Below are 115,343 nucleotides of genomic sequence, written 5' to 3'. Positions count from 1 at the left end.
CGACGGTCTTCGGCACGGCGCCCGCGGCGCGGACGGCCTGCGCGGCCTGCGCGGTGGTGACCGTGACGACCAGCTTGCCGCCCTTGAGGTAGGAGCCGGCGGTCTGGGAGCCGAGCTGGTGCGCGAGGGAGCTGGCCAGCGTGCCGGGCCCGGCGGGAGCGGCCGGCGCGGCGGGGCTGGCGGACGCGGCGGGAGCGGCCGCGAGGGTGGCGGCCACGAGGCCGACCGTTGCCGTGGTGACGGCGGCGGCGCCGGCGCGCCTGTGACGGTTCTTCACTTGTGCCTCCAGCGGGGGGTTTGGCGCACCCTTGTGGTGCGCCGGAGGTCCTGGACATGGTGTAAGAACCGTCAATGCGGACGTAAGACGCAGAAGGTGACTAATTCCGGGCAGCGTCGTTGGCATCCTGCGAGGCCGCAGGTGGTCAGTCCGGGCATGGCGGAGCGCCGGCCCGTCCCGCCGGACGCGATTATGTCCCGGGATGCGGCCGCGGCATCCCGGACCCCGGTCCCCGCTCCTGGACCGCGCGTCCAATGGGTCTCCCCGGCGCGGCGTTCCCGACGTACAGTCGACATCGACGGGGGACCGGACCTTTGACGCGGATTCCCCGCCCCCGGTTCCCGGCACGGGAGTGCGCATGGGCGTCGAGATCCGGGTGGAAGGGCTCAGGAAGTCGTTCGGGCGGCAGGTCATCTGGGAGGACGTGTCCCTCACCGTCCCGGCGGGCGAGATCTCCGCGCTGCTCGGGCCGTCCGGCACGGGCAAGTCGGTGTTCCTCAAGAACCTCGTCGGGCTGCTGCGGCCCGACCGCGGCCACGTCTACGTCGGGGGCGGCGACGTCCCGCGGCTGCGCGAGCACGAGCTCTACGAGCTGCGCCGCCAGTTCGGCGTGCTGTTCCAGGACGGCGCCCTGTTCGGCTCCATGAACATCTACGACAACATCGCCTTCCCGCTGCGCGAGCACACGAAGAAGGGCGAGTCGGAGATCCGGCGCATCGTGCTGGAGAAGATGGACATGGTCGGGCTCACCGGATCGGAGCACAAGCTGCCCGGCGAGATCTCCGGCGGGATGAAGAAGCGCGCCGGGCTCGCCCGCGCCCTCGTCCTCGACCCCGAGATCATCCTGGCGGACGAGCCGGACTCCGGCCTCGACCCCGTCCGCACCGCCTACCTCAACCAGCTGTTCGTCGACCTCAACACCGAGCTCGGCGCCACCTTCCTCATCGTCACCCACGACATCGGCACGGCCCGCGTCCTGCCGGACAACCTCGGCCTGCTGTTCCGCCGCGGCCTGGTGATGTTCGGGCCGCGCGAGATGGTGCTGTCCAGCACGCACCCGGCGGTCAACCAGTTCTTCAACGCGCGCCGCCAGGGCCCGATCGGCATGGCGGAGGAGAAGGACGTCGCCGACATCGCCGCCGAGCCGCAGGCCCTGCCGATGCCGGCGCCGATCCCGCCGCAGCTGATGCCGAGCGACGGCCGGCTGCGCCCCTCGATGCGCCGCCCCGGCGAGTGGCTGCGCGACCACGGCGTCACCCCGCCGCCGGGCTCGTTCATCGACGAGCAGGGCCGGGACTGGCTGGCCGACTGGGACGAACTGGTCGCGGCGCGGCGGCTGCGCGGCTGACCCGTTCACGGTGAGTTATCTGCCTGGGTGGTCACCGGACGAGTGGAACGGGAGAATGGTTCGGTGACGCTCCTTTTGACCCGTTCCGACCTTGAAGCGGTGCTCGACCCCGCCACCTGCCTCGACGCGCTGCGCCGCGGCTTCACCGCCGCGCAGGACGGGACGGCCGCGCGCCGGGTGATCGCGAAACTCCCCGGCCAGGGCACCGCCACCGCGCTGCTGCCCGGCGTGGTCGCGGAGATCCCCGCCTACACCGTGAAGGTCAACGCCAAGTTCCCGGGCAGCCGCCCGGCGCTGCGCGGCGTCGTCTGCCTGCACGACCTCGGCACCGGCGAGCTGCTGGCCCAGCTGGACTCGGCCACCGTGACCGCCTGGCGCACCGGCCTGGCCGCCGCGCTCGGCACCCACGCGCTCGCCCGCCCCGACGCGGACACCGTCGCGGTGATCGGCGCCGGCGCGCAGGCGGAGCTGGTCATGCGGGGCCTGTCCGAGCTGCGCGAGGTGCGCGGCCTCACCGTCTGCGACCTGGACGCCGCCCGCGCCGCCGGGTTCGCCGAGCGGCACGGCGCGCGGCTCGGGGTCCGCGCGGCCGTCGCCGCCGACCCGCGCGCCGCCGTCCGGGACGCCGGGATCGTCGTCATGGCGACCTGGGCGCGCCGCCCCCTCCTGCACGCCGCGGACGTCGCCCGCGGCACGCACCTCACCTCGCTCGGCGCGGACGAGCCCGGCAAGGCCGAGCTGGGCGCCGACCTGCTGGAGGGCGCACGGGTCGTGGTCGACGACGTCCCGCTCGCCGTCGAGATGGGCGTGCTCGCCGGCGCCGGCCTCGACGTCAAGCACGCCGCCGGCACGCTGCGCGACCTGCTGTGCGGCGAGGTGCCCGGCCGGGTCAGGCGCGCCGAGGTCACCGTGTACGCGCCGGTCGGGCTGCCCTGGCAGGACCTCGCACTGAGCTGGACGGCCTACCGCGCGGCCCGCGCCGCCGGCGCCGGCGTGGAGTTCGACTTCCTGGCATGATCGCAGAATATTGAAACACGTTCTATTTTCTGCGTAGGCTGTGCCGACGGCGCGGCGACGAACCGGAGGTGACGCCGGTGATCTGGGACCGGTTCCGAATCGACGGCAGGGCGGCGGTCGTGACCGGCGCCGGCCGCGGCATCGGCGCGGCCGCCGCGGTGGCGCTCGCGCAGGCGGGCGCCGACGTGGTGATCGCCTCCCGCACGGAGGAGCAGCTCCGCAAGGTGGCGGCCGAGATCGAGGCCGCCGGGCGGCGGGCGCTGGTCGTCCCGTCCGACCTCGCCGAACCCGACGCCGCCGCCGAGCTGGCCGGACGCGCCGCCGGGGAGTTCGGCCGCATCGACATCGTCGTGAACAACATGGGCGGCGCCATGCCCGCCGCCTTCATGGACACCGAGCCGCGGCACCTGGAGAAGGCGTTCCGGTTCAACGTCGCCACGGCGCACGCGCTGACCCGCGCCGCCGTCCCGCACCTCCTGGAGGCGGGCGGCGGCAGCGTCGTCAACATCTCCTCGGCCGTGGGCCGCATCGCCGGCCGCGGCTACCTCGCCTACGGCAGCGCCAAGGCCGCGCTCGCCCACTACACCCGGCTCGCCGCGTTCGACCTGGCGCCGCGCGTCCGCGTCAACGCGATCGCCGTCGGCTCGGTCGCGACGTCCGCGCTCGACGTCGTGATGACCGACGACGGGCTGCGCACCGAGATGGAGCGCAGGACGCCGCTGCGCCGCGTCGGCGACCCCGAGGACGTCGCCGCCGCCGTCCTCTACCTCGCCTCGCCCGCCTCCGCCTACGTCACCGGCAGCCTGCTGCGCGTCGACGGCGGGATCGAGACCCCGAACCTCGACCTCGGACTGGAGGACCTGTGACCCGCCGCGTCGTCGTCTGGGCCACCGGCAACGTCGGCCGGCACGCCATCGCGGGCGTGGACGCCCGCCCCGACCTGGAGCTCGCCGGCGTCTGGACGTCCACCCCCGGGAAGATCGGCAGGGACGCGGGGGAGCTCGCCGGGCTGGGCCGCCGCCTCGGGGTCGCCGCCACCGGCGACGCCGAGGCGCTGCTCGCGCTCCGTCCCGACTGCGTCGTCTACACCGCGATGGCGGACGTCCGGCTGCCCGAGGCCGTCGGCGACCTGTGCCGCATCCTGCGCGCCGGCGTGAACGTCGTGTCCAGCAGCGCGATGTTCCTGCAGTTCCCGGACGGCGGCGCCGTCCCGGCCGAGCTGGTCGAACCGGTGCGGGAGGCCGCCGCCGCGGGCGGCGCCTCGATCTTCGTCAACGGCATCGACCCGGGCTTCGCCAACGACCTGCTCCCGCTCGCGGTCACCGGCATCAGCGAGCGCATCGACCGGCTCCGCTGCATGGAGATCATCAACCTCGCCACCTACGACCAGGCCACGGTCCTGTTCGACTTCATGGGCTTCGGCCGCCCCCTGGACGAGATCCCGCCGCTGCTGCGGCCCGGCGAGCTGACGCTGGCGTGGGGGAGCGTCGTCCGGCAGCTCGCCGCCGGCCTGGACGTCGAGCTGGACGGGATCGCCGAACGGCACGCCCGCCTCCCCGCGCCCGAGACGTTCGACGTCTCCGCCGGGACGGTCCGGAAGGGCACCGCCGCCGCGCTGCGGTGGGAACTGCTGGGCATGCGCGGCGGCGAGGCCGTCATCGTCCTGGAGCACGTCACCCGGCTGCGCGACGACCTCGCCCCCGACTGGCCGCGGCCGGCGGGCGCGGGCTGCTACCGCGTGGAGGTCAGCGGCGAGCCGGACTACACCGTCGACCTGCGCCTCCTCGGCTCGGACGGCGACATCAACACCGCCGGCCTGAAGGCCACCGCGATGCGCCTGGTCAACGCGATCCCGGCCGTCGCCGCTGCCCCGCCCGGCCTGCTCACCGCGCTGGACCTGCCCCTGATCACCGGCCGGGGCCTGCTCTAGACGGTCCCGCTAGAGGCCGAACCGTGTCGAGGAGCGGAACGAGCCGCTCCTCCTCCCGGTCGAGGCGCGGCTCACCATCCGGGAGCCCTCGGGAAATGCGAGATCACACGAATGGGAATCGTCAGAGCCCTTCGCGGTGCGCGACGGCGGCGGCCTGGGTGCGGCTGGTGACGTTCAGCTTGGCGAGGATGTTGGACACGTGCACGCTCGCCGTCTTCGGGGAGATGAACAGCGCCGCCGCGATCTCCCGGTTGTTGCGGCCCTCCGCGACCAGCTTCAGCACCTCCCGCTCCCGCGCGGTCAGCGCGGAGAGCGGGCCGCCGGACGGCGCGGGCGCCGGGCGCGCCGGGCCGAGCCGCGCCCGGGCGCCGAGGTCGCGCAGCGCCGCGAGCAGCGGCCGCGCGCCGAGCCGTTCGGCGATCTCCACGGCGGAGCGCCACTGGGCCGCCGCCTCCTCCCGGTCGCCGTTCTCGGCGAGCGCCTCCGCCAGCCGCCACCGCGACCGCGCCACCTCGTAGACGAACCCGCCGGCGGGGTCGCCGTAGGTGAACAGGTCGGCGGTCCTGCGCCACAGCTCCACGTCGTGGACGCCGTCGACGCGCCGCCGCTCCGCCTCCGCGCGGGCCAGCCACGCCAGCCCTTCGACGCCGAGCCAGGTGCGCGGCTGCCCGTCGGTGGTGACCGCGACGACGGCCCGCGCGATCCGCAGCAGCCTGTCGCCCGCCTCGGCCGACGCCCGCGCCGCCGCCTCGTCGCCCGCCGCGCGAGCCCGCGCCGCCCGCTCGGCCTCCGCCCACAGCCCGGTCGCGGCGATGCGGATCGCGCCGACCGTCTCGGCGTAGACGGTGCGGAGGACGTTCTCGACGTGATCGATCGCGGTGTCGGGATCGCCGTTCCACAGCGCGTGCTCGGCGGCGAGGCCCCGGGCGACGTAGTTGAGGAACGCGTCCTGGTCCCACAGCGGCGTGATCCACCGCAGCCGCTCCGCCACGTCGGGGCCGCCCTGCGCGACCTCGACGAACAGCGCGTACGCCGACACCTGCGCCTCATGGGGCCGGACGACCTGGACGGCGAAGCCGGCCGCCAGCCGGTTCGCCTCCGCCCAGTTGCCCGTCGTGTAGTGGATCAGGTAGCGCAGCGAGCGCAGCACCGTCCCGAACGTGCTCCAGCCGAGCCCGTTGTCGAGGGCGAACTTCACGCCCTCGTCGGCGGCGCGGATCGCTCCCGCGAGGTCGCCGCGGTCGAACTTCGTCCGCGCGTAGTGGAACGCGGCCCGCATCGCGCTCATCGACGTCTCGCCGCGGGCGGCCGCGAGGTCCCTGGCCCGGGCGAACACCTCGGCCACGCCGGTGTCGGCCTCCCGCGACTCCCGGTACAGGCCGAGCGTCGTCAGCAGGCTGGCCTCCGCGCCGGGCGCCCCGGCGGCGCGCGCCTCCTCGACGGCCTTCTCCGCCAGCCCGGGCAGCTCGCCGTGCGGATCCCGGGAGAGCAGCGTCCGGGCGTAGGTGGCGAGCGCCCAGCTGCGCTCCCGCGTCGGCGGGTCGGCGGGCAGCATCGCGACCGCCTCCCGCGCGATCGCCTGCGACTCCGCGTCCTCGTCGAGGTCGCCGAGGTAGGCGGCGAGGTGCTCGCGGAGCGTCGAGCCGAGCGCCGGGTCGGCGGGGTCGGCGACGTCCAGCAGGCGGCGCAGCCGGTGCACGGCCCGCCGCAGCTCCCCGGCCCGCGCGGACGCCTGCGCGGCGTTCAGCGCCAGCCGGATCCGGTCGGTGCCCGCGGCCTCCTCCGCGCCGGGGACCGCCTCCCACAGCTCCAGCGCCCGCTCGTAGTGCCCGAACGCCTCGGCGGGCGCGCCCAGCCGGTCGGCCTCCCGCCCCGCCCGCACCGACGCGGCGAACGCGGCCGGCAGGTCGTGCGCCGCGAGGCTGTGGTGGGCCAGCTCCGCCGCCGACCCCCGCGTCCCGGCGGGCAGGTCGGCGAGGAGGCGGGCGAAGTCGGCGTGCAGCCGGGTCCGCTCGCCCGGCAGCAGGTCGGCGTAGACGGCCTCGCGCAGCAGCGCGTGCCGGAACGTGTAGCCCGTCCCGGACGGGACGAGCAGCTGGTGCGACACCACCTCGCGCAGCGCCTCGCCGACCGCCGCCTCGTCCAGCCCGGACACCCGGCGCACCAGCTCGTCGTCCACGCGCCGGCCCGCGACCGCCGCGACCCGCACCACCCGCTGCCCGGCGTCCGACAGCCGCTCCACCCGCGACAGCAGCAGGTCGGCGAGCCCGGACGGCAGCTCCGCCGCCCCCTCTCGCAGGTCGGGTTCGGCCGAGTACAGCTCGCCGGCGTAGAACGGGTTGCCCTCCGACCGGCGGTGCACCCGCTCCACGATCTCCGCCGTCACCGGCGCCGCGCCGCGCGAAAGTGCCGCCAGGTACTCGGCGGTCTCGGCGGGGCCGAACGGCGGCACCTCCACGCCGGTCACGTTCGGCAGCCGCAGCAGCTCCGCCACCACGGGCCGCAGCGGATGCCGCCGGTGCAGGTCGTCCGACCGGTACGTGCCGACGAGGCAGACCCGCTCGCGCTGCAGGACCCGGCACAGGAACGTCAGCAGGTGCCGGGTCGACCGGTCGGCCCAGTGCAGGTCCTCCAGGACGAGCAGGACGGTCCGGTCCCGCCCGAGCTCGCCGAGCAGCCCGAGCACCGCGCCGAACAGCTGCTGCTGGCCCAGCTCCGGGGCCGTGCCGGGGCCGCCGTCGCCGTCCGGCAGCAGGCGCCGCAGCACGGGGCGGGCGTCGAGCGCGGCGCGCACCTCGCCGGCCTCGGGGGCGCCGGAGTGCGCGGCCGTCCACAGCGCGTCCGCGAGCGGCAGGTACGGCATGCTCTCGCCCAGCTCCGCGCACTGCCCGACGAGCACCGCGCAGCCCTCGTCGCGCGCCGCCCGGGTCAGCGCGGCCACCAGGTGCGACTTGCCGACCCCCGCGTCGCCGCTGACCAGCACGGCGCCGGCGGAGCCGGACCCCGCCCGCGCCAGCGCGGCGGTCAGCTCGCCGAGCTCCGCCCTCCGGCCGATCAGCACGCCGCTCACCCCGTCGAGTATTCCACCGGGCCGGACGTGCGCGGGCCCCGGATCCGGGGAGGGATCCGGGGCCCGCAGAGCGGGGGCCGGCTCAGCCGACCAGCGCGGGGGTCCGGCCGGCCTCGGCCGCCTCGTCCTCCGCCGGCCCGGCCTCGGGCTCGGGGGCGGGCAGCACCTTCAGGTAGGCGCGGAGCGTCTCCGCGGCGATCCGCTCCAGCGAGTAGCGGGAGCGGGCGCGGTCGGCGGCGGCGATCGAGTAGCCGTGCAGCGTGGTCGCCTCGGACAGCAGCTGCCGGACCGCGCGGCCGATCACGACCGGCCGCCCCGCCGGGACGTGCAGCCCGGTGATGTGGTCGAGGACCTCGTCGGCGCTCCCGCCGGCCGGGGTCGCGACGACCGGCACGCCGCAGGCCATGGCCTCCAGCGGCACCGACGGGCACGGCCCGTGCGGCGCCAGGCAGAGCGCCAGGCTCGCGGTGCGCAGCAGCTTCGGCAGGTTCTTGCGCGGCACCCGGCCGAGGAAGATCACCCGGTCGGCGACGTGCAGCTCCTTGGCGAGCAGGCGCAGCCGGTGCACCCCCTGGTCGCTCTCCAGGTCCTCGCGCTCCGGGCCGCCGGCGACGGCGAGCTCGGCGGTCGGGACGTGCACGAGGGCGCGCAGCGCGGTCCCGACGTCGCCCGTCTCCAGGTCGTCGCAGACCATCACGAGCCGGCGCCGGTCGCCGTGCGGCATCGCGGGGCCGACCTGGGCGAAGTGCTCGCCGTCCACGCCGTAGGGGACGACCGCGACCGACGGGCGCGGCACGCCCATCCGCACGACCTGGCCGGCCTCCTCGGCGTGCCCGGCGAGGACGATGTCGGCGTCCCGCCCGATGGCCTTCTCCAGCCGGTCGCGGTGCGGGTGCACCCGGCGCCCGGCGCGGCGCTCGGCCGCCGCCACGCCGTGGTAGCTCTGCGCGAAGGGGATGCCCAGCTCACGGGCGACGGCGCAGGCGGCCAGGCCGCCGACCCAGCCGTGCGCGTGCACGATGTCGGGGCGTCCGGAACCGGACCAGCGGCGGCGCAGACCGTCCGCGAAGTCGCGGATGTGCTGGAGCAGCTCCTCGTCCGACAGGGGCCGGGCGGGCCCGGCGTCGAGGTTGACCAGCACGGCGCCCGGGGCGAGCTTGGTGCGGCCGCGGGCGGACTTGTCCTGCCGCCGCGCGTAGACCGTCACCTGGTTCGGCTCGCCGTCCGCGGTGAGCGGACGGGTCAGCGAACGAGCGAGATCCCGGACGTGGATTGACTGCAGGTGTTCGCCGTCGAGGTCGGAGGCGGACACGAGTGCGATGTTGAGCGAGCGATGCATGACGGATCCTCCGGGACAACACAGGGGAAGCACGGAGGTATCTGCGTCGTAGACACCTGCTCGGCCAGTTTCATATCCGATCCCACCGGCCGTCAAACCTGGCGAAACGCGGCCCGGCCCGCCCTGGCCCGAACAAACCACCCCCGACCTGCGGGAATACTGGGCCAAGTGAGCGACGATCCGATCTGGTATGTGGCCTACGGCTCAAACCTCTTCCGGGAGAGATTCCAGTGCTACCTCGCCGGCGGCCGCCCGCCCGGCGGCGCCCGGCGGCACGCCGGCTGCCGCGACCCGCGGCCCGCCCGCGCCGAGCAGTCGATCACGATCCCCGGCGGCATCTACTTCGCGCACACCTCCTCGACCTGGGGCGGCGGGATGGCCTTCTACGACCCGGACCTCCCCGGCCGCGCCGCCGCCCGCGCCTACCTCCTCACGCGGCGCCAGTTCTGCGACGTCCTCTCCCAGGAGATGCGCCGCGACCCCGGCACCGACCACGACCTGTCCGAGGTCCTCGCCCGCGGCCGCCAGCGCCTCGGCCCCGGCCGCTACGAGACCGTCCTCCGGGTGGGCGAACGGGCCGGCCACCCCATGCTCACCTTCACCTCACCGCACCCGGCCGCCCCAAACGCGCCGACGGCCCCGTATCTCGCCATGCTCGGCAACGGCCTGCGCGAGGCCCACGGCTGGACCGCCGGCCGCGCCGCGTCCTACCTCGCCGCCCGGCCCGGCGCCCGGGGAGCCTGGACCGAGCGGGCGATCGCGGCGCTGCTAGGTTCGGGCCATGAACCCCGGTGACATCGTCGACGACTTCGAGCTGCCCGACGAGACGGGCGAGCCCCGCACCCTGAGCGGCCTGCTGGAGAAGGGCCCGGTGGTCCTGTTCTTCTACCCGGCCGCGCTGTCCCCCGGCTGCACCGCCGAGGCCTGCCACTTCCGCGACCTGGCCGCCGAGCTCGCCGAGGCCGGCGCCCAGGCGGTCGGCATCAGCGCGGACCCGGTCGCCAAGCAGAAGGAGTTCGCCGACAAGCACTCCCTCGGCTACCCCCTCCTGTCCGACCCGTCCGGCGAGGTCCGCGCCCGCTTCGGCGTCGCGCGCGCCCTGAGCTTCCTCCCCGCCAAACGCCAGACCTTCGTCATCGACACCGACCGCCGCGTCCTGGCCGTCGTCAAGAGCGAGGTCCGCATGAACGCCCACGCCGACAAGGCCCTGGAGGCCCTCCGCAAGCGGTGAGGGCTCCGTCCGGTCGCGCACGCCGGCGCGGCGGGCGTCAGCCCGCGGCGGCCGCCCTGCCGACGACGGGGAGGTTGATCGCCGAGGGGTGCTCCGGCGTGTGGAAGATCTCCTGGTCGGCGGTGAGCATCTCGGTGGCGGTGCCCATGGGCGCGCCGGTGCCGGGGTTGCGGGCCACGCGCGGGTAGGCGCCGCTCGCCACCTGGACGCGGATGCGGTGCCCGCGGCGGAAGCGGTGGCCGGCGGGCCACAGCTCGACGGCGACCGCGCGCACGCCGCCGGCGCCGGGTTCCGGGGCGCCGGGGACGAGGCGGCGCATGCCCTCGCAGAGGTTCAGCGACTCGCCCTCGGGGGTGACGTCGCAGAGGCGGACGACGAAGTCGGTGTGCTCGCGGTTCGAGCGGATGCGCAGGTCGGCGGTGACCGGGCCGATGATCTCCACGTCGTCGTCCAGGACGGCGGAGGTGTAGGTGAGCACGTCCCGGCGGCGTTCCAGGCGCCGCTGGTCGGTGGACGGGCGGGTCTCGCCGAGCAGGGTCGGGCCGCCGAGGAACGGGGTCGGGTGGTTCGGGTCGTACCGGTAGGCGTCGGGCTCGGACTCGGGCGGGACGGCGGGGGAGAGGGCGCCCCCGGGCTGCAGGTGCCAGCGCTCCTCGCGCATGCCGGGGACGGGCCAGTCGGGGAACTCGCGCCACTCGCCGGCGCCGGTGATGTAGAGGCGGACGGGCTGCTCGCGCAGCTCGGACGGGTCGTCCAGGAGGTGCGCGCGGAACCAGCGGACGGAATCGGCGACCGAGCCGCGCATCATCCGCTGGTCGGCGTGGAACCAGGGGCCGATCGTCAGGTAGGGCCGCCGCCCGGCGGCGCGCAGGGCCGCGTAGTCCTTCATCTGCCAGGGCAGGAAGATGTCGTACCAGCCGCCCGTCATGTTCACCGGCGCGGTGACCTCGGAGACGGTGGGGCTGAAGTCGCGCTTGTCCCAGAACGGCGTGTCGGGGCCGTTGACCAGCAGTTCCTGGAAGAAGCGCTGCTGCGCGCCGGTCGCGATCCGGTCGAGCTCGGCGATGGGGCGCCCGGAGAGCGCGGCGCGGCGGGCGCGGCGCGGCGACATGATGCCGGTCGTGATGCCGGAGAGGGAGTTCTTCATCCGGGCGGTCAGGTCGACCCAGATCAGCGCGGACTCGAGCGCGAACGTGCCGCCGACGTTGACGGCGTCCCGGAACGTCGAGGCGGTGACCTGCATCGACAGGGCCTTCAGCTCGGGCCCGGCGTCCGCGGCGACGGCCCACTGCACGTAGCCGAGGTAGCTCGGGCCGTGCATGGCGAACGTCCCGCCGAACCACGGCTGTGATTTCAGCCACTCGATGGTCGCCAGGCCGTCCTCGCGCTCGTCGAGGGCCTCGAACACGCCGCCGGACCCGAAGCCGCCGCGGACGCTCTGCACCACGGCCTGGAACCCGTGCGACGCGAACGCCTGCCCGCACATGAGCCCGAACGGCCCGCGCCGCCCGTAGGGCGAGCGGACGAGCACGACGGGCGCCCGGTCGACGTCGACGGGGGCGTACCGGTCGGCCAGCAGCGTCACCCCGTCGGCGGCGGGAACGGGGAGGTCGCGCTCGACCGCCACCCTGTGGGGCCCGTTGCGCAGTCCCAGCGCCGTGACCCCCAGCCGGCGCATCATTCCCACCCCTACCACGCGACCGATCGTAATCGCCAGATCGGCCGAACCCGGAGCCACAACCCCCGTGATGTGCCTCGCAGCACTCCGGGTCTTCACTACGATCGGGGACGCGTAACACGGCAAATCGGGATCTTGCGGGCCTGCACGGTTCGCGGAGGGAGAGTTTCACGCGTCATGGGCGACCTGGGCGACCTGAGCTGGACGCGCGTCATCGCCGCCGCCGTCGTGATGGCGGTCGCGCTGGCGGCCGCGCTCCTCCTGCGGCTGCTGACCGGCCGGCTGACCCGGCGCGCGGGCGACACCCGGTGGGCGTGGGACGACCTGGCCGCCCGCCTCATCCGGGACCTGGCGATGCCGCTCGCGGTGCTGCTCGGCCTGTGGACGGCGGCGAAGGTGCTGGAGCTGCCGCGCGGCACCCTGGACGTGATCGCCAAGGTGCTGACGGCGGCGACGATCCTGGTGGTCTCGCTGGCGCTGGCCCGGCTGATCGCGGCGTCGGTGACCTCGATCGCGCTGGCCCGGCAGGGCGTCGCCGCGAACGTCACGATCTTCGCGAACATCACCCGGGTGATCGTCTTCGGCATCGGCCTGCTGGTGATGCTGCAGAGCATCGGGGTGTCGATCACCCCGCTGCTGGGCGCGTTGGGCGTCGGCGGCCTCGCGGTGGCGCTGGCCCTGCAGGACACGCTCGCCAACCTGTTCGCGGGCGTGCACGTCCTCGCGTCCAAGACGATCGAGCCGGGCGACTACATCAAGCTGTCCACCGGGCAGGAGGGGTACGTCGTCGACATCAACTGGCGCAACACCTCCATCCGGACGCTGTCGGACAACATCGAGGTCATCCCGAACCAGCGCTTCTCGGACACGATCCTCACCAACTACCACCGGCCCGCGCAGGACATGTCGGTGCTGGTGTACGCGAAGGTGCACTACGAGGTCGACCTCGACGAGGTGGAGCAGCTCCTCATTCGGGTGGGCCACGAGGTGATGAAGGAAGTCCAGGGCGGAGTGGCCGACTCCAACGTCCTGGTCCGTTTCGACGACTTCAACGACGCCACCGTCGGGTTCCACGTGATCCTGCGGTCCAGCGAGTTCGGCGACCAGTTCGCCATCAAGCACGAGTTCCTCAAGCGCCTGCACAGGGCGCTCCGCGAGGAGGGCATCGCGCCGCCGTACTGGCACCACCGCGTGGCCCTGGAGGAGCCGTCCCGCGCGAACGGCGTGCCGCGCAAGGACGAGCTGGCCCTCTAGCCGGACATGGCCCGCAGGCCCGTCACGGTCCTCCGGCCCGTCACGGGCGGATGAGCGGCATCATCACCTCGTCCACGACCGAGGCCACGTAGGCGTCGTCGAGCGGGCCGCCCTCCACGAGGTTGTAGTAGACGATCACGGCCGGGCCGACGTTCGCGATCTGCCGGGTCGCCGCGCCGGGGCGGATCTCGCCGCGCTCGGCGGCCCGCAGCAGCGCGTCGTAGAGCAGGTCGCGGACGGGCTTGGACAGCCGGTCGTGGACGACCTCGTGCACGAGCCCCTTGCCCTGCTCGGTCTCCTCCTTCAGCACCTTGAACGCGGCGCCCCGGCAGGCGACCAGCGTGTCGCGCGTGCAGGTGAGGATGGCCAGGAGGTCCTCGCGCACCTTGCCGGTGTCGGGCGCGGTCGGCGGCTCGGGCAGGACGTGCTTGAGCGCGTCGGTGATCAGCTCGTCCTTCGACTTCCACCGCCGGTAGAGCGCGGCCTTGCCGGTGCGGGCGGCGGCCGCGACGCCCTCCATGGTCAGCTTCCGGTAGCCGGTGGTCTCCAGCTGCTCGAACACGGCGTCGAAGATCGCCGCTTCCAGGTCGCCGCCGCGGCGGCGGGTGGCCGGGGTCACGACGCGCTCCCCAAAATAGTGAACGATACCGTTCTCTTTCGAGCGAATCGGTGATAGGTTCCCCACATAGTGTACGTCGCCGTTCCTTAAATCCTCGGGAAGGTCCCGCCTTGACCTCATCGAACGAACGGACGGCCGCGCCCCCGGAGCCCGCCGCCCCGGGAGATGCCGCCTCCTCCCATCATCGCCCAGGAATCGTCCTCGCCGTCATCGTCGGCGGCCAGCTCATGATCGGCCTGGACACCTCGATCGTCACCATCGCGCTCCCGGAGGTGAAGCGGGGCCTCGGCCTGACGACCGGCGGCCTCGCCTGGATCCAGAACGCCTACATGCTCGCGTTCGGCGGGCTGCTGCTCCTCGGCGGGCGCGCCGGGGACGTGTTCGGCCGCCGCCGCGCGTTCACCGCCGGGGTCGCGCTGTTCACCGCCGCGTCCCTGCTCGGCGGGTTCGCCGGGACCGGCGCCTGGCTGCTGGCCGCGCGCGCCGCACAGGGCGTCGCCGCCGCCGTCGCCGCGCCCAGCGCGATGGCGCTGATCGCCGCCGGCTTCCAGGGGCAGGCCCGTGTGCGCGCGCTGAGCGTCTTCTCCGCGGTGACCGGCGCCGGCGCCGCGATCGGCATGATCGCCGGGGGAGTGCTGACCGAGGCCGGGTCCTGGCGGTGGGTGTTCTTCGTCAACGTCCCCATCGGCCTGGCGCTGCTCCTGGCCGCGCCGCGCGTCCTCGCGGAGACCGCCCGCCGGCCCGGCCGCTTCGACGCCGCCGGCGCGGTCGCCTCCACGCTCGGCATGACCGCGCTCGTGTACGCGCTGATCCGGGCCGGATCGGCCGGCTGGGGCGACGCGCGGACGCTCGCCGCGTCCGGGGCCGCCGCCGCCCTGCTCGCCGCGTTCGCCGCGATCGAGCACCGCGCCCGGCAGCCCGTCATGCCGCTGTGGCTGCTGACCGGGCGCGACCGCGCAGCCTCCTACCTGGTCCAGCTGTGCCTGACGGCGGCGATGTTCGGGGCGTTCTTCTTCCTCACCCAGTACCTGCAGCAGGTCCTGCGGTACGGGCCGCTGCGCGCGGGCGCCGCGTTCCTGCCGATGGTGGGGATGCAGTTCGCCGTCGTGCGGCTGGCGCCGCGGCTGATGGCGCGCGCCGGCGCCCGGCCGCTCGTCGCCGCGGGCGCGGTCCTGGTCGCGGGCGGCCTGCTGTGGCTGTCGCGGCTCTCGCCCGGGGACGGCTACGCGACCGGGCTGCTGGTGCCGTTCCTGCTGGTGGGCGCGGGCGGCGGGCTGGCGATTCTGCCGCTGAACGCGACGATCCTGGCGAGCGTGGAACCCGGGCAGTCGGGCGCGGCGTCGGGGGTGGCGCAGACGATGCTGTGGTCGGGTGCGTCGCTGGGCTCGGCGGTCATGGTCACCGTGCACGGGCACGCCGCGTCCGGCGGCGACGCGATGCGCGGCATGGACGCGGCGTTCGCGACCGGCGCCGGGTTCGCCGCCGCCGCGCTGCTGGTCGCCGTGCTCGTCCTGCGGGTGCGGCCGTGAGCCGGTCAGGCGGCCGGGCCAGGCGGGCGGGTCAAGCGGCCGGGTCAGGCGGGCGGGGCCGCCTCCTCGAACCAGGAGAGGAACTCGGCGTTGCCGAACATCCGCGCCGTGTCCAGGGCGGACGGCGAGCCCGCGCGCGGGTCGGCGCCCGCGTCCAGCAGGGCCCGCACCACCTTCGCCTCCTTCTTGAACACCGCGCCCGCGAGGGGCCGCTGGCCGCGGTCGTTCGCCCGCTCGGGGTCGGCGCCGCGCGCCGCGAGCGCCCGGACCGTCTCCGGGTGGCCGTGGTAGGCGGTGAGCATGAGCAGCGTGTCGCCCCGCTCGGTGGCGAGGTTCACCGGCACCCCGGCCTCGACGAAGTCGACCAGCCGCCGGGTGTCGCCGGACCGCGCGAGGTCGAACAGCCGCGCCGCGAAGTCCTCCATCCCCGGGTCGGTCCCGGTCAGGACCGGGACCCTGCTGCCCGCGGTGAGCAGCCCGCCGAGGCTGTCCTCCCCGTAGGTCAGCCGCTTCTCCAGCGAGACGAGGGCGCCGTCCTCGGGGAACGAGCGGAACCGGACGTCGTCCGCCAGCGACCGCATGATCAGCAGGCCGCGCCCGTGCTCGGCGGACGGATCCGGCCGCGGCACCCGCTCGGCGTCGAACCCGGCGCCGGAGTCGATCACCTTGATCACGCAGCGGCGGTCCTGGATGACCGCCCGGACCGTGTAGTCGGCGCCGTGCTCGGCGTGCTTGATCACGTTGGTGCACGCCTCGGTGAGCATCATCTCGATGTCGTCGCGGATGCGGTTCTCGACCCCGAGTGCGGCGAGCGCGGCGTCCAGGAGCCTCCGGGTCGCCGGGACGCTGGCGGCGTCCCTCGGGAGCTGGAGGTCCAGGCTGATTTCCACGTCATCTCCGTCCGTCCCCTTATGTCGTGCCCTTTCGGTCGGGCTCAAACATGGTCCGGACGTCCGGAATGTCACTCCGTGTCGGCGGGCCGCGGCGCGTAGTCGTCCACGTACTCCTGCCCCGACAGCCCCTGGATCGCCTCCATGATCTCGTCGGTGACCTGCCGCGCCGCCTTGCCGCGCGGGACGCCGTCGTCCCGGCCGCGGAAGTCCATCGGCGGGCCGATGCGCAGCCCGATCCGGCCCGGCTTCGGGACGGCCCGCCCCCGCGGCTGCACCTTGTCGGTGCCGAGGATCGCGACCGGCACGACGGGCGCGCCGGTCCGCATCGCCAGCCGCGCGACGCCCGTCCGCCCCCGGTAGAGCCGCCCGTCGGGGGAGCGGGTGCCCTCGGGGTGGATCGCGAACACGCCGCCGCGCTCCAGCACCGCCGCCGAGGCGTCCAGCGCGTCGAATGCCGCCCGCCCGCCGGACCGGTCGACCGCGATCGCGCCGACGCTGCGGAAGAACGTCGCCATGGCGCGGCCCTTCGCGCCGGCCCCGGTGAAGTACTCGTGCTTGCCGAGGAAGTGGACCCGCCGCGGCACGATCAGCGGCAGCACGAACGAGTCGAGGAACGCCAGGTGGTTCGCGGCGAGGATCACCGGGCCGATCCGCGGGACGTGCCGCAGCCCGCTCACCCGCGGAAGGAACGCGACGCGCATCGCGGGCCCAAGGACGACGTGCTTCAGCAGCGGATAGATCACGCGTTCGGGTTCCATGTCCGAGAAGGCTATGGGCGCCGCCGTCCCCGCCGCCGGTGGCGCCCGGTACAAACCGGAAGGCCCGGATCTTGTAGGAATCCGCACTGGCGGGGGCGGCCGCGCGGTCAGCCGCCGGCCGCCGCCGCGTTGAGCTGCCGGATCACCTTGCGCACCGCGGGCGCCGCCGGGCCGCTGCGCGCCGTCAGCTCCTCGATCCGGCGGCGGTGCCGCCGCCGGTCCGCGCCCGGCAGCACCGACGTCAGCTCGCCCGCCGCCGCCAGCGCCACCGCCGCCGCGTCGTAGCTGTTCACGTGCGCGACCGGGCGCCCGCGCAGCGCCGAGGACGCCCCGCCCCACAGCGTCTTCACGACGCGCGGGTCCTTCACGGTGACGTCCCGGTGCGGGACCAGGCCCAGGATCCGGCGCCCCCGCACCCGGATCCAGCCGTCCCGCACCAGCTCGTCCTGGACCGTCCGCACGATCGCCTTGGCGTCCTTGCGCACCCAGTGCCGCCACGACCGGGGCCGCGAGGCCGCGATCTGCGCCAGCACGCCGTACGGGTCGTCGCCCGGCGTCCCCGGGACGGGCCGGCGCCGCTCGTCGCCGAGCCGCCCGTCCAGGTACAGCTCGGTCAGCGCGGCGGCCCGCAGCACGTAGCCGAGCCGCGCGCCGCACCGGGTCATCCGCTGCTTCCTCAGGTCGTACGCCAGCAGGTACATGCGCGCCGGCAGCGACTCCGGAACATCGACCATGGCTAGTCCTCGCCCCCGCCGGCCGGCGGGTCGTCCTCGTCTTCGTCTTCGTCTACGTCCGCGGCGCGCTCCGCCTTGCGCGGGCGGCCGGGCCCTCGCATCCGTCCCGCCGACCGGGGCATCCGGCCCGCGTCGGCGAGCGCCTGCCGGAGCAGGAACTCGATCTGCGCGTTGGTGCTGCGCAGCTCGTCCCCCGCCCACCTGGCCAGCGCGTCGTGGACGGCCGGATCGAGCCGCAGCAGGATCTTCTTGCGTTCCGCCACTGGTTCCGGGCTACTGGTAGAGGGTGCCGGTGTTGACCACCGGCTGGGCGTCCCGGTCGGCGCACAGCACGACCAGCAGGTTGCTGACCATCGCCGCCTTGCGCTCCTCGTCCAGGTCGACCACGTTCTCCTCGTCCAGCCGGTCGAGCGCGAGCTGCACCATGCCGACCGCGCCCTCCACGATCCGCTGCCGCGCCGCCACGACCGCGCCCGCCTGCTGCCGGCGCAGCATCGCCTGCGCGATCTCCGGCGCGTAGGCCAGCCGGGTGATCCGCGACTCGATGATCACGACCCCGGCGGACGCGACGCGCTGCGCCAGCTCGTCCGACAGCTGCGCGGTGATCTCGTCGGCGTTGTCGCGCAGGGAGGTCCGGTCGGCGGCGTCGTAGGGGAAGCTGCCCGCGATGTGCCGGACGGCCGCCTCCGTCTGGAACGCCACGAACTCCACGAAGTCGTCGACCTCGAACACGGCCCGCGCGGTGTCGGCGACCTGCCACACCACCACGGCGGAGATCTCGATCGGGTTCCCGTCCAGGTCGTTGACCTTGGCGAGGCCGGTCTCGTGGTTGCGGATCCGGGTGGACACCCGGCGCCGCTCGGTCAGCGGGTTCACCCAGCGCAGGCCGTCGGTGCGGACCGTCCCGGAGTACCGGCCGAGCAGCTGCAGCACCCGCGCCTCGCCGGGCGCGACGGGGGTCAGCCCGGCCAGGACGACCAGGCCGGCCAGCGCCAGCAGCCCGCCCACCGTGCCCCCGGTCGCGATGGCGGCGCCGCCGCCCGCGACGATCCCCACGGCGATCGCCGCGCAGCCGACCGCGATCCAGAGCAGGCCGACGCCGAGCATCGTCCATCCGCCGCGGTCCCGGGCCGGCCGCTCCTCGATCTTCGGCCGCGGCATCTCCACCTTGGCCCCCGTGTCCGTCATGTCGCCCTCCTCCTGGTTATCACTAATCTAGCAAAGTGATATCACATTTTCCATCCCCGGGAGGAGGGCGGCGGTCCGTGCAGGGCGTGCGGTCAGGGGGCGGGGTCAGGGCGCGGGGACGAGCTCGGGCTCTTCGGCGTCCGCGATGTCCTTCGGGACGTTGCGCAGCGTCACCAGCGCGAAGACGGCGACCAGCGCGGCGAACCCGGCGCTGCACATCAGGGCGGCGTGCATGCCGTCCACGAAGGCGCCGCGCGCCGCGTCGCCGACCTGCGCGGCCAGTTCCTGAGGGAGCCGCGCGGCGGCCTGGAGGGCGCCGCTCAGCGAGTCGCGCGCGGCGGACGCGGCCGGGGCGGGCGTCCCGGCGGGCAGCTCCAGGACGTTGCGGTACACCGCGTTCAGCACGCTGCCGAGGACCGCCATGCCGAGCGCGCCGCCCAGCTCGGTCGCCGTCTCGGAGATCGCGGACGCGGCGCCCGACCGCTCCTTCGGGACGGACGCGAGCACGGTGTCGCCGGTGACCGTCATCGCCATCCCCATCCCGGCGCCGGACAGCAGCATCGCCGGGAGCATCGTCCAGTACGAGGTGTGCAGGCCGACCACCGTGAAGACGGAGAAGCCGCCGGCGGACAGCACCATGCCCAGCGCGACGACGCGGGCGCGGCCGAGCGCGGCGATCAGCGGCGGGGCGAGCGCGGCGCCGCCGACCATCGCGCCGGCCGCGCCGGGCAGCCCGGCCAGGCCCGCCTTCAGCGGCGACCAGCCGAGCGCCAGCTGGAAGAACAGCGAGAAGATCAGCGACTGGGCGACCAGGGTGAACATCGCGAACATGTTGGTGCCGACGGACCCGGTGAACGCGGCGCGGCGGAACAGCCGGACGTCGATCAGCGGCTCGGCCACCCGGCCCTGCCGGACGAGGAACGCGGCCAGCGCGGCGAGGCCGGCCGCCAGCGAGAGGTAGACGCGGGTCTCGTCCAGGCCGTGCGCGGCGGCCTCCTTGATCGCGTACACCGCGCCGAGCACGCCGAGGACCGACAGCGGCACGCTCGGCAGGTCCAGCCGGCCGGGCACCGGGTTGCGCGACTCCGGCAGCAGCGCCGCGCCGGCGACGAGCGCCACCGCCATGATCGGCACGTTGATCAGGAAGACCGAGCCCCACCAGAAGTGGTCCAGCAGCGCGCCGGCCAGGACGGGGCCGAGGCCGACGGCGAGGCCGGCGATGCCCATGAACGCGCCGACCGCCGCCGTGCGCTCCTTCGGCACGGTGAACGCCCGGCGGATCAGCGACAGGCACGACGGCATCAGCGTCGCGCCCGCGACACCGAGCAGCGCGCGGGCCGCGATCAGCAGCTCGGCGCTCGGCGCGTACGCGGTCAGCGCGGACGCGGCGGCGAACACCGCCGTGCCGATCAGCAGCAGCCGCTTGTGCCCGATCCGGTCGCCGATCCCGCCCATGGTGATCAGCAGGCCGGCGAGCGCGAACCCGTAGGCGTCGGCGATCCACAGGATCTGGGTGGCCGAGGGGTCCAGGTCCCGGCTCAGGTGCGGGACGGCCTGGTTCAGCGCGGTCAGGTCGATGTTCGGGACGAGCGCGACCAGCAGGCAGATCGCGAACGTGCTCCACTTGCGGGGGTGCGGGTTCTCACGGGTCGAGGTGTTCATGCCCGCAACGGTCGCGGGCGGCGCTGACCGTTCCCGCACCGTCCGCTGACCGCGCGGGCCGGCGCCGTCAGGAGTCGGTCAGCAGGGCGCGGGCCCGGTCGCGGGGGAGCGCCGCGCCCTCGGCGAAGGCCCGCTCGTAGGCGGCGCCGCCGAGCCGCGCGCGGGCGTCCGCCGCGACCCGCTCGGCGTCGGGGTCGCCGGCGACCTGGATGCCGCGCAGCGCCTTCGCGGCGCCGAGCAGCAGCGCCGCGCGCTCCCCGTCCCCCTCCGCGGCCGCCACCCCGGCCAGCGCGGTCGCCGCGTTCGTCTGGTAGAGGAACAGCGGGTGGTCGAACGAGCCCTCCAGCGCCTCGCGGAGCAGGTCGCGGGCCCGCCCGGTGTCGTTCTCGGCGATCGCCAGCCAGGCCAGCCCGATCAGCACCGCGCCGCGCGCCGCGACGGCGATGAACCGCTCCGAGGCGTAGCCGGTCAGCGCCGTCTCGTACAGCCGGCGCGCCTGCGCGGCGTCCCCGAGCAGCCGCGCCGCGTCGCCGAGCCCCTGGTAGCCGGCGGCGACCTTGTCGGGGGTGCCCGCCCGCCGGCCCAGCTCGATGCCGCGCTCGAACCCGGCCCGCGCCGCCTCCGGGTCCCCGCCGCGGATCAGCACGTGCGCCCGCTGGTACAGCAGGTCGGCGGTGTCCTCCAGCGCGCCCAGCTCGCCGACGAGCTCCAGCGCCTCGTCCAGCAGCGCGATCGCGCGGGCGTGGTCGCCGCGCCAGCCGGCCGCCTGGGAGAGGGTGTCGAGCGCGTTGGCGATGCCCCACCGGTCGCCGCAGGCCCGGAACCCCCGCAGCGCCTCGGCGCACGCCTCCTCCGTCGCGGCGATGTCGCCGGCGAACTGGGCGACGAACCCGTCGCTCATCCGGACCAGCGCGCGCGTCCACGGGTCGTCCCCGACCTGCCGGGCGAACATCGCGGCGTCGGTGCGGTCCGGCCCCGCGGTGAGCGCCCACATGACGACCACCGCCGGGTACCGCACCTGCCGGTCGATGCCGCGCAGCAGCGCCGCGGCCCGGTCGAGCCACGCGACCGCGCGCTCGCCCGTGACGCCGCCGGACACCGCGTTGGTCGCGCACAGGACGTACTCCTCGTCCAGCCCCTCCGGCGGGTCGGCGCCGACGGCCTCCAGCAGCTCGGCGGCCAGCGCCGCGCCCTCCACCCGCCCGCGCAGCCACCAGTACCACGACAGGTCCGCGATCATCCGGAGCGCGAGCGCGCGGTCGGCCCGCACCGCCCACCGCAGCGCCGCGTGCAGGTTCCCGTGGTCGGCGGCGAGCAGGTCGAGCCATTCGAGCTGCTCGGCGCCGCGCAGGTGCGGGTCGGCGCGGCGGGCCAGGCCGGCGAAGTACTCCGCGTGGGCGCGCTCGAACCTCTCCCGCTCCCCGGCCTCGTCGAGCCGCTCCGCGCAGAACGCCCGGACCGTGTCCAGCATCCGGTACCGGGTGCCGTCGCTCTGCAGGAGCGATTTGTCGGCCAGCTCGACCAGCGGCTCGTCGGCGTCGTCCAGGCCGCAGACGCCCACGGCCGCGTCCAGCGTGAGCCCGCCGGAGAACACCGTCAGCCGCCGGGCGAGGGTCCGCTCCGCCTCGTCCAGCAGGTCCCAGCTCCACTCGACGACGGCGCGCAGCGTCTGGTGGCGCGGCGCCGCCGCCCGGTTCCCGCGCGACAGCAGCCGGAACCGGTCGTCCAGCCGCGTCGCGACCTCGGCGACCGGCAGCGACCGCAGCCGCGCCGCCGCCAGCTCGATCGCCAGCGGCAGCCCGTCCAGCGCCCGGCAGATCCGCAGGACGGCGCCGGCGTTGCCCTCGTCCACCGCGAACCCGGGGCGCACCGCCTCGGCCCGGTCCAGGAACAGCCGCACCGCCGGATACGCCTGCGTCTCCGCGGCCGGCGTGCCGTCGGGCGGCAGCTCCAGCGGCGGCAGCGGGCGCAGCGCCTCGCCGGTGATCGCGAGCGCCTCCCGGCTCGTCGCCAGCACCCGCAGCCGCGGGCACGCGCTCAGCAGCCGGTGCGTGATCCGCGCGACGGCCGCCACCACGTGCTCGCAGTTGTCCAGGACGAGCAGCACGCGCCGCCCGTCCAGCGCCGTGACCAGCCGTTCCACCGCGTCCGGCGAGGTCTCGCCGGACGCGGGCAGCATGCCGCCCTCGCGCAGCCCGAGCGCGCCGAGCAGCGCCTTCGGGACCTCGTCCGCGACGACCGGCGCCAGGTCGACGAAGCAGACCTCGCCGTCCTCCCGGCCCGCCGCCTCGATCGCCAGCCGCGTCTTGCCCGCGCCGCCGGGGCCGAGCAGCGTGACGAGCCGCCCCTCCGCGAGCATCTTCCGGACGCGGCGCAGCTCCTCGTCCCGCCCGACGAAGCTGGTGAGCTGCGCCGGCAGGTTCGGCCTGACCGGCTCGGGCCCGGTCTCGCCGCGCAGAATGCTCAGATGCACCTCGGCGAGCTCCTTCGACGGGTCGGCGCCCAGCTCGTCGGCGAGCACCCGCCGCCCGTCCTCGAACACCGCGAGCGCCTCCGCCTGCCGCCCGCCGCCGTGCAGCGCGCGCATCAGCAGCGCCCGCGCCCGCTCCCGCAGCGGCTGCGCGTCCACCAGGCCGCGCAGCGGCGCGACCGCGGCCTCGGGGTCGCCCGCCCGCAGCCGCGCCTCGGCGAGGCCCTCCACGGCCGCGGCCCGCTCCTCCTCCAGCCGCGCCGCCTGCCTCGCCGCGAACGGCGCGCTCACGTCGGCGAGCGCGGGGCCGCGCCACAGCCCGAGCGCCTCCTCGAACAGCGCGGCCGCCGCCTCCGGGGTCGCGGCGCGCCGCGCTTCGCCGGCGAGCCGCTCGAACCGGTGCGCGTCCACATCGTCGCGCTCGACGCCGATCCGGTACCCGGCGGCCAGGCCCTCCACCGGCGCCGCGTCCCCGAGGCTCCGCCGCAGCCGCGACACCTGCGACTGCAGCGCGTTCGCCGCGCCGCTCGGCGGGTCATCCCCGTAGAGGCCGTCGATGAGCCGCTCGGCCGGGACGATCCGCCCCGCGTCCAGCAGCAGCATGGCCAGCAGCGCCCGCACCGTGGGCCCGCCCACCGGCACGGCCTCGCCGCCGCGCCGGACCTCGACCGCTCCCAGGATGCCGAACCGCATGCCCGGATTCTCCCGCACTACCGTGGTGTCTCCGACCCCGGAGGAGCGCCATGACCGAAATCCAGACCGTCACCGACTTCCTCTCCGCGCTCGAAGACCTCGACATCGACCGGGCCCTGACCTACGCCGCGCCCGGCATGGTCTACCAGAACGTCCCGCTGCCGCCCGCCCGCGGCCTGCCCGCCGTCGAGAAGACCCTGCGCGGCATGGCCCGCTACGGCACCGGCTTCGAGGCCCGGGTCCGCAACATCGCCGCGAACGGGCCCGTCGTCCTCACCGAACGCACCGACGTGCTGGAGAGGGGCTCCTGGCGCGCCGAGTTCTGGGTCTGCGGCACCTTCGAGGTGCACGACGGCCGCATCACCCTCTGGCGCGACTACTTCGACTGGACGACCTTCCTCGCCGCGAGCGCGAAGGGCCTCGGCGGCGTCCTCCTCTCCGCCCTCTCACCCCGCCCGCGCACCAGCCCCCGCTGACGCGCCGCCGTCCGCTTCCGGCCGCGCCGGCCGGAGCCGCGGACGATCTTCCGCATGCCGCCGTCCGCCCGGCCGCGCGGGTCCGGCCGCCGGGCCCGCGCCGCTCCGCCGGCCGGTGGCCGGGTGGCGACGGCCCGCGAGCGTTATGGTGCCGTCCAGGGAAACCGGGGTGGGCGGGCCGCCCGCGGGCGGGACTCGGGAGGGTCGGGAAGAGATGGAGCCGCTGCGTCCGGCAGATCCGCAGGCGATCGGCCGCTACCGGCTTGCGGGGCGCCTCGGTTCCGGCGGCATGGGCGAGGTGTTCCTCGGCTACTCGCCGGGCGGCCGTGCGGTGGCGGTGAAGGTCATCCGCCCCGAACTGGCCGCCGACGCGCAGTTCCGCGACCGGTTCGCCCGCGAGGCGGAGGCGGCCCGCAGGGTCGGCGGCTTCCACACCGCGCAGGTGGTGGAGATCGACCTGTCCGCCGACCCGCCGTGGCTCGTCACCGCCTACGTGCCGGGGCCGTCCCTCGCCGCCGTCGTCGCCGAGCACGGCGCCCTTCCGGAACGGTCGCTGCGCGTCCTCGCCGCGGGCCTCGCCGAGGCGCTGGAGGCGATCCATGCCGCGGGCCTGGTGCACCGCGACCTGAAGCCGTCCAACATCCTGCTCGCCTCGGACGGGCCCCGCGTCATCGACTTCGGGATCGCGCAGGCGCTGGAGGGCACCGCGCTCACGGTGCCGGGCGGCTCGGTCGGCACGCCCGGGTTCATGGCCCCCGAGCACGTCCGGGGCGAGGACGTCGGCCCGCCCGCGGACGTCTTCGCGCTGGGCGCGGTCCTGTGCCACGCGGCCGGCGTCCGCCCGTTCGGCGACGGCCCCGCCCACACCCTGCTGTACCGGGTCGTCCACGAGATGCCGGACGTGTCCGAGCTGCCGTCGGGGCTGCGCGACATCGTGTCCTCCTGCCTGGCGAAGGACCCCGCCGCCCGCCCCTCGCCCGCCGAGGTGCTGGCGCGGACCGGGCAGGACGGCGCGGCCGGCCCGATCGGCGAATGGCTGCCCGCCCCGGCGACCCGGATGGTCGACGAATACCGGGCCGAGGCCACGACGACCATGCCGCCCGCCGGGCACACCGCGGCCGCACCGCCCGCGTACGCCCCCGAGTACGCTCCCGCCCCGCCGCCCGGGTACGCCCCCGCCCCGCCGCCCGGGTACGCCCCCGGCCCGTACCCGCCCGCCCCCGCCGCGGCGCCGCCCGCCCGCAGGACATGGCCGCTCTGGGTGGGCATCGGCGCGCTGGGCCTCGCCGCCACCCTGGTCACCGGCCTGCTCATCGCGTCGAATCGCGGCGGCGGCCCGTCCGCCCCGTCCGCCCCCTCGTCCCCGGCGGCGGGCCGGACGCCCGCGGCGCAGCGCTGCTCGTTCGAAGGGCGGCAGGTGACCGATCCGGAGGGCCGCAGCTTCGACACCTGGTCCTGCCGCACCGCGAAGCAGGGGCCGATCTTCCTCGAACCCGCGGCCGGGACGCGCACCGGCTACCTGCGGTCGTCCACCAACTGGTTCGTGTGCCAGACCGAGGGCGCCGCGAACCCCGAGGGCACCGGGACCACCTGGCTCTACACCCAGGGCGACGACCGCTACCGGAACCAGGGCTGGGGCTGGTACCCGGCCTCCTCGGTCTCGCCGACCTGGCGCGACCAGCCCGTCCCCGACATCCCCGACTGCACCTTCTAGGACGCGAACCCCGCACGATAACGCAAACTTGCCAGTATTTCCTGTCACGGTTGATACAAGTAACGGCGCCCGGGTTTGCGGGACCATGCCGGACATGAGACGCGCATGGATGCTCGGAGCCGTCGCCGTCCTCCTCACCGGCCTGGCCGCCCCCGCCGACGCGGCCGAACGCCCGTGGCGGACGACGGAGCCCCCGCCCCGCCTCTGGCCCGAGAGCGGCCTGACCGGCGTCACCGCGCCCGGCCCGCAGGACATCTGGGCGGCCGGCTTCGAAGGCCACGCCTGCGTGGACTGGTCGTGGCCGGGCTTCGGAGCGGGCACCATCTGCAGCTCCAACGCGATCGTCCGCCAGTGGAACGGTTCCTCTTGGCAGAACCGCAACCCGCCCGGCGTGTGGAACCTGGAGCCCGTGGACATCGACGCGCTCCCCGGGAACGTCTGGCTGTCCGGCGCCAAGGGCGGCGGGGGCTATCTGGCCCACTGGGACGGATCCCGCTGGTCGCAGATCCAGCTCCCCGAGGCTTGCGAAAGCTCCCACTACATCCAGGTGGAGGCCGTCGACGACGGCGTCTGGGTGAGCAACGGCTGCCTCGCGAGATGGCGGAACGGCACCTGGACCACCTACGACACCGGCGTGTTCGTCCACGCGGTCTACACGGTGAGCGACACGGAGCTCTGGGCGGCCGGCAGCGTCCTCGGCCCCTTCCGTCCCGCCATCGTCCGATGGGACGGCGACTCCTGGGAGGTCCCGGACGTCCCCGAGGGCTACACCGACCTTGTGACCGCGGGCCCCGGCAGCGTCCTGCTCAGCGGCCCCGGCAAGGACGACCTCATGCTCCGCACCGGCGGCGCCTGGACCGCCATACCGAAACCGCCTTCCGCCCACATCGGCTACCGCGTCGGCGACGACGGCTCCCTGTGGACCGGCTCCGACCCGACCGAGCCGGGCGCCGTCTTCTACCGCTTCGACGGCGAGACCTGGCAGTCAACCCCCATGCCCGCCCAGACGGGCACGGGCTCCCGCAACCGAGGCGGCTTCGACCTCGCCCCCGTCTCCGGCACGAACGGCGCCATGGTCGCCGTGGGCACCGCCCCGGGCGGCGGCCCCCTGACCATGACCAACGCCTCCTGACCCCCTCAAGGCCGGGCCGCTCGCTTTCGTGAGTTGCGAGGCGGCGGGCGTGGGCGATCGGCAGGGGGTGCCGGCGGGCGAGAGGGCGCGAGGCCCGGCTGCGCCCGCCGGACGCGTGGTCAGGTCAGGGACGGGAGCGCACGCGGCGCCTCCGCCGGCATCAGTAGCGGAGCGGCCAGAGAAGAGGGCCGCAGACGTGCCACTCGAACTCGGGGCCGTGGTAGATGTGCTGCAGGTGCGCGACGTACCAGAGCACCACGTCCTTCCCGTCCACCGACTCGCCCGTGACGTGCTGGTAGATCTCGTCGTCGAAGCGGGATCCCAGGCGTCCCTTGAGGTCCTCGGAGGCGCGGTAGGCGACCGCGGCGCCCTCGATCCGGCCGAAGGAGTCGCTCTTGCCGTCGAACTCCCCGCGGTTGAGGAGGTAGCCGAGGCCGGACTGCTTGTTGATCACGGCCCACGACCGGTTCCAGAACCAGAACGCCTCCTCGCCCCGGATCGGTCTCCAGCCGGGGCCGTAGCCCCAGTTCGTGGTCTGGCCGGGGTCGTGCTCCAGCGGCAGGTTGTTGGACGCTCCGCCGATGTCGAAGTCGAACCGCCAGTAGACGTGGTGCTGGTGGGTGGCGTTGTGCTGCAGGCCCGCGCTGTGCAGCTGCGGCTGGATGAGCCCGTCGTCGCGGAAGAACCACCGGTTGACGATGTGGTACCTGCTGATGACGTGGTAGCTCTCCACGACCAGGTGGCGGTGGCCCGACTGCACGTGCTCGTACACCTTGACCGGCACCCGCATGTTCCCGATGCCGAGCTGGTCCTTGTAGGGGCCCGCGCCGGAGTCGTAGTGGACGCGGATCATCGGCAGGCTCGCCTTGTGGAGGACCTTGATCCCCTTGAAGTACACGTCCCGGAAGGCGATGGCCTCGGTGTCGCCGTCCACGAGCTCCCACAGGAACGTCCACTTGGGGGCCTCGGGAGGCCAGCTGACCCGGCCGTAGACGGTCATGAGGCCGACTCCGTGATCAGGCCGGCCTTGACGACCTCGCGCGCGCTCAGGTCGACGATGGCGAAGGCGGTGGGCACGTAGCGGTCCGCGGGCCCGAAGCGCACGTCGACGAGCCGGTGCCCGTGGCGCGGGCTCTGCGCGTTCACGTCCTCGACGATCAGCCCCACGCCGGTGGCGATGTCGATCCCGGCCTCGGACAGGACGCCGTGCTCGCGCACGAGGTCCAGCGCGTCGCTCAGCTCGGAGTCGGTCACCGGCGGCTGGTAGCGCTCGACGCGGACGTCCTGCACCGCCCTGCGCACGGGATCGACCTCGACCTCCACGACGGCGTCGTCGGTGTAGTCGTAGATGATCACCAGCGGGTGGTCGGTTTCGCGGTCCTTCGCCCGCGTTCCGATGTCCAGGATCTCGTAGCGCTTGTCCCGCAATTTCGCGGCGACCCTTTCGGAGGCGAGCGCCAGGTCCGCCGCCCGATGGCGGCTTTCGTCCGGAATTCTGGGTTCGAGCGTCTCGAACTCGACGGGTGTGCGGTCGGCCGGGTGAAGGTACCGGCTGAATTCCGGGACGTCGACGAATGGCGGGTCGACGACCGGCCCGAAATTGGGGACCTCGGCACTGAACAGGCCGGGTGGCGGCAGTGATTCACGAGAATATTGTTCCTCGCCGGGCATGGCTGTCCTCTCTATTTGGGAATTGCGTCGATTCATTTCGGTCGGTACCCGCGGCGATGAGCCGCCACCCCGGCCTTGGCCAGGACTTTTCGCGGGCACGATCAAGAATCGACTCATGTTGAGAGTCGCCGCAGAAATGACTAATTCATGGGTCCGCGCGGAAAGACGCGGGGCAGTGCGCCGGGCGGCAGGCCGTCGGGAACTGCCCGGAATCCCCCGCTCGCTCGGAAGCTCGGGCTCCTTCAGGGAGTGGACGTCTCGATGAACTTCACGAGCGGGGTGAAGAGGCGGCCGCGGTGTGCGGGGTCGTCGCCGGTGAACCGGGCCAGGACCCGGTCGAACCTGGCCTGGTCGCGGGTCTCCCAGGTCCACGACTCGGGCCAGCCGGACGGGTCGCGGTGCAGGTCGCCCTCGTCCAGGAGGAGGAAGCGGTCGCGGAGGGCGTCGAGGAGGGCGTCGACGATCCGGGCGGTCACCGGGGAGCGGCGGACGTACGCCTCCGGGTCCCCGGTGCCCGCTTCCCGGGCCAGCCGGTGGACGGCCCGGACCGCCGAGCCGATCAGTTCCGCCGCGCCCGCGTCGGCCGTACCCAGGACGTGGGCGAGCGGGAACCGCCCGCCGCCGGCCAGGAGGAGGTCCCGGACCGCCGGTTCCGGGTGCCCGTCCAGCACGGCGCGGGCCGCCTCCACGACGTTGTCGCGGAGGCGGCCGGCGATCTCGTCGCGTCCGGCGAAGACGACGGTGGCGCGCATGTCGCGTCCCCGGGTCAGCGGTCGCCGGGGACGGAGCCGCCGGACCGCACGGGGTCGTGCGGCCCGATCGCCTCGGGCGCGGCCGCGTATGGCTGGGTCATCTGGTTCTCCGGAGGTCAGGCGGCGATCCCGCCGGGGGCGTCGCGAGGGGCGTCGTGCCACGCGCGGAGGAACGCCTCGACGAGGCCCTCGGCGCGGGGGCGGATGTCGAACGGCTCGGTGACGTTGCGGCGGGCGATGGATGCGAGGGAGTCGGCGGTCTCGTTGAGCGGATGCCCGGAGTGCCCTTTGACGTGCGCGAACGCCAGCCCGGGGCGCCCGGCGACGCGGCGGGCCAGCCGGACGAGGGACGGCGGGCCGGCGGGGCGGTCGCGCAGGTCGTAGCCGGCCGGCATCAGCCCGGTGTCGCCGCGCCGCCAGGCCCGCAGGAAGCGCAGCGCCGGGAGGCTGTCGAGCAGCAGCCTCAGCTCCGGGCCGTCCCCGATCCGGTCGAGCAGCAGGCCCACCGCCCGCAGCTCGCCGACCAGCACCCTGCTGGGGCCGGTCGGGTCCTGCGGGCCGGACGCCCAGCCGCGCATGCCCCACCGGCCGTCGCTGACGACGTAGCCGATCCCGCAGGCGCCGCGCTTCCAGCTCGCGTCGGTCGCGGCGACGAGCCCGTCCCCGGGCCACCCGGGCACCCGCCCCTCCACCGGCGTCCGGCCCCCGCGCGGACGCGGCGGCAGGTGCGGGCAGCCCGGGTGGTGCTCTCCCGCGTCGACGTAGTGCTCGGCCTCGGCGGCGAGCATCTCCGCGATGCGGTCGTCGCCGTTCCGGACGGCGGCGAAGCACAGCCACAGCAGCCGCCTGGCCACCCCGCAGCACGCGCACATTCCGGCCCGCGTCGCGCAGGCCCGTAAACGCTGCGTCCGCGCGGCGAGGCCGGGCGGCGCCTCGCGCTGCGCGTCGTCGAACTCCCGCAGCGGCATCGTCGGGACGTGCATCGCTCATCAACTCCGCTCTGATCAGGGGGAAGCGGAACTTCTGTACACAGCAAACCACACGAGAGACTGTGAACGCAATCAACCCAAGAATTTGTGCGCGCGGAAATGAGGTCGGAGATGCCGGTCACAGGTGACGTGAACCAGATCAACCGGCGTGATAGGCGCTAGGGTGAGGTCATCGTGCACGTCGGCTGATGGGAGTGCTGGTGTCGAACGATGCGACGGTGACCGCGGCGGACATCGCCCGCCTGGCCGCGGTCGGCCGCGCGGCCGTGAGCAACTGGCGCCGCCGCCACGACGACTTCCCGCAGCCCGTCGGCGGGACGGCGGTCAGCCCGACGTTCTCCCTCGCCGAGGTGGAGGAGTGGCTCCGCGGGCAGGGGAAGCTGGCCGACTCGCCCGTCCGCGAACGCGTCTGGCAGACCCTCCGCGCCGCCGCCTCGGGGGACATGGAGCTCGCCGACGTCCTCACCTTCGCCGGCGCCTTCCTGCTGCGGCTCCGCACCGAGCCCGGCCGCTGGGCCGGCCTGGCGGACGCACCGGACGACGAGGTCGCCGCCGCCCTGCCCGAAGCCGTCCGCGCGCTGCCCGAGACCGTCCGGGGGCCGGCCGGGGCCGGCCTGGCGCCGCCCTCGTCCGCCCCGCTGGTCCGCGCCCTGTCCCAGCTCGTGGACGAGCTGGGCGTCGCCGAGACGTTCGAGTTCCTGCGCACCCGCTACCTGGAGCACCACAGCCGCCGCGTGTACCTGACGCCGGAACCGGTCGTGCGGCTGATGCTCGAACTCGGCGGCCCCGCGCGCACGGTGCTCGACCCCGCCTGCGGGACGGGCACGTACCTCAAGGCCGCCCAGGAGATGTTCAAGGACGCCGAGCGGCTCCTCGGGCAGGAGATCGACGACACGACCGCGCGCATGTCCGCGATACAGCTCGCGCTGCGCGGCGCCCCGGCCGAGGTCTGCGCCGGAGACTCCCTCCTCGCGGACGCCTTCCCCGGACGGACGGTCGACCTTGTCGTCTCCAACCCGCCCTTCAACGACCGGGGATGGGGCTACGAGCAGCTGACCGGCGACCCGCGCTGGGAGTACGGGCTCCCGCCGCGCATGGAATCCGAACTGGCGTGGCTCCAGCACGGTCTCGCCCACGTCGAGCCAGGGGGCCATGTCGTCCTGCTCATGCCCCCGGCTGTCGCGAACCGTCGTTCCGGACGCCGTGTCCGTTCCGAACTGCTCCGCCGCGGGACGCTGCGTGCCGTCATCGGCCTGCCCCCGGGCGCGGTGCCGAACATGGCGGTCGCCTTGGCGGTGTGGGTTCTCCGCCGTCCGTCCCCCGGGGACACCCCGGCGGACGATGTCCTGATGGTCGACACTTCGGCCGACCCCGAGAACTTCCGCAAGACGGCCCTGGACGCGTGGCGCCGCTACGAGAAGGGCAAGCCCGTCAACGCCGACTCCGGCGTCGTCGTGCGCATCATCGACCTGCTGGACGACGAGGTCGACCTGACCCCCGCCCGCTACCTGCCGCAGCGGAGCGCGCCCAGGGGCGAAGGCTCGTTCGTCGCCGCACGCGACATCCTGGAGAAGAAGGTCGCGGAGCTGCCGCGAGTGGCCGCCGAGTTGTCGTCCCTAGTGCAGACCTCCGCGCCGGCCGACGTCCCCATGACGACGGTCGGTGAACTGGCCAAGGCAGGTGTGCTGCAGGTTCTCCGGCCCCCGGCCAAGGTGCGGATGGGCGGGGGCAACGTGCCCGTCCTCACCCTGGACGACCTCGCGGCAGGGCGGGAACCCTCGGGGAGGGCCGCACCGGACGACGACCATGTGCGCCTTGAGAGCGGCGACGTCGTCGTGTCGCTCGCCGCACGCCATCCGGTGGCGCGGGTGATCACCGAGCCTGGCGCGGTGCTCGGCACGGGCCTGGCCATCGTGCGCGCGGAACCGTCCCGGACCGACCCCGACTTCATCTCCGGCTGGCTGCTGCTGGGCGCGCGGGGCGCCGCGCTCCGCAGCTCGACCTCGTCCGCGCGCTTCGACGTGCGCCGCGCCCGGCTGCCCCGCCTCACCCTGGACGAGCAGGTCGAACTCGGCAGGGCGTTCCGCAAGCTCACCGAGCTCGAGGCCGCCCTCCGGGAGACGTCCCGCCTCGGCGCCGACGTCCTGCGCCTCGGCCTCGAAGGGCTCGGCGCCGGGACGCTCCGCCCGTCCGGCTGACGCGCCGCCGCCGCGCCGCACGGCGGTTCGGGCCGCTTCCGCGGGCGCCCGCCGCCCGCCGGGCGACGCCGGTACGCTGCCTGCACGGGCAAGTGGAGGTGGGCGTTGCGACGGGGCGATCTCCTCGGAGAACGCGAACGGTACGAGCTCGATCAGGCGATCGGGCGCGGCGGGATGGGCGAGGTGTGGCGCGCCTACGACCGCTTCCTCGACCGGCGCCTGGCCGTCAAGTTCACCCGCGTGTCCGACGAGTCGCTCGTCGGCCGGTTCGAGCAGGAGGCCCGCAGCACGGCCTGGTTCGAGCATCCGGGCGTCCCGACCGTGTACGACTTCGGCAGCCACGACGGATGCTTCTACCTGGTGATGCAGTACGTCGGGGGCACGACCGTCGACCACGTCCTGGACGCCGAGGAGCGCCTCTCCGTCTCGTGGGCGTCGCTGATAGCCGCCCAGGTGTGCGCGGTGCTGAACGTCGCGCACCAGCGTCCTCTCGTGCACCGGGACCTCAAGCCCAGCAACCTGATGCTGTGCCCGGACGGATCGGTCAAAGTCCTTGATTTCGGTGCGGCGGTGGGTCTCGGGCCAGGCGATGTACGCCGCACCACCACCGGCCTCGGCGCCCCCTACACGCCCGGGTACACGGCCATGGAGCAGGTGTACGGCAGCCCCAGCCCGCAGAGCGACCTGTACTCGCTCGGCTGCGTCCTCTACGAGATGCTGTCCGGCCGCCAGGTCTTCCCCGGGAAGACGCCCTACGAGGTGCTGCGCCGCCATGAGGAGGAGCCTCCGACCTCGCTGCGCGTCCTGCGCCCGGACGTTCCGCCCGCGCTCGACGCCCTCGTCATGCAGCTCCTCGCCAAGCAACCGGGCGACCGCCCGGCCAACGCCGACGAGGTCTACCACCGCCTCCTGGAGTTCGTCTCGTCCCTGGAGCCGCTGCCGGGAATCGTGGACACGTTCGTCCCGCCGCACCTGTACTCGACCGCCGTCAGCCGCATCCGGATCACCGGCACGGCACCCGTGGCCCGTCCCGAAGAACCGGTGGAACTGCCCACGTTCGACGAGGTCGTCCAAGCGCGCGCGGAAGCAGGCGACCTGGCGGAGGCGGGCCGCTACACCCAGGCGGCGGAACTCCTGTCCGGCCTGACCGAACCCGCTCGCCTGGCCCTGGGGGAGGACGACCCCGAGTACATGGGTCTCCGCCTGGATCTCGCAGAGGCCCTCTTCCAGGGCGGTGACTACCGCCGCGCCGTCTACGCCTACCGCGCCGCCGCCGTGACCCTGTCGGAGTTCTACGGGCCGGACGACCCGCAGGTGCTGAACTGCCGCGAACAGGAGGCGGTCAGCCAGGCCCACCTCGGCGCAACCGACACCGCCCTCGCCCACCTGCAGGAACTCCTGGACGACGTCTCCCCGGGCAGCCCCTACGACGCCCTGACCCTGCGCATCCGCGAACGCGTGGCCCGCCTCAAGCTGGCCGCGGGCCGCACGGACGAGGCCCACAAGGAGCTCACCGACCTCCTGGCCGACATAACCGGCCTGTACGGCGACGACCACCCGCAGGCGGTCGGCCTGCGGACCCTCCTGTACGACCTCAGCCAGGCAGGAACGGGCTAGGCGACCCCGCGTACGACACGTAGAGATGGTCGCGCGCTCGCGTGCACGCCACGAACAGCAGGCACCGCTCCTTCTGGACGTCCTGCGCGTGCGCCTTCGGGTCCTCGTCCTCGGGCGTGATCGCCTGCGCCGAGGGAAGCGAGTTCTCATCGGCGCCGATGACGGCGATGCACCGGAACTCAAGGCCCTTCATCCGGTGCATGGTCCCGACCTGCACGCCCGCCGACTTGCTGGGCACCTGGTATGCGGGGACGCCCTGCTCCTTCAGCCGCTTGACGGCCTTCTTCACGACCCACCCGTACCGATGCGCGACCCCGATCGCGCTGGGCTCCACCCCGTCGTCGAGCCAGCTCCGGACCTGCGCGACGAGCCCGTCCAGCTCCGCGTCCGCGTCCGGGTAGGCCCTGACCACCGGCCGCCGCCCGTGGATGGGGGAGCGGTACCCGTCCAGCGTGTCCGCGGAGTCATCGAGGCCCTGGGCCGGTGAGAGCCCCAGGAGCGGCACCGACCAGGCGAGGATCTCCTGCGTGGTCCGATAGTTGATCTTCAGCTTCGTGCTGCGGCCGCGCACGTTGATGCCGAGGCTCGTCAGCGAGACGTGGCTGTCGTAGATCCGCTGGTGCGGGTCCCCGACGACGAACAGGTCGTCCGGCCCCACGGGCACCAGCCGGCGCAGCAGCCGCCACTGAGTGGGGTGGATGTCCTGGGCCTCGTCGACGATCACATGGTCGTACTCGGGCCCCTCCACCAGATCCGCCGCCTCGTTGGCGAGCTGCGGGAATGTCGACTTCCCTTCCGCGGCGAGCCCGTCCACCACGTGCCGGACCGCCCGCCACACCACCGACCGCTGCGCCTTCCCCAGCGGGACGCCGCGCCCCGTCCGCGTGCACGCGAGGTAGCCTTCCTCGCTCTCGATCTCCTGAGCGAGGATGATCTGCTCCCATTCCCGGTCGAGGAAGGACGGCGAGAACGGCGTCCCGTCCGCCGCCTCCTCCCACAGCGGGTCGAGCACGTCCGGACCGGCGATGACGGGCTTGTGATGCCGCCCCACGATTCCGTAGGAAACGGAGTCCACGTTCTTCACGTGAATCCGTTCCCGCACCTCCGGATCGTCCACGAGCAGCCCAAGCTGCTTCTCCAGCGCCTCCGCCAGGTTCCGCGTGAACGTGGTCAGCAGAACGCGCCCGCCTTTGGACGCGAGGAACTTCGCCCGGTGCAATGCCGTGACGGTCTTCCCCGTACCGGCCCCACCGGTCACCTGGGCCGGCCCGCTGTACGAGGCCCGGAGCGCCACGCGGCTCTGCACCGGATGCAGGAAAATCCGCCAAGTGTCGAAAGGATGGGCCAGCACCTCGCGCAGTTCTTCGGGCCCGTTGACGAAGACGACCTTGCCCGGCGTCCTGCGCATCGCGGTGACCAGGTCGTCGGGATCGACGGCCGCCGGCTTTTCCTCCACCGGCAGGCACTGCGCGACCTCTTCCCACGCCTGCTGCACGTTCATGCCCTGCGCCAGCGCCAGCAGAGCGATGTACTGCGGCTCGGGAAGCAGTTTCTCCATCGCCTGCAGATGGGCCTCTTCGGTCAGCAGCTTGACGACCGGGATCAGCTCCTCATCGATCCCGAGCCGCACCAGATCTCTGTCGAACACATGGCCCAGCAGCCGGTAGTTCGTCCCCTCCGCGACCTTCTCCAGCGCCGGCGACATCTCCTCGATCGCGACCTGGTCCCGCACCTCCAGCACGCCGATCGCCTGGTTGACCGAGAACTTCCGGCTCCTCGCCCACGCGATCGCGTCGTCATGCGCCATCACGGCGAGCAGGCAGTACACGTCGCCCTTCTCCGGCGCCAGCACCACCCCGCGCCAGAACTGGTCGATCCGGATCGTCCGGATCCGCGGGTCCTTGGCGTTGTTGAGCTTCTCCAGGTGCAGCCCCGCATGGGTGTGCTCGGCGAACTTCGCGATCGCCGCCTCCACGCCCTTGCGCACTTTCGGCTCCAACTTGGCGTACTGCGGCATGAACGAATCCGCAATAGCAAGCTGAGCCACCCCGCACCGTCCTTCCACCAGCCCTGACACGCTGTCAGGTCCGAACATCCTAGGAGCCCCCGGCCTCCGAGAAGATTGAACCCCGTACAACCCCCCGGCCGCCTCCGGACAACCCCGGAACTCGACCACCACGGCGGAGGCCCTCGACGAATCACCCGATGCCGGTGGACGCCGCCGGCTCGGCAGGGCATCCTCTTCGTTCGCCCGCTGATCCTCTCGCCCGCTGATCGTCAGACGGCGCGGCCATCGACCATGGCGCTCGGCAGGACGAGTGCGGAGGTCACGATGAGCGGCGGCTTGGTGGACATCTGGGCCTGCCGGTCGAGCAGCGCCAGCCGGCCGCGGAGCCGCTGGTCGATCTCGACCGCCTTGCGGCGGAGGCTCTCCGACGACTGCTTCGGCTTCTCGCCGGCGCGCTCCCTGTCCGCCGCGGCGGCCGCCTCGGCGAGGAGCCGGTCGCGTTCCCCTTCGAGCCGCCCGGTGACGAGTTCCCGGGTCCGGGCCAGCTCGGCCGACCGCCGGGTCCGGACCTCGGCGAGATACGCCGGCAACCGGTGGGCGATGATCCAGCTCTTCGCGCGCTCTTCGGCGTCGGCCGGCCACGGCAGCGCCTTCGCCCTGCTCACCGCGGGCGAGTCCGGGGCGGCGGCGTGGTCCAGGTACGGCGCCGGCCCGGCGGGGACGACCGTTCCGGACCTGTCGACGTAGGCATGGCCGAAGCGCCGGGCGATGGAGGCGCCGGTGCCGTCCGCGACCTCCTCGACGACGCCGACGAGGAGGTGCGGCTCCCGCAGCGCCGGGGACACCAGAACGGTGCCGGCGTTCAGGGCGCCGCCGAGGTGCCGGAGCGTCTGCTCCATCACCGCGTCGTGCAGCGGATGCCCGGGGGCGAGCAGGTCGACGTGCGCGGAGCCGTCCGGCGGGACGAGGGACAGGTCGAACGCGACCCGCTCGTAGCGGCCGAAGACGGGACCTCGCCCGCCCGCCCGGATGTGAGGGGGGACGTCGACGATCTCGTACTGCCCTCGCCCGCGCGGGACCATGCGCCCGCCGAGCCTGGCGAACGCCTCCTTGAAGGCCGCCTCGACGTGGTGGGGCCGGAGCCTGCGGGCGCGGGCGTCGTCCATCGCCGCCCGCAGCTCGGCGAGGTCGGCGTCGGCGAGGTGCTCCGCCGCCAGCGCCCGCTCGGCGAGCAGCTCCCGGAGGCCGTCGCCGACCGAGTGGTCGATGACCTGGTGCATCCTGGCCTTCACCTCGGGGCGTTCGCCGTACTGGACGGCCTCCATGAGGAGGTCCCGGAGCGGGGTCTCCGTGAAGGCCTCGCCGAGGACGTCGAAGACCCTGCCGCCGTACGCCCGCCGCTGCTCCTCGATCTTGAGGAGCAGCCGGGTGAACACCTCGCCCTCGCGCGTGTTGGACGCGACGAGGTTCCACAGCCGGCAGACCTCCTCCTGGCCGATGCGGTGGATGCGGCCGAACCGCTGCTCGATGCGGTTGGGGTTCCACGGCAGGTCGTAGTTGACCATCAGGTGGGCGGCCTGCAGGTTCAGGCCCTCGCCGGCGGCGTCGGTGGCGACCAGGACGCGGCAGCCGGGGTTCCGGGTGAACTCCTCGGTGATCCGGCGGCGCTCGATCCGGGGGACGCCGCCGTGGATGGCCGCGACGGCGCCCGGCGCGCCGATCAGCGAGCCGATGCGCGCGGTCAGGTAGCCGAGGGTGTCGCGGTGCTCGGTGAAGATGATGAACTTCCGCGGCCGGCCGTCCGCGTCCGTGGTGAGCGCGTTGTCCCGCAGGATCGCGGACAGTTCGGCCCACTTGCGGTCGGTGCCCTGGCGCCGGACCCGCTCGGCGGCCGCGGTCAGCTCGGCGAGCTCCCGCAGTTCGGCGTCGAGTTCGGCGACCGTCCGCGCGGCGGTGGCGGCGTCGAGCAGTTCCTCTTCGAGTTCCTCGACCTCCCCGGCGCTGTACTCGTCGGCGTCCAGCCCTTTCAGGTCGAGTGGGGGCTCGGCCTCCCGGTAGGTGCCGTCGAGGATCTCCTGCCTCTTGCGCTGCAGCCGCGCCGACCTGCGGACGAGGCTCCGGTAGATCGCCTCGGGACTGGACGCCAGGCGCCGCTGGAGGACCGTCAGCGCGAACCCGACCGTGTTCCGCCGCTTCCCGCCGACCCGCTCGGCCCGGTTCATCCCTTCGCGCACGTAGGACGTGACCCGCTCGTAGAGGTCGTACTCCAGCTCGGTGAGCCGGTAGGGGACGGTCTCGGCGATCCGCTCCGGGAACAGCTTCCTGCCCTCGAAGGTCAGCAGATCCTCCTTGATCATGCGGCGCATGATCCCGCCGGTGTCGGCGGGCGCCCTGCTCCTGCCCTCGAACCTGTCCCGGTCCAGCAGGGTGAGGAAGAGCTGGAAGTCCTCCTCCTTGCCCGAATGCGGGGTCGCGGTCATCAGCAGCAGGTGGCGGGTCAGGCCGCCGAGCAGCTCGCCGAGCTGGAACCGCTTGGTCTTCTCCACCCTCCCGCCGAAGTAGTGGGCCCCCATCCGGTGCGCCTCGTCGACGATCACCAGGTCCCACTCGGTCTCCTTCAGCAGCTCCTGCAGCCGCTCGTTGCGGGACAGCTGGTCCATCCGCGCGATGAGCAGCGGGTTGCGCTCGAACGCGCCGGCTCCGGCGTGCGCGTCGGCGAGCTGGTTGGTCAGGAGGGCGAACCGGAGGCCGAACTTGAAGAACAGCTCGTCCTGCCACTGCTCGACCAGCCCGCCCGGCGCGACGATCAGGCAGCGCTTCACGTCGTCGCGCAGGATGAGCTCCTTGGCGTAGAGCCCGCCCATGATCGTCTTTCCGGCGCCCGGGTCGTCGGCCAGCAGGAACCGCAGCGGCGTGCGCGGCAGCAGCTCCCCGTACACCGCCCGGATCTGGTGCGGCAGCGGCCGCACGTCGCTGGTCGTGACCGCGAGCATCGGGTCGGACAGGCCCGCCAGCGTGATGCGCTGCGCCTCCGCCGCGAGCCGGAAGTCCCGTGCGGGCGCGTCGAAGGCGCGGCCGCCGGACCGCGCGACGCGGAGCCCGCCCTCGTCCTTCCGGAAGACCACCCGCTGCCCGAGGGAGCCGTCCGCCGCCTTGTAGGTGAGTTCGAGCGCATCGGCGCCGTGCCACTGCACGGCGATGACGGTCAGCACCTCGGCGGGGATGAGCCCCTCGATGCGCAGGCCCGGCTCAAGCTCCTCAAGCAGCACTGAAGACTCCCTGGTGGACGGCGGGCGGCCGCTACTCTGAGATCCGGCAAGTCAGGTTCCGGGCCCAGTGTCGGCGTTCGGGGCTCATCTCCGCAAAGACCTACCGACGCTCTGGCATGGAACGAAACGAACGACAGCACCTCCGCGGCGCACGCGACGAGGTCGCCGGCTGGGCCGGCCGGGCCCGCGCCGTCCTCGCGCACCGCGACGAGATCGCCTCGGCCGCCGACAGTGCCGCGGGGGCGCTCCGCCGGGCCGTCGTGAACGTCGGATGGGACGGGACGGTCGCCTGGCGCGCCATGCCGCTGCGCCCGGCCGACGGCCGGCTCCTGGCGCAGACCGCCCGAGCGCTGCACCAGCCGCCCCTGGCGCCCGGCGAGGAGGAGACGCTCCGCCGTCTCGACTCCGAGGTCGCGCGAGCGCTGCACGACGCGAAAGCCCTGTTCGGCGCCCGGCGGCTTCTCAGTGGCCGAGCCAAGCGCGAGACGGGCGAGGGCGCGGCGCGGTTCCTCTGGGCCTACCGCGCGTGGGGCGCCTCCGCCGGTGTCCCGCACCTTCTGCAGCGCCTCGACTCGCCGCCCAACGGGATCGCCCAGGTCGACGTCGCCGACGCGCTCGCCGACTGGGTCGGCCTCGGCCCGCGGATCGCGGACCTGGGGCAGCCGATGGAGGTCGTCCCCCGCACGGTGGTCGCGGACCTGCCGGACTCGATCAGAGCCATCGAGGCCGCGCTCCGGGACGAGGCCCGCTTCCGCGCGGCCGCCGTGTCCGCCGGGCAGGCCGTCCGCATGTCCGAGACCCGGCGCATGCTGGCGGACATGCCGGTGGAGCGCCTCAAGGACGCCACACGCGACCGGCTACGCATCGGCCCCCTGACCGACGCGGGGTTCACCACCGTCCAGTCCGTGCTGGATTTCGGCGCCCGGCTGGAGCACCTGCCCGGCATCGGACCCACCACGGCCGCCCGGATGCGCGGCGCCGCGCAGACGCTGTGGCAGGTCACCTACGACGAGATGCCGGTCCGCATCGACATCAAGAACCGCACCGCCGAGACGACCGAGCTGCTCCGCCGCCTCGGGGCGTGGGACGCCGTGCGCGGGACGAAGGGCGCCACGACCGACATCGCGCGAGCCCGAGCGCTGGCGCCGCTCGCGTCGGCTCTCACCGCCGACGTCAGTCACCTCATCGTCTTCGCCGCCGGCTCGCAGCTCGCGGACTTCCGGGAGACGGTCGCCGCGGTCGGCCGCCGCGCCCGCTCCGTCACGGGCGCGGGCGGCGCGGCGCCGGGCGACCCCTGGGACGACTTCACGAGCCGTCCCGCCGACTATTTCGCCATGCTGTCCGAGCTGGGCTTCCTGACCGAGGACGAGCAGAAGGCGCACGGGGACCTCCCCGACGACATCGTCGAAGCGGTCCGCCGCCTCCAGCTCGACACCGAGTACCTGTCGGCGTCACTGCGCGGCTACCAGAGCTTCGGCGCGCGATTCGCGCTCGTCCAGCGCAAGGTGATCATCGGCGACGAGATGGGCCTGGGCAAGACCGTGGAGGCCCTCGCCGTCCTCGCCCACCTGCGGGCCAAGGGCCACCACCATTCGGTCGTGGTGTGCCCGGCGGCGGTGGTGACCAACTGGGTCCGCGAAATCTCCGCGAAGTCGTCGCTCCGCCCCCACCGGGTGCACGGGCCGGGCCGCGAGGGCGCGGCACGCGACTGGGCCCGCAACGGGGGAGTGGCGGTGACCACGTTCGAGACGCTCGCCTGGTTCGAGAACGCCGCCCCGATGCCCGGCCTCGGCTGCGTCGTCGTCGACGAGGCCCACTACATCAAGAACCCGTCCGCCAACCGCACCCGCCGGACGAGGCGCGTGATGAACGCCGCCGACCGCGCGCTCCTCCTCACCGGGACCCCGCTGGAGAACCGCATCGACGAGTTCCGCAACCTCGTCGGCTACCTGCGCCCCGACCTGCTGGTGGACGCCGAGGAACTCGCGCCGCGCCGCTTCCGCCGCCAGGTGGCGCCGGCGTACCTGCGGCGCAACCAGGAAGACGTGCTCACGGAGCTGCCCGAACTCGTCGAGGTCGAGGAATGGCTCCCGATGTCGCACGAGGACTCCCTCGCCTACCGGAAGGCCGTCTCCGAGGGCAACTTCATGACGATGCGGCAGGCGGCGATGCTGCAGAACACGTCAGAGAAGGTCCAGCGGCTCATCGAGATCGTCGCCGAAGCGGAGGACAACGGACGCCGCGTCATCGTCTTCTCCCATTTCCGCGCGGTGCTCGACAGGCTGGTTCAGGTGCTTCCAGGCGAGGTCTTCGGCCCGCTGACCGGCTCGGTGCCCGCCGCCGCGCGGCAGTCGATAGTCGACCGGTTCTCCGCGGCCGGCCACGGCGCCGTCCTCGTCGCCCAGATCGTCGCCGGAGGCGTCGGCCTGAACATCCAGGCCGCCTCGGTGGTCGTCATCTGCGAACCCCAGCTGAAGCCCACGACCGAATGGCAGGCGATCGCGCGGGCGCACAGAATGGGGCAGCTCGAATCAGTGCAGGTCCACCGCCTCCTGTCCGAAGAAGGAGTCGATCTGCGCGTCACCGAGATCCTCGCCCGCAAACGGGAGCTGTTCGACGAGTTCGCGCGCATCAGCGAGACCGCCGCCAGCGCCCCCGAAGCCGTCGACATCTCCGAAGCCGACCTGGCCCGCGAGGTCATAGCCGCCGAACGCGAACGCCTCTTCTCCCAGCCTCCCCCGCCCCCGTAGGGGCGCCGCGTGCACGAGACCGCGCGCACCCACGACGCCCGGCTCCCACCCTGACCGTCACCGCCGGCATCGACAGGCCGGTCACCCTTGCTCCGCCACCGCCGGCTGCCCGCTCGCCGGCGCGCGGATCGTCCCTTGGACGTCGACCCGCCCCGGGCGGTCATGGATCTCAGCCGGTGCCGGGGTGGTCGGCCTCCGACCGGTAGGACGGGTGGTCCTCGTCGGCGATTCGGGCCATGTGAAGCGGGACGGGCCAGCGCGTGCGGCCGTCCCAGGAGACCGGCTGCGCGCACAGCCGTGCGGCGAGCGACACGGCGGCCTCCTCCGGGAGCCGCCCGGCTCGCGCGACCACGAACTCGGTGCCCGTGAACGAGTGCCACGGCTTGCCTTGCAGCGCCTTCTTCTCCGGCGGCAGAGTGAAGCGCGTGTACGCGGCTCCGCACCGGCCGTCGGCCCCGGACTCGTAGGTCTTCGACGTCCGCCCCAGCAGCCAGCTCCGCGTGCCGTCGTCCCCTTCGTGGACGTAGATCCGCCCGTCCGGCTTGGCGGGCTGCCCCGGATCGGCGGGCCGCCGCCCGCCGGCCGCCCGGTGCACGGGACGCGGGATCTCGTGGTCGTCCGCGCAGACCCGCACGACCGTGATGCCGCCGGCGTCCGGAAGCCCGTCGCCGGGGAGCGTGCCGGCCCCGAGTCCCGGGTTGCTGAGCCCGGACCACACGCGGCGGCTCGCGTCCGCGTCGATCATCACGACGACCGGGTCCTCGTCCAGCCGGGGAAGCGTGTCCAGGGCCTGGTCGACGAGGTCGCGCAGTTCCTCGAAGGACGCCTGCTCGCGGCTGATCTCCGCCCCGATGGGCCCGGCGTGGAAGGCCGCGACGCCCTCGGCGTGCGGACGCCATCCACGGCCGGGGACGTACATGTGCATGTCCCACGGCCGCGACGGATCGGGATCGGCGTGCACCGCCACCAGCGATGCCACGAGCGTGGGCCGTGCCTTGGCCGCGGCGGCGTTCTGCCGCCGCACGTGCACGCCGACGAGCCGGACCGGTCGGTCCAGCGCGTAGGGCTGCATGACGGTGGCGTCCCGGAGCCGGCCGTCGCTGAAGCCGCCGACCCGCATCAGGTCCTTGAGCGCCGCCTCGGCCGGATGGTCCCGCTCGTCCGCCGCCGGCCGTGCCGCGACGAACTGTGAGGCGACCCCGAGCCCGGCCAGCGCCCGCCGGAGCGGCCGCTTGGCGTCGGGCACGCCCTCGTCCTCCTCCGCGGGGTAGATGGTCTCGACCAGCGCCAGGACGAGAGTCCCCGGTTCGGCTTTCAGCATCGGTGCCTGGGAGAGCAGGTCCGGAGCGTCCGGCCGGTCATCGCGCAGCAGCGCCGCGACGTCGTAGCCGACGACCTCGGCGCGCCGGGTGAGCCGCTGCGCGACTCCCAGTTCGGGTGTGAGGCCGGGCACCTCGGCGTGGCGGTACTTCTCCAGCTCTCCCCGCAGCCGCCTTCGCATCTCGGGCGTCCCGGTCAGCGTGACGATGCGGAGGCGCCCGTGCCCGGCCGCGCCGATGGCGGCGTCCAGCGCGTCCGCGCCGAGGCGTGAGCCGTCGGCCGACGCCCTGACCCGCACCTCCATGCGGCGCGCGCTCTTGCCCGGCCCGGTGAACGGCCGGTACGTGAGCGGTTCGGCGTTCAGCAGTTCCGCGGCGTGCTCGCCGAGCCGCAGATACGTCCGCGGCCCGACCCCGGAGCCGATCGGGTGCTCGGCGCTGGTCGCCCGCCCCGCCCGGACGCGGTCCGGATGCTCGCGCAGCACGTCCGGCCCCCAGGGCAGCGCGTCCAAGCCGCAGGCCGTGACGATGTCGGCGCTGAAGTCGCCGAGGACGCTCCACCCGCCGTCCGGCCCCTTGCGGTATCCGACCGGGAGCCGCAGAAGGGCGCCGCCGCCGTGGTCCCGGCCGTGGTCGATCCACACCTTCCGGACGTCGTAGAGCCGGTCGTGCAGGCGCGTGAGGCTCGCATCGAGGACGCACACGAGATCGCCGACGCCCGGCACCGTCTTGATGTGCGGGGTGACCCGCATCAGCGCCCGCGCGTCCTCCCGCCCCCGCCGCGGCCTGGTGACCGGGTCGTCCCAGGCGACGAGGGAGCCGGCGCTGTCGAGCCGGAACGGTACCTCGCGCCCGTCGAAGGCGACGGGCCGGGCGGCCAGGCGCCGCGCCACGACCCAGTGCAGCACCCGGAAGATCCACGGCTCCGGGGCCACTCGCCCGGCGGCCGGCCGCGCCACGGCGTCGCCGAGGGATGTCCGCAGCGGGGCGACCCCGGCCAGCAGCGGCGCCAGCACGTTCGTGTCCGAGCCGCGGCACAGCCGCTCCCACTCCCGGACGGCGATACCGAGGATGCCCGGGTCGATCGGCTCCGTTGTCACCAGCAGGACGTCACCGTCCCGCCGCCGGGTCCGGGGGAGGATGAGCACGGGACGCCCCGTCGTCGCGGACAGCGCGTTGGCCAGCGACGCGTGCGGCGCACGGGCGCGGTCGTTCCTGCCGCGCCACCGCTTGCCCAGGTCGGAGAGGGCGTCCATGACCCCGGCGGGCAGGGGATACACCCACAGGTCGCCGAGCGTCTCGGCGGGAAGCCGGAAAGCGGACGTCTGCAACATCGTCACTCCTCGGGGGAGGGACCGGCCGCGCGCCGGTCGGCGAATTCGAAGAAGGCCCGCAGGGTGGGGCCGTAGAGGCGCAGCAGGCGGTCGAGCTCGCCGGACGCGGCCCACGCCTCCCGCAGTTCGCGGATGAGGTGCGGCAGGTCCGACCTGCCGCGCGTGTCGAAGAAGGCGTGGTCGACCAGGTACACCTTGCCGGGGGTGCCGCCGCGGCGGGCCCGGCCGACCAGCTGGACGAGCCCGATGACGATCTCGGCGACGACGCCGTGCTGCACCCAGCCCGGCTGCGACCGGAAGAACTGCGCCGACCGCACCACCTCGTCGAAGTGCCGGCCCGCCCGGCTGATGCGCCGCCTGAGCCGGTCGAGCGGCTCGTCGTCGCGCCGCCGCTGCTCCGCCCACAGCCGGTGGTTGATGTGGGCGAGCAGTTCGGTCGGCTCGTCGATGATCGGGATGGGCCGGACGACGAGATAGATGGCGCCCAACGCGGAGACCGCCCCGTCCAGGATGTTGACCCCGCGCTCCACGGTGGCCAGCGGCGCGATCAGGATGCGGGCCCCCGTCGACGGGAACTGCTCCACCTCGTCCGCGGTGAGCGTGTGCCAGCGCGAGTCGGCCATCACGTGCTCGTCGTCCTGCCTGGCGACGACGCACAGCGAACCGGACGCGGCGCCCGCCCGCACCATCCCTTCGGCGAGGTCGAGGCAACTCGCGTAGGAGGTCGTGGCGACCAGGATCAAGTCACGCCCCGGCGTCCCCGCCCGGTCCCGGTTCGCGGCCAGCCGATCCAGTTCCGGCTGGAGACTCGCGCGATGCAAGGACTCGCCCAGCTCCCGCAGGTTCAGCTCCCGCTGCCGCCCCTGGACGCCCGAGACCCGGATCGGCGTCCGGTCGCCGGTGAACGCCTGCGCCGGGAGGACGGTCACCCCGGTCGGGTCGGTGTCGGGCACACTCCACGTGGGCGCGGTGTGCACATGGTGGTGCGGCGCACCGGGGAAATAGGAGGTCGCCGACAGCCCGAGGACCGCCCTCGGCACCCCGGCGCGCGCACGCGCGGTGAGTTCCCCGAGATACAGCACGTACCCGTGGGGGTCGCCGCCGAAGGCGGCCATCGACAGCTTCGACTGCCGCGGCGACTCGGGGTCGTGGCGCTCCTTGAACGCCAGGAACAGCCGGCCGAGCGGGCTGCCGGGCATCGCCGTCCACGTCGTCAGCCCGCCGAGCGCGTCGGCGACCTGCTCGGCGGACTCGGCGCCGACCGCCCGCAGGTGCGAGGTGTGGACGAACAGCTCCTGGAGCCGCAGGCGCAGCGGCTCCAGGTAGGCGCGGCGGACCATGCGCTCGGTGAGGGCGCCGCGCTCGCGGTCGTCCGGCACGACCGGCTCCAGCAGCCGGGCGAGCCGCGCCAGATGCGCCGGCAGGATGGCGTCCCGGCAACCCGCCGAGATCGCCCGCAGGATCGAGGCGATCTCACCGAGGACACCTTCCCGGTCGGCTTCGGAGACTCCGGCGAGCCGCAGCGCGCCGGCCGCGTCGGAGACGGAACCGGTGTAGAGGTCATGGAGTGCCTGCGTCTCCTCCGGCGCGACGTCCCGCTCGTCCGGGGCGAGCCCGAGGAGCCGCGCGGTGATCCACGCGTCCTGGCCGCGCGGGACGATCCAGTGGTCGGTGCGCCACCCCGGCCGGTGCGCCCTGACCGGCTGGAGCCAGCCGTGCGCGAGGCTCGCCGCGTATCCCATGGACAGCAGCTGCAGATCAGACAGGATCGGGCGGACCGCCCCGTCGATCTCGGCGGGCACCTGCCCGAACGCGGTGCGGAACTCGTCCTCCAGCGTGTGCAGCGGCGTGGTGTTCGGCCCGTCCGCGAGGACGAGATGCCGGGCGCTGCGGCCGATCACCGCCGCCTGGAACTGGTCCAGTTCGTCGATGGCGATGAGCCGGCAGCGGCGCAGCAGGAACTCCTCCACGCTGAGCCGGTCCGACGTCGCGGGCGCCGCCCCGCCGGAGGCTTCGAGCGGGATGTGCATCCGCCCGGTGAAGAACGTCTGGTGAGCGGTGACGATGACGTCGGCGCCGGCGGCCTCCCGCATCAGCCGGAACTTGCCGCACCCGGCGAGCCACGGGCAGGCGCGCGGGCTGCCCGGCCGGTCGTCCCCGCCCGGACGGGCCTCGCGCAGGTCGCGGCACGGTTCGTGCCCCGGCCGCCACGCCTCCACGTCCGCGTCGGTCTCGGCGGACGCCGCGAGCGCGCATCCGTAGGACAGCCGCTCGTACGCCCAGGCGCCGAACCCGTCCGGGTCGTCGACCGCGGCCTTCTGCGCGTCGTCCATCAGCCTGGCCGGCGACAGCAGCGGCGTGCAGGACGCCGGGATCCCGAGCAACGACAGGTTGCTCTCGATGCGGTACGCCAAGCGCAGCGCCGCGGCACGGGTCGGGACGACGAGCGCGGCCGGCAGATGCCGTTCGGCGGCGAGCGTCCCCATGACTTCCAGCAGCACCGACTTGCCGAACCCGGTCGGCGCCTGGAGGATCTTGGTGAGCCCGCCGGCGCCGATGCGCAGCGCATCGCCGGCGGCGTCCCCCTTCCCGTCGACGAGCCTGGCGAACAGTTCGTTGATCCGCGGCAGCCGGTGCCGCTCGCCGCGGACGGCGTCGATGCGCCGGGCCATGTCCCGCAGGCGATCGGCTTCGAAGACCACCTCGTCCAGACGCGGGGCGTCCGCTACCGGCAACGCCGTCCGGGGTTGCGGGCTCAAGTCGGCCAGGTCGTAGACGGCGCGGGTCGTGGGCGTCGCGGCTCCGTGCGGCCCGGTGCGCAGGATCGTCCTGTACCGGCCGGGGGCGGCGGTGCCGGTGACCCTGGCGCCGTCGCGGTGCAGCCGGCGCAGGTCGTCCAGCAACCTGTCCGCGTGCTCCAGCGCGGGCAGGCCGTGGTCGGGCTTGAACGGTTCGCCGGCCTGCCCGTGGTAGCCCGCCAGGCACCCGGATTCGGCGGCCCTCCTCAGCGCGGACGCGAAGAACTCCCCGCTGGCGAGTTCGTCCGGACGGTGCCGCAGCAGTGCGCACACCCTCTGCCGGTCGCCCTCGTCCAAATCCCAGTAACCGGGCCACGCGTCGATCCGCCCGGTGAGCAGCAAATGGGCGTGCGCCTCCGACACGGTGCCGTCCGGCTGGGGGAAGAACGCCTCGCTCAACGCCAGCGCGCACGAGATGGAGGTGCGCTCACGCGCGCGGCGCCCTCCTCCGCCCGGGCGGCTCATCGTGGCCTCCCATCACTCGAGGCGACCCGCCGGATCCGGCGGTAGATCTGGTCCTCCGTGCTGACGCCGGTGCCGGGGAGCAGGCGCCGCAACTCACCGGCCTGGTCGCTGCGGTAGCGCGGCAGGACGAGGTGGTCGGCGGCGATCGGCCGCTCCTCCAGCTTGCGGGCCAGCGCGCGGGCGGACGCGTAGTCCTTGACGTCCAGCGTGAACTCCCACGTCCCGTCTCCTGCCGACGTGACCCGGATGTCGTACAGGTCCTTGCGCGGATACAACTCGGCGCGCACACCGGGCAGCGCGGCGATCCGGTCGTGCAGCCGGACCTCGACCACACCGGGCACGACGATGAACCGCCACACCGACTCGTCGACGCACACGGCGCCGTCCACCGGACGCCTCTTCGACGCACGCCTGGCCCCACCGGCCGGCTGCAGCGACGGCGGTGCGGACGACACCGTGTAGACGGCCTCGTGGCGAGGGAAGTCGCAGCGGACCATCGCCCCGCGAACCCGCATCGGCCACCGGCAGACCGGACACGGCCACCACGACCCGTCCCGCTGCCGCTCACCCGGGATCTCCCCGTAGGGGACGAGCGGCGGCAGGCCGAGTTCGCTCCTCGCCGCCACCAGTTCGGTGAGCACCCCCGCCGGGTGCTCGGTGATGAACCGCCGTCCCCGGCTGTACTCCTCGTCGCCGCCGGCGAGAAGCGCCTGGAAGGCGGCCTTCTCGATCTGCTCGGCACGATGCACCCGCCACCCCGGCAGCCAGCCGGCCCCCGGGTCGTCCTGGCCGGCCAGGACCTCGGCGGTGTAGTCGCAGCCGATCTCGAACGTCGCGTCGGTCAGCTGGTCGTCCCCGTCGAGGACGACCAGGTCCCGGGCCGCGGCGTCGCAGCCGGGCAGCCATGTTCCGAGCGGCCGGCGGAGCGCCGCGACCAGCTCGGCCGGCGTCGCCGGGCCACGGCCGGGTCCGCACGCCCGCATGATCACGCCGGTCATCCGGGCGATCTCCGCCCACGCCTCCGGCCGCTCCCGCCGGACGCTCCAGGCGTGACCGGCCCGGATCGCCGCCGTCACCGCGCGTTCCAGCGCCACCGGCGCATCGTTCACCGTGTTCGCCATGGTCCGGGCTCCTCAGAACGGGGGCGGCTCATCGTCCGCGCCGGGGTCGGCGATGCCGTCGGACACCGCTCCGGCGCGATCGCTCACCGGCCCCGCCGCGTTCAGGACCTCTCCGGTCCGGGGGTCGATGCGCACGCCGTCCACGACGATCGGGGCCTTCGGGTCGGCGGGGGCACGGTCGGGACACCACTGCGCGACCGGGCAGGTCCGGCACCAGGAACCCGGGTCGGGCCTGAACACGCTGTCGGCGTGCCACCCGGACACCATCCGCCTGATCTCCCGCGCGGCCGCCTCCCGCACGGCCGGGTCGGCGGCGTCGAACGACAGGACCTCCGCCGACTCCGGCGTCAACGTCTCCAGCTCGACGGTGCCGGTCCCGTCCCCGCCGAGGACGCCGTGCTCGATCAGCCGCACGGCCAGCGCCAGCTGCGGCACCCGCGCGAACACCTCGCCGGCGTCACCGCCCGGCACGGCCACCAGAGTCGTCTTCTGCTCCCGGTACACGACGCGGCCGCCGATGTCGCGGATCAGGTCGGGATAGGCGATGACCACCACGTCCGCCGCCGGGTCATAGGCCGCGACGGTCGGCTCCGCGGTGACGTGGCCACCCGCCCCCAGGGAGCAGGACGCGAGGTGAGCGACCAGGTACGGCCGCGCCTCCCGGTACTCCTCGGGCGTCATGACCGCCGCCGCCAGGCCGAGGTCGTCCGCGTCGCCGTCCGGGAGGTCGGCCGGGGTGCACGCGCGGGCGGGGACCCGGCTGTGCGCCGCCTCCAGCCACCGGTGGACGGCCCGGCCGCGCCGCGCCGCCGAACCGTCCGACCAGGTCGCCGCCGGAAGATGCAGTTCGCGGAGGTGGGCCTGCGCGGGGCAGACGAGATACTGCCGTCCGGTCGTGACCGACCACGTGCGGCGATGCGTGCCGCCGCCGTCGATCCCCAGCAGCCCCGGCGCGTGCGGCAGCGCGTCACAGGACGCCCGCGCCTTGCAGCCGGCGCAGTCGGAGCCCGGCCGCTTGACGTCGGCGAACACGATGTCGGTGACGAGGTGCCGGGTCTTCTCCCGGTAGCCGCGGCGGATCTCGGCTGGCGTGTCGTCCACGAGGACCCGGGGCCGCACCCCGGCGGCCAGCACCACCTCCACCACCCGAACCCGCGACGGTTCGCGCTCGTCGGGAACGACGCTGACCGGTATGTCCCGGTAGACGTTCCCGGAGGCGCGCTGCCCCGCCGCCGCCACGAAGGCCAGCGCCTGGTTGGAGGGGGCGTCGCGCTCTCCGGCGCGCCCCATCCGCAGCCGCCGGAACTCGCGGACGTCGCCGTCCGCCGACGCGTACCAGCGCCCCCACGCGGTGAGCATCCGCCGCTCCGCCGCCGACTCGTACTGGACGACCCGGGGGAGCTGGTCGGGGACGAGCGCGACCCCCTGCGCCTCGAGGTCGTCCGCGATCCATTCGGCGGCCTGGAGATAGGCGTCGCAGGCGTGCCTCACCCAGACCACGACGCCGGGATGAACAGCCGAACGGTTCCCGCTGACGACGCTGTCCACGGCGGCGTCGGCGGTCATGTCCCGGTACTCGACCAGGTCGAGCGCGGCCTGGACCAAGCCCAGCGGGAACGTCTCCCAGGGCGCATACCGGCGCTTCTCGTACACGCGCGGCCGGAGCAGAGGCCGGGCCTTGAGAGCGGTGTGCTGGGGGCAGTGCCTGCCGTCCAGGTCGAGCGCGCTCGCCGAGAGCCGGATGACGTGCGGCTCGCCGCGAAACCCGTCAGGCGTAGTCCAACGTTGTAATGTCATGGCGTCAAGTAGAGCACACGTGAACTCAATCAACCTAGAGTTTGAGGAAAAATGCACACAGTGCCGGAGCGGCTGACTGTGGCCGCCCTGTCTTGCCCCGCGTCACCCTGCTGATCGCCGCCGGCGTTGGTCTCGGCAGACCATCGAGGCCGGGCTCGTGATGCGGGAGCCCATGCTCCGTGTGCCCGGCCGGGCTGCCCCGTCCGGTGGCGCGACGAGACGCGTGGCAAGTTCGGGGTGGACTACCGCCGACACCACAGCTGTCATACGGAGCGGCGACCCGAGTCCCGTCGAACTACGGCTCCAGGAATACTTGATGCGGGTACCCGGGATCGAGGGCCACCTCGCCCTCCACCAGCAGTTCCCGGCCGCGTACCATCTCCCATTTGGCGCCGGACCCTCTCGCGGCCTCAAGCGCCAGCAGCGATGTGAAGGCCAGACGTTCTCCCTCCGGCCGGTAGACCAAGGTATCGGGGAACTCCTCACGCAGCCGCTCGATGGAAGCCTCTCGTGCCGCGCGGAACAGGGAGAAGTTGAAGCTCCGGAGTGCGCCTACGGGAAGCAGCGGCCCTTTCTTGTCGACGTACAGCAGCACGTCTTCACCGACCTCGGTAGAGATCTGCTCCAGGGAACTGGCGCTCCACCCCCTGAAATCGCTGGACTCATCGAAGTCGAGTTCGATCGGGCCTGTACTGCTCACTCCGAGCATGCGGAAGTCGTCGAAATCCCAGGTCGCCGGTCTGCCGTCACCCCGGACCGGCACGGCGAGTTCCTTCGCGTCCATGAGAGATTCGGCGAGTCTGAGCCGACGCCCCTTCAGCACGGTCACCTGCCGCATCCACTCCCGGGCGCTCGCGCTGACATCCCTGGTACGAACGCCGAGGGGAGTCTCCCGCTCGAAGGAAGCGAGAATATTCGCCCTGTCCGGGCGGAGTTCGTGACGAACACCGCCGTCCGCGGGGTATGGAAGCCGATGGTCGAATCCCAGGCGGCTGATGTCCTTGGGAATCCCGTCCGGGAACGCTTCGCAGAAGTAGATGGACCCCGTGTCCAGCGGGTCGCGGCTCTTATCGGGGTCATAGTCCGGATCCGGAACCCACTTCAATCGGATGCAGGAGTCGCAACTGCTCAGCGGCGGGATGATACTCGTCATCGCTTACCTTTGAAGTGCTCGTCGATGAACCGACCGATGGCCGTGGATGTCGAACGCGGATGAGGGGTGGGCCGCCACTCCGCAAAGCCTTCGCCGATCATTTCGCTCGCGTTTAGTCTGCCGTACGTCCCCAGACCTTCGGCCGGCATTCGCCGGTCGTTGGGGATCGTCCGCCACTTCCAGGCCCTCATGCGCCCATCCACGGGCCCCCTGAAACCGTTTCGTTCAACCGAGCTCAGGTGACCCGTTGTCGTGAGAATCACGACCGACTGGTCGGCCTGACACGGAAGTCCGGCCGGTCTTCGAGCTGGTGGAGACGCCCTGCGCAGCGGTCGTCTATCGCTGCTCGCTTTGCCGTGCCGCAAGCCACTGCTCGGTGTAGGCGGTGGCCTCTTCGATGAACTGCTCCAGACCCGCCCGATCGAAGTCCGCCTCGCCGACGAGGTAAAGCAGTATGTAGACCTGAGCTATCACAGCGGCTCTTAGGTCGTTTGGCACATCGGCCTTGAACGGAGGTGCGTCGACAGCACGACGGATAATGTCCTCGGCGACGAGCGGGTCGATTACGTCAGCGTCCTCGCCGAGCCTCATCCGCAGGTCGGCGACGAGGCGGACGATCTCGCCTACGGTGTAGGTCGGCGCGAACCTTCGCCGCACCGCGACCTCGAACGCCCCGAACAGCAGAGCGTTGTACCCGGCTGCCGTCTCGTCGTCCTTCTGCATCTCGTCTTGCAGAGGAACCCAAGCCTGCGGCCCCTCCAGCAGGAACGCCCGCAACGCGAGGATGTTCTCCTCGCGGATCTCGACGAGCGAGTAGTCCATTACTCGAGCAAGTCCTCGGCGATCGAGCGAGCCTCGGAAATAAATGCTTCGAGTGCGTCATCGGCAAGTTGCGCCTCGCCCGCTAGTGCGGCCAGTAGGACGAGTTGATGCCCGAACTTCCTATCCGCATCGGCCTCCTTGACCGACCCCCTTTCGAGTAGATGAAGTATCAAGCTCTCCGCGAGTTCCGGGTCGATAACGTCCGGCATCTCGGGACTTTTTGCGCGGACTTGTGCGACAAAATCGATTACTTCCGACTCGTCCGCGAACTTCCCATCTCTAATGAAGCGCCGCTCGACCGCCACGATGAACGCGCCGGCGACCAGAGCCGCATACTCTCGGTTGGCTTCGCCGGGTTCCAGTTCCCTCACAAGCCGAAGATGTTCGTCGTGCTGACCAGTCAGTTGAGCGCGCAAGACGTTCACTTGCTTATCGGTAATTGTCATGCACCCTCCTCATTAGTTGTCGTACGATCTTGGCGCCACGGCGCGTTCCTTCGAGTATGATAATGGTTGCGCCTGCTGCCGTGAGCACGATGTTACCTGCTTGCAACGGATGATCAGGCGATTTGAACTGGTCCATATTATTATGGACGCCTGTATGGTGACCTGTTGGCTGGACTCGATCGAAGCTGGTTCGGATCGGATCAGCCAACGTGTCCACGGAGTTCTTTACATTGTCGGGCTGGTCGAAGATCCCGCGGCGGAGTTCTCTTCGGCGAGATAGGCGCTCGGAGTCCTCCTGACGGGGGTCGCGGTCAGCTGGGTCGCTTTCAGGGCTTCCGAATTCACCACGCCCTCGCGTGCCGACCTCTGATTCGACGGGGTCGCGATTCGGAAGAACTGGCCTGCCGTCGCTGTCGACGCTCATCCGCAGCTGTCCGCCGAAGCGGCTCGGCTCCGTTTCTACCGGGTTTTCTTCGTGTGGAGCCACGTCCCTGCGGGGCCCCTCGCCCTCGCCGGATCGTCCCGAGTCGCGGCTGGGTGGGGTGCTTTCATCTCCGGGTTCGGTGACCTCCGGGTTCATCTCGTTGGTTTCGTTCGGGCTCCGTTCAGCGCCGTCGTCCTCGGCTTTCCTACCATGATCGCTGGCGCTTTCGCCGGAGGCGTCGTGTGTCCGGGGTGCTTCGCCGGCCCCTTGTGACGGCGCGGGCGCACTGTCGGTGGTGCGCCGGTCGCTGGTGTGGGCGTCCTGGTTCTCGCTGCCTTGTCCGCTAGCCGCATCCTGACGGCGGACGGCCGTGGCATCGCCGCCGGCTTCGGTGGGCTGGCCACTCTTGGGTCCCGGCCTTGTCCCGTCCTGCTCGGCGCGAGGCCGCTCTTCAGCTGTTAAGGGTTGTTCCGAGCCTTGATCCGGGGCGGTGGTCTGCTCGCCAGCCGGACCGTCCTGCGGCTGGTTGGCAGGTTGCTTGACGGATGCCTCCGCCGATTCGGGCCGGGGCGTACGGTCGTCCGCCGCGGGCCCGTCCAGCAGCTGCGGGCCCGGTTCGGCGTCTCCCGCCGGTTCGGCGTCGTGTCGCCGGGGCGCTGGGGCACCAGGGGCGGTTTCCGTCCCGGTCTCCTGGGGGCCGCCGGTCTGCTCGGTCGGCCTGGGCGGGTGCTCGCCGATCCCGCCGGGCTCGTCCGCTCTCCTGGGGTCTTGCTCCACCCCGGGCGATGTCGGGCCGTCGGCGGGCTCGGACACGTCCTGCCGGGACAGCGGCCCATGCTCCCGGTCCGGTGAGCTTCCAGCCTCCGGTGCACCGCCGCCCGCCGCTTCCTCGGAGGGGTGGGACGTGGGGCGGTCGCGGTCGCCGGACGACGCGCCGCCGGAGTCGCCGCCCGCCGCCGTATCGGTGCCTGCGGACTCGTGCCCGCCTTCGTCCTCCCGCTCGCCGACGCCGATCGACGGGCCGTACTTGTCCCTTAGTGGCTCCCGAGCGTCCTGCTCGATGGTGGCGAAGTCGGTCCCGCCCATGCCCGCATTCTGGCCGCCGCTGTATTGAACGTCCTGTGCCTTCCGCTGCTCTTGCGCCTCACGGGCGCGGGCGCGGCTTTCCAGGCGGGACGGCTGGCCGGGTGATCCGGGATTGTCGGCGGGCAGCTTGTACTGGCGTGCGGATGACGCGGGTCTGTCCGCAGGCTCGGTGTGGGTATCGGTCTCCCGTCCTGCGGCCTGTCCCGGTGGACGGTCGCGTACGGACGTGCCGCCGCCGGTCTGGGCGCCGTTGTCCCGTGAACGCGGCTGCTCGTCCCGTCTGCCGCCCTGTCCGCTCTCGATCCTGGTGGGCGTCCCCGGCTTCTCGGCCCTGCCGGCGGCCTGCGATGAGCCGGGAGGGCCTTCGCGTCGTCCGGCTGCGCCTCCACCACTGCCGGTGTCCTGGACACCCTCGGCTCTGCTCTGCTGCGCCTCGCGGGCGCGGGCGAGGCTCTCCAGCCGGGACGGCTGGCCGGGCGCCCCGGGGTTGTCGGTCGGCATTCTGTACTGCCGCGCCGGCGACGCGGATCGATCGGCGGGCTCGGCGCGGCCGTCGGTCTGCGGTTCGGCAGGCTGGCCCTGGGGACGGTCGCGCCCGCCGGATGCTGTGCCGCCGCTCCTGGCTCCGCCGTCTCGCGATCGCGATTCCTGGTCCTGCTGACCGGCCTGCCCGGTCTCTGCTTTCCCAGACTCAGCCTTCCCTGTCGAGCCGCCCTCGGAGAAGCCTGTTCTAGCGTCCCGCCGCCCCTCGGGCCGGCCGCTACCGGTGGTGCCCTCGGAGGGCTGTGACCCGTTGCCCTGCTGCCCCGCCCGGCTGCGACTGTCCAGGCGGGACGGTTGGCCTGGGGAGCCGGGGTTGTCGGGAGGTACTCCGGGGGAGTGATCGCGGTTCGCGGGGGCGTCCGTGTGCTCGGTGCGGGTGTCGGTCCCGCTACCTTTCTCCACGCCCACGCCGCCAGCCCTTCTCCTGGTGGACGCGAACCGGCCGGTCGCACGGCTCGCGCGGCGTATCCGGTGACGCGCGGGGCTGACGTCATGACACACCGGCCACTATGAAAGCGCGCAACCCAGAACTTTGCACGTGTGAGTATGCGAGTAACGCCACGTGAACGGAGCATCGTCCGTCCAAACGCCGAACGGCCCGCTACTTCTTCTGTTGAAAGCGATGAAGACGAACGGTACAGCTGTAGGCGAAGGGCGATTCGAGTGAAACGACGACGGCACATTTACCCCAAGATGGGGGATTCTCCCTTTGGCGTCAGTGCGAATGGCGGTGGGGCGGTAACGCATCCGAGGGGACCGAAGCCCACGAGGCCGGCCCTGCACCCGAAGCGGGCCGGTGAAGCTGCGAGTAGCGATGCGACCGAGAGCCGTGCCCGCGAGGTCGGTACTGGCCGTCACGGACGGATCGGCCACAACGACGGGATCTTGTTGCGCGACGACGATCGGCGTCCTTGATCAACCGACCTCGACGCGGCACTCATGAAGGGCGGCGTCCCGCAGCCGGAGAGGAGGGCGGTCATGCCCTCGATGGTGATCGTGATCGCCACGAGCGCCACTGCGACGCCGGCATCGCAGAGCTTGTACAACCAGTGCTCACACCCGTGGTCGCATCGAGTGATCCACGGCCCGCCTATCGCAGTGCGGCCGCCTCGCTCCGCCGTGCGGCAAGCCATTGCTCGGTGTAGGCGGTGACCTCCTCGATGAACTGCTCCAGTCCTGCTCGATCGAAGTCCGCTTCGCCGATGAGGTACAGCAGGATGTAGACCTCGGCATTCAGGGTGGCCGTCAGGTCGTCCGGCACGCCGGCCTTGAGCGGAGGAGCGTCGACGGCACGGCGGAGCATGTCCTCGGCGATGAGTGGGTTGATCAGATCAGCGTCCTCACCGAGCCGCATCCGCAGGTCGGCGACGAGGCGGACGATCTGGCCAACCGTGTAGGTCGGGGCGAACCTCCGCCGCGCCGCAACCTCGAACGCCCCGAACAGCAGCGACATGTACCCAGCTGCCGTCTCGTCGTCCCTCTGCATCTCCTCTTGCAAAGGTGCCCACGCCTCCGGTCCTTCCAGCAGGAAGGACCGTAAAGCAAGGATGTTCTCCTCCTTTACCTTGACCGCGGAGAAGTCCATCAGCCGATCAACTCGTCCGCATCGACTCGGATTTTCTGCATGAAAACGTCCAGTTCCGACTCACTGAGTTGAGAATCGCCGATCAGCCCGGCTAGTAGAATCAACTGATGTTGGATCGCGGTATCGGGATCGATGTCCGATATCGAGGCCCCCTGGTCGAGCATGTGGAGAATTATTCGCTCGGCGAAATCTGGATTAATGAGGTCGGGCATCTCGTCCCCCCTCTCTCGCACCGAAGCAACAAAAGATATGACTTCCGACCTGTCGACCGCTTTGCCGTCCCGGATGAAACGCCGCTCCACGGCCTCGAAAAGACCGGCCGCCAGCAGGGCCGCATAGCCGGTGTTGGCGGCTTCCCGGTCAAGCTGACCTAGAAGCCGACGGTGCTCTTCCCGATGTCCGGCGAGCAGTGCGCGCAGAGTCGCTACCTGATCATCAGTTACCGGCATGATCCCTACCTCTGATCTCTCTGATCTTGCTGATGGACCAACGTGCTGCCTGGGTTACCAAAATCGCGGCGCCCAGCAAAGCGTAGCTCCCGCTGCCCGCCTTGACGGGAGTTTGGATTGGATCCATATGGGCGCTGGTGTCTCGAGCGGTGTACGGATGGCCTGTAGGCGGCTTCGGATCAAGTGCCTTGAAGGCGCCTTCTACCGCCTTGTTGGCTGTATCCACGATATTCTCGGACTCTCTCATCGCCTCCTTGAGGAGTTCCTTCCGGCGAGACGGGCGCTCGGGATCACCTGGATTCCGGTCCAGAGGATCGTTCTCGGGGTCGCGGAGTTCGCCGCGTCTGGCTTCGCCGCTTTGTGCTCCGACTGGATCGAGGTCGTCACGATCTGGGAGTTCGGTTGGTTCAGTTGTCTCCGGTTGGTTCCGAACCAGTTCGGTATTTGTTTCGTCGGCCTGTCGTCCATATCGGGGTTCGACCTGTACTTGGCCTTGGCCGTCGGTGTACACATCGGAAAGGATCGGGGTCGGGCGGGCCTCCGGGTTTGTCTCGTTAGTCTCGTTTAGACTTTGTTCGGCACGGCCGTTCTCGGTTTTCCTACCATGGTCCCCGTTGGTTTCGCCGGAGGCTTCATGCGTCCCGGGGGCTTCCCCGGTCTCTTGTGACGGCGCGGGCGTACTGCCGGCGGTTTGCCGGTCGCCTGCTTCGCCGACCGGGACCTCGCTGTCAGCCTGGACGTCCTGGGTCTCGGTGCCTTGCCCCTTGGTCTCATCCTGACTGCGGACCGCCGAGGCGTCGCGGCCGGTTCCGGGTGGCTCGCTGGTCTCGGTTCCGGGATGTTTCCCGTCCCGCTCGGGGCGAGGCCGGTCTCCATCTGTGAGGGGTTGTTCCGAGCCCTGATCCCGGGCGGCGGGCTGCTCGCCGGCAGGAGCGTTCTGCGGTTGGTCGGCGGGCTGCTCGGCGGGCGCCTCCGCCGCTTCGGGCCAGGTTGTGCGCGTGTCGTAGGCGGACCCGCCCGGCACCTGCGTGCCCGGTTCTACGTCTCCCGCCGGTTCGGCGTCGTGCCGGCGAGGCACTGGGCCGCCGGGGGCGGTGTCCGTCCCGGACTCCTGGGGGCCACCGATCTCGCTGGCCGGCCGGGGTGGGTGCTCGTCAGTCCCGCCGACCTCGTCTGCGCCCTTCCGGTCTTGCTCCGTCCCAGGCGATGTCCGGCCGTCGGCGGGCTCGGTAGCGTCCTGCCGTGGCAGCGGTCCATGCTCCCAGTCCGGCGAGCGCCCGGCCTCCGGCGCACCGCCGCCCGCCGCAGTCTCGGTGTTAGCGGGCCGCGCCTCCTGCTCCAGCGGAGGTCTGGCTTCCGATGCGCGGCCGTCCATGTGTTCCCAGGGGCTCTGGGGCGTGCGTCGCTCGCCGCCGGAAGAGCCATCGGCCGCGGTGCCGCTGCCGGATAGCGGGGCTTCCTCACTACTTGCGGCCCCGCGCTCGGTCCTCGTCGTCCCAGGTGCGGCCCGCCCACTGTCGGTGGGCCCTACCCCATCTGCCGACTCCGTGGCCTGGCCGCCACCCTCGCTCTGGACTGGTCCAGTTCCCTTGTCGTGTTCACCTTCCGCCTGGCCGCCGTTGACGTCTGAGACGTCCTGCTGTGCTGCTCTCTGCTCCTGCGCTTGCCGGGCGCGTGCGAGGCTCTCCAGGCGGGACGCCTGCCCGGGTGCCCCGGGATTGTCGGCAGGCAAGGTGTACTGCTGTGCCGACGATGCGGGCCTGTCAGTAGGCCCGGGACGGGCGTCGGTCTCTCGTTCGGACGCCTTGCCCTGTACATGGTCGCGACCACCGACGGCGTGACTTCCGCTGTCGTGTGATCGCGGATCTTTCTCCTGCGGCCCAGCCTGCCCGTTCTCGGGTTTGCCGGGGGCCGCCACGCGCTCAGTTCCGTTGTCGGTTTGCGGCGAGCCTGGTCTGTCGTCGCGCCGGGTGTCAGTCTGGGCGCCGCTGCCAGGAGCCTCGGTCTGCTGCGAACCGTTCTGCTCCTGACCCTGTCGGGCGCGTGCGAGGCTCTCCAGCCGGGACGGTCGTCCGGGCGAGCCAGGGTTGTCCGGCGGCGGTGCGGACGAGTGGTCGGAGGTCGTGGGGGCATCCGTGTTCTCGGTGCGGGTGTCGGTTCCGCCCTTGCTCTCCACGCCCACGCCGACGGACCTTTCCACGGGGGAGCACGAACCTGCCCGTCGCATGGTTCGCATGGTGTGTCCCATGACGCGCGGGGCTGACGCCCAGGCCACACCGGAACCTATGTAATCGCGCCGGTCCGGACTTTGCACGCGCCGATATTCTCTTCAGCTATCAGCACACACGTATTACTGGCATCTGCGAGGGGAAGGTCATCGTTTCGCTCATGAGATCAGATATGTCTGAACTATACGGCATTGGATGGACCCGCTTTCAAGCGATATGGCGATGTTCTTTTTATGTCGAGATGGGCGGATCTCTGCCTTGTGGCACGTCGCAGAAGGCGTCCCGGCGGTACTCCGGTCCACCGTCCCGGCCTCCTCTGACCTACGGCCTTGACAGAGCAAGCAGTACGAGCCGCGCGCCTGACCGAGACTCCCGCCCATGTTGTGCACAGGTGGACATGCCAACCGCCGACCCTTCACACGTCTCGGCGGACGACAGTGTCACGGACACGGCACCCGCCACTCGGCAATGGGCGCCGCGCCGATTCCGGCGCGCAGCTCGGCGTAGGTCTCGCCTCTTGTGCGGGTGGACCGGGGCATCGGAGCCTGCATGTCCGGAGGCAGGCGGCTGGTTCTGCCGGCGAGAGCCTGGTGGTGCTCAGGTCAGGGAGCTGCACCATAACCGCAGCGGAGCACGGTTCAAATGCATGTGATGCCGCCGGAGAGCGGGACGTTGGAGAGTCGGGCGGCAGCACTTTTGTTCGAGTTTCACAATGTGTCATACCTCTTGTTTCATGGCGGCGCGATGTGTGAAAGCTCATTGCTTCTGGGCGAGGTGTTCGCGGATCGTGATCAACGAGCGGGGACCTGATCCGGATACGCCAACCCAGGAGGTTACGGATGAGATCGGTCCGACACGGCGTCAGTCTCGTGGTCGGAATGCTGGCCGTACTGATGATGGGCCTGGCCACGGTTCCGGCCAGTGCGACGACCTCGACCTGGACTCTGAACGACATCGGACAGAAGTTCTGCGTCCCTGCCGGTGGCACGCAAAGCTACCTGCTGGTGCAGGTGAGCGGGACGTGGACGACCACCCTCAGGTACGGGGTCCGGAAGCTGCCGCCCGGATCGTCCAGTACCGAGGGGACGATTCAGCCCGGTAGCAACGACACGCACATCATCAACGGCTTCATCGGAGTCACGTACGCCGCTGCTCCGGCCGGCGACTACAACGCCGAGGTGTGGGCGACCGACGGCAAGGTCACCCAGACGGCACCGGTGCTGCTCCGCTATGGCAAGGGCTACGCCTGCTGGTGATCCGCCGCCCCTGAGACCCGGGGGCGAGCTCCGGAGGACGGCCCGGTGGTGCGCACCGCACAGTGCGCACCACCGGGCCGGTTCACGAGATGACACATGCCGTGTCGCGCGCGTCCCGCGAACTCACGTGACCGCAGTCAGCGCTGACGGGCTCGCGATGGAGACCGGCGCGGGCATCACCGCGGCCATGGCACGTTCACCGTGGGGCGGGCGGTCAGAATACGTAGCAGTCTGCGTATTGGAGTTGCCGGGCGGCGGTGAGGGCGGGAACTCGGCTGCCCGCGTTGCGGGTGACTTGCGCCGCTTCGGTCGGGTGTGGGGTGGTGCTCTTGCAGGAGACCGGCGAGCTGTGGCCCGACATCAGGTAGTCGCACCGTCCGTTGCGGTTGTCGGGCAGGCCGAGGGCGTGGCCGAGTTCGTGCGCGGCGATCCGGGGCGGGTAGAAGCCGTCGTCGACCGCCTCGCGTCCCATGTAGATCACGGCCCGGCCGAAGCCGTACATGTAGGTGCGCGGCCAGCCGTTGTCCGCGTACACCTTGACGGTCGCCTGCGACCCGGACGCGGGGACGAGCCGGATCGCAGGCACGGCCGCGTTCCACGCGGCGGCGCCCTCGTCGACGGCCGCTCTGAATTCCTGGGCGCCGCCGGCGTCGTAGTAGATCGTCCGGACGGCGGCCAGAGGCGCCGCCGACGCGGGCGCGGCGCTCAGCGCGGGCATCAGGAAGGCCAGGCCGAGAGTGACGAGCAGTGCCGTCGCGATCTTTCGGAACATGGGGGAACTCCTGCGGGGTGGGGACGGCGGTCAGCCGCCGGTTTTTCTGGTCGATCCAGGACAGGTCCGGTGTGACGTCGGTGTAGAGCGGGCGGTCGCCTCGGTGGCCGGTCGGCGAGTATCGGGGACTGCCGAAGCCCGCCGGCTGGCGGGTTGCCGTGGCAGGGCCCGGCGCCGAAGACGCGGACGTGGTTTGGGGTGCTGCCCGCAGCCGGCGCTGTTCGCCGGGCGGCCCGGTCTGGTCGATCTTCAGGAGATGCTGCAGAACGGCCGTCTCGTGCAGCGTCGGCCGAGCCGCTTCGTCGCGGCGTGGACTGCGCATCCTCTCCCCGTGGCACTGGACGGGTGTGGAGTGGGCGACGCAAGTCCCGCGGTGCCCGCCGGCGACGCGGCTTCGATAGCCGGCGGGATTAGTTGATCGACTATTTGCTCAGAATTTTGGGCCGAGGGTACGTTGTCGGCCAGATAAACGCATGGCCGCGCAACTCTCTGTGGGAAGCCTTGTGCTAATGTCCTCGTGGGATGCCGCGTCAACTGGAGAGTAGTTGAGAAGTACGCTTCCTTCTAGCGGATGAAAGGCTGTAGATATTCAATGTGAATTTCTAGGAGCATAGAATCCGCTGGTGTGCTGCGAGGTGTTTTCCCGGTCCTGTCGAACGGGGATGGCCTTGGCCAGGCGGCCGGCACGGTGCGGGCGGCAACGGAGCTCGTCGAGCTGGGCTTTCGCTCGCTCGCCGGGGCTGCACGGCCGTGCACGCGGGCGATGACGGGTCTGAACCGCCCCAACTCGATCAGTTCTGCCAAGTGCCGCATGACCTCCCGGCCGCTCGGTCGCATACCGCGAAGGATGTGACGTCGGCGCCGACCGCCTCCGCCACACCCGCGAACTCGGTTCCCAGGATTTTTCGCCGCGGCCGGAGAGGGCCGCTGACCGCCCGGATGACGAAGGGCTTGGCCGCCCGGTAGCCGCAATCCGTCCGATTGACCGTCGTCGCGTGCACCCTGACCAGGACGTCTTTGTCTCCGACCGAGGGTTTGTCCGCTCGGCGATCCGAACCACATCCGGCGGGCCGTATCGGGCATACACCGCTGCCTTCACAATGGGCACTCTGAGTCAGCGTTTCCGTGAGGCCGCCGCTCACCTCCGCCCCGGACGACCGCGCCGGCCTCGCGTCCCCGCGCCGCGGGGGAGAGAATCAGCGGGGTTCTTGTTATCCGTGGTGGTTCGGGAGGTCTGCAGAGGGATCGGCGAAGACTCCCTGGAGGACGAGGATGCGTGTGGGCACGGATGTGGACCTGCTGGTCCGGGCGGCGCAGGACGGGGACGCCGAGGCCCGGGAGCGGCTGGTCGCCGAGCATCTGCCGCTGCTCTACAACGTGGTCGGCTGGGCGCTCGGCGGTCACGCCGACGTGGACGACGTCGTCCAGGAGTCGGTGCTGCGCGCGCTCGGCGGGCTGCAGGGGCTGCGGGAGCCGGCGCGGTTCCGGTCGTGGCTCGTGTCCATCGCGATGAACCAGGTGCGCCGCCGCTGGTCGTCGCAGCGCGGCCGGACGCCGATGGATCCGCAGGCCATGGCGCAGGTGGCGGGCGCCGAGGGCGACTTCGCCGAGCTGGCCGTCCTGCGGCTGGAGCTGTCGGAGCAGCGCCGGGAGATCGCCGAGGCGACGCGCTGGCTGGACGCGGGCGAGCGCGAACTGCTCGCGCTGTGGTGGCTGGAGGCGTCCGGGCATCTGACGCGCAAGGAGCTGGCGGACGGGCTCGGGCTGTCGCCTCCGCACGCGGCCGTCCGGGTGCAGCGGATGAAGAAGCAGCTGGCGACGTGCCGCGCCGTGGTCCGGGTCGTGGGCGGGCGGCGTTGCGACGCGCTCGGCCGGGTGCTCGACGGGTGGGACGGACGGCCGTCCCCGCTGTGGCGCAAGCGGATCGCCAAGCACATCCGGGGATGCCGAACCTGCACCGCCCGCCACCGGGACCTCGCCCCGCCCGAGGCGCTGCTGGCCGGCCTCGTCATGGTGCCGCTGCCCGCCGGCTGGCCGGCGCACGCCGCCTCGGCCGCGCACGCCGCCTCGGCCGGTGCGAAGTCCCTGCTGGACGCGGGGAACACCGCGGCGAACGCGCAGGCCGGCGCCGGAAGCACCTCGGCGGCCGCGGCGAAGTCCTCGGCCGGGGCCGCGCCCTGGGTCGCGGGGGCCGCGGCGGTGGGCGTCCTCACCGCGGTCGTGTACTGGAGCCTGCCGGGGCCGTCCGACCCGGCGCCTCCCGCGCCCGATGCCGCGGCGCCCGTCCGTCCGGCGCCGTCGCGGACGCCGCCGCCCCGGCCCGAGGACGCGTCCGGCAAGGACCGGGTGGCGCCGCGGCCCACCCCCAAGACCGTCGAGCAGCAGGTCGTGGCGCTGGTCAACAAGGAGAGGTCCGCCGCGGGGTGCGGCCCGCTGCGCGTCTCGCCCGCCCTGCACCGGGCCGCGCAGCGGCACTCGGCCGACATGGCGGCCCGCCGCGTCCTCGACCACCGCGGCGCCGGCGGCGACGACCCGGGGGACCGGATCACCGCCGCCGGGTTCCGCTGGAGCGTGTGGGCGGAGAACATCGCGCGCGGCCAGGCGACCCCGCCCGCCGTCGTGGACGGCTGGATGAACAGCCCCGGCCACCGCGCCAACATCCTCAACTGCCGGCTCGCGATGGTCGGGATCGGGGTCGTCCGCGGCGCCGGAGGACCCTGGTGGACGCAGGTCTTCGCGACGCCGCGGTGATCAGCGGGCGGTCCCGAACACCTGCGTCCAGTACGGCCCGCCCGACATCACCACGCCGACACCGATCTCGGCGAACTTGCAGTTCAGGATGTTCGCCCGGTGGCCGGGGCTGTTCATCCAGGACTTCATCACGCTCGCCGGCGTCGGCTGCCCCTTGGCGATGTTCTCGCCGTAGGTGGACCAGCGGTATCCGGCGGCGGTGATCCGGTCGCCGGGGTCCTTGCCGTCGGGGTTGGTGTGGTCGAAGAAGCCCCGCCGCGCCATGTCGGCCGAGTGCCCCTGCGCCGCCTTCGTCAGCCGCGAGTCGGCCGTCAGCGCGCGGCATCCCTGCTTGGCGCGCTCCTTGTTCACCAGCGCGATGACCTGCGCGGCGGCGCCCCCGGAGACCGGCGCGGGCGCCTTGGTCCGGGCGGGCGCGGGCTTGGCCGGACGCTTCTGGCTCCTGCGCGGCGCCGGCGTGCCGGGCTTCGCGGTCTTCCGCGACGCCTTGCGGCTCACCTTCGGACTGGGAGTCCCGGTCGGCGACGGCTCCGCCGCGTCCGGGAGCCCGGACGGGGAGGCGGCGGGGGAGACCGTGGAGCCGCTCGCGGCCGGGGCGGTGCCGGAGCCGCCGTCGAACGCGCCGCTCGCCATCCCGGCGATCCCGCCGATCACCAGCAGCCCCGCCGCGCCCGCGGCCGTCCACGCCGCCGCGCGCCCGGACACCGTCCGCTGCTGCCGCCGCCGCGGGCCCGGCCCTCCGCTCGTGGGGGGAATGGGGTTGCTCATGGCGCTGCCACGTCCTCTCTCGTCGGGTGTCTGTAGATACGGTGCAGACCCCCGCCAGGACGGGCGATAACACAAAAAATCTAGATACTTCGGATTGGGCGGCGCCGGATCAGTGCCGACGCCCCATGGCAAGCCGGTCCCTCCGTACGGGAGGAGATCAGAAACGGCCCGGTCGCCTGTCCGGTGGGCCTTGCCGTGCGCGGCCGGCCCGGGTCCGGATCATCCGTGCGATATCGGGGAAGGAGTGATGGCGACCCGCGGACGAGCGTCCCGTCCCGGCCCCGGTGCTGACCGGGACGATCGCGACATCTAAGGTCATATGGAGGACGACGACCGGGCTTCGCCCACCGGACGGTGCGGGGAGCCCGCTTGATTCTGGGGCGGCAGGATGAAGGTCAAAGAGATCATGACGAGCCCGGTCATCACCGTGGACCGGGACGTGCCCGTGCCCGACGTCGCGGCCCTGCTGCGCGCCCGCCGCATCAGCGCCGTCCCCGTCGTCGACGACCACGGCGCCGTCGTGGGCCTGGTCAGCGAGTACGACCTGCTGGCCCGCGCGGGGGAGACCGCCGCGGACGTGATGACGACCGGCGTCATCAGCGTCACCGAGGACACCGACGTCGAGGAGGCCCGCCACCTGCTCCTGGAGCGCCGCATCCGCCGCGTCCCGGTGCTGTCGGGCCGCGACCTCGTCGGCATCGTCGCCCGCTCGGACGTCATGGCGCTGCTGACCACCGAGTGGGCGTGCGCGGTCTGCGGCGAGGTCGTCCGCGGCGAGCACGCGCCGGCGCGCTGCCCGAAGTGCCACGCCACCGCCGACCGGTTCGCCCAGCAGGAGCCCCTCCCGGGAGCCTGAGGACGCCGATACGGTGGCCTCGTGAGCGAGAGCTACCTGCTGATCCTGGGCGACCGCGACGCCATCGCGTGGGTGCTGGACGAGGAGCGGACGGCCTTCCCCGCCACCGCGCGGGCCGAGGTCGACCGGCTCGCCGCCGGCGACGAGCTGCTGATCTACGCGACCCGCGGCGCCTTCGGCAACCCGACCCGCGACCGGGGCCGCGTGATCGGCCACGCCGTCGTCACGTCCGCCGTGTCGCCGCTGGACGAGCCGGTCGTGTTCGGGGAGCGCGAGTATCCGCGCGGCTGCGAACTCCGCGTCGAGTCACTGGCCCCCTGGGGGCAGGGCGTGGAGCTGCGTCCGCTGGTGGAAAGGCTCGATGCGTTCCCCGACCCCCGCAGCTGGAGCGTCCATTTGCGCCGCCCCCTGCTGCGCCTTCCGAAATCGGACGCCGACTTCCTCCTGGACGCCCTGCGCCCCCTCACCGGATCGCTGCCCCAGCACGTCGACGGCTACAAGGAAAAGGCCGCCCGCGCCAAGTCGGCGAAGTAGGCCGTCACTCGACGACGCGTTTGGTCATCCCTTCGGCCTCCGGGTCGATCCCCCAGGAGAAGACCGTGCGGGGATGGATGCGGATGATGTCGTCGCCGAAGTGCGACCCGTCCGAAGCCTTCACGACGGCCTGCTCGGCGCGTCCCCGGATCTCGATCCCGCGCACCCGCCACGGCTGGACGGAGGCCAGGTCGTCCACGACGAACGCGACCTGGTCGTTGTAGCGGAGGTTCCGGTATTTGCGGCTCTTGGCGAGGTTCCAGCCCCGGATATCGATGGTGCCCGTCTCGGCGTTGTAGGTGAACCCGACCGGGTTGTTCTGCGGATCGCCCTTGGGGCCCACGGTGGCGAGCCGCCCCAGCCGCTGCGTTGACAGGTATTCGCGTTCGACATCTGTGAGGCTCATGCCGTCCACCCTGCGACCTCAACCAAGCTTGAGGTCAAGTGCGGCGATGACGTTCCGGAGCCGGGGCGACATCTCGTCCGGCAGCCCGTCCACGGGGAACCAGCGCGCCTCGAGGATCTCCGCGGCGTCCAGCTCCAGCCGCCCGCCGACGACCCGCGCCTCGTAGTAGACCTCGACCCGGTGCCGGAAACCGCTGGCGAGCCCCAGCGGCGGCCCGGCGACCTCCACCTCCAGGGCCGTCTCCTCCCGCACTTCCCGGGCGACCCCGTCCTCCAGCCGCTCACCGGCGTTGACGTACCCGCCGGGCAGCCCCCACGCCCGGTACGGGGGCCACAGCCGGTGCCGCAGCAGCAGGATGCGCCCCCGCTCGTCCCGGACCATCCCGCCCGCGTACACCAGGAACGTCTGATGCCGGAGCCGCGCGAGCCGCCACTGCGCCCGCCCGCCGAGCCGCCGCCACACCGGCGCCGCCCAAGCCCCGAACCGCCCGCGCACCCGGCGCGCCGCACCGAACGGGATCTTCATTACCAAGATGCTAGCCCCCGCGGCCCGCCCCGGCGCGCGGTCCGCGTCCCGCGCCGGGCGCCGGGAGCGGACACCGCTGAGACGGCATCCCGAGCCGGCCGCGATGACGCGCTTCAGGGCGTGTAGCCGGCTTCGGCCAGGCGGTGGGCGGCTCGGGCCCGTTCCTCCTCGGTGAAGAGGGCGGCGAAGCGGGGGTCGGCGACGTGGGCCTCCACGGACAGGTCCAGGCGCTTGCGGGCGTGCAGGGCCGCGAAGCCGTCGGAGACGTGCGGCGAGGCGAGGAGGCGCTTGGCCGCTTCCACGCCGCCGTGTTCGGTGACCATGCTCAGGAACGCGGACGCGTTGTGGTCGGCCTCGGTCCTCGTGCGCGCGTAGAGCACCAGCATGGCGCTGTGGAACTCGGCGGCGAGCTTCGGGTCCTCCGGCTCGCCGGGCGCGGGCTTCTCCGGCGGCCGGGCGGTGCCGACCTCGTCCATGAACCAGTCGAGCGCCTCGATGAAGTGCGTGATGCCGTCGCCGGAGAGCACGCCGATCGGGATGCCGGGGCGCTTTGCCAGGCGGTCCTCGGGGATGTCGACGCCGTCGATGCGGTTGAGGCGCCGGCGGAGCTCGTCGCGGCGCGCCTCGTCGTCGAAGGGGGGACGCTTGGCGAGGTGCTGGAAGACGACCTCGATGGTGGCGCTGCGCGGGTAGAAGACGACCGGCCAGATCCAGCCGCGGGCGTCCTTGGGGTCCTGCAGCCACGGGTAGCAGCTCGTGTCGGCCTCACCGCTCCCGTAGTCGAGGTTGCCGCCCTTCCCGCTCCAGTGCTCGAGGACCCGCGTGGCCAGCTCCACCGTCTCGGCCCCGTGGACGGAGAGCTGGTCCGCGAAGCGCTTGCGGAGGGCGTCCCGGTCGTCTTCCGGGTCCTCCGGGGCGTCCATGCCGATGAGCTTCGCCAGGGACTTGGCCGCCAGCCGCCGGCCGGGATCGGCGGCGCCGCCGCCGGAGAAGGACACGCCTTCGGCCTCCAGGACGGCGCGGGGGGTGTCGGTCCGGTCGTCCGGCCAGCGGAACGACGGCGAGACCGCGCCCTCGGAGGTCAGGACCCGGTGCGCGTTCTCCAGGCCGGGACGGGACGCCATGTAGCTCCCCACGGCGGCCGGGGTGGAGCCGATGACGGTGGCCAGGTCGCCGAACGTCGTCCAGGAGCCGGTGGGCAGCTCGGCGAGCAGGCGCCGGAGCTGGACCCAGGTGCGGCGCTCGTCCTCCAGGTCGGAACCGCCGGGGAGCGGCGCCGGCCAGAGCGCGACGCAGCGTTCGGTCAGCGCCTCGGCGCGGGCGAGGATCTGCGCCTTGCCCCAGCGGGGCGCGTCGGCGATCTCGCGGTTCAGGTGCAGCGCACTGGCGTCGAAGATCTCCTGCTTGCGCTGGAACGGGTGGTTGGACAGCTTCGAGTTGTCGCCGGTCAGGGTGAGGTTGCCGAGGGTGTGCAGGAGCTCGGCGTGCAGCTCGGCGGGGCCGTCCTCGTCGGTCACCTCGGGGGACAGCAGGTCCAGCCAGTCCTGCGTGACGGTCTGCGGCATCACGTGCTCGATCGTGAGCTTGGCCGCCGCGAAGTCGACCGGCTCGCTGGACTCGTAGCTCTGCTCCAGGCGCTTCAGGACGAAGAAGCGCTGGTTCGGGCGGCCGGACCAGTAGAACGGCCTCGTCCGGATCGCGGTGCGGAGCTGCTCGTCGGACGGCCAGTAGCGGCGCTCCCCGGAGAGGTAGCGGTGCACGGCCTCGTCGATCGGGCGGTCCGCCTCCAGCTCCTTCGGCGCGCTGTTGAGGATGCGGTTCAGGTTGTTGGTCGGGATTCCGGCGATCATCCGGCGGACGAGGAAGCTCTCGACGTAGGAGAGGGCGCGGGCGACCTGCGCGGCGGTGGCCTTCCCGTGGTCGAGCAGGTCGAGCATGTGCAGCGCGATCGGGAAGGTGATCTGCCCGCCCCATTCCTGCAGCCGCAGAAGGGCGGCCCGGAGCTCGGCGTCCGTCTCGCGGGCCGGTTCGATGACGCGCATCAGGAGCCGCCCGCGCCGGTAGAGCTCGGCGATCTCCCCTTCCAGCGCCTTCTCGCCGCCCTGGTGGACGATCTCGCCGAGGCGCTTCTGCTGGGCGCGGTAGATCTCGCTCTGCTTGGCCCGGTAGTCGCCGCGGATGATCAGATCGAGCCAGGCCAGGAGCTCCAGATTGCCCGCGCCGAGTTCCTGCTGCATGGGCAGCCAGATCTTCGTGTAGACGCGCTCGCCGATCGTCGGCAGCAGCATGAACACGTAATTGCGGAGAAGGTCGGTCTGGCTCAGCTTGACGCCCGTGTTGTTGAGCGACTCGAAGATCCGGTAGACGTTGTCGCCGTGCTCGGCGGTGATCTCCACCACGGAGAGCCGGCCGCGGATGACGGTCTCCAGCCGCTTGAGCGCGTCCACGTCGCCGTCGGGGTCGTAGTCGATCAGCGCCTGCTTGAAGAACCGGTAGGCGGCGCCGATGCCGTCGCTGCCGCCCGCGCTCGGCTCGCTCTCCACACAGGCGGTGAACGCCGCGCGGTCGGCCTGGGTGGGCAGCAGGCGGAAGTGCTCCAGGTCGTCGCGGTACTCGTTGACGAGGTACTGCTTGTGGATGCGCCCCGCCTCGCGCGGCGCGATGTCGCGGAGCCGGTCGCGCAGCGCGCAGCACGCCAGCATCAGCGTCGTCAGCCGCTGCTGCCCGTCGACGACCAGCCACCGCTGGATGTCCCCGGCCGACATCGTGCCCGGCGCGAGGACGACCGAGCCGATGAAATGCGCCGGCCGGTCCTCCCCGGCCTCGATGATCTCCGCATGCTCCAGGACGTCCGCCCACAGCCGCGCCCATTCCCGCTGCCCCCAGCTGTAGGTGCGCTGGTACAGCGGAACCTGGAACTGCTTCTCGCCCTCGATGAGCTTGAAGAACGCGACTTCATGAGCCTGCATGGGGGTTGCCTTCCCGAATTTCTGTGTTATGAGATGAACGTCAATATGAGCGCGTAATCGTGCCGGTATTGCCCCAGTCGCGATAAGTGGCGGAGTAGAGGGAATGGAAGGTGAGGTCCGTCCGGATCTGGCTCCACAGATCGATGTCCAGTTGCCGGGGCAGGTGATCGCGACCGGTGACCAAGGTGTAGGTGACCTTGGTGGAGCCGCCGCCGAACGCTTGGTAGAAGGGAGCGGTAGGTCCGTCCGAGGCGAGCGGTCCGCCCGCTGCCGTGCCGCGGTAGGTGATCGTCCCGGTGTCCGTGCTGCGGCGGATCGACGGCGTCTTCCGAAGTAGTCCCAGAATGTTGTACGGAGACGTCACCCACCTCACCTCTGCTGCCGTCCAGACAAGAGGGTCATGGTCCGTACTGAGGGAGGCTGCGTCGGTGGGATTACACGTCTTCGGACTCGAGCGGAAATAAGCGCAGTTGTCCACGATGATTATCCGTGGTCCCGAGGTACCGTCGTACAGGCCCTCGGCGAGGTCGGTCCGCACCGTCAGATCGTAATTGGTGCTCCTGCCCGGCCGGTAATAGAGCCTGCCGTGGGATTCGAACGAATCCGCGCTCTGGTCCATGCCGCCCTCCACGGTGAAGGCGGCGCTCTTCCGTTCGGAGACCGCCGCCTGGACTGCTGCGCCGATGGCTGCCGGAGTCGTGGGCGGCCCGGTGCGCGATGCGGCGGACGAGGTCTGCGTCTGCCGGGTGCGTGCCGTCGGACGCACCGTGCCGGCGGTCTTGGTGGCCACGGCGACACCGGGTTGGTCGCGGGAATTGTCGCTGAGGGCTATCGCCACAGTTCCAGTGAGCAAGACCACCGCCGCCAAGACGGCGACCACGAGAGCGGTGCGGTGGAGCCCAATCCGCCCGGCAGGGGTGGTTGTTCCCTGGAGTTCGACCGTGGTCCAGCGGGCGGTGCGGGCGCCGGTGAGGGTCACGTCGTCGGCCGCGGCCAGGGCGCGGCCTTGGGCCAGCGCCTCGGGGGCGGCTATCGGGCCATGGGAGTGTTCCAGCAGGCGGAGCAGGACGTCGCGGCTCTGCGGGCGCTTGGCCGCATCCTTGTGCAGGGCCTGGGCCACGAGCTCGCGCAACGGACCGGTCAGACCGCCGAGGTCGGGCTTTCCCTTGACGATTCGGTTCATCACGGCGGGGATGGTGTCCTGGCCGTAGGGCGGGCGGCCGTTCGCGGCGTAGGCGATGGTCGCGCCCCAGGCGAAGACGTCGGCGGCGGGGGCGACGGTCTCGCCGGCGAGCTGCTCCGGGGCCATGTAGGACGGGGTGCCGATGACCGTGCTGGATGCGGTCACGGTGGCGTCCAGGAAGCGGGCGACGCCGAAGTCGATGACGCGGGGACCGTCCGGGCCGATCAGGACGTTGCCGGGTTTGAAGTCGCGGTGGACGATGCCCGCCTGGTGGATCGCGGCGAGCGCGGTCGCCGTGCCGATCGCGAGCCGGTACAGGGCGGGGCCTGCCTGCGGGCCCTTCTCCTCGACCAGTTCGCGGAGGGACGGGCCGTCGATGAACTCGGTGACGACGTACGGGAGGCCCTCGTCCTCGCCGGCGTGCAGGATCTCGGCCGTGCAGAACGAGGCGACCTTGCGGGCCGCCGAGATCTCCTTGAGGAAGGCGTCGCGGGAGCCGCCGCGGTCGTGCAGGACCTTGACGGCGACCCGCTCGCCGTCCTCGCCCTCGGCGAGGTAGACGACGCCCTGGCCGCCCTCGCCGAGCCGCTCGATCAGCCGGTGGCCGCCGATGCTCTCGGGGTCGCGCGAGGTGAGCGGCTTGCGGGCGGTCATGCCCGCCCGCCGTGGCGTGGTGCCGACGGGGGATGCACGAGGGGGAACCGGCCCTTTCTGGCGTGCCGCGACGGCGGCGGGCGGCGTGCGCCGCCGACGTGTCCGGACGGCCGCCGGTACGGGGCGGTCGCGTGAACTCGATCAACGCGAAGATTAGCAGCCGTGCCGGGATGAGGGTAGCGGGCGTCCCGCCCAGACGGCGACAAAGCGTGATTTAGCGGCAGGTGACCGCTAGTGGCCGTGCGTGCTCCGCGGCGGACACCCGTGCAGGTCACCGCCAGGATGGGGAGAACGCCGAACATAGATCATTGTTGATTCAATCAACAGTCATTTTGAGTTTTGATGACGAAAGTCAGTGGACCGCGTTACCTTGTCGTCGAGCGATGGAGGCAGCGGGAGGCGGGGCGACATGGGGCACGGGGTCCGGTGCGGAGACTGCGAGGGCGGGACCGCGCCCTTCGGGCCGCTCGGTGAACTGGCAGGTGACCTGACCGAGCTGGAGGACGTGGCGCTGGCGGCGGTGTCGGCCGAGGACGTCCGGGAGCTCCTGCGGCACGGGCCGCCCGAGTTCCAGCGCGCCGTACTCGACGTCGTGCGCCTCGGCGGAGGCAAGAAGATGCCCGCCGGGGCGCCCGAGCAGGTGCTGCGCACCATGCGGCACGGCGACCAGCGGCGCAGAGGGCGCCTGCGCCGGCTCTTCGAGGCGTGCTTCGTGCACGACTTCGGGAACGCCGACGAACTCGGCGCGGACGACTGCGCGAAGCTCCTCGGCGCGGACACGGCCGCGGACGTACTGGAGCGGGCTCCCAGGCTGCGCACGCTGCTGGCGTGGGACGCTCCCGTCGCACTCGTGCGCTGGGGGCTGGTGCGGGCCGTCATGGAGGACCGTCCGCTCGCGGTGGTGGCGCTCGGCCTGCTGGCGGCGGAGCCGGCGGAGAGGACGCCCGGGGTGCGGGCCGTGTGGGAGGCGCTCAGGGAAGTGCATCCCGGGCTGCCCGAAACCCCCGTCGGCCTGCTGGAGCTGAGGGCGATCGCCGCCGGGGAGCAGTCCGCCGCCCCCGAGCCGGAGCAGCTCGAAGCGCAGCTCGACGAGCTGCGCACGCGTTTCGCGAGCGCGGCGGACGCGGCGGAGCGCGTCGCCGGGCATCTGCGGGACGGCCGGCGGCCCGACGACGGCGACCTGGTAGTCGTCCAGTGCGTCGCCACCGGGTTCGACGGTCTCGCCGCGCGGATCCTCCCCGAGGAGCGGCCGGTCGAGCTGGACGAGCTGTCGGCGGCGGTCCGGGCCATGCTGCAGGCCGGCCGCAGGGACGACCGGGTCCGCGCCCTGCGGCGCGTCGAAGGGCCCGAGTCCGAGGCCGAGCTGCTGGCGGAGGTGCGGCGGGCGGCGGACGACGGGGACGCCGATCTGGCCGTGCTCGCGGAGCTGATCCAGGTGCGGGCTGACGACCGGCTGCGCGCACCCGCCCTGGCGGAGCGCGCGCGTGCGGAGCTGCCCGAGCGCTGGCACCGCCTCATCGACGTGGCGCTGATGGGGGAGCTCGCGATCGGAGAAGCCCCCGGCGAGCCCGCACGGGAGGAGACCCCCGCCCCAGTCCAAGAGCCTGCCCCGGCCCAAGAGCCCGCCCCGGCCCAAGAGCCGTCCGCAGTCCGAGAGCCCGGTCCGGGCCAAGAGCCGTCCGCAGTCCGAGAGCCCGGCCCGGCCCGAGAAGCCGGCCCGCCGGACGCGCCGGAGCCGGCCGACGATCCCGGCCACGTGGTCGAGGTGCCGGCTCCCCGGGAGGCGCCGAAGGACGAGACCGCCCCCGACCAGGATGAGCTCCATGCCCTCGACGCCTTCCTCCGAGAGGCGGCCGGAGCCGAGCCGCAGCCCCCGGCGGCGCGCACCGGGCACCGGCGCGACCGGACCGCCCGCCCCGCCGGAGAGGAGCCGGAGGAGCCGGAGACGCCGCAGGCCCCGCAGCCGCCCGCGGAGACGGACGAGCTGGTCGCCGCCGAGGCCGCCGCGCTGCGCGACCGGCGGTTCGGGCTGGCGGGCTGGCTGCGCGAGGCGGCCGGGCGGCCGGACGCCGAGGCCGCCGCCCGCTGGTGCGCGGCGCTCGCCGGCGAGATGGGCGTGTACGCGGGGGCGCTGTCGGCCGAGTTCGCCGCCGCGTCCCGGGAGCTGGACGCCAAGGCGCTCGCCGACGACCCGGCGGGCGGGCTGCTGGCGTGGGCGGCGGCGATCCGGGCGGGCCTCGTGTATCCGGAGACGGCGCGCGTGGTGGAGTGCCTGAACGTCGTCGTGTCCGGGCAGCCCGTCCTCAAGGAGTGCGGTGAGGCGTTCGCGCAGGCGGCGCGGGCCGGGGTCTACCTGGGGCCCGGCATGGACGGCTGGATCCGCGGCGCCGCCGAGCTGGCGCAGGCCCGCGACGCCGCGTCCAGGGAGGCGGCCCGGCTGCTGGAGGAGGCCCCGCACCGCACCGTCAAGCTGGCCCGCGCGACCGAGGTGTGGAAGGCGCTGCTGTCGGCGGACGGCGAGGTCCGGCGGCTGCTGCGGCCGGCCGCCGAGGACGACGCGGCGCGGGCCGGGGAGGTGGCGGCGGAGGTCGTCCGGCTGCGCGGCGGCGCCGGCGTCGACCGGCTGATCGACGAGACCGACGGGCGGGTCAACAGCCCCAAGAAGGGCAGGCCGATCATCGCGGGGGCGCGCCGGCGGCTGCGCGAGCGGATCGACGGCGCGCTCGGCGCGGCCGGGCGCTGGGCGGCGGCGGTGAAGGAGCACGAGGACGCCGCGTCCGGCGACCGCGACTGGCGGGTGGCGCCGCTGCGGCAGCTGCGCGACGCCGTCGCCGGGCGGCGCGCGGAGATCGACGCGGCGCTCGCCGCGTCGGCGGGCACCGCGGGCGAGGCGGCCGCGGACGCCGCGCGCCACCTGCTCGGCGGCGCGTTCGCGCTGCTGGACGGGGAGCGGCCGGCCGAGACCGAACCGCCCGCCGCGCACGTCCTCAACCGGGACCTGCTCGCGGCCGCCGGCCTCGCGCTCGACCCGCGCACGCTGCGGCCCGCCCGGGACGCCGCCCTGGCGGAGCTGGCGGCGGTCGCGCACGCCGGGCCGCCCGACTGGGAGAAGGTGTTCGAGGCGCGGGCCGCGCGGCTCGACCACGGCGGCACGCGGGCGGTCGTGTCCGTCCTGGAGGCGCTCGACCCGGAGGCCGCCGCCCGGCTCCGGGAGCGCCGCGGCGAGCTGGTCCGGGACGCCCGCGCCGGGCGCGACGAGAGCGTCGAGGAGCTGCGCGACCTGATCGCGATGTCGCGGCGGGACGGGCTGCTCACCGAGGGCGAGGAACGCGAGGCCGAGGAGGCGGTCCGGCTGCTCACCGCCGGCGACCGGGACGACTTCGACCGGATCGGGCGCGAGCTCGGCGCGCTGCGCGCCCGGCTGGAGGAGCGGTGCGAGGCGAGCGTCCGGGCGGCGCGCGAGGCGCTGGCCGAGGCGCGGCGGGCCGGCGGCCTGCGCGCGGCCGACGCCGAGCGCGTCGAAGAGCGCATCGAGCGCCGCGACCTGACGACCGCGCGCGAGTTCATCGCGCAGCTGCAGGCCGGCAAGCAGCTCCCGGAGAAGGCGGAGAGCCCCGACTTCGAGCGCTTCTACCCCGCGTTCCCGGACGCGTTCCACCGGCACTCCCGGCAGACCGGCAAGCGCGCCCGCAAGCAGGAGACCAGCGGGTACATCGACGCGCTGAAGGACGCGCTGATCGCCGGCCGGGACGTCGCCGAACCGGAGCTGTACGGCCTGCTCGCCGGCGCCGGCGCCGATATCCCGCAGATGCGCGAGGCGTCCCGCCGGGTCGCGGGCGAGGGGCTGCGCAAGTGGCTGAACCTGCGCGAGGGCCGCAGCAAGACGCCGGGGAACCTGCGCTCGCTGATCGGCGCGGTCCTCAAGATGATCGGGCTGGAGGGGACGCAGGGCGGCGCCGACCAGGGGCCGGACCGGATGTGGATCGTCCTGGACGAGGTCCGGCACGTCGGCTCGGCCGGCGGGGCGCTGCTGCCGGCCTTCGGGTCGCAGAAGAGCCCGTCGGGCGGGCGGCTGCGGCTGCTGCTGCACTGGGGGCGCCCCGGCCCGCAGCAGCTGGCCGACCTGCTGGGCGGGCAGCCCGAGGGCGAGACCGTCCTGGTGCTGTACTTCGGCGTCCTGTCCGCGGACGACCGCGCGCAGCTCGGCGAGGCCGCACGGAGGCGCCGCGCGCCGGTCTCCGGGGTCCTCGACGACGCCGCGATCGCCTACCTGGCGTGCCGGCCGCAGGACTGGTCGGTCGCGGTCGCGCTGATGGCGCCGTTCACCGCCACCGACCCCTACACCCCGGCCGGGGACGTCCCGGAGGAGATGTTCTACGGGCGGTCCGAGCAGCTCCGCAAGGTCACCGACCGCAGGGGCCCGTCGTTCGTGTTCGGCGGGCGGCAGCTCGGCAAGTCGGCGCTGCTGCGCAAGGCCGAGCGCGATCTGGCCGCCGACCCGAACCGCACGGTGATCCTGGAGACCATCCAGACGGTCGGGAAGGTCCGGTCGATATCGCTGTGGCCGATCCTCGGCGACAAGCTCGCCAACGCCGGCGTCGTGCGGGCCGGGCTCACGGGCCGCGACCAGGTGATCGACGCGGTCCGGCGCTGGGCGGACGCCGACCGGAACCGGCAGCTGCTCATCCTGCTGGACGAGGCCGACGCCTTCCTCAACCGGGACGCCGAGCGGGGCCGCTTCGAGGACGTCACCGCCCTGCGCACCCTCATGGAGGACACCGGCCGCCGCGTCAAGGTGGTGTGGGCGGGCCTGCACCAGACCGCGCGGTTCCACGGCCTGCCGAACCAGCCGCTGACGCAGCTCGGCGAGCCCATCGCGATCGGCCCGCTGGACCCGCAGGACGCGTTCGACCTGCTCGTCCGCCCGCTCGCCACGCTCGGGTACACCTTCCCCGAGATGCTCGCCGCGCGGGTGATCGCCGAGGCCAACAACGCGCCGGCGCTCGTGCAGCTGTTCGCCGGGAAGCTGCTCGCCCTGCTGCGGGAGACGCCGCGGACCCTCCCCTACGAGATCACCCGGGAGGACGTGGCGGAGGTCTGGCGCGACCAGAAGCTCCTGGACGGCTTCCAGAAGCGGTTCGACGACACCCTCACCCTCGACAAGCGCTACAAGGTCATCGCCTACACGGTGGCGCTGCACGCGCTCGACGACGGCGCCGCCGGCGAGGCGCTCACCGTCCGGCAGCTGCTGGAGGAGTGCCGGTACTGGTGGGCGCGCGGGTTCGAGGACTGCAGCGGCGACGACTTCCGCAGCCTGCTCGCCGAATGCGTCAACCTCGGCGTCCTCGGCGAGGACGGCGGCCGCTACCGGCTGCGCACCCCGCACGTGCTGCGGCTGCTCGGCGGCGTCCGCGAGATCGAGAACGTGCTGGAGAACGCCGCCGACTTCGACGACCCCGACGAGTTCGACGCGCACTCCTACCGGATGCCGCACCTGGCCGGTCCGGACCGCGCGCCGCTCAGCATCGGGCAGATCACCGGGCTGCTGCGGCCGGGCCGGCTCGTCCACGTGGTCGCCGGGTCGCCGGCGCTGCACGCCGAGCGGGTGGCGGCGTCGCTGCAGGCCATGCCGTCCGGCCGGGCCGACCTGGAGATCCGGGTCGTCCGGCCGGGGGAGGGGACGTTCGACAGCGCGGTGCTGCGCGCCCGCCGGCACCCCGGCCACGACGTCATCGTCGTCGACCTGCACGCGGCCCGCGACGGCGAGCAGTTCGAGCGGCGGTTCGCCGAGGCGCGGCACGCGGTCGCCGACACCGCCGGGGAGGGCACCCTGTCCGTCGTGCTGGTCGCCGGCCCCGCCTCCGCCGCGGGATGGCTCCGCCGCGCGGCCGACGACGACGTCGAGCTGGTGCCGCTGCGCCGCTTCGACGCGCCCGCGATCCGGCAGTGGATGCTGGAGGACTCGCTGGGCTTCCCCGACGACGCCGGGCAGCGCGAGCTCCTCCGGCGCACCGGCGGCTGGCCGACGCTGGCCGGGCGCGTCGTCACCGCCGTCGCCGGACGCGACCGCGACCAGGTCCTCGACGACGTGCTGCGGCAGGTGCGCGCCAGGCCGGAGGCGCTCCTGGACGACACCGGCGTCCGCGCCGACCCGTGCCTCGCGGCCGCGTGGCGCGTGCTCGTCCAGGAGGACGACCGCGGCACCGCCGACGACCTCGCCGCCCTCCTCGCCCTCTACGGCGAGGACGAGACGCCCGGGCTCACCCCCGCGGACCTGCGCGGCCACGGCTACGGCGACCCGGGGGACCTGGTGGAGGCGCTGCGGGTGCTCGGCGCGCTGGAGGCCGCGGACGGCCTCCTCGGCTGCGAGCCCGTCCTCGCCGACGCCGCCCGGCGGGCGGCCGCGGGATGACCGCCGCCGGCGGCGCGGAGGCCGGGCCGGCCCTCGCGCCGGACGCGCTCGCGGCGGTGCTGCGCGCGGTGGCGCTCGCGGTGCTGGAACGCCCGTCCGCGGCCCGCCTCGCGTCCGATCCCGCCGTGCTGGCCGCGGAGCGCCCGGCCCTGCTGCTGGACGCGGTCGAGCGGTTCCCGGCGCTGCGCGCCCGCGCCGCCGAGCGGCTCGGGGACGCCGGCGGCGAGGCACGCGCGCTGGCCGCCGTCCTGCTGCACCCCGACACCGGCGTCGTCCGGGCCGGGCTGGGCTGGATCCGGCGCCGCGACCGGGCCGCCGAGCGCGCGGAGCGCGACGCCGGGCGCGCCGCCCGCCGCATCGACCACCTGCGCGGGCGCGTCAGGACCGAGCAGGGGCGCCTCGAATACGCGCGCCGCGACGCGCGCGAGGCGTCCGAGCGGCTCGCCGCGACCCGGGAGGCGCTCGCGGAGCAGGAAGAGCGCGCGGACGCCCTGACCCGGCGGCTGGCGACCGAGCGGCACCGCTGGGCGGACCCGCGCGCCCTGGCGGCGGCCCTCCTCGCCGCACTGGAGAACCCCTCCTCCGCACACCGCAGCGCCGGCCCGGCGGCCCGTGCCGCCGGCATCGACGACCCCGGGAAGGCCCTCGCCTTCCTGCGGGCGCTCGTGGATCCGGCGCCGCCGCCCGCGGCCGTCACCGAACTGGGCCTGCGGGTCGTGCCGCTCGGCGGGGACACGCACATCGGCGGCTCCTGCGTGCTCGTCGAGGCCGGCGGGACGCGGATCCTCGTGGACGCCGGGCTGCGCCCCGGCGACCGCGCCGAGCCGCCCCGCGACATCGGCCGCGCTCTCGGCGGATCGCTGGACGCGGTCGTCGTCACCCACGCCCACAACGACCACTGCGGCTACGTGCCCGCCCTGGTCGCCCGCCGCCCCGGCCTGCGGGTGCTCGCGTCGCCGGAGACCGCGGCGCTCATGCCGGTGATGTGGGCCGACACCGCGAAGGTCCTCGCGGCGCGGGAGCGCGGCCGGGCCCGCTGGGGCGACGCCGGCGACGTCCTCTACGGGCCGCCGGAGGTGGATGCCGCGGCCCGGCGGTGCGAGGAACTGCCGTTCGGGGCGCCGCGCCGGATCGGGGCGCTGACCGTCGAGCTGTTCCCCGCCGGGCACATCCTGGGCGCGGCCGGGGCGGTGGTGCGCGCCGGGGACCGCCGCGCCGTCATCACGGGCGACATCTCGGGCTTCCGGCAGGAGACGGTCGGCGGCTGCGCCGTGCCCGAGTCCGCCCGCGGCGCCGACCTGCTCGTCATGGAGTCGACCTGCTGCACCGAGGACCACGACGACCGCGACATGCGGGTGGACGAGCTGGTGCGCGCGGTCGCCGACGTCCACCGGGGCGGCGGCCGGGTCCTGATCCCCGCGTTCGCGCTGGGCCGCGCCCAGGAGATCGCGCTGATCCTGCGGCGGCACCTGCCGGACGTGCCGGTCCGGCTGGACGGCATGGCCGCCGAGCTGGCCCACGTGTTCGAGTCCCTGGACCCGGCGCTGCGCGTGTTCGGCGGCGCCGCCGCGGTCGCGAACCGCCCCGCCGAGCTGGACGCCTTCCGCACCGGGGTCGTCATCTCCACGTCCGGCATGCTGACGGGCGGGCCGGCCGTCCAGTGGGCGGGCCGGATCCTCCCCGAACCGGGCAGCGCCCTGTTCATCTCCGGATACCAGGACGAGGAGTCCCCGGGCCGGGCGCTGCTCGACCTCGCGGAAAAGGGCGGGGAATTCTTCCTGCCCGGGCACGGCCGCGGGACCGCCGTTCCGGTGCGCGCCCGCGTGGCGACGGTCCGCCTTTCCGCGCACGCCGACCGCCGCGGTCTTCTCGGCGTCGCCGACGAGGTCGCGGCGCGGGAGGTGATGCTCGTCCACGGGATTCCCGGGCGGCAGCGCACGTTCGCCGAGACCCTCCGCGTCCGGGGCGCCCGGCCGGTCGCGACCGGTCCCTGGCGCCCGGACGGCCGCAGTTGACCGGAGTGGCCCCTGTGCTCTCCGGGGCTGCCGTGATTCCATGGAAAATGGTTGTTATCTCTTATGTCTTGACGGCTGAGAATTCCACTGATTTCGGGATTGCAACGGCGAATTGTGACAAATATTGTTGATCAGGTCAGGGGCTTGGCAGAATGGCGGGCCGGGTATAAGCGGGACGGCACAATTCGATACGACGCTCCGGAGTGCAGATGCGTCTTTCCCGCCCCTGTGTCGCCGCTCTCGGTGCGGTGACCTTCGCCGCCACATCACTGCTCTGGACCGGTTCCGCCTCGGCGGCCGGGACCAACTACGTCGCACTCGGGGATTCCTACTCGTCCGGCACGGGGGCCGGAAGCTACGACCCAGGCAGCGGGTCGTGCAACCGCAGCGCCAACGCCTACCCGAACCTGTGGGCGGCGGCGCACTCGACGTCGTCGTTCAAGTTCGTGGCCTGCTCGGGGGCGACCACCGCGACCGTCGCGAGCGGGCAGCTCGGCGCGCTCAGCTCGTCCACGACGCTCGTCAGCCTCACGGCCGGCGGCAACGACGCCGGGTTCGCCGACGTCATGCAGACCTGCGTCCTGCACTCGACCTCGACCTGCCAGAGCCGGGTGGCGGAGGCCGAGAGCTACATGCGCAACACCCTGCCCGGCCGGCTCGACTCCCTGTACTCCAAGATCCGCGCCAAGTCCCCGTCGGCCCGCGTGGTGGTGCTCGGCTACCCGCACCTCTACAAGATCGTCAGCGTGTGCGTGGGGCTGAGCAACGCCAAGCGCACCGCGCTGAACGAGGCCGCCGACACCCTCGACGGCGTCATCGCCAGTGCGGCCGGGCGCGCCGGCTTCACCTGGTCGGACGTCCGCGACGAGTTCGCCGGCCACGAGCTGTGCTCGGGCGACGACTGGCTCAACGCGGTGACGATCCCGCTCGAATCGTCCTACCACCCGACCGCCCGCGGCCACCGCCTCGGCTACCTGCCCGCGATGACCGGCTCCGCGAGCCTCGCCCTCAAGAAGCAGGCCTGACCGGTCTAGGGCTCTTCGGCCGGGCCGGGTTCCGCCCGGCGGAGCTCGGCCCGGAGGTCGTCGGCCAGCGGTGATCCGAGTTCCCGCAGGAGCCCGAGCCCGGCCCGCAGGTGCGCGGCCGCCTCGTCGCGGCGGCCGGCGGAGAGGAGGAGCCGCCCGAGGAGACGCTCGGCGTCGGCGCGCAGGTACAGGTCGTCGGCCTCCTGCGAGGCCGCCGCGGCGGCCTCGCAGGAGGCCAGAGCCTCTTCCAGGTCGCCGGCCGCCGCGTGCGCCTGCCCGAGTTTGAGGAGGGTCTGCACCTCTTGGCGTTCGTCGCCTAGAGAGATGTACACGTCGCGTGCTTGACGCAGGTGGCGGACGGCCTCGTCCGGCTCTCCGGCCGCGAGATGGGCGGCGCCGATGCTGTGCAGGGCGTCGGCTTCGCCGAGCCGATCTCCCAGTTCCCGGTACGCCCGCAGGGCGTCCTGGAGGGCCGGAAGCGCCTGGAGACCGTTTCCGCCGAGGACCTGGACGTCGGCGATGCCGTGACGAGCGCGGACGGCGCCGACCGGGTCCTCCAGTTCGCGGTACATGCCGAGGACCGTCTCGTACTGGTCCATCGCCGCCTCACCGTTGCCTGCGAGACGGTGGGCGTCCGCGATGCTGTGCACGGCCCGGGCACTGGAGAGGCGGTTTCCGGTGCTCTCGTACACGGTCAGCGCCCGCGTGTAGATGTCTATCGCCGCCTCGTACCGGTGCTGCATGCGGTCGAGGTCGCCCAACGAGTGCAGGGTCCGCGCCTCCCGGTGCCGGTCCCCCGACTCGCGGTAGACCGCCAGCGCCTGCTCGTAGTAGGACCTGGCCTCGCGATGCCGGCCGGTCAGCCTCGCGATGTCGCCGCTCAGGAAGACCATGTCGGCGGAGCACGCCGAGTCGCCGAGATCCGCGCACCACTGCGCGGCCCGGCGGCACAGGTCCGCGGCGTCCGTCCAGTGGCCGCTGAGGCGCAGGAAGTACGCCATCGCGCGGGCGAGGCGCGCCGCGCGGGCCGTCTGGCCGCCCTCGACGGCGAGTTCGACGCATGCGTGGAGGTTCGGGCGTTCGGTCTCCAGCCACGCCATCGCCTCCGCGTGCGAGGCGAAGGCCGGGGCCTCGGCCGGCGGGTGCTCGATCTCGTTCTCGGAGTCCCTGAAGCCGAGGAGGTTGATGACCCGCTCGGCGCGCACCGACGCCGCCGTGTAGTAGTCGATGAGCCGAGCCCTCGCGGCGGAGGTCTCGGCCGGGAGCTCCTGTTCGACGCGATGCAGGACGAAGTCCCGGACGAGGTCGTGCAGCCGGTATCGCCGATAGGCGGGCTCCTCCAGCAGGCTCTGCTCGCTCAGGGCCTCCAGGCCGGCCGCGGTATCGGCGATGGTTCCGCCGTACAGGGCTCCGGCCGCCGGCACGTCGAAGTCGGTACCCGGGTGGAGTGCCAGGCGCCGTAGCAAACGCTGCTGGTCGGGGGTGATTCCTTCGTAGGAGGGGTGGAAGGCGGCCATTACGCCGTTCTGCCCTGGAATGGGCAGATCATCCCGCGCCTCGGCCTCCCTCATCTCCGAAAGCAGGTTCCCCGGCGTCCAGGCCGGGTGGGACTGGAGGTGCCCGGCGGCCAGCCGGACGGCGAGCGGGAGGCGGCCGCATCGGGAGACGATCTCCCGGACCTCTCCGGAGCCGCTCTGCAGCCGCTCCGCCCCGACCGCGCCGGTCAGCAGCCGCACCGCGTCCTGCGTCGCGAGCGCGTTGAGGGCGACGACCTGCCCCCCGTCCAGGACGAGCCGGCGCCGGCTCGTGACGATCGTGAGGCAGGGGCCCGCGGGGATGAGCGGCACCACCTGCCGGTCGTCCGCGGCGTTGTCCAGGACCACGAGCGTGCGGGAGTCCGCGGTCTGCGACCGCCACAACGCGGCGCGCTCCTCCAGGGACTCGGGGACTTGATCGGGTGCCAGGCCCAGCCCGTGGAGCAGGGCCTCCAGCGCCCTGCCGGGCGGGACGGGCGCCTGGTCGGCGCTGTGCCCGTGCAGGTTCAGGAACAGGGCGCCGTCGGGAAAGGAGTCCGCGAGCCTGTGCGCGGCGCGGACCGCCAGGGCCGTCTTGCCGACACCGGCCATCCCGCTGATCGTGCAGACGGCCGCCGTTCCGGAGCCGGCGCGGCCGGCCGCGGCCTCGATGCGCTCCAGCACCGTCTCGCGGTCCACGAAATCCGGAATGTCCGTCGGCAGGCTCCGCGCCGCGCGGACGGGGATCGCGGCGGGCCGGCGCAGGGCGCGCGCCAGGGCCTCCAGCTGCTCGGAGGCGACCCCGGTGTTCTCCCTCCGCGGGCTCCTGTCCTGGAAGAGGCCGACGCCGGCGATCGCCAGGCCGGACACGCCGCTGAACGCGCCGAACACGCTCGCCAGCTTGTCCGCGTTGTCCAGCCCCAGCTCGGCGAACAGCACGGTGAGACCGATGAGCAGGCAGCTGAAGCCGATGAGGCCCAGCAGGACGGAGCGGCGGCGCCAGGAGAACACGGTGTCATTTTGTCGCAGGAGCAGGGGTATACGTGGTAAGTCCTAACGATCCTCGCCTGGCCGGACGAAGATCGGTGGGCGGCCGTCCCGCCCATTGACAGGACGCTGTTCCAGGGAAGCAGAATGGGGTTCTGTTTGCAGGGGGAGGGATTCATGGTCGTCGACGCTTGGATGCAGCACGGGACGGTCCGGTTTCTGCAGCACGAGATGCTCGATTCGCTGTGGCGGTGGCTCGGGCGGAAGCCGCCGGCGGAGCAGCCGCCCGTCCAGGCGACCGTCGCGGCCATGGACGCCGGGGGAGTGGACATCGGCCTCATCAGCGCCTGGTACGGGCCGGAGGGCGACCTGGTGAGCAACGACGAGGTCGCTTCGTTCGTCGAGCAGGCCCCGGGCCGGCTGATGGGCATCGCGTCGGTCGACCTGCGCAAGCCCATGGAGGCCGTGCGGGAGCTGAGGCGGTGCGTGCGCGAACTCGGCTTCAGGGGGTTGCGCGTCGTGCCGTGGCTCTGGGAGCTGCCGCCCACCGACCGCCTCTACTACCCGCTCTTCGCGGAATGCGTGGAGCTGGGCATCCCGTTCTGCACGCAGGTCGGGCACACCGGCCCGCTGCGGCCGAGCGAGACGGGGCGGCCGATCCCGTACATCGACCAGGTCGCGCTCGACTTCCCCGAGCTGGTCATCGTCGGCGGGCACATCGGCTACCCGTGGACCGAGGAGATGGTCGCGGTGTGCCGCAAGCACCCGAACGTCTACATCGACACGTCGGCGTACACGGTGCGCAGGTATCCGCCGGAGCTCGTCCGGTACATGACGCAGGACAGGCACCACAAGGTCATGTTCGGCACCAACTACCCGATGCTGACCGCCGACCGGGCCCTGAAGGGGCTGGACGACCTCGGCCTCGGCGACGAGGCGAGGGAGGCGTTCCTGTCCGGCAACGCCGCGAAGGTCTTCCATCTTTGATCTACAACGTAAAGGTCACCGGCGGAGCGTCCGGCAGGCGAGGAGACCCAGCGGGACCGGCGCCCAGAACGTGACCGCGCGGAACAGCAGGACGGCGTGCAGGGCCGGTCCGGCCTCGACGCCGAGCGCGGCGAGCGCGGCCACGAGCGCGGTCTCGGTGGAGCCGACGCCGCCGGGCAGCGGGACGGCGGCCCCGGCGGCGGCTCCCACCAGGTAGGCGGCGAGGAGGGCGAGGAGGTCGGCGGGCCCCACCGCCGTCGCGGGGACGGCGAGGACGCAGAGCGCGAACGCCACCGCGAGGGCGAACGTGGTTCCGGCGGACGCGGCCAGGGTGAGCAGCAGGTCGCGCGGGCGGCGGCACAGGTCGGCGAACCCGGCGAGCGCCCGCCCGACGGCGGCGGAGCGGGCCGCGCGGCGGCCCCACAGCACGGCGGCGGGCAGCAGCACCCCGCCGGCGACGAGCAGCGGGAGCGGCGGGACGAGCCCGGCGGCGTGCGCGGCGTGCTCGCCGAGGGCGTCCAGCATCCGGCCGTTCCCGCCGCCGAGGCCGAGGACGGCGCCCAGCAGCAGCAGGTCGGCGGGGACGCCCGCCACCTGCAGGACCGCGACGGCGACCACCGCGCGGGGCAGCGGCAGGCCGCGGCAGACGAGGTAGCGGGTGTTGACCGCGACGGCGCCGAGGCCGCCCGGGGTGATCCGGTTCGCGGCGGACGCGGCGAACTGCGCGAGCGTCGTGGTGGCGAGCGGCAGCGGACGGCCCGCCGCGCCGCGCAGCGCGAGCGCGGAGCACACGTAGTGCATCAGCGAGAGCAGGACCAGCGCCGGGAGGAACTCCCAGCGCATGGCGCCGAGCGCGGACGCCGCGGGACGCAGCGGGCCGAGGGTCGCCAGCAGGACCGCGGCGAGGCCCGCGAGGAGCACCCCGAGGATCGTCCAGCGGGCCCGGAGGACCCGCTGGACGGCGGGAAGCGGTGCGGTGCGGACGCCGAGATCGGGGAGCTCGGCGGGCACCGCGGCGCGTTCGGCGGTGATCGTGTTCACACCCCACGTTCGGATGGAGAGCGCGTGACCAGGTGATACCCGGTGACGTGCACGATATGGGGTGTTTTCGCGCGCCGAGTCCGGAACACGGCCGGGACGGCCGGTGAACTTTCCCCGGCGGCGCGCGGTTTTGGTCCTCGCCCGAGATTGTTTTCACCCTATGATTAGGGTCCGCTACGGAACGTGATGATCATTTGACCGGGGAGTGTGACGACCATGACCAGCGCTCACCAGCGGCTGGGCGAACGCATCAGGGTGTTCCGGGGCGCGCGGGGCCGCCGGGCCGCGGCGCCGAAGGCCCCCGGCGACCGGGCGATCGTACTGACCTGTAGCGACTATCTCGCCCTCGCCGGGCATCCGGCGGTCACCGAGGCCATGATCGCCGGCCTGCGGGAGGAGGACGCCGCGCCGCCCGCGACCGGGCCCTGCCTGCCCGGCGACCACCCGCAGGTCGTCCTCGGCGAGCGGTTCGCCCGGCACCTGGGCGCGCGGGCGGGGGTGCTCTGCTCGTCGGGCTGGGCGGCCAACACCGGGCTGCTGCAGGTGATCGCCGGCCCGGACGTCCCCGTCTACCTGGACGTCCTCGCGCACGCGTCGCTGTGGGAGGGGGCGCGGGCGGCGGGCGCCGAGCCGGCCTGCTTCCGCCACAACGACCTCGACCACCTGCGCCGCCGGATCGAGGCGGGCGGCTCCGGGGTGATCGCCGTGGACGCCGTCTGCGGCACCGACGGCTCGGTCGCCCCGCTGGCCGGCCTGGCGGCGGTGGCCGAGGAGCACGGCTGCCTGCTGGTCGTGGACGAGTCGCACTCGCTCGGCACGCACGGCGAGCGCGGCGCGGGCCTGGTCGCCGAGCTGGGCCTCACCGGCCGCGTCGACTTCCGCACGGCGAGCCTGGCGAAGGCCCTGCCGGGAAGGGCCGGGCTGATCGCCTGCGACCGTCCCGGCTCCGCGGACTGCTTCACCCGCACCGCGCTCCCGGCGGTGTTCGGCTCGACGCTGCCGCCGCACGACGTCGCGGGCCTGGCCGCGGCGTTGAAGGTGGTGCGCAGGGAGGGCTGGCGGCGCGGGAGGCTCCGCGCGATCACGGCCCGGCTGCGGGAGGGGCTGGCGGAGCTCGGCTACCGGCTGGTGGAGTCCGACTCGCAGATCATCGCGCTGGAGGCCGGGTCGGAGTCGGAGGCCACCCGCATGCGGGACGCGCTGGTCGGCCGCGACATCTTCAGCGCGGCGCTGTTCCCGCCGGCGGCGTCGGTGGGCCGCACGCTGGTCCGCCTCTCCGCGCACGCGGGCCTGTCGGACGGCGACGTCCGCCGCATCCTCACCGCGTGCCGGGAGGTCCGCCCCCGGGCGGCCGCGGCCGTGTGAACCCTCACGCGGCCGGCTGGTACCGGTCCTCGCGGGTGTGCGCGCCGATGTAGCGGAGCATGCTGCGCAGCGCCCAGTGGTTGATGCCGCTCGGCATGATGCGGTAGCCCTGCCGGTGGGCCATCGCGAGCGCGGCGAACCGGGCCTGGTCGAGCGGCGACCAGGGGATGTCGAACCGCTCCCGGACGAGCGGCGGCAGGCACCCGAACGTGATCAGCCGCAGCGGCCGCTCGATGACCAGCCGTCCGGCGCGGTCGAGCCGGGGGCCGCCGACGGGCAGGACCGTGACGCTCTCGGACCCGTGTTTGGCGATCTCCAGTGCGCGCGCCGCGGCGGGCGTGAGTTCGAGCGTCTTGGCGCAGATGTGCCAGAACTTGGACTGGAAGGCCGCGTAGTCCTCGGGCACGGGCCGCATGCTGACGCCGTAGCGGGAGTACCAGGTGACGGTCTCGGCGTACATCTGCTCGTGGTCCTCGGCCGTGAGCGTGCCGGGGTGGAAGATCTCGGCCGCCTTGAAGATCTCCCATGTGAAGGTGGCGTGCGCCCACCAGAACGTCTCGGGTTCGAGCGCGTGGTACCGCCGGCCGTGCTCGTCGACGCCGCCGATGCCGCGGTGCAGGTCGCGGATGCCGCGGGCGCGGGTGACGCCGTCCGGCGCGAGGATCGTCGCCCAGATCTGCGGGACGGACCGGTGGATCCGGTCGAACGGCGCGTCGAAGAACGCCGAGTGCTCGCCGACGCCCGCGCCGATGCCCGGATGCATGAGCTGCATCAGCCCGGCGGCGGCCCCGGGCAGCAGCGACCGCAGGTCGCCGGCGTACCGCCACAGCAGCGTCCCCGGCACCAGCGGCGCGCGCGCGACCGCCCGGGAGGAGCGAGCACGGGACGGGGACGAGGCGGCCATGACACCTCCAGACCGGTGACCGAGCACCACCAGCCTAGATCGCCCCTGAGACAAGAGTCAACATTTGTCACACGTCCCTCTCGCCCCCGGAGCGGGCATGCCTGCGTCGCTGCGGGGTTCCAAGGGCGGCGCCCCCTGGACCAACACAGCCGCCTCTTGGACGAGCACGATTCAAACCCTCTTGGACCAGACCCGAGCGATGGCGCAGACCGAAGCGACCGCCACGGGCAGGCACGCGGAGGGCGCTCTAGCGCCCGGAGCGGGCATGCCCGGCGACGCAGGCGACCGCAGCGACCCCGCACACGCCCGTCACAGGCACGACAGACCGCAACAAGGGAGCGAGGATCGCCTGCGTCGCTAACGGGGGTTCCAGGGGGTCGCCCCCCTGGGCTAGCAGGGCTTGTACACCGCCACAGCGCAGGCGCTGCCCAGGCCGATGTTGTGCTGCAGTGCGACGCGGGCGCCTTCCACCTGGCGCTTGCCGGCCTGGCCGCGGAGCTGCCAGGTCAGTTCGGCGCATTGGGCGAGGCCGGTGGCGCCGAGCGGGTGGCCCTTGGAGATGAGGCCGCCGGACGGGTTGACGACCCATTTGCCGCCGTAGGTGGTGGCCTGGTCGTCGATGAGTTTGTGGCCTTCTCCGATCTCGGCCATGCCGAGGGCTTCGTAGGTGATGAGCTCGTTGGCGCTGAAGCAGTCGTGGAGTTCGATGACGTCGACGTCGTCGATGGTGACCTGGGCCTCGTCCATCGCCTTCTTCGCGGCCTGCTGGGAGACGCCGAAGCCGACGACCTGGATGGAGGAGTTGTCCTCGAAGCTCTGCGGCGTGTCGGTGGCGATGTGGTGGCCGGCGATCTCGATGGCCTGGCTCCACAGGTCGTGCTCGTCGACGAACCGCTCGCTGGCGACGATCGCGGCGCCGGCCCCGTCGGAGGTGGGGGAGCACTGCAGCTTGGTCAGCGGGTCGAAGATCATCGTGGCGTTCTTGACGTCGTCGAGGCTGTATTCGGTCTGGAACTGGGCGTAGGGGTTGTTGACCGAGTGCTTGTGGTTCTTCCAACCGATCCAGGCGTAGTGGTCGGGGGTGGAGCCGTACTTCTCCATGTGCTCGCGTCCGGCGTTGCCGAACATCTGCGGCATGGGCGCCTTGTCGAGCTCCCATTCGCGGCCGGCGGTCATGGAGCGCAGGTGGTGGTCGATGATGGTGACCTTGGACTCGCCCATGCCGGCGCCGAGGGAGCCCTTCTTCATCTTCTCCATGCCGAGGGCGAGGGCGCAGTCGGCGAGGCCGCCGCGGACGGCTTGGCGGGCGAGGAACAGCGCGCTGGAGCCGGTGGCGCACGCGTTCATGACGGTCATGACCGGGATGCCGGTCATGCCGGTCTCGTAGAGGGCGCGCTGGCCCATCGACCCGTACATGGAGCCGGCGTAGGCCATCTCGACCTTGTCGTAGCCGATGCCGGCGTCCTTGAGGGCGTTGCCGACGGCCTCCTTGGCCATGTCGGGGTATTCCCAGTCGCGGGAGCCGGGCTTCTCGAACTTGGTCATGCCCACGCCGACGACGAAGGTGCGGTTGGCCATCGGGCTCGCCTCCTGTAACCGAATGCTGTTCGGTCACACGATAACCCGCCGCGAACCGGGCGAGCGGGAACGCTCCCGATGATCGGGATGGAACCGCCGGTCAGCCGGGCATCTCGGCGGCGAGCGCCGCGGCGAAGGCGTCCACGTCCTCCTCGGTGGTGTCGAACGAGCAGACCCAGCGGACCTCGCCGGTCGACTCGTCCCACGTGTAGAAGGGGAACCGCTTGCGGAGCCGGTCGGCCACGTCCTTCGGGATGAGGGCGAAGACGGTGTTCGCCTGCACGTCCTGGGTGATCCGCACGCCGGGGACGGCGCGGGCGGCGGCCTCCAGGCGGGCGGCCATGGCGTTGGCGTGGGAGGCGTTGCGCAGCCACAGGTCGCCGTCCAGGAGGGCGACGAGCTGCGCGGACACGTACCGCATCTTGGACGCCAGCTGCATGCTCGACTTGCGCAGGTAGCTCACCCCGCGGACCGCGTCCGGGTTCAGGACGACGATCGCCTCGCCGAGCAGCAGCCCGTTCTTGGTGCCGCCGAACGACAGGACGTCCACGCCCGCGTCGGTGGTGAGGGCGCGCAGCGGGACGCCGAGGGACGCGGCGGCGTTGGCGATGCGGGCGCCGTCCATGTGCACGGTCAGCCCGCGCTCGTGCGCCGCCGCCGCGACCGCCGCGGTCTCCTCGGGCGTGTAGACGGTGCCCAGCTCGGTGCTCTGGGTGATCGACACGACCGCCGGCTGCCGCCGCTGGATGTTGCCGAACCCCGTCGCGTACGCGGCGACGAGGCCGGGCGTCAGCTTCCCGGCGGGGGCCGGGACGGTGATCAGCTTGAGTCCGGCGATCTTCTCGGCGGCGCCGCACTCGTCGGTGTTGATGTGCGCCGATTCCGGGCACACGACCGCGCTCCACCGCTCCGACATCGCCTGCAGCGACACCACGTTCGCGCCCGTCCCGTTGAACACCGGGAACACCTCGGCGCGGTCGCCGAAGTGCCGCCGGACCACGTCGCGGAGGCGGCCGGTCGCGGCGTCGTCGCCGTAGGCGGGCTGGTGCCCGTCGTTGACCTCGGCGATGGCGGCGAGAATTTCCGGGTGGACGCCGGCCTGGTTGTCGCTGGCGAATCCGCGCGCGGCGGCGGGGCGGTTTTGGGGCGGTTGAGTCATGCGTCCATTCTCGGGGACGCCGGCCGCCCTTTTTCCGGGGCCCTTTCTCAAGCGGGGCGGTCGGTGATGTTCTGCACCGGGGCGGGCGAGGCGTCGGCCGGCGGGGGCTCGGCGGCGCGCAGCGCCATCCGGGCGCGCATGGCATCGAGGTCGTCGCCGAACCGCGCCACGGTGGACTGCAGGTCGCGCCACAGCCCGGTCCGCTGCTCCAGCTGGGCGACCTTGGTGCGCAGGTCGCCTAGGCGGCGCTCGGCGGCCTCCAGCCGGGTGCGGTTGCCGGCGGTGTCGCGGCCGGTGCGGATCAGGCTGGTCGCGACGGCGGCCAGGTCGCGCTCGGTGTCGTCCATCCGCTCGTCGATGCGCGGCAGCAGCCGGTCGTTGAGCTGCCCGACGAGGGAGTCGAGCTCGGTGCGGATCGTGCGCAGCTCGGCGTCCTGCTCCCGGACGGCCTGCTCCAGGGTCGCCACGCGTTCGAGGTAGGCGGGCAGCAGCCGCCCCAGCTCCGCGGACCGCTCCAGATCTCGCCCCACCTTGACGAGGGCGCCGACGCCCACGCGCAGATGGCGCTCCGCCTCGGCGGCGGCGCGGCGGACGAGACCCGGGATCACGGTCATGGCGCTCCCTCCAGGGGCCGGTTCGGGTGGATTCTCCTTAAACTGTAGGCGAACCGGCCGTGAAGATTTTGTGAAGTCAGATGTTTATTTGGACGACCGCGCAGGTTTTCGGGCGGTCGGCGGGCGCCGCTTCCGGGCGGCCGGCGGCGGGCTGCACGTGCACAGTCCCCGGGTCACGATGAGCCAGGCGCGTTCGGCGGTGTAGTCGGCCTGGCTGAGCGCCGGGCGGACACGGTGGCAGGTCAGGCAGAGCATGCGGTGTTCATCCTCCCCGTGAGGCCGGGAGCCCCCCGCGCGCCCGCTGGGTCCGGCCCGCCGCCCCGCGCGCATTCCCCCCGGACGCGCGACGGGACGGCGGGACCCACAGGATGGCCCTTCGTCCCCCGGCCGCCGCCACGGTATGCGTCTGCACGTTGCATGCACGTTGCGATCAGGCGATCACGGAGCGTGTCCTGATCCGGCCGTGCGGGATCCGTGGAATCGGTTGCGCGGAACCCGCCGGTGGACCGATCCTCAGACGGGCCGAGGTTCTCTCCGGGGGAAAGGACTGAGGGGGATGCACGATCCGGTGACCGTCCGTCCGCTCATCTCCGCGTCCTGGCGGCGTTCCCGGGAGGCCGGCGTCGACGCCGCCGTCGAGGCGGCGCCGCTGGCATTCGAGCGCGACTCGCTCGCCGACGCCCGCGGCGCGCATCCGCTCCGCCCGCATCTGCCGATGCTGGAGGCGCTGCTGCGCGGGGTCGCCGACGAGACCGAGCACCTGATGGTGATCACCGACGCGGCCGGGCGCGTGCTGTGGACGCAGGGCCCGCCCGCCGCCCGCCGCGCCGCCGACGCGATCGGGCTCGCCGAGGGGTTCCGCTGGTCGGAGGACGTCATCGGCACCAACGGGATCGGCACCGCGCTCGCCACCGGGCGGCCCGAGTACGTCTACGCCGCCGAGCACGTCGCGCACATCCTGCACCGCTGGTCGTGCGCCGGCGCGCCGATCATCGACCCCGACTCGGCGCGGGTCATCGGCTGCATCGACGTCAGCGCGACCGTGCCGGCGCTGCATCCGGCCATGGTGGCGCTGGTCGCCGCCGCCGCGCGGCTGGCCGAGTCGCGGCTGGAGAACGAGATGATGGCGCGCGACGAGCGGACGCGCGAGCGGCTGCTGCCGCACCTGCGCGGGCTCGGCGAGGCGGGCGTGCTGGTCACCGCCACCGGCCGGATCCTCGCGGCGGGCGCGCCCGGACTGCGGGGCCGCCGGGTGCCCGCCCCCGAGCCCGGCGCGGCGGTCGCGCTGCCGGACGGCCGCGTCGCCGTCGCCGAGCCGCTCGGCGAGGCGTTCCTGCTGCGGCCGACCGGCCGGGTGGTGGCGAACGCGCCGGCCCACCCGGCGTCCGGGCCGCTGCTGACGCTGTCGCTGCTCGGCGACGGGACGCCGCACGCGCTGCTGGACGGGCGGCGGTTCGACCTGACGCTGCGGCACGCCGAGATCCTCGCGCTGCTCGCGCTGCACCCGCACGGGCTGAGCGGCGACCGGCTCTCGCTGTACCTGTACGGCGACGACGGCAGCTCCGCGACCGTCCGCCCCGAGATCCACCGGCTGCGCCAGCAGCTCGGCGGCATCGTCCGCGCCCGCCCCTACCGGCTCGGCTGCGCGGTCGAGGCCGACTTCCTCACCGTCCGGCGCCTGCTGGACGAGGGCGACGTCGGCGCCGCGGTGCGGCTGTACGGGGGAGAGCTGCTGCCCCGCTCCGACGCGCCCGCGATCCGCGCCGAACGCGACGAGCTGGCGGTGCGGGTGCGGCGCCAGGCCCTGGACCGGGGCGGCGCCGACGCGCTGTGGGCCTACGCGCAGACCGAGCCGGGCCGCACCGACCTGGAGGCCCTGGAACGTCTCCGCGCCGTCCTCCCGGTGGGCGACCCGCGCCACGTCGCCGTCGCCTCCCGCAGCGACCGCCTCCTCAACGGCGGACCATGACCGCACCGCCTGCCTGACCGGGTTCACCCGAGCCGACCGGCCTCGTCAACGGCGGACCGCAGGTGTGCTGTCCTGTGGGTTCGTGCTGCCCGATGGTGACCGTCTCCTGGCCGGGGGCCCTCGAGCCGACCGGCCTCGGCGACGGTGAATCGCAGGTGCCGCCCTGCGGGTTCGGGGCTGTCTGATGGTGTTCGTCTTCTCAGCGGCGGACCGTGGACGCGCTGTCCCGCGGGTGGAGGCACCCGGTGGTGACCGCCTAGTCAACGGCCAACCCAGCCGTGCCGCCCTGCGAGGTCGGGGCCTCGGTGGCGACCGGCCTCGGCGACGCTGGATCGTTGGCGTGCCGCTCCGCGTGGTGGGCCGCCGACAGGGAGGGGGCGGGTCAGGGGGTCGGGGCGCCGATGCCGCTCAGGTGGCTGGCGTCGTTGTAGCAGACGGCCTGGAGTTCGGAGCCGTCGCCGCGCCAGCGGGTGAGGGAGGCGTTGGCGATCGGCTGCCGCTCGATCTCCATGATGTCCTTCTCGGTGAGGTCCTCCACCAGGTACCGGGTCATGACGATGATCGCGTCGTGGGTGACGACCAGGACGCGGCCGCCGGGGGCGTCGGCCTCCAGGTCGCGGTAGAAGCTGCGCAGCCGCAGCGCCAGGTCGGCCCATGACTCGCCGCCGGGCGGGCGGTAGTAGAACTTGCCGAGCTGCTTCAGCCGGGCCGCCTCCTCGGGGAAGCGGCGCTCGACGCCGCGCGCGGTGAGGCCCTGCAGGGCGCCCTGCTCGCGGTCGCGGAGCCGCTCGTCCACCCGCAGGGTGAGGTCGCCGGCGTAGGGGGTCTGCGCGAGAGCGATCTTCGCGGTGTCAAGGGCGCGCAGGTAGGGCGAGGCGACGACGTGCGTGGGGCGCTCGGCGGCGGGGAGCGCGGCGAGCCGGCGGCCGAGCGTCGCGGCCTGGGCGCGGCCGGTGTCCGTCAGGGGGATGTCGGCGTCCCGTTCGGTAATGCCGGCCTCCTCGGCGTCGGTGCCGTGCACCGCCTGGTAGGCCAGGTTGCCGGTGCTCTCGCCGTGCCGGGTCAGGTTCAGCCACTGAAGCGATCTCACGCCCGCCATGCTGCCACGCCGGCGCGCCGCGGCGGCCCGGTGCGGTGCCGCTGTGCACTACAGGCGGTAGTACTCTCGGTGCCGTGACGGACGTCCTGGGCACCGTGATCATCGTGGTGGCGCTGCTGACCGCCGCCTACGCGCTGGTGGCGACGCTGCGCAACCGGGCGATGGACCTCGGGCACCTGATCGCGCTGGGCGTCCTGGAGGCGCTGCTGATCGCGCAGGTCGTCGTGGGGTTCGTCAAGCTGTCCGGCGGGGAGGGCCCCGACGGGTCCGCGACCTTCGTCGGCTACCTGCTCGGGTCGCTGCTCGTCCCCGCCGCGGGCGCGGGCTGGGGGCTGCTGGAGCGCACCCGGTGGGGCTCCGGCGTGATCGTGATCGCGGGGGTGGCCGTCGCCGTCATGGTCGTCCGGATGAACCAGTTGTGGAGCGGCACCGGTGTCTGAGCCCGAACACGTCCGGCCCGAGGCCCGCGCGGACGGCGGCGCCCGCGCCGACGCCGGCGTCCGCGCGGGCGGCGGGACCCGCCCCAGCACCGCGACGGGTCCGGGACGGCTGCTGGTCGCCGTCTACGCGGTCTTCGCGCTCGCGGCCGGCGCGCGGGCGGCGGTGCAGATCGCCGTCAAGTACTCCGAGGCGCCGCTCGCCTACGTCCTGTCGGCGCTGGCGGCGGCCGTCTACGTCCTCGCGACGGTCGCGCTGGCCCGCGGCGGCCGGACGTCGTTCCGGGTCGCCGTCGCCGCCTGCTCGATCGAGCTGGCCGGGGTGCTGGTGGTGGGGACGTTCAGCGTCGCCGACCCGGCGGCGTTCCCCGACGAGACCGTCTGGTCCATGTACGGGCGCGGCTACGGCTTCGTCCCGCTGGTGCTGCCGGTCGTGGGACTGCTGTGGCTGCGCCGCACCGCCCGCGCGGCCGGCGGGACCCTCGCGGGCGGTGGGCGCCCTGTGGGCGGCGGCGAGTGAGCCCTCCGGCCACAGGTGTCTCATCTCATTCCCCCTGGTCAGGCCGCGGCCGACAGTGAGCGGCCGCCGATGGGCAGGGCGTGCACGGCCGCCCGGGTGACGGCCTCGACCTCGTCCGGCGACAGGTCGGCGGTCGGGTTGCGGCTCATCCAGCGGATGAGCTTCAGCGGCGGCGCGAACACGATGCCGTCCGCGCTGAACGGGGTGCGGACGAGCCTGCCGCCGTGCACGGCCAGCACCGGCGTCACCTGAACCGGCACCTCGGCGACGCGGGAGATCTCCAGGGCCGCCGCCTCGGCGCGGCCCGTCAGCTCCGCGACCAGCTTGGACTGGGTGCGGCCGTCGATGAACAGCCTGCCGCCGTGGTGGGAGATCTCGGCGTCCGGGTGCCACGCCTCGTTGTGGATCAGCCACACCCCGCCCGGCCCGATCAGCAGCTCGTCGGCGGTGCCGTGCCCGGGGACGGTCCGCGCGTGCAGCACCCGGTGGCCGCGCCGCTCCAGCGTCCAGTGCAGCATCCGGTCCGTGCGCTCGGCGCCGCGCAGCCCGAGCCGCCACACCCGCGACGCGTGGTAGACGCGCCAATGGACGAACACGTCGGCGGCCGCCACCAAAAGGCCCATCACGATTCCGAAAACCGCGTTGACGAGCAGTCCGCACAGTATGAGCGTCGCCGTCGCCAGAAATGCGCGGGTCCGCAATCTCCCTTTTCGGCCACGCTGCCACAGCTCCTCGTACACCGCCTGCGGCGAACCGCCCGTGAACGCGGCCCGATCTCTGAGGTAGATGGAGCTGCCGAACATGCCGAACCTCCCAGCACCTGCGGTGACGCCTTCATTATGGGGACGGTCAAGGCATTGCCGCTACAGTTCGCGGGGTGACTAATATCAAACTCCCAAGTGACTCCGCGGGCTTGAAATCATTGCTCACCTGCTCTTTCATGGTGGGTTGGCGGCGGCGGTTCCGGGAAGAATCCGGAACATCCCCCGGGTGAATGGATGAAAGGCTCGATGCAACTTCCATCGCAACCATCGGAGCCTTTTTCGGTGCAATGTATTTCGCCGCCGGCGCGGGGCGCGGCAGACTGGGGCGATGCACCTCAGCGCCGCCGAGAACCTGCCCGTCCGCCGTGCCGTGCCCGCGCTGCGCGCGGCGCTGGCCGACGCGGGCGCGGCGGTGCTGGCGGCGCCGCCCGGCACCGGCAAGACCACCCTCGTCCCGCTCGCCCTCGCCGGCCTCGCCCTCGGCGGCCCGCCCGCCGCCGGGAAGGTCCTCGTCCTGGAACCCCGCCGGCTCGCCGCCCGCGCCGCCGCCCGGCGGATGGCGTGGCTGCTCGGCGAACGCGTCGGCGGGCGGATCGGCGTCACCGTCCGGGGGGAGAACCGCCCCGGCACCGGCGTGGACGTCGTCACCACCGGCGTCGTCCTGCAGCGCCTGCAGTCCGATCCCGAACTGGCCGGCGTCGGCACCGTGATCCTCGACGAGTGCCACGAGCGGCACCTGGACGCCGACACCGCGCTGGCGTTCCTGCTCGACGTCCGTGCGGCGCTCCGCCCCGACCTGCGCCTGGTCGCCGCGTCCGCGACCGCCGACACCGGCCCGTGGGCGCGCCTCCTCGGCGACGCGCCCGTGGTGGAGACCGAGGCCGCGCTGCACCCGGTCGAGACGGTCTGGGCGCCGCCGGCCCGCCCGGTCCCGCCGCCGCACGGCCTGCGCGTCGACCCCGCCTTCCTGGCGCACGTCGCCGCGACCGTCCGCCGCGCGGTGGCCGAACGCGACGGCGACGTCCTGTGCTTCCTGCCGGGCGCCGGCGAGATCGCCCGCGTCGCCGGGCTGCTCGGCGGGCTGCCCGCCGACGTCCTGCAGATCCACGGCCGGGCGCCGCGCGCCGTGCAGGACGAGGTGCTCGCGCCCGCGTCCCGCCGCCGCGTCGTCCTCGCCACGTCGGTCGCCGAGTCGAGCCTGACCGTGCCCGGCGTCCGCGCGGTCGTCGACTCCGGGCTCGCCCGCGAGCCCCGTACCGACCACGCCCGCGGCCTGGGGTCGCTCACGACGGTCCGCGCGTCCCGGGCGACCGCCGAGCAGCGCGCCGGCCGCGCCGGACGCGAGGCGCCCGGCACCGTGTACCGGTGCTGGACGCAGGCCGAGCACGACCGCCTGCCCGCCCGACCCCGCCCCGAGATCGAGCTGGCCGACCTCACCGGCTTCGCCCTGCAGGCGGCCTGCTGGGGCGACCCCGCCGCGGACGGCCTCGCGCTCCTCGACCCGCCGCCGCGCGCCGCGATGGACGCCGCCCGCGCCGTGCTGCGCGCCCTCGGCGCCGTCGAGGACGGCCGCGTCACCGACCGGGGCCGCCGCCTCGCCGGCGTGGGGCTGCACCCCCGGCTGGCCCGCGCCCTGCTCGACGGCGCCCCCGAGGTGGGCGCCCGCGCCGCCGCCGAGATCGTCGCCCTGCTGTCCGAGCCGCCGCCCCGCTCGGCGGGCGACGACCTGACCGCCGCCTGGCGCGCCCTCCGCGCCGGCGGGCGCCCCGCCGACGCCCACGCCGCCCGCTGGCGCGACGAGGCCGCCCGCCTCCGCCGGGCCGTCCCCCCGTCGCCGGCCGGCGACGAGCGGCGGCCTGGGGGCGGGCGAGGGGACGACCACGTGGCCGGGACCGTGGTGGCGCTGGCGTTCCCGGAGCGGGTGGCGCGGCGGCGGGGGAGCGGGTACCTGATGGCGTCCGGGACGGGCGCCGTGCTCGCGGACGGGTCGGCGCTGGCCGGGGCGCGTCCCGAGTGGCTCGTCGTCGCGGAGGCCGACCGGCCGGCCGGGTCGGCGTCGGCGCGGGTGCGGCGGGCGGTGGCGATCGACGAGGACGCGGCGCGGGCCGCGGCGGCGCCGCTGCTGGAGACGTCGGAGGAGGTCGCCTGGCGGGACGGGGACGTGGCGGCGCGGCGCGTCGAGCGGCTCGGCGCGATCGAGCTGGCCGCCCGGCCGCTGCGCGACCCCGCCCCGGAGGCGGTGCGGGCCGCGCTGCTGGACGGCGTGCGCGCCGAAGGGCTGGGGCTGTTCACCTGGACGCCCGGCGCCGTGGCGCTGCGCCGCAGGCTGGCGTTCCTGCGCGCGGCGCTCGGCGAGCCGTGGCCGGACGTCGGCGACGCGGCGCTGCTGGAGCGGGCCCCGGAGTGGCTGGCGGGCGCGCGGCGGCGGGCCGACCTGGCGCGGATCGACATGGCGGGGACGCTGCGCGGCCTGCTGGCGTGGGACCAGGCCAAGCTGCTTGAGGAGTACGCGCCCGAGCGCGTGGAGGTGCCGTCGGGTTCGCGGGTCCGCGTCGACTACTCCGGGGAGCGGCCCGTCCTGGCGGTGAAGCTGCAGGAGCTGTTCGGCTGGGACGCCGCGCCCTCGCTGGCGGGCGGGCGGGTGCCGCTGGTGGTGCACCTGCTGTCGCCGGCGGGGCGTCCCGCCGCGGTCACCGCCGACCTCGCCTCGTTCTGGCGGGAGGGGTACCGGGCGGTGCGGGCCGAGCTGCGCGGCCGCTACCCGAAGCACCCGTGGCCCGAGGACCCCGCGGGCGCCGTCCCGACGAAGCGCACCAAGCGGGCTAGCGGGAGCTGATCAGGACCTCGATGCCGTCCAGGATGCGGGCGAGGCCGAACTCGAACGCGCGGCCGGGCGCGACGGCGGCGTCGTACTCCTGCCCGGCCGCCTTGCCGACCCGGGACCCGAGCGGGTAGTCGGCCTCGTCCATCAGCGGGGCGAGCACGGGCGCCACCGTCTCCCACCACTGCGCGTCGGTCATGCCGCTGCGCCGCTCGGCCTCTGCGGCGTTGACCGAGACGCGGGCCGCGCTCTCGGCGAAGCCGGTGACCAGCGCGACCACCGAGTCCATCTCCAGGTCGGTGAGGCCGAGGCCGTCCACGGCGCGCAGCTCGAACTCGTACTTGCCGACCGAGTTCGGGCCGAGCGGCGGGCGGACCGTCGTGATCCGCAGCAGCCACGGGTGCCGGTGGTACAGGGCCCAGTCGTCGCGGGCGATGTGCTCCAGCCGCGCGCGCCACGTGTCCGCGTCGGGCGGGGTCAGCTCGCCGAACGCGCGGTCGACCATGAGGTCGATCAGCTCGGCCTTGCCGGGGACGTAGGTGTAGATCGACATGGGCGAGACGCCGAGCTCGTCGGCGATGCGGCGCATGGACAGGGCGTCCAGGCCCTCGGCGTCGGCCAGCGCGATCGCGGCCCGGACGATCTCCTCGGCGGTCAGCCGCGGCTTGGGGCCCCTCCTGGGCCGCTCCCGCACGCCCCACAGCAGCTCCAGGGTGCGCCTCGGGTCGCCGCCCCCGCTGTACTCGGTCACGCCCCGATCCTCTCAGGGATGAAACTCTGTACGGCGTACGTTATATTGGCCGCGAGCAGTAATTCCGTACTGCGTACATAATTTTGGGAGGGGCGCATGGCCGAACCACGGTCCGCGGTCGTCGCCGAGGGGCTGCGCAAGCGCTACGGGGACACCGAGGCCCTCGCGGGGCTGGACCTGCGCGTGCCCGCCGGCACCGTGCACGGGCTGCTCGGGCCGAACGGCGCGGGCAAGACCACCGCCGTCCGCGTGCTGACCACGCTGGCCCGGCCGGACGGCGGCCGCGCATGGGTGGCCGGGCACGACGTCGTCCGCGAGGCGGGCGAGGTGCGGCGGCGCATCGGCCTCGTCGGGCAGCACGCGGCGGTCGACGAGGTGCTCGGCGGGCGGCAGAACCTCGTCATGTTCGGCCGCCTGTACCACCTCGGCGCCCGGGAGGCGCGGCGGCGGGCGGACGAGCTGCTGGAGCGCTTCCGGCTCACCGACGCCGCCGGCAGGCCCGCGGGGGAGTACTCCGGCGGCGTGCGGCGGCGCCTCGACCTCGCCGCGTCGATGATCCTCGCGCCGCCGGTGCTGTTCCTCGACGAGCCGACGACCGGTCTCGACCCGCGCGGCCGCAACGAGGTCTGGGACGCGGTCCGCGCGCTGGTGGACGGCGGCACGACCGTCCTGCTGACCACCCAGTACCTGGAGGAGGCCGACCGGCTCGCGTCCGGCATCTCGGTGATCGACCGCGGCCGCGTCATCGCCGAGGGGACCCCCGACCAGCTGAGGGGGCGGCTCGGCGGCGACCGGATCGAGGTCGTCCTGGACGACCCCGGCGCGCTCGCGGAGGCCGCCGCGGTCATCGGCCGCGTCGCGGCGGGAGAGGTCGACGTGGACGCCGACGCCCTGCGCGTCGGCGCGCCGGTGACCGGGCGGGCCGCCGCGCTGACCGCGGCCGTCCGCGCCCTGGACGAGGCGGGCGTCGAGGTCGCCGACATCGGGCTCCGCCGCCCCACCCTGGACGAGGTGTTCCTGCACCTCACGGAGAGGAAGGAGGTGCCCGCATGAGCGCGCGGGCGCTGCGCTGGGCGGTCGCCGACGGATGGACGCTCACCGGCCGGGCCCTCGCGCACTGGCGGCGGCGGCCCGGCCAGATCGCCGTGGGGCTGCTGTTCCCGGTGATGGTCGTGCTGATGATGGGCTACCTGTTCGGCGGCCAGATGGACGTTCCGGGCGGCGGGAGCTACCGGGCGTTCATCGTGCCCGGGATGTTCGCGCTGACGATGGCGTTCGGCGTCGAGGAGACGTTCGTGCGCGTCGCCGGCGACGCGGCCAGGGGGGTGACCGACCGGTTCCGCACGATGCCGATGTCCCCGTCCGCCGCCGTGGTCGGCCGCGCCGCCGCCGACATGATCTACGCGGTCGCCGGCCTGGCCGTCATGGCGGCCTGCGGCGTGCTGATCGGCTGGCGCGTCGAGGGCGGCGCCGCCCGGGCGCTCGCCGGTTTCGGGCTCCTGCTGCTCCTGCGCTTCTCGCTCGTCTGGACGGGCGTCTACCTCGGGCTGACGGCCAAGGGCCCCGAGTCGGTGGTGGCCGTGCAGATCCTGGTGTGGCCGATCGGGTTCCTGTCCAGCGCGCTGGTCGCGCCGAGCACGATGCCCGGCTGGCTGGGCGCGGTCGCCGAATGGAACCCCATGTCGTCGACGGTGACGGCGTGCCGCGAGCTGTTCGGCGCACCCGCCGCCGGCGACTCGTGGGCGGCGCAGCACAGCGTGCTGATGGCGGTCGTGTGGCCGCTGGTGATCGCGGCGGTGTTCGTCCCGCTGTCGGTCCGCCGCTACCGCGCCATGGGCCGCTGAGCCGGCAGGGAGCCGCCAGGGCGGCGGGGAGCCGCTAGGGCAGCAGGGAGAGGCGGTGCCGGGCCAGCGGCAGGGCCGGGTAGCACGCCTCCGGCAGGGGCTCCGCGCCGCCCAGCGCGGCGCGGAGCCTGGCCCCCGCGGCCGCGGCGTCGTAGGGCTGGACGACGCACAGCTCGGCCTGCATCGCCTGCCGCGCCGCGCCCATCAGCGCAGGGACGTCCCCGACGATCACGATCTCGGCGGGCGCGCCGCCGTAGGACAGCCGGACGGCGAGCGCGTGCATCCCGGCGGTGCCCGCGCCCGCGTAGCGGAACTCGCAGACCAGGCGGTCGCCGTCCAGCGGGCCCTCCTGGATCAGCCACGCCTGGCCGGGCACGACCCGGCCGAGCGACCCCTCCCAGGGCGCCGCCGGGACGCCGGCGAGCGCGTCGGCCGCGCGCCCCGCCGCCCTGCGCCCCTCCACCGGGCCGATCGCGGCGATCGCCCGCAGGAACGCCCGCGCGCCCGGCGTCGCCGCCGCCCGCAGGCACCCGATCAGGTCGCCGAGCGCGGCGCGCCGGCCCTGCGCGTGCGGGGCCGCCGCCTCCAGGGCGCCGAGCTGCGCCGACGCCCACACCTCCGCCTGGAGCGGGCCGTTCAGCGCGGGAAGGGCGCCGGCCTCCCGGACGTAGGCGTCGTACACCTCGCGGAGCCCCGGCAGCATCAGCTCGGGGCCTGTCGAAGACCGGGTCGCACTCACCCCATCAGGGTAGGAGACGCCCCGGCCCGCGACGTACGGGGAGGACGCACCTGGAAACGGCACGTCCCGGGCGGCCGGTGCGGCCGGGCCGCCGGGACATGCCGCGGGTCACGCGGGCGCGCGCGGGGCGCGGGTCACGCGGGGACGGTCAGCAGCGTGCGCCCCCCGCCGATCGTGCGGATCTCGAACCGGCTGATCTCCTCGGGCCGCAGCGCCGTGCCGCCCTGCAGCGCCAGCTGCGGCTGCGGCGACCCCGGCAGCCCGTAGCCCTTGGCGGGCACGGACCAGCCGACGACGGTGTGCGGGTCGCCGCGCCGGTCGACCGCGACCAGCTCGCACTCCAGCGGCCCCCGCACCTTGCTGAGCTGCATCCCGATCCGGCTGCCCCACGCCTTCTGCTGCATGGCGACCGTCCCGGTGACGCCGGTGCCCGCGTCGGTGGCCGACATCCGCTGCCCGTCCCGCAGCAGCGCGGCCGTGGTGTCGTCCTGCCGGGACGGCGGGGCCGCCCCCGTGCCGCGGTCGGCGCCGAGGGTGTACCCGGTGCCGAGCGCCCCGCCGAGCAGCACGACCCCGGCGGCGGCCGCGGCCAGCGCCCGCGCCGCGCGGTACCGCCGCCGCCTGATCCGGTGCCTCATCAAATCGGTCACCACCGCCGGCTCGGGCGGCGCCGGCATCGCGTCGGCCGGCTCGGCGATCGGCCCGATGCCGTCCAGCGTCTCGGCCAGCCCGCGCAGCGCGCCGAGCTCCTCGTGGCAGGACAGGCACGTCGACAGGTGCGCCTCGAACGCCCGGCGGTCCGGCTCCTCCAGCAGGCCGAGGGCGTAGGCGCCGACGTCGATGTGCAGCATGTCCGCGCTCATGGCGTCACGCCCCTCTCCTCCAGGGCGACGCGCAGCGCCCTGAGCGCGTAGTAGACCCGGGACTTCACGGTGCCCACGGGGATGCCGAGATGCTTGGCCGCCTCGTTGACCGAGCGGTCCCGGAAGAAGGTCTCGTTGAGGACCTCGCGGTGGGCGGGGGACAGCGCGAGGAGGGCTTCGGACACGACGACGGAGCGCAGCAGATCCTCCAACCCGTCGGGCACGCGCATGTTCTCCAGCGGGCCCTCGCCCGCCTCCTGCGGCCGTGCGTTCTTGCGCCGCTGGTCGTCGATGACGATCCGGCGGGCGACCGTCGCCAGCCACGGCAGCAGCGAGGTCGCGTTCTCGTCGAGCTGGTGCGCGCTGCGCCAGGCGCGGATCATGGTCTCCTGCACCACGTCCTCGGCCCAGTGCCGGTCGCCGCCGGTGAGGCGCAGGACGAACGACAGCAGCGGCCGCCCGTACACGCGGTACAGCTCGGTCACGATCACCTGGTCGTCCACGCCGCCGGCGGGCTGCGGGCCGCGGAACCAGCTCCACGGTCCGGGCGGGCGTTCGCGGGTGGCCGAGGCGGCCGGTGATCTGTGGGCCATCGGGGGTCTCCGGGCGGGTGCGGGGGCGGGACGACGCGGTGACCGTGTGTCGGGTGTCACGCTGGGAGGCAGTACGCGACCCCGGGGCCGCCCGGTTCAACCGAGACCGGTTTGTGGTGGATTTTCCAGATCATCCCTAACTAGTTCGCCACCTTTTCCTTACCTTCCGGGGCGGACGCCCCCGCAGCCGCGTCCAAGGGGCGTGACGATGGCGACACGATCCCCTTCTGGGAGTCCTCCGCAGGGGCGACGCTCACTCCAGGACGTGGAGCGAACGCGGGCACCGGGCCCATTCGCCCAGACAGGACCGAGGGGCGGGATCGGCACAGTGGAAGGAAACGGGGAAGCACAGCTCAGCTACCGCCTGCTGCTGGCGGTGGACATCCAGGGGTACAGCAAGCGCGACGTGCGCGAGCAGCTGCTCGCGCAGCGGCAGCTGTCCGACGCGCTCGACCGCGCGGCGCGCGGCGCCGGGCTCGACCGGGGCGGCTGGGCCAAGCAGGTCGGCGGCGACGGCGAGCTGGCCACGCTGCCGGAGGGGGTCGACCCGGCGACGGTGGCCGGCGACTTCGTCATCGGCCTCGCCGAGGCGCTGCGCGAGACCAACCGGAACGCCGGCCGGTTCCGGCTGCGGGTCCGGCTCGCGCTGCACCACGGCACACTGACCGCCGGGCCGTTCGGGCCGGCCGGCGACGCGCCCATCGTCGTGCAGCGGCTGCTGGACGCCGGGCCGCTGCGCCGGCTGCTGACCGGCGACCCGGACCGCGACCTGGCCTACGTCGTGTCGGACTCGCTGTTCGACGACGTCGTCCGGACCGGGTTCTGCGCGCTGCCGCCGCACGACTTCCAGGCGGTCAAGGTCACCGCGAAGGGCGCGGTGTTCCGCGGCCACATCCACACCGGGCGCATCCACACCGGCCGCGCCGCCCGCCGCGCCGCGCGCGGGGAGGCGGCCGCGGACGGCGAGCGCGGCGGCCCCGCCTCCGGGCCGCCGCCGCACGCCCGCGTCCTCACCCTCCCGACCCTCCCGGCCGCCGCGGCGCGGTGACCGGGAAGGGATCCGGGCGCCCGGTGGTTGTCGCCGGGAAAGCGGATCTCTTCCACGGAGGCGGACGATGGCGGACGACGCGGCGCTGGTGAAGCTGCTGAAGGACCGGGACCTCGGGGTCCTGGCCACGCTGAAGCGGGACGGGCGGCCGCAGCTGTCCAACGTCAACTACCACTACGACGAGGACCGCCGCCTCGTCCGCGTCTCCGTCACCGCCGACCGCGCCAAGACCCGCAACCTGGCCCGCGACCCGCGCGCCAGCCTGCACGTCAGCGCGGCGGACGGCTGGTCCTACACCGTCGCCGAGGGCACCGCCGAGCTGTCCGCCGTCGCCGCCGACCCGCACGACGAGGTGGTCGAGGAGCTGATCGAGGTGTACCGCGACATCCGCCGCGCCGAGCACCCCGACTGGGACGACTACCGGCGCGCCATGGTCGCCGACCGCCGCCTCGTCGTCCGCCTGCACGTCGAGCGCCTCTACGGCATCGGGCGTTGACGGCCCGCCAATAACCCTGGCGGCGCGCCTTGTGCGGGCCGTCCGCGACTGGCTACGGTTCGGTGATGATCCAGGCCACCGCCACCACCAGCGCTTCGCCCGAAGAGGTGTTCCGGCACCTGGCCGTCCCCGAGGCGTGGGGCGCCTGGGGCAAGTTCCCCACGCCCGCCAAGCAGGTGCGCAAGGGCGACACGACCACCTACGGCGTCGGGACGGTCAAGAAGATCTGGCCCGCCAGCGAGCAGACCGTCGCCTACGAGCCGTACTCGCACTTCGGCTACATCGCCCTGTCGGGCCTGCCGGTGCGCCGCTACCGCTCCGACGTGCACCTGGAGGCCCGCGGCTCCGGCACCGCCATCCGCTGGGAGGCGGTGTTCGAGCCGCTGATCCCCGGCACCGGCCCGCTCGTGGGGTTCGCGCTGGGCCTGATGCTGAAGACGTTCGTCCGGTGGCTGCCCGCGCACGCCGAGAACTGCCCGCCGGACTGCCCCGCCCGCCGCGCCGCCGGCATCTAGCCGGCGGGCAGCCCGCGGGCGGCCCGCGAGGGCGCCCGGAGTGCGGGGAAGGGCCGGAGACCGCGCGACCCCCCGCGCGGCCTCCGGCGAAAAGGTGCAGGCCGAGAGCACCCCGCAGTTCCCTCGGCCTGCACGAACCCGGCCCCCCGCCGATCCCGCTCAGACGGGATCGGGCCCGTACACCTCCCACAGCTCGCCGGCGAAGAACCGGCCGAAGTCCAGGAGCTTGCCCGGCCCGTCCGGGCCGGACGTGCGGAACGTCGTCAGCTGCCGCGCGAAGTCGGTCAGCTGGATGTGCAGCACCCCCGCCGCGACGACGTCCGCGCCGGCCTCCCCGTCCTCGCCGACGTGGCCGTCCAGCAGCCGCACGTAGAGCGTGGACGTGTCCGGCCAGATCCGCGTCGGCGGGCCGTGCTTGACGTTCTTGTACCCGCTCAGCGTCCGCCGGCGGCCCTCGCCGTCGGTGTAGAACAGCCGGTACTTCATCAGCCGCCGGTCCTCGGCGCCGTCCGCGACGAACAGGTTGAACGTCCCCCGCTCCACCGGGCAGCGGCCCCCGTGCCCGCCCGCGTCGACCCACCCCTCGGCCTTCGCCTCGTGCTCGGGGTCGGCGAGGAAGCGGTCGGCGTCGTCCGCGGTGATCGTCAGCCGGAACGACAGGGGCCTGCGGTTCTCCGCCAGCTCGCCGATCCGCGCGTCGGTCTCCCCGTAGGTGACGAACCCCTTCATCTCCTCGGTGAACGACAGCGACGTACGGCCCGCCGCCGCGGCGGACGGTCCCCGTGTCCCGCCGCGGCCCCCCGGGAGCGGGCGTGCCTCCTGCGGGGGGACGACCCCCGGCACCTCCCGCGACGGGCCGTACATCGAGCCGTTGCCCCCCGCCCCGCCGTGCGAGCCGACCCCGCCGGCCGGCTCGGCCCCCGTGGCAGACGGAGCGGTCGCGGACCCCGCCGCACGTCCCCGTGCGGGCGCGTCCTCCAGCAGCCGCGTCGCCAGCCGGTCGGCGTGCGCGGCGATGGTGAGCGAGGGGTTCGGGCCCACCGGACCCGGCATCGCCGCCCCGTCGGCGATGTAGAGGCCCGGGAACCCGAACACCTCGCCGAAGGCGTCGCAGACGCCCTCGCCCGGGTGGGCGCCCATCGGGGCGCCGCCCAGCGGATGGACGGTGATGATGCGCTTGGTGAACCACATCGGGTTGTCGTGGTAGTCGGCGCCGAGCACGTCCGCGATGCCCCGCATCGTCTTGCGGACGCGGTTGAACAGCTCTTCGCTGGTCTCGGGGTCCCAGTCGGCGGCGAGCCGCCCGCCCTTGAGGCGCAGCCGCCCGTCGGGGGTGTCGCGGCCCATGCCGAGCAGCGGCAGCGAGCTGACCGTGAGGGCGCCGTCGCCGATCAGGTCGGCGATCTCCTTGGACAGGTTCGTGTCGGGCGCGTCCTTGAAGAACTCGGTGAACCGGTTCCACAGGAACTTCACCGCGCGTTCGAAGTCGTTGCGGAGGTCGAGGCTGTCGACGATCCAGTCGGTGAAGCCGGGGTAGCCGCCGTCCTCGATGTAGGCGCCGCGGCCCGCGCCGGGCACGCCGTCCAGCTCGTCCGGCAGCCGGATCGCGGTGGTGATCACCGGCCCGCGGCTGGCGTTCAGCGGCCGGACGCGGTTGCGGTCCTTGGCGCGCAGCAGGAACGTCAGCAGGTCGCCGTTGCCGCTGAACCGGGTGCCGAGCGCCTCCGGAAGGCCCGGGAACGCGTCCCGCGACTTCAGCAGCAGGTAGGTGGTGCCGTAGGTGCCGGCGCCCAGGATCAGCCGGTCGCAGGAGATCGTCTGGACGGGCGGGCGGCTCTTCTTCGCGGTCAGGTCGGCGTGGTGGACGTAGTCGACCTCGTACCCGCCGCCCGGCCGGGGCCGGATCGCCTTCACCTCGCGCAGGGTGCGGATGTCGGCGCCGTGGTGCGCCGCCGCCGACAGGTAGGTGTGGTCGAGGCTGTTCTTGGCGCCCTCGTTGCAGCCGATGTCGCACTCGCCGCACAGCTTGCACGTCCGCCGCTCGGCGCCGTGGATGTTGCCGTAGCCGGCGTCGGCGATCGGCAGGCTCAGGCCGGGCGTGCCGCCGGGGCGGGACGCGAAGCTGACCGCGAGCGGCGGCAGCGAGATCTCCAGCCCCAGCTCGGCCGCCGCGTCCTGCATCGCGTGCGACTTCGGGGTGTCGTCGAACGGCACCCGCTCCAGCGGGTAGGGCGTCGCGCCCATCATCTTCTCGACCGCGTCGTAGTGCGGGTCGAGGTCGGCGCGGGTGACCGGCCACGGGGCGTGGCCGCCGTCCGGGCGGTCGTCGACGAACCAGCGCTCGTCCTTGCGCAGCAGCACGTTCGCGTAGATCAGCGACCCGCCGCCGAGCCCGGACGACACGACCGAGTCGCAGCCCTTGAAGCTCCAGACGTCGAACATCCCGTACAGGCCCTCGGCCGGGTCCCAGAACGCCCGGCCCATCTGGGCGGGGGAGCGGGGGAAGTCGCCCGGTGCGTACGGCTGCCCGCGCTCCAGCAGGACGACCGACCGGCCGGCCTCCGCCAGCCGGTACGCGGCGACGGACCCGCCGAACCCGGACCCGACCACCACGGCGTCGGCGTGCTCCATGGCGATCAGCCCGCCTTCCGCTTCAGGAAGTCGACGACCTGCGGGAACACCTCGGTGTCGGAGTTCGCGCCCATGAACGGGTCCTGGTGGCCGTAGCCGGGCAGGATCGCCAGCTCGTGCCGGCCCGGCGCGGCCTTCTCGAGCATGCGGTGGCAGACGATGTTGGAGTCGGTGAACACGTGGTTGCGGTCTCCGGTGAGGAACAGGATCGGCGTCGTGACCGAGTCGGCGCGCGACAGGTAGTCGTCCGGCAGGGCGGCGAAGCGCGGGTCGCGCGGGTCGTACTTGACCGCGCGGCCCTTCTTCACCATCGCGTGGATGTGCCGGTAGTAGTTGACGTTGCAGGCCCCGAACAGGTCGGGCAGCCGGCCGTGCGTGACCGGCGAGATCTTCTCGTGCGTGAAGATCGGCTTGCCGCCGCCCCACATGAAGCTGAGCATGTGGCAGGCCGGCTCGTCGCAGTCGCGGTGGAACGGTGCGACGGCCTTGGCGAGCATCCAGCCGCGCGTCAGGACGGGAGCGTTCCCGTATCGGGGGTCCAGGTGGCAGGGCCCCACGACGTACTCCATCAGCGCCGGCCCGTAGCCGAGTTTGATCCTCGACCACGGCGGGGTCCGCGGGGTCAGCGAGACGCTGTTGCAGACCAGGCTGGTGACGCCGGTGACGGTGCCGGCGGCCAGCGCCATGGAGAACGAGATCGAGCCCACGCAGTGGGTGATCACGTGGAGGCGGCGGTCGCCGATGTGGCGGCGCAGCTCGGCGAGCGCCGCGGGGTGGTCCCAGAGCGCGAGGGCGTCGAGCGTGTGGCGCTGCGTCTCGGCGTTGTAGGGGAACCGGCCGCTGATCCGCAGGTCCACCGCCCACACGTCGCCGAACCCGGCGTCGTGCAGGTAGTTCACCAGGTTGGTGTGCTCCGGCATGATGTACATGTCGCTGGACGACGTCAGGCCGTGCACCAGCAGGACGGTGTCGTCGCCGCGGTCGGCGCGGGCGCGGCGGAACCGGGTCAGGTTCAGGCCGAGCCCGTCGTCGGTCGCGAAGGGGTGCACGGAGATCTCGGCGTCGGCGACGCCCGCGTGCGTGAAGCGCGCGATCCGCTGCTGATCCATGTCCGTCTCCTCCGCTTCCTGACGCCCCAACCTTGCCAAACGCCGATATCGGCGCGGCATCGTGGAGAACCCGTACTTACGCGCGCGGACGGACCGGCTTCACGTACGGGACGTACGTGAAGTAAGAGTCGGCTCTACTCGGAACGGTTCATCGCGGTCGCGACACCGACCCGCGAGGACACGCCGATCTTGGCGAAGACGCGCGACAGGTGGGTCTCCACCGTCCGGACGCTGAGGAACAGCCGCTCGGCGATCTGCTGGTTGCTGAGGCCCTCGGCGACCAGCTGCGCGATCTCGTGCTCGCGCGGCGACAGCCCGAACGGCAGGTCCGGCTTGCCCTTGGCGGCCCTTGAGGGCGCCCCGGCGCCGGGCACCCGCACGCCGAGGCGGCGCTGCTCGCGCGCGACCTGCGCCTGCAGCCCCTTCATCCCGCACGCCTCGAAGATCTCCGCGGCGGCGCGCAGCCGCTCGCGGGCCGCGGCGCGGTCGCCGGCGGCGGCGTGCGCGAGCCCGGCGGCCAGTTCGGCGCGGCCCGCGTCGGGCCGCCGCCCGGCCTTGGCGAGCAGGTCGGCCGCCTCCGCCGCCAGCGCCGCCGACCCGGCGGGGTCGGCGGGGCGCAGCGCGTGCGCGCGGGCCAGCCGGGCCAGGCCGACGTCGCCGGTCAGCGCCGGGTTGGCGATCGCCTCGGCGATGCCGGCCCAGTTCGCCGCGTCGGCGGCGTCGTCCTGCGCGGCGCGGACGCAGGCCAGCGCCTCGGCGCAGCCGCCGAGGGTGCCGAAGTCCAGGCCCTGGTCGCCGGTGCCGCACGCGGCGATCAGCGCGGTGGCGCCCTCCTCCAGCCGGCCCTCGTTGATCACCGCGATGGCGCGGGCGACGTGCGCCATGTGCGTCCACCACTCGCCCGAGCCGGTGTCGTTGGCGACGGCCTCGTCCCCGGCGCGCAGCGCCCGCTCGTGTTCGCCCATCCAGGACGCGGTCAGGCACTGCTGGATCAGCCCGTAGGCCAGTACCTCCTGCGAGCGCAGGTCGCGGCCCACCGCGGTGGCCTCGTCGGCCGCGGCGGCGGCCTCCTCCAGCCGGCCGAGGTGGGTGAGGATGCGCGACTGCCCGGTCAGCATGTAGCCGAGCACGAACGTCTGCCCGGTCGCCCGGGTGATCGACACCAGCCGCTCGACGTGCCGCAGCGCCTCGTCGTACATGCCGAGGAAGCACTCGGCGAACACCAGCCAGGCGAAGCAGTCCAGGCAGTCGGCGAAGTCGGTGTCGGACGCGGCGGAGAAGAGCCGGTCGGCGGTCTGCGCGTAGGCGATCGCCTGCTCGACCTCGCCGCGCCCGTAGGCGACCATCGGGCGCATCGCCGCGACCGCCGCCGTCAGCCCGGGGCTCCAGCCGGGGGCGCTGTCGGGGATGGTCTCCAGGATCGCGTGCGACCCGCGCGTGTCGATCTTCTGGATGCGGTCGGCGACGAGCCGGATCCGCAGCAGGACCGCCTCCGGGGTCTGCCGGTCGGTGATGCGGCGCAGCTCGTCCAGCACGATGGCGCGGGCCTCGTGGATGCGGCCGAGCTGCCGCTCCATGATCGCGCACATGTGCACGGTCCGGGCGCGCCGCACGATGTCGTCGGGCGGCAGCAGTTCGAGCAGGGTGCGGGCGGTCTTCCGGCCCTCCTCGGCGTGCCCGCTGACGGCCTGCATGAAGGTCAGCTCGACCAGCAGCTCGACCCGGTCCGGATACCCCTCGTCGGCGGTGTCGGGCATCAGGCCGAGCGCGGCCTGCAGCCAGTACGCGGCGGTGCCGGGCGCCTGCTGGGCGACGACGCGGGCCGCCTCCACCAGCGTCCAGATCGCCTCGGCGTCGCCGAACCGCGCCGACCGCACCACGTGGTGGGCGCGCACGGCCGCCGGGGCGCCCAGCTCGGCGAGCCGCGCCGCGACCCGCGAGTGCGCGGCGATCCGCCAGCCCGCCGCCGCGGAGGCGTAGGCGACGTGCCGCACCAGGGGGTGCCGGAACCGGAACCGGCCGCCCGGCGCGGGCCGCACCACGTCGTGGCCGGTCAGCGCGTCGAGCGCGGCGAGCGCGTCGCCGGGGTCCATCTCCGCGGCGACCGCGGCGAGCTGGGGTTCGAACACGTCCGCGGCGACGGCGGCGCCGCGCGCCATCTGCTGCGCGTGCGGCGGCAGCGCGCTCAGCTCCAGCTGCAGCGCCGCCCGCACCTCCGGCGGCACCTCGGTCAGGTTCGCGACGCCCCGCTCCCAGTGCGGGTCGAGGCCGTTGCCCGCCACGGGCGCGGCGCCGCCGGCCATCTTGGCCAGCGCCTCCAGGTAGAAGGGATTGCCGCCGCTGGCCTTGAACAGCGCCTCGCAGCGGGAGCGGCTGACTTCCGGGCCGAGGAAGTCGCGCACCTCGCTCTGCGAGAGCGGCTCCACGCTGACCCGCACCCCCTGCGGGCCGGCCGCGTCCACCAGCGCCGCCAGCCGCGGCGACGCCTGCGCGGGCCGGTAGGCGACCGCGACCAGCACCCGCGCCCGCGGCGGGTGCCGGACCAGGTGGTCGAGCAGCTCGATCGTCGCGTCGTCGGCCCAGTGCAGGTCGTCCAGGATCAGCACCAGCCCGGACGGCTCGGCCAGCTCCTCCAGCAGGTGCCGGACGGTGCGGTGCAACTGGTACCGCGCGACCTGCGACTCAGGCGAGGCGGCCGGCGGCTCGCCGGTGAGGTCGGCCAGCGCGGGGAACACCGTGCCGAGCAGCCGCAGCGCCCCCGGCGGCAGGTTCAGGGCGTGCTCTTCGAGGCGGTCGTCGAGCGCGTCGACCACGGCGCCGAACGGCATCTCCTGCTCGAACTCGGCCGCGCGGCCCGCCACGAACGGCAGCTTCCGCGCGATCGCTCCGTCGGCCAGCTCGTTCAGCAGCCGCGTCTTCCCCGCGCCGGGCTCGCCGACCATCGCCAGGAACCCGTAGCCCCCCGCGGCCGCGTCCAGGACGCGGTCGATCTCCCGCAGCGCGTCCCGCCGGCCGACCAGCGGGGCGTTGCCGGAGCCTCCGGCCTCGCGCGCCGTACGACCCTGCATGTCCACATCCCAACAGCGACAGGCGGTCGATACGCCGTGATCATGCTTCTTGTGGTCTGAGAATTGCGGAATTCAACCTTATCGGGTGGAACGTCAATAAGGCGGGGCGACACACCCCTGACCGCACGTGATCCCCACGGGACGGCCCTCCTCCGTGACCGTGTGTACATAGCTATGAACGGCCCTCGGAAGCCCTATGTCAACCTCGGGTGGGTAAACCGTCGCGGCCTCGTGACATCCCGGACGCCGGCTCCGGTGCGGGCCCGGCCGCCGGCGCCGGGCCGCCGGGCTCAGCTCTCCAGGCTCAGCTCTCCAGGCCCAGCCGGACGGCGGCGTCCCGCCACCGGGAGCCGTCGCCCGACGGCTCGTACCGGCGCACGTCCTGGGTGGCCGCGACCAGCGCGCGGGCCTCGGCGAGGTCCTTGACGACGCCGTGCGCGCGGGCCTGGGCCAGCACGTTGCCGAGGGCCGTCGCCTCGACCGGCCCGGCCGCCACCGGCAGCCCGGCGGCGTCGGCGGTCAGCCGGCACAGCAGGTCGTTGCGGCTGCCGCCGCCCACCAGGTGCACGACCTCGACGTCGACGCCGGACAGCGCGGCGGCCCGGCGCAGCGCGGCGCGGTGCGCCAGGGCGAGGCTGTCCATGATGCAGCGGACGGTCTCGGCGCGGGTGGACGGCGCGGGGAACCCGCGGCGGCGGCAGTGCGCGGCGATGCGGGCCGGCATGTCGCCGGGCGGCAGGAACTCCGGGTCGTCGGGGTCGATCAGCGAGCGCAGGCCGGGGACGCGCCCGGCCTCGGCGAGCAGGGCGGGCAGGTCGGGGCCGCCCCAGGCCCGAAGGCACTCCTGGAGCAGCCACAGGCCCATGACGTTGCGCAGGTAGCGGACCGTCCCGTCCACTCCCGCCTCGTTGGTGAAGTTGGCCTCGCGGCTCTCCCGGGTCAGCACCGGCGCGTCCAGCTCGACGCCGACCAGCGACCAGGTGCCGCACGAGATGTAGCCGAACCCGCCCCCGGCGGCGGGCACGGCGGCGACGGCGGAGGCGGTGTCGTGCGAGCCGACGGCGGTGACCGGAAGCGGGCCGTGGCCGGTCTCGGCCGCCACGTCCGGGCGGAACCGCCCGATCACCGAGCCCGGGTCGCGGAGCGGCGGGAGGATCGCCGCCGGGAGGCCGAGGCGGGCGAGCAGATCGCGCGACCAGGTTCCCTCGCGCACGTCCAGCAGGCCGGTCGTGGAGGCGTTGGTGCGCTCGGCGCCGATCTCGCCGGTGAGCCAGTACGCAAGCAGGTCGGGGATGAGCAGCAGCGTGCTCGCCCGGGACAGGTCGTCCGCCGCGAGCTGGTAGATCGTGTTGAACGGCAGGAACTGCAGCCCCGACGTCCGGTAGAGGAGGTCGTCGCCCAGCTCGGCGCGGACGCGGTCCATGACGCCGTCGGTGCGGGCGTCGCGGTAGTGGACGGGGTTGCCGAGCAGGGCGCCGTCCGGGCCGAGCAGGCCGTAGTCGACCGCCCACGAGTCGATCCCGACCGACGCGAGGCCGGGCGGCGCGGCGCGCAGCCCGTCCAGGACGTTGCCGTAGAGGCCGAGGATGTCCCAGTACAGGGTGCCGCCGGCGCGGACGGGCCGGTTCGGGAACCGGCGTACCTCCTCCAGTTCGAGGGTTCCGGGGCCGACGTGCCCGGCCATCACGCGGCCGCTGGACGCGCCCAGGTCGACGGCGGCGAAAGTGGCGGCGCTCATCGGACGACCAGGACCTCCAGCGTGCGGGGCCCGTGCACGCCCTCCACCCGGGACAGCTCGATGTCGCTCGTCGCCGACGGGCCGGACACGAACGTCAGCGGGCGCGACGGGTCGAGCCGTTCGAGCGCCTCCGGCACGTCCGGCGCCACCTGCTCGGCGAGCACCACGATCAGGTGGTAGTCGGGCACGAGCGACAGGGCGCGCGGCCCCTGCGCGGCGCCGTGGTC

At 73.5% G+C, this 115,343-nt stretch carries 86 protein-coding genes (2 of these 86 only partly in view); 32 read left to right on the top strand and 54 right to left on the bottom strand.

Features of this window, described 5'->3' with window-relative positions; genetic code table 11:
• Positions 1-277 carry the start of a S1 family peptidase gene (locus ABTW95_RS14050; RefSeq protein ID WP_396447744.1) on the bottom strand. The gene continues 779 nt to the left of window position 1, outside the view, so 277 of the gene's 1,056 nt are visible here — the first part of the coding sequence; it begins with the start codon at positions 275-277; the stop codon falls past the left edge of the window.
• Positions 278-635: 358 nt separating this feature from the next.
• Here ABTW95_RS14050 and ABTW95_RS14045 point away from each other — a divergent pair, with 358 nt between their 5' ends.
• The 4 genes from ABTW95_RS14045 to ABTW95_RS14030 all read left to right on the top strand — a co-directional run bounded on the left by ABTW95_RS14045 (position 636) and on the right by ABTW95_RS14030 (position 4,572).
• Complete coding sequence (locus ABTW95_RS14045; protein ID WP_396447743.1) at positions 636-1,625, top strand: ABC transporter ATP-binding protein; 990 nt, start codon at positions 636-638, stop codon at positions 1,623-1,625.
• Between the two features lie 63 nt (positions 1,626-1,688).
• Positions 1,689-2,642 (top strand): ornithine cyclodeaminase family protein, encoded by a 954-nt coding sequence (locus tag ABTW95_RS14040; protein ID WP_396447742.1) that lies wholly within the window; start codon positions 1,689-1,691, stop codon positions 2,640-2,642.
• Positions 2,643-2,719: 77 nt separating this feature from the next.
• Complete coding sequence (locus tag ABTW95_RS14035; RefSeq protein ID WP_396447741.1) at positions 2,720-3,508, top strand: SDR family oxidoreductase; 789 nt, start codon at positions 2,720-2,722, stop codon at positions 3,506-3,508.
• Positions 3,505-4,572: an NAD(P)H-dependent amine dehydrogenase family protein gene (locus tag ABTW95_RS14030; RefSeq protein WP_396447740.1), complete on the top strand. Its 1,068-nt coding sequence runs from the start codon at positions 3,505-3,507 to the stop codon at positions 4,570-4,572. Before ABTW95_RS14035 ends, ABTW95_RS14030 begins: the two co-directional genes overlap by 4 nt.
• A 121-nt stretch (positions 4,573-4,693) precedes the next feature.
• Here the strand turns inward: ABTW95_RS14030 and ABTW95_RS14025 are convergent, their stop codons facing one another.
• Complete coding sequence (locus tag ABTW95_RS14025) at positions 4,694-7,642, bottom strand: helix-turn-helix transcriptional regulator (RefSeq protein ID WP_396447739.1); 2,949 nt, start codon at positions 7,640-7,642, stop codon at positions 4,694-4,696.
• A gap of 82 nt (positions 7,643-7,724) precedes the next feature.
• A complete protein-coding gene (locus tag ABTW95_RS14020) occupies positions 7,725-8,981 on the bottom strand; it encodes a glycosyltransferase (RefSeq protein ID WP_396447738.1) in 1,257 nt (418 codons plus the stop codon).
• Positions 8,982-9,149: 168 nt separating this feature from the next.
• Between ABTW95_RS14020 and ABTW95_RS14015 the strand changes: the two genes are divergently transcribed.
• Together ABTW95_RS14015 and ABTW95_RS14010 are read left to right on the top strand one after the other, a co-directional pair.
• On the top strand, positions 9,150-9,776 hold the full coding sequence (locus tag ABTW95_RS14015; protein WP_500226444.1) for a histone deacetylase: 627 nt from the start codon (positions 9,150-9,152) through the stop codon (positions 9,774-9,776).
• Complete coding sequence (locus tag ABTW95_RS14010; RefSeq protein WP_396447736.1) at positions 9,763-10,212, top strand: peroxiredoxin; 450 nt, start codon at positions 9,763-9,765, stop codon at positions 10,210-10,212. Before ABTW95_RS14015 ends, ABTW95_RS14010 begins: the two co-directional genes overlap by 14 nt.
• Before the next feature lie 37 nt (positions 10,213-10,249).
• Here the strand turns inward: ABTW95_RS14010 and ABTW95_RS14005 are convergent, their stop codons facing one another.
• Positions 10,250-11,908 carry a CocE/NonD family hydrolase gene (locus ABTW95_RS14005; protein WP_396447735.1) on the bottom strand — a complete coding sequence of 553 codons (1,659 nt, stop codon included), beginning with the start codon at positions 11,906-11,908 and terminating at the stop codon, positions 10,250-10,252.
• A gap of 159 nt (positions 11,909-12,067) precedes the next feature.
• Between ABTW95_RS14005 and ABTW95_RS14000 the strand changes: the two genes are divergently transcribed.
• Positions 12,068-13,144, top strand: coding sequence for a mechanosensitive ion channel family protein (locus ABTW95_RS14000; RefSeq protein ID WP_396454202.1), 1,077 nt, complete (start codon positions 12,068-12,070; stop codon positions 13,142-13,144).
• Positions 13,145-13,184: 40 nt separating this feature from the next.
• Here the strand turns inward: ABTW95_RS14000 and ABTW95_RS13995 are convergent, their stop codons facing one another.
• Positions 13,185-13,763, bottom strand: coding sequence for a TetR-like C-terminal domain-containing protein (locus tag ABTW95_RS13995; RefSeq protein WP_500226443.1), 579 nt, complete (start codon positions 13,761-13,763; stop codon positions 13,185-13,187).
• Positions 13,764-13,873: 110 nt separating this feature from the next.
• Between ABTW95_RS13995 and ABTW95_RS13990 the strand changes: the two genes are divergently transcribed.
• Positions 13,874-15,292, top strand: coding sequence for an MFS transporter (locus tag ABTW95_RS13990; RefSeq protein WP_396454201.1), 1,419 nt, complete (start codon positions 13,874-13,876; stop codon positions 15,290-15,292).
• 44 nt (positions 15,293-15,336) lie between these two features.
• Here ABTW95_RS13990 and ABTW95_RS13985 read toward each other — a convergent pair whose 3' ends face one another.
• From ABTW95_RS13985 to ABTW95_RS13955, 7 genes are all read right to left on the bottom strand, one after another.
• Entirely contained in the window at positions 15,337-16,182 is an 846-nt protein-coding gene (locus tag ABTW95_RS13985; protein WP_500226442.1) for an ATP-binding protein, read from the bottom strand.
• Positions 16,183-16,253: 71 nt separating this feature from the next.
• Positions 16,254-16,943, bottom strand: a complete 690-nt coding sequence (locus tag ABTW95_RS13980; RefSeq protein ID WP_396447730.1) for a lysophospholipid acyltransferase family protein — start codon at positions 16,941-16,943, stop codon at positions 16,254-16,256.
• Between the two features lie 107 nt (positions 16,944-17,050).
• The gene (locus tag ABTW95_RS13975; protein WP_396447729.1) at positions 17,051-17,677 is read right to left on the bottom strand and encodes a GOLPH3/VPS74 family protein; all 627 of its coding nucleotides are present in this window, start codon (positions 17,675-17,677) and stop codon (positions 17,051-17,053) included.
• A 2-nt stretch (positions 17,678-17,679) separates the two neighbouring features.
• Positions 17,680-17,940 carry a type II toxin-antitoxin system antitoxin gene (locus ABTW95_RS13970; protein WP_500226441.1) on the bottom strand — a complete coding sequence of 87 codons (261 nt, stop codon included), beginning with the start codon at positions 17,938-17,940 and terminating at the stop codon, positions 17,680-17,682.
• A gap of 10 nt (positions 17,941-17,950) precedes the next feature.
• Positions 17,951-18,865 (bottom strand): SPFH domain-containing protein, encoded by a 915-nt coding sequence (locus tag ABTW95_RS13965; RefSeq protein WP_500226440.1) that lies wholly within the window; start codon positions 18,863-18,865, stop codon positions 17,951-17,953.
• A 105-nt stretch (positions 18,866-18,970) separates the two neighbouring features.
• Entirely contained in the window at positions 18,971-20,527 is a 1,557-nt protein-coding gene (locus ABTW95_RS13960; protein WP_500226439.1) for an MFS transporter, read from the bottom strand.
• A gap of 67 nt (positions 20,528-20,594) precedes the next feature.
• Positions 20,595-23,690: an AfsR/SARP family transcriptional regulator gene (locus tag ABTW95_RS13955; protein ID WP_500226438.1), complete on the bottom strand. Its 3,096-nt coding sequence runs from the start codon at positions 23,688-23,690 to the stop codon at positions 20,595-20,597.
• Positions 23,691-23,740: 50 nt separating this feature from the next.
• On the opposite strand from ABTW95_RS13955, the gene ABTW95_RS13950 reads away from it, so the two are divergent.
• From ABTW95_RS13950 to ABTW95_RS13940, 3 genes are all read left to right on the top strand, one after another.
• The gene (locus ABTW95_RS13950) at positions 23,741-24,166 is read left to right on the top strand and encodes a limonene-1,2-epoxide hydrolase family protein (protein WP_396447724.1); all 426 of its coding nucleotides are present in this window, start codon (positions 23,741-23,743) and stop codon (positions 24,164-24,166) included.
• 214 nt (positions 24,167-24,380) lie between these two features.
• Complete coding sequence (locus ABTW95_RS13945) at positions 24,381-25,880, top strand: serine/threonine-protein kinase (protein ID WP_500226437.1); 1,500 nt, start codon at positions 24,381-24,383, stop codon at positions 25,878-25,880.
• 94 nt (positions 25,881-25,974) lie between these two features.
• Complete coding sequence (locus ABTW95_RS13940) at positions 25,975-27,012, top strand: hypothetical protein (RefSeq protein ID WP_500226436.1); 1,038 nt, start codon at positions 25,975-25,977, stop codon at positions 27,010-27,012.
• Positions 27,013-27,172: 160 nt separating this feature from the next.
• Here the strand turns inward: ABTW95_RS13940 and ABTW95_RS13935 are convergent, their stop codons facing one another.
• The 4 genes from ABTW95_RS13935 to ABTW95_RS13920 all read right to left on the bottom strand — a co-directional run bounded on the left by ABTW95_RS13935 (position 27,173) and on the right by ABTW95_RS13920 (position 30,418).
• Entirely contained in the window at positions 27,173-28,012 is an 840-nt protein-coding gene (locus ABTW95_RS13935) for a hypothetical protein (RefSeq protein WP_396447720.1), read from the bottom strand.
• Positions 28,009-28,683 carry a hypothetical protein gene (locus tag ABTW95_RS13930; protein WP_396454197.1) on the bottom strand — a complete coding sequence of 225 codons (675 nt, stop codon included), beginning with the start codon at positions 28,681-28,683 and terminating at the stop codon, positions 28,009-28,011. Before ABTW95_RS13930 ends, ABTW95_RS13935 begins: the two co-directional genes overlap by 4 nt.
• 242 nt (positions 28,684-28,925) lie before the next feature.
• The gene (locus tag ABTW95_RS13925) at positions 28,926-29,435 is read right to left on the bottom strand and encodes a hypothetical protein (RefSeq protein WP_396447717.1); all 510 of its coding nucleotides are present in this window, start codon (positions 29,433-29,435) and stop codon (positions 28,926-28,928) included.
• 116 nt (positions 29,436-29,551) lie between these two features.
• Positions 29,552-30,418: a ribonuclease HI gene (locus ABTW95_RS13920; RefSeq protein WP_396447716.1), complete on the bottom strand. Its 867-nt coding sequence runs from the start codon at positions 30,416-30,418 to the stop codon at positions 29,552-29,554.
• Between the two features lie 206 nt (positions 30,419-30,624).
• Here ABTW95_RS13920 and ABTW95_RS13915 point away from each other — a divergent pair, with 206 nt between their 5' ends.
• Positions 30,625-32,622, top strand: a complete 1,998-nt coding sequence (locus ABTW95_RS13915) for an N-6 DNA methylase (RefSeq protein ID WP_500226435.1) — start codon at positions 30,625-30,627, stop codon at positions 32,620-32,622.
• A 105-nt stretch (positions 32,623-32,727) separates the two neighbouring features.
• Complete coding sequence (locus ABTW95_RS13910; protein WP_500226434.1) at positions 32,728-34,239, top strand: serine/threonine-protein kinase; 1,512 nt, start codon at positions 32,728-32,730, stop codon at positions 34,237-34,239.
• On the opposite strand, the gene ABTW95_RS13905 is transcribed toward ABTW95_RS13910, so the two are convergent.
• Together ABTW95_RS13905 and ABTW95_RS13900 are read right to left on the bottom strand one after the other, a co-directional pair.
• On the bottom strand, positions 34,217-36,286 hold the full coding sequence (locus ABTW95_RS13905) for a UvrD-helicase domain-containing protein (protein WP_396454196.1): 2,070 nt from the start codon (positions 36,284-36,286) through the stop codon (positions 34,217-34,219). The two genes, ABTW95_RS13910 and ABTW95_RS13905, sit on opposite strands and share 23 nt — an antisense overlap.
• A 230-nt stretch (positions 36,287-36,516) precedes the next feature.
• Entirely contained in the window at positions 36,517-39,516 is a 3,000-nt protein-coding gene (locus ABTW95_RS13900) for a DEAD/DEAH box helicase (protein WP_500226433.1), read from the bottom strand.
• A 116-nt stretch (positions 39,517-39,632) separates the two neighbouring features.
• On the opposite strand from ABTW95_RS13900, the gene ABTW95_RS13895 reads away from it, so the two are divergent.
• Positions 39,633-42,266 (top strand): DEAD/DEAH box helicase, encoded by a 2,634-nt coding sequence (locus tag ABTW95_RS13895; RefSeq protein ID WP_500226432.1) that lies wholly within the window; start codon positions 39,633-39,635, stop codon positions 42,264-42,266.
• A gap of 169 nt (positions 42,267-42,435) precedes the next feature.
• Here ABTW95_RS13895 and ABTW95_RS13890 read toward each other — a convergent pair whose 3' ends face one another.
• The 12 genes from ABTW95_RS13890 to ABTW95_RS13835 all read right to left on the bottom strand — a co-directional run bounded on the left by ABTW95_RS13890 (position 42,436) and on the right by ABTW95_RS13835 (position 58,632).
• The gene (locus ABTW95_RS13890) at positions 42,436-44,919 is read right to left on the bottom strand and encodes an RNaseH domain-containing protein (protein ID WP_500226431.1); all 2,484 of its coding nucleotides are present in this window, start codon (positions 44,917-44,919) and stop codon (positions 42,436-42,438) included.
• A 2-nt stretch (positions 44,920-44,921) separates the two neighbouring features.
• The gene (locus ABTW95_RS13885; protein WP_500226430.1) at positions 44,922-48,182 is read right to left on the bottom strand and encodes a hypothetical protein; all 3,261 of its coding nucleotides are present in this window, start codon (positions 48,180-48,182) and stop codon (positions 44,922-44,924) included.
• Complete coding sequence (locus tag ABTW95_RS13880) at positions 48,179-49,303, bottom strand: restriction endonuclease-related protein (protein ID WP_500226429.1); 1,125 nt, start codon at positions 49,301-49,303, stop codon at positions 48,179-48,181. The genes ABTW95_RS13885 and ABTW95_RS13880 overlap by 4 nt, the downstream gene beginning before the upstream one ends.
• A gap of 12 nt (positions 49,304-49,315) precedes the next feature.
• Positions 49,316-51,100 (bottom strand): PD-(D/E)XK nuclease family protein, encoded by a 1,785-nt coding sequence (locus ABTW95_RS13875; RefSeq protein ID WP_500226428.1) that lies wholly within the window; start codon positions 51,098-51,100, stop codon positions 49,316-49,318.
• A 295-nt stretch (positions 51,101-51,395) separates the two neighbouring features.
• Entirely contained in the window at positions 51,396-52,253 is an 858-nt protein-coding gene (locus tag ABTW95_RS13870) for a hypothetical protein (protein WP_500226427.1), read from the bottom strand.
• A gap of 336 nt (positions 52,254-52,589) precedes the next feature.
• Complete coding sequence (locus tag ABTW95_RS13865) at positions 52,590-53,075, bottom strand: hypothetical protein (RefSeq protein ID WP_500226426.1); 486 nt, start codon at positions 53,073-53,075, stop codon at positions 52,590-52,592.
• Positions 53,075-53,521, bottom strand: a complete 447-nt coding sequence (locus ABTW95_RS13860; RefSeq protein WP_500226425.1) for a hypothetical protein — start codon at positions 53,519-53,521, stop codon at positions 53,075-53,077. Before ABTW95_RS13860 ends, ABTW95_RS13865 begins: the two co-directional genes overlap by 1 nt.
• Positions 53,505-55,031, bottom strand: a complete 1,527-nt coding sequence (locus ABTW95_RS13855) for a hypothetical protein (protein ID WP_500226424.1) — start codon at positions 55,029-55,031, stop codon at positions 53,505-53,507. The genes ABTW95_RS13860 and ABTW95_RS13855 overlap by 17 nt, the downstream gene beginning before the upstream one ends.
• 1,397 nt (positions 55,032-56,428) lie before the next feature.
• Positions 56,429-56,620 carry a hypothetical protein gene (locus ABTW95_RS13850; protein ID WP_500226423.1) on the bottom strand — a complete coding sequence of 64 codons (192 nt, stop codon included), beginning with the start codon at positions 56,618-56,620 and terminating at the stop codon, positions 56,429-56,431.
• A 44-nt stretch (positions 56,621-56,664) separates the two neighbouring features.
• Positions 56,665-57,159 carry a hypothetical protein gene (locus ABTW95_RS13845; RefSeq protein WP_500226422.1) on the bottom strand — a complete coding sequence of 165 codons (495 nt, stop codon included), beginning with the start codon at positions 57,157-57,159 and terminating at the stop codon, positions 56,665-56,667.
• Positions 57,159-57,608, bottom strand: a complete 450-nt coding sequence (locus ABTW95_RS13840) for a hypothetical protein (RefSeq protein WP_500226421.1) — start codon at positions 57,606-57,608, stop codon at positions 57,159-57,161. Before ABTW95_RS13840 ends, ABTW95_RS13845 begins: the two co-directional genes overlap by 1 nt.
• Complete coding sequence (locus ABTW95_RS13835; RefSeq protein WP_500226420.1) at positions 57,595-58,632, bottom strand: hypothetical protein; 1,038 nt, start codon at positions 58,630-58,632, stop codon at positions 57,595-57,597. Before ABTW95_RS13835 ends, ABTW95_RS13840 begins: the two co-directional genes overlap by 14 nt.
• Before the next feature lie 2,082 nt (positions 58,633-60,714).
• On the opposite strand from ABTW95_RS13835, the gene ABTW95_RS13830 reads away from it, so the two are divergent.
• The gene (locus ABTW95_RS13830; protein ID WP_396450266.1) at positions 60,715-61,092 is read left to right on the top strand and encodes a DUF5980 family protein; all 378 of its coding nucleotides are present in this window, start codon (positions 60,715-60,717) and stop codon (positions 61,090-61,092) included.
• 214 nt (positions 61,093-61,306) lie between these two features.
• Here the strand turns inward: ABTW95_RS13830 and ABTW95_RS13825 are convergent, their stop codons facing one another.
• Together ABTW95_RS13825 and ABTW95_RS13820 are read right to left on the bottom strand one after the other, a co-directional pair.
• The gene (locus ABTW95_RS13825) at positions 61,307-61,864 is read right to left on the bottom strand and encodes a snapalysin family zinc-dependent metalloprotease (protein WP_396450268.1); all 558 of its coding nucleotides are present in this window, start codon (positions 61,862-61,864) and stop codon (positions 61,307-61,309) included.
• Between the two features lie 791 nt (positions 61,865-62,655).
• The gene (locus tag ABTW95_RS13820; protein WP_500226419.1) at positions 62,656-63,006 is read right to left on the bottom strand and encodes an alcohol dehydrogenase catalytic domain-containing protein; all 351 of its coding nucleotides are present in this window, start codon (positions 63,004-63,006) and stop codon (positions 62,656-62,658) included.
• 136 nt (positions 63,007-63,142) lie between these two features.
• Here ABTW95_RS13820 and ABTW95_RS13815 point away from each other — a divergent pair, with 136 nt between their 5' ends.
• Positions 63,143-64,615 (top strand): sigma-70 family RNA polymerase sigma factor, encoded by a 1,473-nt coding sequence (locus ABTW95_RS13815; protein WP_500226418.1) that lies wholly within the window; start codon positions 63,143-63,145, stop codon positions 64,613-64,615.
• Here the strand turns inward: ABTW95_RS13815 and ABTW95_RS13810 are convergent, their stop codons facing one another.
• Entirely contained in the window at positions 64,616-65,383 is a 768-nt protein-coding gene (locus tag ABTW95_RS13810; protein WP_500226417.1) for a CAP domain-containing protein, read from the bottom strand. It lies immediately after the preceding gene.
• A 406-nt stretch (positions 65,384-65,789) separates the two neighbouring features.
• Here ABTW95_RS13810 and ABTW95_RS13805 point away from each other — a divergent pair, with 406 nt between their 5' ends.
• The gene (locus ABTW95_RS13805) at positions 65,790-66,239 is read left to right on the top strand and encodes a CBS domain-containing protein (protein ID WP_500226416.1); all 450 of its coding nucleotides are present in this window, start codon (positions 65,790-65,792) and stop codon (positions 66,237-66,239) included.
• Positions 66,240-66,260: 21 nt separating this feature from the next.
• Positions 66,261-66,773, top strand: coding sequence for a hypothetical protein (locus tag ABTW95_RS13800; RefSeq protein WP_500226415.1), 513 nt, complete (start codon positions 66,261-66,263; stop codon positions 66,771-66,773).
• 4 nt (positions 66,774-66,777) lie between these two features.
• Here the strand turns inward: ABTW95_RS13800 and ABTW95_RS13795 are convergent, their stop codons facing one another.
• The 4 genes from ABTW95_RS13795 to ABTW95_RS13780 form a co-directional block, all read right to left on the bottom strand.
• Positions 66,778-67,179 carry a PPOX class F420-dependent oxidoreductase gene (locus tag ABTW95_RS13795; protein ID WP_500226414.1) on the bottom strand — a complete coding sequence of 134 codons (402 nt, stop codon included), beginning with the start codon at positions 67,177-67,179 and terminating at the stop codon, positions 66,778-66,780.
• Between the two features lie 18 nt (positions 67,180-67,197).
• Positions 67,198-67,704, bottom strand: a complete 507-nt coding sequence (locus tag ABTW95_RS13790) for an NUDIX domain-containing protein (protein WP_396450281.1) — start codon at positions 67,702-67,704, stop codon at positions 67,198-67,200.
• A 113-nt stretch (positions 67,705-67,817) separates the two neighbouring features.
• Positions 67,818-70,673: a GmrSD restriction endonuclease domain-containing protein gene (locus ABTW95_RS13785; RefSeq protein WP_500226413.1), complete on the bottom strand. Its 2,856-nt coding sequence runs from the start codon at positions 70,671-70,673 to the stop codon at positions 67,818-67,820.
• Positions 70,674-70,713: 40 nt separating this feature from the next.
• Entirely contained in the window at positions 70,714-72,510 is a 1,797-nt protein-coding gene (locus ABTW95_RS13780; protein WP_500226412.1) for a serine/threonine-protein kinase, read from the bottom strand.
• Between the two features lie 409 nt (positions 72,511-72,919).
• On the opposite strand from ABTW95_RS13780, the gene ABTW95_RS13775 reads away from it, so the two are divergent.
• From ABTW95_RS13775 to ABTW95_RS13765, 3 genes are all read left to right on the top strand, one after another.
• Positions 72,920-78,922, top strand: coding sequence for a hypothetical protein (locus tag ABTW95_RS13775; protein WP_500226411.1), 6,003 nt, complete (start codon positions 72,920-72,922; stop codon positions 78,920-78,922).
• Positions 78,919-80,937, top strand: coding sequence for an MBL fold metallo-hydrolase (locus ABTW95_RS13770; protein ID WP_500226410.1), 2,019 nt, complete (start codon positions 78,919-78,921; stop codon positions 80,935-80,937). The genes ABTW95_RS13775 and ABTW95_RS13770 overlap by 4 nt, the downstream gene beginning before the upstream one ends.
• Before the next feature lie 248 nt (positions 80,938-81,185).
• Entirely contained in the window at positions 81,186-81,962 is a 777-nt protein-coding gene (locus ABTW95_RS13765; RefSeq protein ID WP_396450290.1) for an SGNH/GDSL hydrolase family protein, read from the top strand.
• Between the two features lie 5 nt (positions 81,963-81,967).
• Here ABTW95_RS13765 and ABTW95_RS13760 read toward each other — a convergent pair whose 3' ends face one another.
• On the bottom strand, positions 81,968-84,487 hold the full coding sequence (locus tag ABTW95_RS13760; protein ID WP_500226409.1) for an ATP-binding protein: 2,520 nt from the start codon (positions 84,485-84,487) through the stop codon (positions 81,968-81,970).
• A gap of 153 nt (positions 84,488-84,640) precedes the next feature.
• Here ABTW95_RS13760 and ABTW95_RS13755 point away from each other — a divergent pair, with 153 nt between their 5' ends.
• Complete coding sequence (locus tag ABTW95_RS13755) at positions 84,641-85,450, top strand: amidohydrolase family protein (protein ID WP_396450293.1); 810 nt, start codon at positions 84,641-84,643, stop codon at positions 85,448-85,450.
• 15 nt (positions 85,451-85,465) lie between these two features.
• Here the strand turns inward: ABTW95_RS13755 and ABTW95_RS13750 are convergent, their stop codons facing one another.
• A complete protein-coding gene (locus ABTW95_RS13750; protein ID WP_500226408.1) occupies positions 85,466-86,491 on the bottom strand; it encodes a lysylphosphatidylglycerol synthase domain-containing protein in 1,026 nt (341 codons plus the stop codon).
• A gap of 216 nt (positions 86,492-86,707) precedes the next feature.
• On the opposite strand from ABTW95_RS13750, the gene ABTW95_RS13745 reads away from it, so the two are divergent.
• On the top strand, positions 86,708-87,856 hold the full coding sequence (locus ABTW95_RS13745; RefSeq protein WP_500226407.1) for an aminotransferase class I/II-fold pyridoxal phosphate-dependent enzyme: 1,149 nt from the start codon (positions 86,708-86,710) through the stop codon (positions 87,854-87,856).
• Between the two features lie 4 nt (positions 87,857-87,860).
• Here the strand turns inward: ABTW95_RS13745 and ABTW95_RS13740 are convergent, their stop codons facing one another.
• From ABTW95_RS13740 to ABTW95_RS13725, 4 genes are all read right to left on the bottom strand, one after another.
• Positions 87,861-88,760, bottom strand: coding sequence for an oxygenase MpaB family protein (locus ABTW95_RS13740; RefSeq protein WP_396450298.1), 900 nt, complete (start codon positions 88,758-88,760; stop codon positions 87,861-87,863).
• A gap of 390 nt (positions 88,761-89,150) precedes the next feature.
• Positions 89,151-90,338, bottom strand: a complete 1,188-nt coding sequence (locus ABTW95_RS13735) for a thiolase C-terminal domain-containing protein (protein WP_396446876.1) — start codon at positions 90,336-90,338, stop codon at positions 89,151-89,153.
• A gap of 100 nt (positions 90,339-90,438) precedes the next feature.
• Complete coding sequence (locus ABTW95_RS13730) at positions 90,439-91,497, bottom strand: threonine aldolase family protein (protein ID WP_500226406.1); 1,059 nt, start codon at positions 91,495-91,497, stop codon at positions 90,439-90,441.
• A 47-nt stretch (positions 91,498-91,544) separates the two neighbouring features.
• Positions 91,545-92,111, bottom strand: a complete 567-nt coding sequence (locus tag ABTW95_RS13725) for a hypothetical protein (RefSeq protein WP_396446878.1) — start codon at positions 92,109-92,111, stop codon at positions 91,545-91,547.
• A 556-nt stretch (positions 92,112-92,667) separates the two neighbouring features.
• Here ABTW95_RS13725 and ABTW95_RS13720 point away from each other — a divergent pair.
• Positions 92,668-94,080 carry a GAF domain-containing protein gene (locus ABTW95_RS13720; protein ID WP_500226405.1) on the top strand — a complete coding sequence of 471 codons (1,413 nt, stop codon included), beginning with the start codon at positions 92,668-92,670 and terminating at the stop codon, positions 94,078-94,080.
• A gap of 382 nt (positions 94,081-94,462) precedes the next feature.
• Here the strand turns inward: ABTW95_RS13720 and ABTW95_RS13715 are convergent, their stop codons facing one another.
• On the bottom strand, positions 94,463-95,179 hold the full coding sequence (locus tag ABTW95_RS13715) for a histidine phosphatase family protein (RefSeq protein WP_396454053.1): 717 nt from the start codon (positions 95,177-95,179) through the stop codon (positions 94,463-94,465).
• Positions 95,180-95,253: 74 nt separating this feature from the next.
• On the opposite strand from ABTW95_RS13715, the gene ABTW95_RS13710 reads away from it, so the two are divergent.
• Together ABTW95_RS13710 and ABTW95_RS13705 are read left to right on the top strand one after the other, a co-directional pair.
• Positions 95,254-95,619, top strand: a complete 366-nt coding sequence (locus tag ABTW95_RS13710) for a hypothetical protein (protein WP_396446881.1) — start codon at positions 95,254-95,256, stop codon at positions 95,617-95,619.
• 109 nt (positions 95,620-95,728) lie between these two features.
• Entirely contained in the window at positions 95,729-96,136 is a 408-nt protein-coding gene (locus tag ABTW95_RS13705; protein WP_500226449.1) for a hypothetical protein, read from the top strand.
• Between the two features lie 38 nt (positions 96,137-96,174).
• Here the strand turns inward: ABTW95_RS13705 and ABTW95_RS13700 are convergent, their stop codons facing one another.
• Positions 96,175-96,759 (bottom strand): NERD domain-containing protein, encoded by a 585-nt coding sequence (locus tag ABTW95_RS13700; protein WP_396446882.1) that lies wholly within the window; start codon positions 96,757-96,759, stop codon positions 96,175-96,177.
• Between the two features lie 469 nt (positions 96,760-97,228).
• Between ABTW95_RS13700 and hrpB the strand changes: the two genes are divergently transcribed.
• The gene (gene hrpB / locus ABTW95_RS13695) at positions 97,229-99,736 is read left to right on the top strand and encodes an ATP-dependent helicase HrpB (RefSeq protein ID WP_500226404.1); all 2,508 of its coding nucleotides are present in this window, start codon (positions 97,229-97,231) and stop codon (positions 99,734-99,736) included.
• On the opposite strand, the gene ABTW95_RS13690 is transcribed toward hrpB, so the two are convergent.
• Positions 99,723-100,472 (bottom strand): TetR/AcrR family transcriptional regulator, encoded by a 750-nt coding sequence (locus ABTW95_RS13690; protein ID WP_396446884.1) that lies wholly within the window; start codon positions 100,470-100,472, stop codon positions 99,723-99,725. The two genes, hrpB and ABTW95_RS13690, sit on opposite strands and share 14 nt — an antisense overlap.
• Before the next feature lie 96 nt (positions 100,473-100,568).
• On the opposite strand from ABTW95_RS13690, the gene ABTW95_RS13685 reads away from it, so the two are divergent.
• Positions 100,569-101,525 carry an ATP-binding cassette domain-containing protein gene (locus tag ABTW95_RS13685; RefSeq protein ID WP_500226403.1) on the top strand — a complete coding sequence of 319 codons (957 nt, stop codon included), beginning with the start codon at positions 100,569-100,571 and terminating at the stop codon, positions 101,523-101,525.
• Entirely contained in the window at positions 101,522-102,316 is a 795-nt protein-coding gene (locus ABTW95_RS13680; protein ID WP_396446886.1) for an ABC transporter permease, read from the top strand. Before ABTW95_RS13685 ends, ABTW95_RS13680 begins: the two co-directional genes overlap by 4 nt.
• Positions 102,317-102,350: 34 nt before the next feature.
• Here the strand turns inward: ABTW95_RS13680 and ABTW95_RS13675 are convergent, their stop codons facing one another.
• The 3 genes from ABTW95_RS13675 to ABTW95_RS13665 all read right to left on the bottom strand — a co-directional run bounded on the left by ABTW95_RS13675 (position 102,351) and on the right by ABTW95_RS13665 (position 104,511).
• Positions 102,351-103,055, bottom strand: coding sequence for a hypothetical protein (locus ABTW95_RS13675; RefSeq protein WP_396454046.1), 705 nt, complete (start codon positions 103,053-103,055; stop codon positions 102,351-102,353).
• Positions 103,056-103,189: 134 nt separating this feature from the next.
• On the bottom strand, positions 103,190-103,918 hold the full coding sequence (locus ABTW95_RS13670) for an anti-sigma factor family protein (protein WP_500226402.1): 729 nt from the start codon (positions 103,916-103,918) through the stop codon (positions 103,190-103,192).
• Positions 103,915-104,511 carry a sigma-70 family RNA polymerase sigma factor gene (locus ABTW95_RS13665; RefSeq protein WP_500226401.1) on the bottom strand — a complete coding sequence of 199 codons (597 nt, stop codon included), beginning with the start codon at positions 104,509-104,511 and terminating at the stop codon, positions 103,915-103,917. Before ABTW95_RS13665 ends, ABTW95_RS13670 begins: the two co-directional genes overlap by 4 nt.
• A gap of 328 nt (positions 104,512-104,839) precedes the next feature.
• Between ABTW95_RS13665 and ABTW95_RS13660 the strand changes: the two genes are divergently transcribed.
• The 3 genes from ABTW95_RS13660 (at position 104,840) to ABTW95_RS13650 (ending at position 106,570) form a co-directional block, all read left to right on the top strand.
• Positions 104,840-105,559 (top strand): hypothetical protein, encoded by a 720-nt coding sequence (locus ABTW95_RS13660; protein WP_396454042.1) that lies wholly within the window; start codon positions 104,840-104,842, stop codon positions 105,557-105,559.
• A gap of 67 nt (positions 105,560-105,626) precedes the next feature.
• Positions 105,627-106,055 carry a PPOX class F420-dependent oxidoreductase gene (locus tag ABTW95_RS13655; RefSeq protein ID WP_396446892.1) on the top strand — a complete coding sequence of 143 codons (429 nt, stop codon included), beginning with the start codon at positions 105,627-105,629 and terminating at the stop codon, positions 106,053-106,055.
• Between the two features lie 65 nt (positions 106,056-106,120).
• The gene (locus tag ABTW95_RS13650; RefSeq protein ID WP_396446893.1) at positions 106,121-106,570 is read left to right on the top strand and encodes an SRPBCC family protein; all 450 of its coding nucleotides are present in this window, start codon (positions 106,121-106,123) and stop codon (positions 106,568-106,570) included.
• A gap of 159 nt (positions 106,571-106,729) precedes the next feature.
• Here ABTW95_RS13650 and ABTW95_RS13645 read toward each other — a convergent pair whose 3' ends face one another.
• From ABTW95_RS13645 to ABTW95_RS13625, 5 genes are all read right to left on the bottom strand, one after another.
• Entirely contained in the window at positions 106,730-109,201 is a 2,472-nt protein-coding gene (locus tag ABTW95_RS13645; RefSeq protein WP_500226400.1) for a GMC oxidoreductase, read from the bottom strand.
• Between the two features lie 5 nt (positions 109,202-109,206).
• Entirely contained in the window at positions 109,207-110,310 is a 1,104-nt protein-coding gene (locus ABTW95_RS13640) for an alpha/beta hydrolase (protein WP_396446896.1), read from the bottom strand.
• A gap of 134 nt (positions 110,311-110,444) precedes the next feature.
• Positions 110,445-113,378: a helix-turn-helix transcriptional regulator gene (locus ABTW95_RS13635; RefSeq protein WP_500226399.1), complete on the bottom strand. Its 2,934-nt coding sequence runs from the start codon at positions 113,376-113,378 to the stop codon at positions 110,445-110,447.
• Positions 113,379-113,682: 304 nt separating this feature from the next.
• A complete protein-coding gene (locus ABTW95_RS13630) occupies positions 113,683-115,116 on the bottom strand; it encodes a rhamnulokinase (RefSeq protein WP_500226398.1) in 1,434 nt (477 codons plus the stop codon).
• Positions 115,113-115,343, bottom strand: partial view of a LutC/YkgG family protein gene (locus ABTW95_RS13625; RefSeq protein WP_500226397.1) — the end only. 393 nt of this gene lie beyond the right edge of the window; the window shows 231 of its 624 coding nt (coding positions 394-624); the start codon falls outside the window, past its right edge; its stop codon occupies positions 115,113-115,115. Before ABTW95_RS13625 ends, ABTW95_RS13630 begins: the two co-directional genes overlap by 4 nt.

The sequence above is a fragment of the Spirillospora sp. NPDC127506 genome (genome assembly GCF_040302145.1).
Classification (GTDB): Bacteria; Actinomycetota; Actinomycetes; order Streptosporangiales; family Streptosporangiaceae; genus Spirillospora.
The sequence above is the reverse complement of the archived record's forward strand: the minus strand, read 5'-3'. Positions and strand labels throughout refer to the sequence as shown.

Bases quoted from the DNA above. Each gene is read 5' to 3' on its own strand.
- ABTW95_RS13700 (WP_396446882.1), bottom strand. From the start codon at position 96,759: ATGGGCCTTTTGGTGGCGGCCGCCGACGTGTTCGTCCATTGGCGCGTC.
- ABTW95_RS13670 (WP_500226402.1), bottom strand. From the start codon at position 103,918: ATGAGCGCGGACATGCTGCACATCGACGTCGGCGCCTACGCCCTCGGC.
- ABTW95_RS13685 (WP_500226403.1), top strand. From the start codon at position 100,569: ATGGCCGAACCACGGTCCGCGGTCGTCGCCGAGGGGCTGCGCAAGCGC.
- ABTW95_RS13640 (WP_396446896.1), bottom strand. From the start codon at position 110,310: ATGGATCAGCAGCGGATCGCGCGCTTCACGCACGCGGGCGTCGCCGAC.
- ABTW95_RS13965 (WP_500226440.1), bottom strand. From the start codon at position 18,865: ATGACGGACACGGGGGCCAAGGTGGAGATGCCGCGGCCGAAGATCGAG.
- ABTW95_RS13805 (WP_500226416.1), top strand. From the start codon at position 65,790: ATGACGAGCCCGGTCATCACCGTGGACCGGGACGTGCCCGTGCCCGAC.
- ABTW95_RS13810 (WP_500226417.1), bottom strand. From the start codon at position 65,383: ATGAGCAACCCCATTCCCCCCACGAGCGGAGGGCCGGGCCCGCGGCGG.
- ABTW95_RS13785 (WP_500226413.1), bottom strand. From the start codon at position 70,673: ATGCAGGCTCATGAAGTCGCGTTCTTCAAGCTCATCGAGGGCGAGAAG.
- ABTW95_RS13865 (WP_500226426.1), bottom strand. From the start codon at position 53,075: ATGGACTACTCGCTCGTCGAGATCCGCGAGGAGAACATCCTCGCGTTG.
- ABTW95_RS13895 (WP_500226432.1), top strand. From the start codon at position 39,633: ATGGAACGAAACGAACGACAGCACCTCCGCGGCGCACGCGACGAGGTC.
- ABTW95_RS13745 (WP_500226407.1), top strand. From the start codon at position 86,708: ATGACCAGCGCTCACCAGCGGCTGGGCGAACGCATCAGGGTGTTCCGG.
- hrpB (WP_500226404.1), top strand. From the start codon at position 97,229: ATGCACCTCAGCGCCGCCGAGAACCTGCCCGTCCGCCGTGCCGTGCCC.
- ABTW95_RS14010 (WP_396447736.1), top strand. From the start codon at position 9,763: ATGAACCCCGGTGACATCGTCGACGACTTCGAGCTGCCCGACGAGACG.
- ABTW95_RS13870 (WP_500226427.1), bottom strand. From the start codon at position 52,253: ATGACGAGTATCATCCCGCCGCTGAGCAGTTGCGACTCCTGCATCCGA.
- ABTW95_RS14045 (WP_396447743.1), top strand. From the start codon at position 636: ATGGGCGTCGAGATCCGGGTGGAAGGGCTCAGGAAGTCGTTCGGGCGG.
- ABTW95_RS13925 (WP_396447717.1), bottom strand. From the start codon at position 29,435: ATGCGCGCCACCGTCGTCTTCGCCGGACGCGACGAGATCGCCGGCCGC.
- ABTW95_RS13630 (WP_500226398.1), bottom strand. From the start codon at position 115,116: ATGAGCGCCGCCACTTTCGCCGCCGTCGACCTGGGCGCGTCCAGCGGC.
- ABTW95_RS13885 (WP_500226430.1), bottom strand. From the start codon at position 48,182: ATGAGCCGCCCGGGCGGAGGAGGGCGCCGCGCGCGTGAGCGCACCTCC.
- ABTW95_RS13840 (WP_500226421.1), bottom strand. From the start codon at position 57,608: ATGCCGGTAACTGATGATCAGGTAGCGACTCTGCGCGCACTGCTCGCC.
- ABTW95_RS13930 (WP_396454197.1), bottom strand. From the start codon at position 28,683: ATGCCCGGCGAGGAACAATATTCTCGTGAATCACTGCCGCCACCCGGC.
- ABTW95_RS13945 (WP_500226437.1), top strand. From the start codon at position 24,381: ATGGAGCCGCTGCGTCCGGCAGATCCGCAGGCGATCGGCCGCTACCGG.
- ABTW95_RS13795 (WP_500226414.1), bottom strand. From the start codon at position 67,179: ATGAGCCTCACAGATGTCGAACGCGAATACCTGTCAACGCAGCGGCTG.
- ABTW95_RS13725 (WP_396446878.1), bottom strand. From the start codon at position 92,111: ATGACCGTGATCCCGGGTCTCGTCCGCCGCGCCGCCGCCGAGGCGGAG.
- ABTW95_RS13880 (WP_500226429.1), bottom strand. From the start codon at position 49,303: ATGGCGAACACGGTGAACGATGCGCCGGTGGCGCTGGAACGCGCGGTG.
- ABTW95_RS13860 (WP_500226425.1), bottom strand. From the start codon at position 53,521: ATGACAATTACCGATAAGCAAGTGAACGTCTTGCGCGCTCAACTGACT.
- ABTW95_RS13740 (WP_396450298.1), bottom strand. From the start codon at position 88,760: ATGGCCGCCTCGTCCCCGTCCCGTGCTCGCTCCTCCCGGGCGGTCGCG.
- ABTW95_RS13780 (WP_500226412.1), bottom strand. From the start codon at position 72,510: ATGACCGCCCGCAAGCCGCTCACCTCGCGCGACCCCGAGAGCATCGGC.
- ABTW95_RS13635 (WP_500226399.1), bottom strand. From the start codon at position 113,378: ATGCAGGGTCGTACGGCGCGCGAGGCCGGAGGCTCCGGCAACGCCCCG.
- ABTW95_RS13920 (WP_396447716.1), bottom strand. From the start codon at position 30,418: ATGCACGTCCCGACGATGCCGCTGCGGGAGTTCGACGACGCGCAGCGC.
- ABTW95_RS13875 (WP_500226428.1), bottom strand. From the start codon at position 51,100: ATGACATTACAACGTTGGACTACGCCTGACGGGTTTCGCGGCGAGCCG.
- ABTW95_RS13975 (WP_396447729.1), bottom strand. From the start codon at position 17,677: ATGGTCGATGTTCCGGAGTCGCTGCCGGCGCGCATGTACCTGCTGGCG.
- ABTW95_RS13665 (WP_500226401.1), bottom strand. From the start codon at position 104,511: ATGGCCCACAGATCACCGGCCGCCTCGGCCACCCGCGAACGCCCGCCC.
- ABTW95_RS13960 (WP_500226439.1), bottom strand. From the start codon at position 20,527: ATGAACACCTCGACCCGTGAGAACCCGCACCCCCGCAAGTGGAGCACG.
- ABTW95_RS13735 (WP_396446876.1), bottom strand. From the start codon at position 90,338: ATGGCCAACCGCACCTTCGTCGTCGGCGTGGGCATGACCAAGTTCGAG.
- ABTW95_RS13720 (WP_500226405.1), top strand. From the start codon at position 92,668: ATGCACGATCCGGTGACCGTCCGTCCGCTCATCTCCGCGTCCTGGCGG.
- ABTW95_RS13955 (WP_500226438.1), bottom strand. From the start codon at position 23,690: ATGCGGTTCGGCATCCTGGGAGCGGTCGAGGTCCGGCGCGGCGGCGAG.
- ABTW95_RS13950 (WP_396447724.1), top strand. From the start codon at position 23,741: ATGACCGAAATCCAGACCGTCACCGACTTCCTCTCCGCGCTCGAAGAC.
- ABTW95_RS13790 (WP_396450281.1), bottom strand. From the start codon at position 67,704: ATGAAGATCCCGTTCGGTGCGGCGCGCCGGGTGCGCGGGCGGTTCGGG.
- ABTW95_RS14000 (WP_396454202.1), top strand. From the start codon at position 12,068: ATGGGCGACCTGGGCGACCTGAGCTGGACGCGCGTCATCGCCGCCGCC.
- ABTW95_RS13775 (WP_500226411.1), top strand. From the start codon at position 72,920: ATGGGGCACGGGGTCCGGTGCGGAGACTGCGAGGGCGGGACCGCGCCC.
- ABTW95_RS13825 (WP_396450268.1), bottom strand. From the start codon at position 61,864: ATGTTCCGAAAGATCGCGACGGCACTGCTCGTCACTCTCGGCCTGGCC.
- ABTW95_RS13935 (WP_396447720.1), bottom strand. From the start codon at position 28,012: ATGACCGTCTACGGCCGGGTCAGCTGGCCTCCCGAGGCCCCCAAGTGG.
- ABTW95_RS13890 (WP_500226431.1), bottom strand. From the start codon at position 44,919: ATGTTGCAGACGTCCGCTTTCCGGCTTCCCGCCGAGACGCTCGGCGAC.
- ABTW95_RS13830 (WP_396450266.1), top strand. From the start codon at position 60,715: ATGCTGGCCGTACTGATGATGGGCCTGGCCACGGTTCCGGCCAGTGCG.
- ABTW95_RS13730 (WP_500226406.1), bottom strand. From the start codon at position 91,497: ATGACTCAACCGCCCCAAAACCGCCCCGCCGCCGCGCGCGGATTCGCC.
- ABTW95_RS13655 (WP_396446892.1), top strand. From the start codon at position 105,627: ATGGCGGACGACGCGGCGCTGGTGAAGCTGCTGAAGGACCGGGACCTC.
- ABTW95_RS13770 (WP_500226410.1), top strand. From the start codon at position 78,919: ATGACCGCCGCCGGCGGCGCGGAGGCCGGGCCGGCCCTCGCGCCGGAC.
- ABTW95_RS13680 (WP_396446886.1), top strand. From the start codon at position 101,522: ATGAGCGCGCGGGCGCTGCGCTGGGCGGTCGCCGACGGATGGACGCTC.
- ABTW95_RS13715 (WP_396454053.1), bottom strand. From the start codon at position 95,179: ATGGCGGGCGTGAGATCGCTTCAGTGGCTGAACCTGACCCGGCACGGC.
- ABTW95_RS13980 (WP_396447730.1), bottom strand. From the start codon at position 16,943: ATGGAACCCGAACGCGTGATCTATCCGCTGCTGAAGCACGTCGTCCTT.
- ABTW95_RS13855 (WP_500226424.1), bottom strand. From the start codon at position 55,031: ATGGGCGGGACCGACTTCGCCACCATCGAGCAGGACGCTCGGGAGCCA.
- ABTW95_RS13645 (WP_500226400.1), bottom strand. From the start codon at position 109,201: ATGGAGCACGCCGACGCCGTGGTGGTCGGGTCCGGGTTCGGCGGGTCC.
- ABTW95_RS13845 (WP_500226422.1), bottom strand. From the start codon at position 57,159: ATGGACTTCTCCGCGGTCAAGGTAAAGGAGGAGAACATCCTTGCTTTA.
- ABTW95_RS13755 (WP_396450293.1), top strand. From the start codon at position 84,641: ATGGTCGTCGACGCTTGGATGCAGCACGGGACGGTCCGGTTTCTGCAG.
- ABTW95_RS14020 (WP_396447738.1), bottom strand. From the start codon at position 8,981: ATGCATCGCTCGCTCAACATCGCACTCGTGTCCGCCTCCGACCTCGAC.
- ABTW95_RS13940 (WP_500226436.1), top strand. From the start codon at position 25,975: ATGAGACGCGCATGGATGCTCGGAGCCGTCGCCGTCCTCCTCACCGGC.
- ABTW95_RS13650 (WP_396446893.1), top strand. From the start codon at position 106,121: ATGATCCAGGCCACCGCCACCACCAGCGCTTCGCCCGAAGAGGTGTTC.